Consider the following 107794-nt stretch of genomic DNA (forward strand, 5'->3'; position numbering starts at 1 on the left):
CGATCGAGTACACGTGGATGAGCGTGCCCACCCCGGAGATCAGCAGGACGAAGGTCATCGACAGCTGGTCCAGCTGGAAGGCCATGTCCGCCCGGAAGCCCTCCACCGGGATCCAGGTGAACAGGCGCTGGTGCAGGGCCCGGTCATCGGCGCCGCGTCCCAGCATGTCGGCGAAGAGCGCGACGCCGATGCCGAAGGAGACGGCCGCGAGCAGGGTGCCGATCCAGTGGCCGGCCCGGTCGAGGCGCCGGCCGCCGCACAGCAGCACCGCCGCTCCGAGCAGGGGCGCCGCCACCAGCAGCGCAATCAGATTCTCCACTGTGAACGCCCCTTACAGCTTCATCAGGCTGGCGTCGTCGACCGAGGCCGAGTGGCGGGTACGGAAGAGCGACACGATGATCGCGAGGCCCACCACGACCTCCGCGGCGGCGACGACCATCGTGAAGAACGCGATGATCTGGCCGTCGAGGTTGCCGTGCATGCGGGAGAAGGCGACGAAGGCGAGGTTGCAGGCGTTGAGCATCAGCTCGACGCACATGAACAGCACGATCGCGTTCTTGCGGATCAGCACGCCGGCCGCGCCGATGGTGAACAGCAGCGCCGCCAGATACAGGTAGTTGACCGGGTTCACTTCGAGGCCTCCTCACGGCCGAGGCGCTCCGAAGAGGCCTGCTCCAGCGCCTTGAGGTCGTCCAGCGCCTCGCTGGAGACGTCCCGGATCTGGCCGCGGGCCCGGAGCGTCCTGCTGACCGTCAGCTCGGACGGGGTGCCGTCCGGGAGCAGGCCGGCGACGTCCACCGCGTTGTGCCGGGCGTACACGCCGGGTGCGGGCAGCGGCGGGAGCTGGACTCCCTCGCGCACGCGCCGCTCGGCCAGCTCGCGCTGCGTGGCGGCACGTTCGGTGCGCTCGCGGTGGGTGAGGACCATCGCGCCGACGGCCGCGGTGATGAGGAGCGCGCCGGTGAGCTCGAAGGCGAAGACGTACTTGGTGAAGATCAGCTGGGCCAGGCCCTCGACGTGTCCGGCGGAGTTGATCCGGCCGAGCCCGTTGAAGTGGGTGAGCCGGGCCTGGCCGATGCCGGTGATCAGCAGGATGCCGAAGCCGAGCCCGCACAGGGCGGCGAGCCAGCGCTGGCCCTTGATGGTCTCCTTCAGGGAGTCGGCGGCGGTGACGCCGACGAGCATGACCACGAAGAGGAAGAGCATCATGATCGCGCCGGTGTAGACGACGACCTGGACGACGCCCAGGAAGTACGCCCCGTTGGCGAGGTAGAAGACCGCCAGGATGATCATCGTCCCGGCCAGGCTCAGTGCGCTGTGCACGGCCCTCTTCATCAGGATCGTGGCCAGCGCGCCGACGACGGCGACCGTGCCCAGGATCCAGAACTGGACCGCCTCGCCCGTCGAGGTCAGGGAGGCGGCGGCGAGCGCGCTCATGCCTGCACCCCCTCGGCGTCTTCCGCCCTCTTCCCCGCGGGCGTCTCGCCCTTGGAGACGGCCGTCTGCCGGGCCGTGCCGGGGGCCGCCCCCGTCACCAGTCCGCGGTAGTAGTCCGTGTCCTCGGTGCCGGGGTACATCGGGTGCGGAGCCTCGACCATGCCCTCGGTGAGGCCGGCGAGCAGCTGTTCCTTGGTGTAGATGAGGGATTCCCGGCTGGCATCGGCCAGTTCGAACTCGTTCGTCATGGTCAGCGCCCGCGTCGGACACGCCTCGACGCACAGCCCGCACAGGATGCAGCGGGCGTAGTTGATCTGGTAGACGGCGCCGTACCGCTCGCCCGGGGAGTAGCGCTCCTCCTCGGTGTTGTCCGCGCCCTCCACGTAGATGGCGTCGGCGGGGCAGGCCCAGGCGCACAGTTCGCACCCGATGCACTTCTCCAGACCGTCCGGGTGCCGGTTGAGCTGGTGCCGTCCGTGGAAGCGCGGGGCGGTGGTCTTCTGCTGCTCCGGGTACTGCTCGGTGAGGCGCTTCTTGAACATGGCCTTGAAGGTCACGCCGAAGCCGGCCACCGGGTTCTGCCACTTGTCGTCAGACATGTCTCAACCCTCCTCTCGGTCGCTGTCGGTGTTCGCCCCGCCGGTGACGATCAGCTCCCGCCGGCTGCGGGGCCGCCGGCGCGGTACGGGTGCCAGGCGCTGTCCGGGCTTGGGCGGTACGGGGAACCCGCCCGCCAGCGGGTCGAAGGTCCCGGTGGCCGCCGCCTTCCCGGCCTCCTCCGCCTGCGCCTTCTCCCGTTTGTCGCGGAAGAGGTCCGCGACGAAGGACAGGAGCAGGATCGCGACGACCCCGCCGCCGACGTAGAGGACGATCTCGCTGAAGTCGTACGCCTCGTTGCGCAGCGCGCGGACGGTCGCGACCAGCATCAGCCAGACCACGGAGACCGGGATCAGGACCTTCCAGCCGAGCTTCATCAGCTGGTCGTAGCGCACGCGCGGCAGCGTGCCGCGCAGCCAGATGAAGAAGAACAGCAGCAGCTGGACCTTGAGGACGAACCAGAGCATCGGCCACCAGCCGTGGTTCGCGCCCTCCCAGAACGTGCTGATCGGGTACGGGGCCCGCCAGCCGCCCAGGAAGAGGGTGACGGAGACCGCGGAGACGGTGACCATGTTGACGTACTCGGCGAGCATGAACAGCGCGAACTTGATGGACGAGTACTCGGTGTTGAAGCCGCCGACCAGGTCGCCCTCGGACTCCGGCATGTCGAAGGGGGCGCGGTTGGTCTCGCCGACCATCGTGATGACGTAGATGATGAAGGAGACGGGCAGCAGGATGATGTACCAGCGGTCCGCCTGCGCCTCCACGATCGCAGAGGTCGACATCGACCCGGAGTAGAGGAAGACCGAGGCGAAGGCCGCGCCCATGGCGATCTCGTAGGAGATCATCTGCGCGCAGGAGCGCAGACCGCCCAGGAGCGGGTACGTCGACCCGGAGGACCAGCCCGCCAGGACGATGCCGTAGATCCCGACCGAGGCCACCGCGAGGATGTACAGCATCGCGATGGGCAGGTCCGTCAGCTGCATGGTGGTGCGCTGGCCGAAGATCGAGACCTCGTTGCCGGCGGGGCCGAAGGGGATCACCGCGATGGCCATGAAGGCAGGGATCGCCGCGATGATCGGGGCCAGGACGTACACCACCTTGTCGGCCCGCTTGACGACGATGTCTTCCTTCAGCATCAGCTTGACGCCGTCGGCGAGCGACTGGAGCATGCCCCAGGGTCCGTGCCGGTTGGGGCCGATGCGCAGCTGCATCCAGGCGACGACCTTGCGCTCCCACACGATGGAGAAGAGCACCGTCACCATCAGGAAGGCGAAGCAGAACACCGCCTTGATGACGACGAGCCACCAGACGTCCCGCCCGAACAGGGACAGGTCCTCCGCGGCGAGCTGGACGAGGTCACCGGGTACCGCGTTCACGCTCCCACCTCCGCAGTGGTGTCGCCGGCGCCGGCGGGGATCGCCGGTCCGATCCGGACGAGGGTGCCCGGCCGGGCTCCGGTGTCGGCGAGGACGCCCGAGCCGGTGGAGTTCATCGGGAGCCAGACCACGCGGTCGGGCATCCCGGTGATCCGCAGCGGCAGCTCCACGGTCCCGGCCGGGCCGGTGACCACGAGGACGTCGCCGTCCTTGACGCCCGTCTCGGCGGCCGTGGCGGCCGACAGCCGGGCACTGGCCTCGTGCCGGGTGCCGGCCAGGGCCTCGTCGCCGTCCTGGAGACGGCCCTGGTCGAGGAGGAGCCGGTGGCCCGCGAGGACCGCCTCGCCCGCTCCGGGACGGGGCAGCGCCACCGGGTCGGTGGACTGCTCGGCGGCCAGCTCGCCCTCCCACGGGCCGAGCCGCTCCAGTTCCCGGCGTACGACCTGCACGTCGGGCAGGGAGATCGGCCGGTCGGCCGCGTCGGCCAGCATGTGCAGCACGCGGGAGTCCGCGGGGGCGAGGCGGCGGGTCATCTGGTCGGGCTTGAGCGCGGCCTCGAACGGCCGGACCCTGCCTTCCCAGTTGATGAAGGCGCCCGCCTTCTCGACGACCGCGGCCACCGGGAACACCACGTCCGCGTGGTCGGTGACCTCACCGGGCCGCAGTTCCAGGGAGACCACGAAGGCTTCCCGGAGGGCGTGCCGCGCCCGGGCCGGGTCCGGCAGATCGGTGACCTCCACGCCCGCGACCAGCAGCGCGGACAGCTCGCCCGAGGCCGCGGCCTCGACGATCTGGCCGGTGTCACGGCCGTAGCGGTGCGGGAGCTCGTCCAGGCCCCAGGCGGTGGCGACCTCGTCGCGGGCCCGCGGGTCGGTGGCCGGGCGGCCGCCGGGCAGCAGGGACGGCAGCGCGCCCGCCTCGATCGCGGCCCGCTCCCCGGCCCGGCGCGGGATCCACGCCAGGGCGGCGCCGGTCGCGGCCGCGGCCCGGACGGCGGCGGTCAGCGCACCGGGCACCCCGGCCAGGCGCTCCCCGACGAGGATGACCGCGCCGGGCCGGCGCAGCGCCTCGGCGGCCTCGGATCCGCCGGCCTCCAGGCCGGTCCGGGTGGCCAGCGCGTCCAGCCACTCGGGCTCGGTGCCGGGGGCGGCGGCCAGCAGGGTGCCGCCCGCCTTCTCCAGGCCCCGGGTCGCGAAGGGCGCCAGGGCGAAGGTGCGCTGCTTGTGCTTGCGGTGCGCCTTGCGCAGCCGCAGGAAGACCCCGGGGGCCTCCTCCTCGGCCTCGATGCCGGCGAGCAGCACCGCGGGCGCCGCCTCCAGCGAGGTGTAGGTCACCCCTTCGCCGTCGAGGTCCTTGCCGGTGCCGGCCACGGTGGCGGCCAGGAAGTCGGCCTCCTCCGCGCTGTGCACGCGCGCCCGGAAGTCGATGTCGTTGGTGTCGAGCACGACCCGCGCGAACTTGGCGTACGCGTAGGCGTCCTCGACGGTGAGCCGTCCGCCGGTCAGCACTCCGGCGCGGCCGCGCGCGGCGGCGAGTCCGGCGGCCGCGGCCTCCAGGGCCTCGGGCCAGCTCGCCGGCTCCAGGACCCCGGCGGCGCTGCGCACCAGCGGGGTGGTCAGCCGGTCCCGCTGCTGCGCGTAGCGGAATCCGAAGCGGCCCTTGTCGCAGACCCACTCCTCGTTGACCTCGGGGTCCTCGGCGGCCATCCGCCGCAGGACCTTGCCCCGGCGGTGGTCGGTCCGGGTCGCGCAGCCGCCCGCGCAGTGCTCGCACACGCTCGGGGAGGAGACGAGGTCGAAGGGGCGGGAGCGGAACCGGTACGCGGCCGAGGTGAGGGCGCCGACCGGGCAGATCTGGATGGTGTTGCCGGAGAAGTAGGACTCGAACGGGTCGCCCTCGCCGATGCCGACCTGCTGGAGCGCGCCGCGTTCGAGCAGTTCGATCATCGGGTCGCCGGCGATCTCGTTGGAGAAGCGGGTGCAGCGCGCGCAGAGCACGCAGCGCTCGCGGTCCAGCAGCACCTGTGGGGAGATCGGGACCGGCTTCTCGTAGGTGCGCTTCCTGCCCTCGAAGCGGGACTCGGCGTTGCCGTGCGACATCGCCTGGTTCTGCAGGGGGCACTCGCCGCCCTTGTCGCAGACGGGGCAGTCCAGCGGATGGTTGATGAGCAGCAGCTCCATCACCCCGCGCTGGGACTTGTCGGCTACCTCGGAGGTGAGCTGGGTCTTGACCACCATGCCGTCGGTGCAGGTGATGGTGCAGGAGGCCATCGGCTTGCGCTGGCCCTCCACCTCGACGATGCACTGGCGGCAGGCGCCGGCCGGGGAGAGGAGGGGGTGGTCGCAGAACCGGGGGATCTCGATGCCGAGCTGTTCGGCGGCCCGGATGACGAGCGTCCCCTTGGGCACCGACAGTTCGACGCCGTCGATGGTCAGCGAAACGGTGTCCTCGGGCGGCACCGCGGCCTCTCCGCCACCCGCAGGGGCGTTCGTGGTGACGGTCATGCGTTCACCTCCGTGTCAGCCCAGAGGGTCGACTTCTTGGGGTCGAAGGGGCAGCCCTTGCCCGTGATGTGCTGCTCGTACTCCTCGCGGAAGTACTTGAGCGAGGAGAAGATGGGGCTGGCAGCGCCGTCGCCGAGTGCGCAGAAGGACTTGCCGTTGATGTTGTCGGCGATGTCGTTCAGCTTGTCGAGGTCGGACATGACGCCCTTGCCCGACTCGATGTCGCGCAGCAACTGGACCAGCCAGTACGTGCCCTCGCGACAGGGGGTGCACTTGCCGCAGGACTCATGGGCGTAGAACTCGGTCCACCGGGTCACGGCCCGCACCACGCAGGTCGTCTCGTCGAAGCACTGGAGCGCCTTCGTGCCGAGCATCGAGCCGGCCGCCAGGACGCCTTCGTAGTCCAGCGGGACGTCGAGGTGCTCGTCCGTGAACATCGGGGTGGAGGAGCCGCCCGGGGTCCAGAACTTGAGCCGGTGCCCGGGGCGCATCCCGCCGCTCATGTCGAGGAGCTGGCGCAGGGTGATGCCGAGGGGGGCCTCGTACTGGCCGGGGCCGGCGACGTGCCCGGACAGGGAGTAGAGCGTGAAGCCGGGGGACTTCTCGGTCCCCATCGACTTGAACCAGTCCTTGCCCCGGAGCAGGATCGCGGGGACCGAGGCGATGGACTCGACGTTGTTGACGACGGTGGGACAGGCGTAGAGCCCCTCCACCGCGGGGAAGGGGGGACGCAGCCGGGGCTGGCCGCGCCGGCCTTCGAGGGAGTCGAGCAGTGCCGTCTCCTCCCCGCAGATGTACGCGCCCGCTCCGGCGTGCACCGTGATGTCGAGGTCGAGCCCGCTGCCGAGGACGTCCTTGCCGAGGTATCCGGCCTCGTACGCCTCGCGCACCGCCTCGTGCAGGCGCCGCAGCACCGGCACGGCCTCGCCGCGCAGGTAGATGAAGGCGTGCGCGGAGCGGATGGCGTAGCAGGCGATGATCATTCCCTCGATGAGGGAGTGCGGGTTGGCGAAGAGGAGGGGGATGTCCTTGCAGGTTCCCGGCTCCGACTCGTCCGCGTTCACGACGAGGTAGTGCGGCTTCCCGTCGCCCTGCGGGATGAACTGCCACTTCATCCCGGTGGGGAAGCCCGCGCCGCCGCGGCCGCGCAGACCCGAGTCCTTCACGTAGGCGATGAGGTCGTCCGGGGTCATCGCGAGGGCCTTGCGCAGGCCCTCGTACCCCTCGTGGCGCCGGTAGGTCTCCAGGGTCCACGACTGCGGTTCGTCCCAGAAGGCCGACAGCACGGGCGCGAGGAGCTTCTCGGGACTCGTGCCGCCTCCGGCCTCCGGCCGGGAGGCGCCTCCGTTGCTCAGTTCGGAAGACACGGTCATCACTCCCCTCCCTCGGTGGTGGCCTCGCCCCGCGGGTGCACGATCGAGGTGTGGGCGGACTCGCCGCGGGCGATGCGCAGGCCGATCAGGGAGGCGTGGCCGGCGCCGCCGGTGGCCTCGACCGCTCCCTCGCGCTCGTCCGGGAAGCCGGCCAGGATCCGGGCGGTCTCCTTGTACGTGCACAGCGGCGCACCCCGGGTCGGCTCCACCGGGCGGCCCGCCAGCAGGTCGTCGACCATGGCCTTGGCGGACTCGGGGGTCTGGTTGTCGAAGAACTCCCAGTTGACCATCACCACGGGGGCGAAGTCGCAGGCCGCGTTGCACTCGATGTGTTCGAGGGTGACCTTGCCGTCGGGGGTGGTCTCCTGGTTGCCGACCCCGAGGTGCTCCTTGAGTTCCTCGAAGATGGCGTCGCCGCCCATCACCGCACACAGCGTGTTGGTGCAGACGCCGACCTGGTAGTCCCCGGAGGGCTTGCGCCGGTACATCGTGTAGAAGGTCGCGACGGCTGTGACCTCGGCGGTGGTCAGGCCCAGCACCTCGGCGCAGAAGCGGACACCGGTGCGCGAGACGTAGCCCTCCTGCGCCTGGCACAGGTGCAGCAGCGGCAGCAGCGCACTGCGGCTGTCGGGGTAGCGGGCGATGACCTCGGCGGCGTCCGCGGCGAGCCGCTCGCGCACCTCCGCCGGGTAGTCGGGGGCGGGCAGCTGGGGCATGCCCAGGGAGAGGGGTGCCGGGGGGGTCCCCCCCGGAGAAGACGCAGTCGTCATCGGTCGACGCCTCCCATCACGGGGTCGATGGAGGCGACGGCGACGATGACGTCGGCGACCTGGCCGCCCTCGCACATCGCGGCCATGGCCTGCAGGTTGGTGAAGGACGGGTCGCGGAAGTGGACCCGGTAGGGGCGGGTGCCTCCGTCGGAGACGACGTGGACGCCGAGTTCGCCCTTGGGCGACTCGACGGCCGCGTAGGCCTGCCCGGCGGGGACGCGGAAACCCTCGGTCACCAGCTTGAAGTGGTGGATGAGGGCCTCCATGGAGGTGCCCATGATGTTCCTGATGTGGTCGAGCGAGTTGCCGAGCCCGTCCGGGCCCATCGCCAGCTGCGCGGGCCAGGCGATCTTCTTGTCGGCGACCATGACCGGGCCCGGCTCCAGCCGCTCCAGGCACTGCTCGACGATCCGCAGCGACTGGCGCATCTCCTCCAGGCGGATCAGGAACCGCCCGTACGAGTCGCAGGTCTCGGTGGTCGGTACGTCGAACTCGTAGTCCTCGTAGCCGCAGTACGGGTCCGACTTGCGCAGGTCGTGGGGGAGTCCGGCGGAGCGCAGGATCGGGCCGGTGGCGCCCAGCGCCATGCAGCCGGTGAGATCGAGGTAGCCGACGTCCTGCATGCGGGCCTTGAAGATGGGGTTGCCGGTGGCGAGCTTGTCGTACTCCGGCAGGTTCTTCTTCATGGTCTTCACGAACTCGCGCAGCTGGTCGACCGCGCCGGGCGGCAGGTCCTGGGCGAGGCCGCCGGGGCGGATGAACGCGTGGTTCATGCGCAGGCCGGTGATCAGCTCGAACACGTCGAGGATCAGCTCGCGGTCGCGGAAGCCGTAGATCATGATCGTGGTCGCGCCCAGCTCCATGCCGCCGGTGGCGATGCACACCAGGTGGGAGGAGAGCCGGTTGAGCTCCATCAGGAGCACGCGGATCACGGTGGCCCGGTCCGGGATCTGGTCGGTGATGCCGAGCAGCCTCTCGACGCCGAGGCAGTACGCCGTCTCGTTGAAGAACGGCGTCAGGTAGTCCATGCGCGTCACGAAGGTGGTGCCCTGCGTCCAGTTCCGGAATTCGAGGTTCTTCTCGATGCCGGTGTGCAGGTAGCCGATGCCGCAGCGGGCCTCGGTGACCGTCTCGCCGTCGATCTCCAGGATCAGGCGGAGCACGCCGTGGGTGGACGGGTGCTGGGGGCCCATGTTGACGACGATGCGCTCGTCGTCCGCCTTGGCCGCCGACTGGACGATCTCGTCCCAGTCGCCGCCGGTGACGGTGTAGACGGTGCCTTCGGTGGTCTCGCGCGCGGAGGCTCGGTTCTCTGCGTGTTCTGCGCGATTCGAGGTGGGGGACATCAGCTGTACGACCTCCGCTGGTCGGGAGCCGGGATCTGGGCGCCCTTGTACTCGACGGGGATGCCGCCGAGCGGGTAGTCCTTGCGCTGCGGGAAGCCCTGCCAGTCGTCCGGCATCATGATCCGGGTGAGAGCGGGGTGCCCGTCGAAGACGAGGCCGAAGAAGTCGTAGGCCTCGCGCTCGTGCCAGTCGTTGGTCGGATAGACCAGGACGAGCGAGGGCAGGTGCGGGTCGCTGTCCGGGACGGACACCTCCAGCCGCAGGATCCGCCCGTGGGTGAGCGAGCGCAGGTGGTAGACGGCGTGCAGCTCGCGGCCCTTGTCCCCGGGGAAGTGGACTCCGGAGACTCCGGTGCACAGTTCGAACCGCAGGGCCGGGTCGTCGCGCAGGGTCCGCGCGACCTGGACGAGGTGCTCCCGGGCGATGTGGAAGGTCAGTTCGCCCCGGTCGACCACCGTCTTCTCGATGGCGTTCTCCGGGACCAGGTCCTGCTCCTCCAGGGCGCCTTCGAGCTCGTCGGCCACCTCGTCGAACCAGGAGCCGTAGGGGCGGCTCGTCGCGCCGGGCAGGGCCACGGTGCGGACCAGGCCGCCGTAGCCGCTGGTGTCCCCGCCGGACGCGGCCCCGAACATGCCCTTGCGGACGCCGATGACCTCCGGTCCCTGGGCCCGCGGCGCAGGGACGTTGCTGCCGTTGCCGCCGTTGGTTTCGTTGCTGCCGTTCTCCGGCTCCTGGGTCTCGCTCACCGGAGCAGCCCCTTCATCTCAATGGTGGGGAGGGCCTTGAGGGCTGCCTCCTCCGCCTCGCGTGCCGCCTCTTCCCGGTTCACGCCGAGCTTTCCGCCCTGGATCTTCTGGTGGAGCTTGAGGATCGCGTCCATCAGCATCTCGGGGCGCGGCGGGCAGCCGGGCAGGTAGATGTCCACCGGGACGATGTGGTCGACGCCCTGGACGATGGCGTAGTTGTTGAACATTCCGCCCGAAGATGCACAGACCCCCATGGAGATGACCCATTTGGGAGCGGGCATCTGGTCGTACACCTGCCGCAGCACCGGCGCCATCTTCTGGCTGACCCGGCCGGCCACGATCATCAGATCGGCCTGGCGCGGCGAGCCGCGGAAGACCTCCATGCCGAAGCGGGCCAGGTCGTAGCGGCCCGCTCCGGTGGTCATCATCTCGATGGCACAGCAGGCGAGGCCGAAGGTCGCGGGGAAGACGGATGACTTGCGCACCCAGCCCGCGGCCTGTTCGACGGTGGTCAGCAGAAAGCCGCTCGGCAGCTTCTCTTCCAGTCCCATGGGAATTCAGCCCCTCAGTCCCATTCCAGGCCGCCGCGGCGCCACACGTAGGCGTAGGCGACGAAGACGGTGAGCACGAAGAGCAGCATCTCGACGAGCCCGAAGATCCCCAGGGAGTCGAAGGTGACGGCCCAGGGGTAGAGGAAGACAACCTCGATGTCGAAGACGATGAAGAGCATCGCCGTCAGGTAGTACTTGATGGGGAAGCGGCCGCCGCCGGCCGGCAGCGGAGTCGGCTCGATGCCGCACTCATACGCTTCAAGCTTCGCCCGGTTGTACCGTTTTGGACCGATCAGCGTGGCCATGACCACGGAGAAGATCGCAAACCCTGCGCCGAGGGCGCCGAGCACGAGGATGGGCGCGTACGCATTCACGCTCCTCGCTCCTTCCAGTCGTCCTTGACCGTTGGACCGCTGCGCCGGCTGGGGGTACCTCCCAGCGGGAGCTGAGGGGCGTGGCCCGCCTCCCGAAGATCACGCCGTGATCGATCGCTTGCATGTGAGGCAGTTCACAAGCCGGACTGGTGCGCATCTTATGCCCGGTCGTCTGTGATCTGCGACACGGGTAACAACAACGAGTTTGTGATCTCCACCACCTGACGAACGATCATGAAGCCCGATGAGTCGTGATCTTCATACGTGAAGCAGCCACATGATCACCAAAGGTGACATCCGCCCTCGTTACCGCAGGTAGGAGGCGTCTCGCCCTATCAAAGGATGGCTCGTGCAGGCAAATTGGAAAGAGCGTGGAGTGCGTGATAAAGGAATCCGCGTCGCCCGGTCGGGGGAGGCGGCACATACGGAGGTGGACGCGGGGCAGGGGCGGACACGGAGGCCGCCCCGCGTGTGCGTCCGTTCACGAACCCGCGCGCACCCTTTCCGCCGGCTCCCGGCCGGTTTCCCGACGACCTCTTCACAGCGGGGTCACGACCGGCCCACGGTGTCCGCACAGCGTGACGCTCCTGTGACCTGCGTCACCCGGAATCGCCGCCGCCGAAAGCGGGCTTGGCCAACTGTCCGGAGGGATGGTAGGCCCAGGATCAATTAGGACTAATTACAGAAACCCCATGATCACAGCCCTGTGAAGGCGTGTCCGATTCGCCCGTTACGGCGTCAATAAGCCGCGCGGCGCGCCCGGTTAGCACCGTTCGCGCGCAACTGTGGCGCAACCCACGTTTCTTGAAGGGAACCCGGCCCCCCTGATAGCGGTTGTACTCATGTCCCACACCGCTCACATACCCAGCCACCGGAAGCCCCGCCGAAGCGCCTCGAAGCTCGCGGTCCGCGCCGGAGTTGCCGGTGGCGTCCTCAGCACCCTGGCCATGGCCGGCACCGCGAGCGCGTCCCCGTCCGAGCCCGTGGCCGAGACGACGCTCGAAATGCCGGTCCTCGACGTGGACCTGGCCTCCGACGTCTCCTCCGCCGTCACCGTGGCCGCGGAGAACACCCGCCTGGCCGCCGTCGAGGGCGAACTGACCGCCCTTGAGGAGAGCGCCCGCACCGGGGCCGCCGCCGAGGCGAAGAAGGCCAAGGAAGACGCCCAGCAGAAGGCCGACGCCGAGAAGAAGACGAAGGACGAAGAGGCCCGCAAGGCCGAGGCCGACCGCGCCAACCGCAGCACCGCGCGCGCCTCGCTGGGCACCAAGTCCGCCGACTCCTCGGGCTCCACGGGCTCCTCCGCCTCGACGCCCGCCAAGGACAGCGGCTCCTCCGTGTCCGCACCGGCCACCGGCTCCGCCGCCGCCGTCGTGAACTTCGCCCGCGCCCAGGTCGGCAAGGCGTACGTCCGGGGCGGCACCGGCCCGACCGCGTACGACTGCTCCGGGCTCGTGCAGGCCGCCTACCGCGCCGCGGGCATCAAGCTGCCCCGCATCTCGGGCGACCAGTCCTCGATGGGCACCTCGGTCTCGCTGAACGCCCTCCAGCCGGGCGACATCCTGTACTGGGGCAGCCGCAGCGGCTCGTACCACGTCGCCATCTACTCGGGCAACGGCAAGTTCATCGGCGCGCAGAACCCCAGCACCGGCATCGTCGAGCAGAAGCTCAGCTACGACATGCCCTCGGGCGCCGTCCGCATCCTCTGAGCAGCGCTCCGGGCACGCTCGGACCACAGCACTCCAGGCCGAAGGGCCGGTACTCCCCCGCTGGGGGTGGAGTACCGGCCCTTCGGCCTGCCGTGCGCGCGCTGCCCCGGCCCCGCGAAGGACGGCCGCGGCGCGTCTTGACCGTTCGACACCCGGAGGTGGTGGTCCGTGAGCGGAAAGCCGTACGAGGACCACGGCACCGGCGACCGCACGGCCCTCCCCGCCGCCCTCGGGCTGGGCCTGCCGGCCGCGGGAGGCCGGCTGCCGGCCACCGCCCGCCCCTGGCACCGGCCGGGCCGCCCGCCCGCCTGCGCAGGCCGGCGGCGGGTCGGTGACGGCGCGGGGGGCGCCTAGGCCTTCGGGGCCACCTTCGAGAGGCCGTTGATGATGCGGTCCATCGCGTCGCCGCCCGTCGGGTCGGTCAGGTTCGCCAGCATCTTCAGCGTGAACCTCATCAGCACCGGGTGGGTCAGGCCCCGCTGCGCGGCGACCTTCATGACCTTCGGGTTCCCGATCAGCTTCACGAAGGCACGGCCCAGCGTGTAGTAGCCGCCGTACGTCTCCTTGAGCACCTTCGGGTAGGTGTGCAGGGCCAGTTCGCGCTGGGCCGGCGTGGCCCGGGCATGGGCCTGCACGATGACCTCGGCCGCGATCTGGCCCGACTCCATGGCGTACGCGATGCCCTCGCCGTTGAACGGGTTGACGAGGCCGCCCGCGTCACCGACCAGCAGCAGGCCCTTGGTGTAGTGCGGCTGCCGGTTGAAGGCCATCGGCAGGGCCGCGCCGCGGATGGGCTGCGTCATGTTCTCGGGGGTGTAGCCCCAGTCCTCCGGCATGGAAGCGCACCAGGCCTTGAGGACCTCGCGCCAGTCCAGCTCCTTGAAGGCGGAGGAGGAGTTGAGGATGCCGAGGCCGACGTTGGACGTGCCGTCGCCCATGCCGAAGATCCAGCCGTAGCCGGGCAGCAGCCGGTCCTGCGCGCCGCGCCGGTCCCACAGCTCCAGCCAGGACTCCAGGTAGTCGTCGTCGTGCCGCGGCGAGGTGAAGTACGTGCGGACCGCGACGCCCATCGGGCGGTCCTCGCGCCGGTGCAGGCCCATCGCCAGGGAGATCCGGGAGGAGTTGCCGTCGGCCGCGACGACCAGCGGGGCGCTGAAGGTGACCGGGGTCTTCTCCTCGCCCAGCTTCGCCTGGACCCCCGTGATGTGACCGGTGCGCGGGTCGCGGACGGGCTCGCCGACGTTGCAGCGCTCGTACAGCCGCGCGCCGGCCTTCTGCGCCTGCCGGGCCAGGGTCTCGTCGAAGTCGTCGCGCTTGCGGACGAGGCCGTAGTCGGGGAAGGAGGCGAGTTCCGGCCAGTCCAGCTGGAGCCGCTGGCCGCCGCCGATGATCCGCAGGCCCTTGTTCCGCAGCCAGCCGGCCTCTTCGGAGATGTCGATGCCCATCGCCACCAGCTGCTTGGTGGCGCGCGGGGTCAGTCCGTCACCGCACACCTTCTCGCGCGGGAACGCCGTCTTCTCCAGCAGCAGTACGTCGAGTCCGGCCTTGGCGAGGTAGTACGCGGTGGTCGCACCGGCGGGCCCGGCACCGACGACGATCACGTCCGCGGAGTGTTCGGAGAGGGGCTCGGTCACGGCTGGGTCTCCCGAAGGCTCGATATAGGGTGCCAGGCGGCACCGGACATGTGCAGTCTATGCAGCGAGAGAGAACGCGATCAGAAGGGTCACCCCCGTTGAGTAGCTCGCCCAGCTCGCCCCCGCCCGCGCCCGGCTCTCCGGCCCGGCCGCTCCCCGTCGTACGGCTGCGCGTGCCCACGGACGAGGACGCGCACGCCTGGCACAGCGTCTTCGCCGACCCCGACGTGATGGAGTTCCTGGGCGGTCCGGCGGAACTGTCCGTGTACGAGGAGTTCACCGCCCGCCAGCGCATGCACGACGCCCAACTCGGCTACTGCCTGTGGACCCTGCTGGACGAGGACGGCCAGGTCATCGGCTTCACCGGCGCCCAGCCCTGGCCCCGTGCGGACTGGGGGCCCGTCGGGGAGATCGAGATCGGCTGGCGGCTCGGCCGCGGGCACTGGGGCCGGGGGTACGCGTACGCCGCCGCCCTCGCCACCGTCGAGCGGGTCCGGGAGGCGGGCGTCCCGCACGTGGTCGCGATGATCCACGCCCACAACACCCGCTCGGCAGCGGTCGCGGAGCGTCTCGGGATGCACCTGGACGAGGAGTTCACCACCCCGGGCGGCAACCCGGGCCGGCGCTACCGTCTCGACCTCGCCGCGGACCTGGCCGCTCCTGTCGGGGCGGCTGTGGTCGAGGTCTAGAAGACCGAGAGGCCGGTGAGGGTCGTGAAGCGGTCCAGGGCCGCCACACCCGCGACGGAGTTCCCCTGGGCGTCCAGGCCGGGGCTCCACACCGCCAGCGCGCACAGGCCCGGCACGACCGCGACGATCCCGCCGCCCACGCCGCTCTTGCCGGGCAGCCCGACGCGGTAGGCGAACTCGCCCGCCGCATCGTACGTCCCGCAGGTGAGCATGACCGCGTTGATCTGCTTGGCCTCGCTGCGCGTCAGCAGCCGCGAGCCGTCGGCCCGCAGCCCGTGCCGGGCCAGGAAGAGCCCGGCGCGGGCCAGGTCGGCGCAGCTCATCTCGATGGAGCACTGCCAGAAGTAGTGCTCCAGCAGGGCCGGCACCGGGTTGTCGATGTTCCCGTACGAGGCCATGAAGTGCGCGACGGCCGCGTTGCGGTCGCCGTGCGCCTGCTCGGAGGCCGCGACCTCGGCGTCGAACCCTATGCCCGGGTTGCGGCTCTCCTCCCGCAGGAAGCCGAGCAGTTCGCTGCTGGCGTCGCCGGTCAGGGTCTGGAGCCGGTCGGTGACCACGAGTGCGCCCGCGTTGATGAACGGATTGCGCGGGATGCCGTTCTCGTACTCCAGCTGCACGAGCGAGTTGAAGGGGTTGCCGGAGGGCTCGCGGCCGACCCGCTCCCACAGGCTGTCCCCGCCCTCGGCCAGGGCCAGGGCGAGCGCGAAGACCTTGGTGATCGACTGGGCGGAGAAGGGGACCTGCCAGTCCCCCACCCCGAAGACCTCCCCGCCGAGTCCGGCGACGGCCATGCCGAACTGGCCGGGGTCCACGGACGCGAGCGCCGGAATGTACTCGGCGGGGGTGCCGCTGCCCACCAGCGGGGCGACATCGGCCGCGATCTGCTCCAGCAGGGCCGCGTAGTCGAGGGTGTCGGGCACGGCGGTCAGGACTTGGTGCCCCGGTGCAGCGTGACGATGCCCCCGGTGAGGTTGCGCCAGGCGACCTTGGACCAGCCGGCCTTCTGCAGCAGGGCGGCGAGCGCCGGCTGGTCGGGCCACGCGCGGATGGACTCGGCGAGGTACACGTAGGCGTCGGGGCTGGGCGACATGGCGCGGGCCACCGGCGGCAGGGCGCGCATCAGGTACTCCGTGTAGACCGTCCGGAAGGGGGCCCAGGTGGGCTGCGAGAACTCGCAGATCACGACCTGGCCGCCGGGCTTCGTCACCCGGTACAGCTCGCGCAGGGCCGTGTCGGTGTCCTGGACGTTGCGCAGGCCGAAGGAGATCGTCACGGTGTCGAAGACGTCGTCCCGGAACGGCAGCTTCGTCGCGTCCCCCGCGGTCAGCGGCAGCCAGGAGTGCTTCTTCTTGCCCTCCCGGAGCATGCCCAGCGAGAAGTCGCAGGGGACGACGTACGCGCCGGTCGCGGCGAAGGGCAGCGAGGAGGTCGCGGTCCCGGCGGCCAGGTCGAGGACCGTGTGCCCGGGGCGGGCGCCGACCGCCTTGGCGACCTCCTTGCGCCACAGGCGGGCCTGCCCGAGGGAGATCACGTCGTTGACGAGGTCGTAGTTCGCCGCCAGCCCGTCGAACATGGAGGCGACTTCGTGCGGCTGCTTGTCCAGGGAAGCGCGGGTCACTGGCGTTGGCCCCTCGGGTGCGATGCGGATCGGCTGATGCCTCCCCATCCTCTCAGGCCGGGCCCGCGGGCCCGCACCGCCCTGGAAGCAGCCCGCGCGGCGGTACGGGAAGCAGGCCGGGCACGGCGCGGGACACAGCACGAGGTCACCGCACAACTGGCCCGAAGGCCAGTTACGCGGACCGGGCCCGGCCGCGTTGACTGGCGGGCATGCGGCCCGGTGAGGGTCACCCGCCGGGTCCCGCAGGTTCGTGGTTCCGGTCAGCGGCCGCCACGAACAGAAGGCTTCACGATGCCGGCAGGCCATTCCACCGGTCGCTCCCGCCGCAGCCCGCGCGCCAGGCGCCGGGCGGAGCGGCGCAGGCGACTGCGGCGGACGCTCCTGGGTTCGGCGGCCCTGGTCGCGCTCTCGGGGACCGTCTACGCCCTGGTGCCCTCGAAGGAGACCGCCGCCGTCGCGGACGGCCGCCCGAAGGACCCGGCCCGGCCGCAGGACGGCCAGGAGGCGCCGGAGTCGGGCGCGGACGCGGCCCCGCAGGGCGGCCAGCGCTCCCCCGAGCCCACCGGCTCCTCCAGTGCCCCCTCCCCGGCCCCCTCGGCCCCGGCCGCCGCCTCCCCCTCACCCGCCGCCTCCGGCTCCTCCGCGCCCGCCGAGCCGGGCACCTTCAAGGCCTCCGCCGCCTCCGGTCAGCCGCAGGGCCAGGGACGCGCCCTGCGCTGGCGCCTGGAGACCGAGCAGGGCAGCGGGATCGACCCGGACACCGCCGCGCGGGCCGTCGAGAAGATCCTGGGAGACCCGCGCGGCTGGACCAGGGACCCGGCGTACGGGTTCCAGCTCGTCGGGGCGGGACAGCCCGTCGACTTCACCGTCAAGATCGCCACGCCCACCACCACCGACCTGCTGTGCGACGTGGTCACCCCCGAGCTCATCGGCGAGACCAACTGCCGGGCCGGACACACCGTCGTGGTGAACCTCAAGCGCTGGAAGGAAGGGTCGCCGCAGTTCAGCGGCAGCCCGGAGGAGTACCGGGCGCTGATCGTCAACCACGAGGTCGGCCACGAACTGGGCCGCGAGCACGAGAGCTGCCCGGGCCCCGGCAAGCCCGCCCCCGCGATGATGCAGCAGATCAAGGGGCTGCTCGGCTGCACGTCCAACGCCTGGCCGTACGACGCGAACGGAACCTATCTGTCCGGCCCGCGCGTCCCTTAGGCAGGGAGAGCCTGGCCGTCCGTGGCCCGGCCGGGGGCAAGGAGTGGTCTACCGTGCGCGTCGTCAGCTTCAGCGTCCCGGCATGGTTCCCTCCCGACGGGGAACCGGCCCGGCCGCAGGCCCCGCGCACGGTCCAGCTCACCGAACAGGAGTCGGCCGTGTTCCTGTGCCTGGCCACCGGCGCCTCGAACGCCGAACTCGCCTCGGAACTCCAGCTGTCCGTCAGCACGGTCAAGTTCCACGTGGTCAACATCCGGGCCAAGCTCGGCGGGATCAGCCGCCTCCAGGCCTGCCTGCTGGCGGCCCTGGCCCGGGAGTCCGCGGGCGGCGCGCCGCGCCTCAGCGACGGCGGTGCAGCAGCCGGCCCCCGATGACCGTGGCCACGCAGGTGGTCGCGCCCCGCTCCAGCAGCTCCGCCCCGTCCGCCACCGCGAACACCGCGAACCGGGCCGGGACACCGGGCTCCAGGGTGCCGTGGAAGGCCTCCGCGGCCGCGTCCCGCCCGGCGAACGGATCCAGCGAGGGCGCCCCCTCGTAAGGAGCCGGCGGCAGGACGGTGAGACCCGAGCGGACCACCGCCGTGCGCACCGCCGGGACCGTCAGGCGGCCCGTCACCGCCACCACCCCGCGGGCCAGCAGCTTCTGCGTCCCGCGCCGGGCGCTGTTGCCCCACCGGGCCTCGGTCATCTTCAGCGCGTCCAGCTCGGCCTCCCCGCTGATCGGGTCGGCGCCGAGCTCGGTGACCTCGTACGGATCGTCCGGGTAGTACGTCCGCTCCAGCAGCGCATCCGCCCCGCGCACGAGCAGGCCCGGGGTGAGGACCCCGGGCCAGCGGCGGACCCGGGCGTGCGGACAGGCCGCGCCGAGGGTTTCGTACGGGCCCACGCGGGCGATCCGGTCCCCCTCGACGAGCACCGCACCACCGGGCTGCGGTGCGGCCGCCGGGCCGGGCACGAGGAGTTCTGCGGTGTGAAGCGTCAGCACGGCCGGGTCAGTTCGTGGAGATGAGCTTCAGCTCGGGGTGTGCGGTGCCGCCCTCGATCGCGGTGGAGGAGATGTGCGAGACCACGCGGTCGTCCGCCGGGTCGTCCGCCGGGTCCTCGTGGACGAGCAGGTGCTCGTACGTCGTCGCACGCTGCGCCGGGACACGGCCCGCCTTGCGGATCAGGTCGATGATCTCCTGACGGTTGGAGCGGTGCTTGGCACCGGCGGAGGAGACCACGTTCTCCTCCAGCATGATCGAGCCCAGGTCGTCCGCACCGAAGTGCAGGGACAGCTGGCCCGCCTCCTTGCCCACCGTCAGCCAGGAGCCCTGGATGTGCGCGATGTTGTCCAGGAACAGCCGCGCCACCGCGATCATCCGCAGGTACTCGAAGATCGTCGCCTGGGTGCGGCCCTTGAGGTGGTTGTTCTCCGGCTGGTACGTGTACGGGATGAACGCGCGGAAGCCGCCCGTGCGGTCCTGCGTGTCCCGGATCATCGCGATGTGCTCGATCCGCTCCGCGTTCGTCTCGCCGGTGCCCATGAGCATGGTGGAGGTCGACTCCACCCCCAGCCCGTGGGCGATCTCCATGATCTCCAGCCAGCGCTCGCCCGACTCCTTCAGCGGGGCGATCGCCTTCCGCGGCCGCTCCGGCAGCAGCTCCGCGCCCGCGCCCGCGAACGAGTCCAGGCCCGCCGCGTGGATCCGGCGGATCGCCTCCTCCGCCGAGACGCCCGAGATCTTCGCCATGTGCTCGACCTCGGAGGCACCCAGGGAGTGGATCACCAGCTGCGGGAAGGCCTTCTTGATCGCGGAGAAGTGCTCCTCGTAGTACTCCACCCCGTACTCCGGGTGGTGCCCGCCCTGGAACATGACCTGCGTGCCGCCCAGCTCGACGGTCTCCGCGCACCGGCGCAGGATGTCGTCGAGGTCGCGGGACCAGCCCTTCTTCGTGTCCTTCGGAGCCGCGTAGAAGGCACAGAACTTGCAGGCCGTCACACACACGTTGGTGTAGTTGATGTTCCGCTCGATGATGTACGTCGCGATGTGCTCCGTACCCGCGTAGCGACGCCGGCGCACCGCGTCGGCCGCCTGGCCCAGCGCGTGCAGCGGAGCGTGCCGGTAGAGGTCGAGCGCCTCTTCCTCGGTGATCCGGCCCCCTGCGGCGGCTCGGTCGAGGACAGACTGGAGAGCGGCCTGGTCGGTCACCGGTTCGTCACCTTTCGGCGGTGTGTCAAGAGGTCCGGACCGATCCAGCCTACGCCAGGGCCCGGCGGACGGATTCAGGGGCTGCGGGTCAGATCTCCCTCGGGGTTCCCGGCCGGGCCGTCACCCGACTTGTAGTGCAGCGTCCCGTTCGCGTTGAGGGTGAAGCGCTCGTCGGCGGAGCCGCTGGAGCAGATGCCGGGGGCCGGGTTGGGACCGCCCGAGGTGTCCAGGACCAGTGAGCGGTCGGTGGCGGAGGAGAGCTTCCAGTCACCGCTGCAGTCGGTGCCGAACACCGGAAGGACCGACTTGTCCCGCGCGACGACCTCGCCGACCCTGCCGCCCTTGATGGTGATCTCGAACGCGCTCGGGACCCCCGTCCGCGCGGTGGTGACCGTGCCCTTCCAGGTGCCGACCAGCTCCCGGGGGACGTCCTGCCGGGTCCCCTTCGGAATGTCCCCGCCCGGGGTGCCGCCGGCGTCGGGGGTCGCGGACGGCGGCGTCGCGGCCGGTGCCGGAGCCGAAGTGGAGGGCCTCGCACCGCTGTCGGCCATGTCCTGTCCCCCGCCCCCCGTCCCGGGCAGCAGTCCCATCCCGTACAGCCCGCCCGAGACCATCGCCAGCACGGCGGCCGAGGCCAGGACGAGGGTGCAGCTGAAACGGCGCCCGGCGGCGGTCAGGCTCACCTGTCGTCCCTCGGGGGCGGTACGGGGCTGCGGCACCCCGCCGCCCTCCTTCGGGGCGGGAGGGCCGTACGGGCCGCCGCCGTTCGCGTACGAGGGGTCCGGCGCCCCGAACGCACCGCCGGGGGCGGGCGCGGCCTGGCCCCCGTACGAGGGGGTGGTGAAGGGGACCGGGCCCGAGGGGCTCTCCGCGGCCACCGCGTCCAGGTCGAGCAGGGCCACCGCGGCCCGGCTGGCCTCCTCCACCAGGGCCGCGGGCAGCCACCCGGGGGCGAGCAGGGCTCCGTCGAGGGACGCCGCGACCGTCTCCGGGGCCGGACGGTCCGCGGCCGTCTTGGCCAGGCAGGACCGGATCAGCTCGCGCAGCGGTCCGGCCGGGACGGCGTCGAGCTCCGGCGGCTCGTGCACCACCTTGTAGAGGAGGGTCGCCGAGTGGTCCCCGGTGAACGGCGGCCGGCCGGTCGCCGCGAAGGCGAGCACCGCGCCGAGCGAGAAGACGTCGGCCGCCCCCGTGACCCCCTTGCCGAGGATCTGCTCAGGCGCCATGTAGCCCGGCGAGCCGACCGAGACCCCGGTGGAGGTGAGCGAGGCCGTGCCCTCGGTGGCCCGGGCGATCCCGAAGTCGATCAGGCGGGGCCCGTCCAGGGCGAGCATCACGTTCGACGGCTTCACGTCCCGGTGGACGAGGCCCAGCCCGTGCACCGCCACCAGCGCCCGGGCCAGCCCGGCCCCGACCGCCCGTACGGTGACCTCCGGCAGCGGCCCGTGCCCGACCACCGCCCGGTCGAGGGAGGGGCCCGCCACGTACCCGGTGGCCACCCACGGCACCGGGGCCTCGGGGTCCGCGTCCAGCACGGGCGCCGTCCACTCCCCGCCGACCCGCCGGGCGGCCTCCACCTCGCGGCGGAAGCGGGACCGGAACTCCTGGTCGGCGGCGAAGTGCGGGTGCACGATCTTCACGGCCACGGTCCGGCCGCCGGCGCTGCGCCCCAGGTAGACCCGGCCCATGCCGCCCGCGCCGAGCCGGCCGAGCAGCCGGTACGCGCCGATGGTCCTCGGTTCGCCGGCTTCGAGCGGCTGCATGCGGTCCCCCATCCCCCGGGATGCCGGACCCCGTGCGGCCCGGCCAAGCAGCACCTTAGGGGGTGGGCCTGCCGGGCGGGCGCACGGCGGATTCCATTCCGCATTCCGCTCGGGCGAACGGAATACGAAAAGGAAGGGAATTGCCGGGAAAGGGCATATGCGCCGCAGAGGATCGTGCGGGGATCTTCCCGGCACTTCCCGGCCGGCCCCGCGGGGAGACCGGCAAAGCCGTCAGCCTTCCGGAACCGCCACCGGCAGGAGCTCGACCGCGACGTCCGTCGGGTATCCCGTGGTGGCTCCCGTACGGCGTGCGAATTCCCGTACGCCGGCCAGTTGATCGGGGCCGAAGCGGAAGTCGAGCGTCGTGAAGTACCGCTCCAGCAGCTCGGCGTCGAACGCTTCCCAGCGGGCCGCCTGTTCGGCCACCTTGGCGACCTCTTCGAGGGAGAGGTCGCGGGAGGCGAGGAAGGCCTCGTGGACCTTCTGCACGACCGCCGGCTCGCGGGCGAGGTAGTCCTTGCGGGCGGCCCAGACGGCGAAGACGAAGGGCAGCCCGGTCCACTCCTTCCACATCTGCCCGAGGTCGTGGACGGTCAGGCCGAGGCGCGGGGCGTCGTGCAGGGCGGCCCGCAGCGCGGCGTCGCCGATGAGCACGGCCGCATCGGCCTCCTGCATCATGACGCCCAGGTCAGGGGGGCAGGTGTAGTAGTCGGGCTGGACCCCGTACTGCTCGGAGAGCAGCAGCTGGGCCAGGCGCACGGAGGTCCGGGACGTGGAACCGAGGGCGACCCGGGCGCCGTCGAGGCGGTCCAGGGGCACCTGCGAGACGATCACGCAGGACATCACCGGGCCGTCGCAGCCGACCGCGAGGTCGGGGAAGGCGACGAGCTGGTCGGCGTTGCGGAGGAACTCGACGAGGGTGATGGGGGCGATGTCGAGCTCACCCTCGACCAGGCGCTCGCTGAGCTTCTCGGGGGTGTCCTTGGTCAGTTCCAGGTCCAGCAGCGTGCCGGTTCTGGCGAGCCCCCAGTAGAGGGGCAGGCAGTTCAGGAACTGGATGTGGCCGACGCGGGGCCGGCTGCGATAGACGTCCACATCGCGAGACTAGCCCTCGGAACTCCGTACGCCTTCCAGCGGGTCTCACGTCAGCCTTCCGCCGAAGCTCAAACGTCCGAGTGACGTGATCTTTCCCTCTGGTCTCGGCCGCAGGGTGCATGCTAGGCTCGTCCGCAAGTTGCAGTTTGGTTTCCCTTGCAGTACGAGGCCTGCGGAGAATGTGACCCGCGGGCTTTTGTAGTTTTCAGACTTCTTAGCAGGTTCTGGAGCAGGGCGACCCTTTGGCCCATAGGAGGGCTCATGGCTACCGGAACCGTGAAGTGGTTCAACGCTGAAAAGGGCTTCGGCTTCATCGCCCAGGACGGCGGCGGCCCGGATGTCTTCGTCCACTACTCCGCGATCAATGCCTCTGGCTTCCGCTCCCTGGAGGAGAACCAGACGGTGAACTTCGACGTCACGCAGGGCCCGAAGGGCCCCCAGGCGGAGAACGTCACCCCGGTCTAACCGCCTGGGCCAACTCTCGCGGTTGGATATGCAGTACCCAAGGAGCCCTGTCCCCTCTGCGTCAGCAGAGCGGCAGGGCTCCTGCCTTTTCCCCGTCGCGGGACTGCCCGGGCCGGCCGCATGACGGAGCCGCCCCCGGCGCCGTTGGCACGGCGCCGGGGGCGGCTCGCTCGTCCGCTCGCGGACGGCCTACTTCGAAGGGTCCTTGGCGGGATCCTTCGACGGCTCCTTCGCGGGGTCGGTCGCGGGGGCCGTCGCCGGGGCGGTGATCTTGATTTCCAGGACCAGGGTCACGCCCTGCGGGGTGGTCAGGCGCAGGAAGTACGTCCCCGGAGCCACGTCCTCGGTGAGGAGTTCCGGTACGGCGATCTTGCCGTCGGCCCCCGTCACGGGCAGCTGCAGGCTGAAGAGCTTCTTGCCGCCCTCACCCTCGAAGTACGGGCCCTTCGCGGTCGCCGGGTCCACCGGGACCCACTTCCCGGCCGCGTTCTTCTCGACCAGGCCGGCGGTGGTCTCCGTACCGGCGACGGGCTTGCCCGCGGCCGTCGCCAGGACCTCGATGCCCGTGAGGTTCTTGCCGGCGACCGTCTCCAGCGGCTTCGTACCGCCGGTGCGGGCCAGCAGGTCCGCGGAGGGCAGCGGCTTCGGGGTGACGGTGCCCGTGAACGTCACCGTCCGCACGCTCGCCTTGCCGTAGGCCGAGGCCCGCAGGGTGAACGAGCCGGCTTCCGGGCCCGCCGTCAGTCCGGCCGCGGCCGCGACGCCGTCGCTGTCCGTCTTGACCACCACCGAGTCCTTGGACCCGGCGAAGGTGGTGCCCGTGGTGTCTCCCTCGACCGCGAAGACGATCTCCTGGCCGGCGGCGGGCTTGCCGTCGCTGAGGAGCGCCCTGACCTTCGGTTCCCGCGCGAAGTCCGACCCGGCCTCCGCCGTGAGCCCCGGTGCGCCGAGCAGCTCCAGCACGGCGAGCTGCGGAGCCGGCTTCTCCGGCTCGGTCGGCGGGGTGGTCGGGGGCGTGGTGGGCGGCGTGGTCGGGGGCGTGGTGGGAGACGTCTTCGGCGGGGTGGTGGGGGGAGTGGTCGGCGGGGTGGTCGGCGCCGGGCTGACCGGCTGCCGCGGCGTGACCGGCGGCTGCGGGGTCGGCATGGTGTTCGGCGGCGGGGTCGGGTAGTTCCCGGCGGGCGGGTTCGGCACCTCGGCGGCGCCGCCCTCCTGGTACTGCCGCATGTAGCCGAGCACGGTGTTCACGTACTCGCGCGAGTTGTTGTAGCTGAGGATCGCCGCGTCCAGCTTGGCCGGGTCGCTGAGATCCTTGTCGCCGGCGCACAGGTAGAGGCCCGCTCCCAGCGTCGCGTCGTAGATGTTGTTCGCGTCGCGTTGGCCGTCCCCGTTGCCGTCGGCCTTCCAGGTGGCCCAGGTGGAGGGGATGAACTGCATCGGGCCGAACGCCCGGTCGTACTCGGTGTCCGCGTCCCACTCGCCCTTGTCCGTGTCCAGGATCTTGGCGAAGCCGTTGCCGTCGAGGCGGGGACCGCGGATCGGCCGCTCGGTGGAGCCGTCGGCCTTGAGCCCGTAGCCGGAGGCGTGCACCGACTCGACCCGGCCGATGGCCGCGAGCAGCTGCCAGGGCAGTTTGCATCCGGGGAGCGCGGCCGCCACCGACACCTCGGCGCGCTGGTAGGCGGAAAGGGCAGTCCCGGGTATCCCGGTGGCCCCTTCGGGTGCGGCCGTCCCCGCGGGCACCTGCGGGTCGGCGACCGTCTCGGGCAGATCCAGCCGGGCGTCTCCGCGGTCCGTGGCCTGCGGGCTGTCCGGGGTCGGCCCGGACTCGCCCGCGTCCGCGGTCGACGGCGTGGTCGCGACCGCGGCCGTGGTCAGGCTGGCCGCGAGCGCGGCCGTGCACAGGACCTTGCGTGAGGTACTGACGAGGTGACGGTGAAGCGGCTTCACAGTGCGGCGATCCCCCCAAGGCGGCTGTCGACGTCGACAGCCGGACGAGCCGTGAATATCCCCTGTCTATCAGGTATTCGGATACGACTCGCCGTCGCCCCGGGAGATGTGACGCACCATTCGTCTCGGCTTCACCCGACCCTCACGACCGGACGGGCTCAGAACCTCGAACCCTGCCCGGATCACCCCAAAGACCGCCGCTTTACCCCTACTTCTACTCCCCTCCCTACGCCGGAGTCCATGACGACCACCAGATGGCGCGACCAGCGCCGGGACCTGAGCGGCGAACCGGGCCGGATCGGGCGCCGGCGAAGCCACCGGACCTCGCCGACCGGACCTCGCCGACCGGGCCTCGCCGTCCGGGCCTGCGGACGGCTGCCTCCACCCGCCGGATATCACAGGACGGCGGACCGGCCGGGCGGAGAGAATGCGTCCATGCCTGATCACGACGGGGCCCCTTCCGCTCCGGACTTCCTCACCAAGCCCACCCTGAACGGCGAACTGGTCCTGCTCCGGCCGGTCACGGTCGACGACGTGCCCGCGCTCTGGCCGATGTTCCTGGACGCGGAAGCCATGCGGCTGACCGGCAGCCATGACGGCGAACCCGACGAGGCCGGCATACGGGCCTGGTACGACAGCCGCGGCGACCAGGACGACCGGCTGGACCTCGCCGTGGTCGAACGGGCGACCGGGAAGGTCGTCGGCGAGGTGGTCCTCAACGAGTGGGACAGCGGGAACGAGAGCTGCAGCTTCCGCATCTGCCTCGTACCCGGCACCTTCGGGCAGGGCCTGGGGACGGAGGCGACGAGACTGATCGTCGGCTACGGCTTCGAGCGGCTCGGCCTGCACCGCATCTCACTGGAGGTGTACGCCTTCAACCCGCGTGCCCACCGCGTCTACACGAAGGTCGGCTTCGTGCCCGAGGGCGTCCAGCGTGACGCTCTGCTGTGGGAGGGCGAGCGCGTGGACGCGGTGACGATGTCCGTCCTGGCGCCGGAGTGGTCCCGGCACCGGGGGCGCCCCTGACCGCGGCGGGGCCGGGCCGCCGGACCGGCTGCTGATTCCGCCCGCGTGAGGGTGCCGGCGTACGACACGGCGGCCCCGGCCGAGGCCGAGGCACACCGTCGTTTCACTCCGACTGCGTCTGGGCTTGGGCCTGGGCCTGGGCCTGCCCCTTGATGTGCGCGATCACCTCACCGAACTCCTTCGTCGGCGAGAAGTCCACGTACTCACAGTCCTCCAGCGCTTCGGGCACGTGGCCGGACGGCCAATAGAAGGCCTCGCCCGCCTCGTAGACCTCGTCCCCGTGCTTCGTCCGCATCTTCAGCCGGCCTTTGAAGAGGTACCCCCAGTGGGGGCACTGGCACATGTCGTCGGGCAGCCCCTTCACCGCCGGCGCCATGTCCGTGCCCTGGGGCAGCCGGACGAACGCGACGGTCATGCCACCCCCGACCTCCCGCATGCGCAGCTCCACCCCGCCGCCTTCGATCGCGACAGGAGCACCGTCGCGCGTCGTCGCCACCATGACTCCTCCGCATCCGGCCCACCGAAGACCTCGGAACCTCGGGACCCGGGGGCCTGGGGAACACCACCCCTCCAGCCTGTGCCCGAAAACGACACCCCGCGACACGGGGCTGCGGGCTGCGGGCTGCGGGCTGCGGGGGGCGATCGGCTTCGGGGGACCTGTTACCCCTTGGCGGGATCAGGGAGGGTTTGGGGGTTTCCCGCCAGTCCTATCGTCTCTCCGTGGCGGGGCGGGCCCTCAAGGGCGCTCCTTCGTCGCGTCGCTTCGCGATGGCCTTCGGCCCCCCTTGACCGCCCGCCCCGCCACGGAAAGACAGGACCGACGGGAACCCCCCAAAAAGACGCTCACCGGGGACGGGACAGAGGAGCGGGGCGGTCAGCGTTGCAGGGCCTGGCCTCCAGTGGCCCTTGCCGGAGCCAGACCTCGACCAGATCATCGGCAGGATCGGGGAGCGCATCAACATCCCGCCCTCTACTTCATTGCTTGGCGTCTGCGACCCGTCTGGGGTTGGATACAGGCCGCGATCGGTTGGGTGGGTACGGCACGTTGCTGGCGTCTGCGGTCCGTCCGGGGTTGGACGTGGGCCGCCAACGCTCCGGGGGGTGGGGCACGTCGTTCGGCGGCTGCGACCTGTCTGTGGCTGGATGACGGAGTCTGATGCCGGACGTCTTGGTCTTTCACTCCGGCAGGGCGGTATCCATCCCACACCCGCCCTCATGGCTGGACAGTCCACCCGCGCGCGCGTGAGGGGAGCGTGCGGCTGACTGCTGGCGGCCTATGTCCAGCCCCAGGCGGGTCGCAGACGCCGAGCGATGGAGTGGGGGTGGGAGTTGCTGCGCTCCCCGATCCTGCCGGTGATCTGGTCGAGGTCTGGCTTCGGCAAGGTCCCTGGAGGTCAGGCCTTGGGTCCCTGGCCGCCCCGCTCCTCCGTCCCGTCCCCGGTGAGCGTCTTTTTGGGGGGTTCCCGTCGGTCCTGTCTTTCCGTGGCGGGGCGGGCGGTCAAGGGGGGCCGAAGGCCATCGCGAAGCGACGCGAACGCAGTGAGCGCCCTTGAGGGGCCGTCCCGACGCGGAGAGACGATAGGACTGGCGGGAAACCCCCAAACCCTCCCTGATCCCGAGAAGGGGTAACAGGCCCCCGAAGCCCAACCCCCACCGCCCGCCGCACCGGTCGGTGCGGCGGGCGGGCGTAGTGGAGGGGGGTGGGGTCAGTTGCGGGTGACCAGCATCTGGGCGTCGCCGTTGGGCATGCCGGCCAGGGCGACCTTCTGGGAGCCGAAGCCGGTGTTCCACCAGCCCTGCCAGGAGCCGCTCGCGTACCGGGCGTTGTGGTAGGTGGCGCCGCCCTGGGCGGTGGCGAGGATCTGGGTGTCGCCGTTGGGCATTCCGGTGATGGCGACGCTGCTCGGGGAGGTGATGCCCTCGACGGCGCCCCAGCCCTGCCAGTGGCCGCTGGCCAGGCGGATGTTGTGGTACGCCTTGCCGTCGTTGCCGACCGCCACCAGCTGGCTGTCTCCGTTCGGCAGTCCGGCGATGGCGATGCTGCCGGCCTGGAACGTGGCGGCGGTGCCGGTGCCGGCGACGGCGTTCCAGCCCTGCCAGGTACCGGCGACGGTGCGCAGGTTGTGGTACAGGTTGCCGTCGTTGCCCACGATCAGCACCTGCATGTCACCGTTCGGCAGCGCGGCCGCGGCGATCCGCTGGGCGCTCCAGTCGCCGATCGGGGCCCAGCCCTGCCAGGAGCCGCTCATGAAGCGGGCGTTGTGGTAGATCTTGCCGTCGTTGCCGATCGCCATCAGCTGGGCGTCGCCGTTGGGCATGCCCGCGATGGCCTGGCCCTTCGCACCGAACCGCGCCGCGCCGTCGTAGCCGGGGAGCGCCTCCCAGCCCGTCCACTGGCCGTTCGTGAAGCGGGCCTGGTGGTACAGGTTGCCGTCGGTGCCGGTACCGAGCACCTGCGCCGAGCCGTCCGGCGTGGCGGTGATGGATTCCTGCGAACCGTTGAAGAAGGGCGCGCCGTCGAAACCGTCGAGCGGGTTGAAGCCCGTCCAGGTGCCGTTGGGCTGGCGTATCGAGTGGTAGAAGTCCCCGGCCTGGCTGACGGGGGTGGTGTCGGCCGGGTACGGGTCGGCGTGGTCCGCGGCCAGGTTGGCCTTGACGGCGCAGCCGCCCCAGGCTCCGGCGCCCTGTCCGGCGAGGATCTTCTCGGCGATGAGGATCTGCTGCTTCTTGGTGGCCTGGTGGGGGTAGGCCGCGTACTGCTTGCCCCCGAAGGCGTCCCAGGTGCTCTTGAGGATCTGCAGGCCGCCGAAGTAGCCGTTGCCCGTGTTGATGCTCCAGTTGCCGGTGCTCTCGCATTGGGCGACCTTGTCCCAGGTGGCGACGGAGGCGGCTTCCGCCGAGCCGACGGAGAGGGCGGAGAGGCTGAGGGTGACGGCCGCGGTGGCGATGGCGGCGGCGAGGCGCGGGCGGCGCGGGGTGCGGGACATCGGAGGTCTCTTCTCTGGATCTCTGGACACGGGAGAGGGCGGCGGCCCGGGGGGGGCCGGCCCGCCTGAGCGGCGGGCCGGCCCGGGGCGACGAGGGCTAGTTGCGGGTGGCGAGCATCTGCGCCTCGCCGTTGGTCAGACCCGCGATGGCGACCTTCTGGGCGCCCATGCCGGTGTTCCACCAGCCCTGCCACTGGCCGTTGGAGTAGCGGGCCGAGTGGTACGCCTTGCCGTCGTTGCCGACCGCCAGCATCTGGGTGTCGCCGTTCGGCATGCCGGTGATGGCGATGCTGCTGGCCGCGAAGCTCGGAGCCCCGCCGAAGCCGGCCACCTTGGCCCAGCCCTGCCAGTGGCCCGCCACGGTGCGGATGTTGTGGTGGACGGTCCCGTCGGCGGTGGTGGCCAGGAACTGGGCGTCACCGTTCGGCATCCCGGCGACGGAGATGTTGGCCGCCTGGAGGGTGGCGTCCGTGCCGACACCGGACACCGCGTTCCAGGCCTGCCATTCGCCCTGCACGGAACGGATGCTGTGGTAGACGTTGCCGTCGTTGCCGACGATGAGCACCTGCATGCTGCCGTCGGGCATCGGAGCGGCCGAGATCTTCTTGGCGGACCAGGTGCCGACCGGCGCCCAGCCCTGCCAGGAGCCGTTCTGGAAGCGGGCGTTGTGGTAGATCTTGTTGTCGTTGCCGATCGCCATCAGCTGGGCGTCGCCGTTCGGCATGCCGGCCATCGCCTGGCCCTTCGCACCGAACTGCGCCGCGCCGTCGTAGCCGGGGAGCGCCTCCCAGCCCGTCCACGTGCCGTCCGGGAAGCGGGCCGTGTGGTACAGGTTGCCGTCGTTGCCCGTGGCCAGCGTCTGGGTCGAACCGTCCGGGGTGGCGGCGATGGATTCCTGCGAGGCGTTGAAGTAGGACGCGCCGCCGAAGCCGTTCAGCGCCTGGAAGCTCTCCCAGTTGCCGTCGGGCAGGCGGGTGGCGTGGAAGATGTCGCCGGCCTTGCTGACCTGCGGCGCGGGGGTCTCGCTCAGACCGGCCGGGCCGATGAAGGCGAGGGCGCGGCCGGCGCCGACCGGGGAGGTGTGGGTGCGCCAGTTGAACCAGCCGCGGAAGCGGACGCCGCCGCTCTCGTTGCCGCCGACGGTCTGGATCTGGTCACCGGAGACGGCGACCACGATGTTGACGTGGTTGGCTTCGCCGTCGTTCAGGTTGCCGTCGTTGTCGTAGAGGACCGCGTCACCGACCTGCGGGGTGCTGTGGAGGGTGCCCTTGTTCTTGCCGTACTCGTAGAGGCTGACGGCCCGTGCGTCGATGCCGGTGACGTTCGCGCCGGCCTTGTTCCAGACCCAGCGGGTGAATTCGGCGCACCAGGCGCTGGGGTGCTTGCAGTTGTAGTCGCCGCAGGTGTTGCCGACCTCGCCTCTGGCGATGGAGGCCACGGCCTGGGACTCGGCGTTGGCCAGGCCGGCGGGCAGGACGGCCATCAGGGGTGCGGCGACGAAGGCGGCGAGGGCGATGGACAGGGTGCGGGTACGGCGTGCGGACATGATGCTCTCCAGAGGCATGGCGGCCCCGGGCATCAGGGCCGAAACGGTGTGGCGGGAAGGTGTTGCGAAGCTGGGATCCGCCCGTGGTGACGGGGGCGGGGAAAGGCGGGCGGCGCGGTGGCCGTGCCCGGCGGTGCGACGGCTCTGCGGCGGGTCACTCCGTGATGGACAGCTGCCCTGCAGGAGCAGCGGTCGGGGACGGACGGTGACCGGCGGGCGGGCCGGACGGGTGGTGCAGGTCCTACGGGTGGAGGCGTCGGGCCGTGTGTCACCGTGGCACCCCCCTCGCCGAAGGGGCGAGGCAGTAGCCGCGGGCGGTGCCCGAACTCAGTGCGGCCGAGAGCAGGCTGTGGGCCTTGGCCCTGGCGGAGGTGTGATCGAGGGCCCTGACGAAGAGGGCGACGTTCATGCCGCGTTCGACGGGGCGGATCCGGACGTGCTCCAGAGCGTGCTGCGGGCCGGCGTGGGCCCAGACCGCGTCCTCCAGGAGGGCTGCTTCGCTCTCCGTACCCGGTAAACCGTTCTCGCTGGTCAGGGGCAGGTGGACGAGGAACATCCCTGATCAGTCCCAGCCGATGCCGTTGGTCACGACCGAGCCCTTGGCGGAGACCGAGGCGGGCGCCACGTCCCAGCCGATGCCCGTGCCGGCGGCGAGGGCGCCGCCCAGGAGGGCGGAGGCGATGGCGGTGGTGATGCGGCGAGTGGTTTTCGACATGGCTGTGCCCCCGAAGTGATGACGTGGTCTTTGGATCCGGTCGGGCCGGCGGCCGGGCCGTAGGGCCTGGCCGGGGGTTTTCGTTTCCCCCGCCGTTCCGGTGTGATCACCATCTTGGTCGGCCGGGAAGGGCCCCGGAAGGGTTTCGGACCGGCACCAAGTGGCCTGGCACCTTGGTGCCACCTCGGCGCTTCTTTCGGGTCCGCGGGAGCCGCTGATTGCGACGTCTGTGCAGGTCCTGCGATGATCACGTGCAGAACGAGAGCATTCGCTTGTCAGTCGGGGGGCTGTTTCATGCTGGCAGTACTGGGTTTGGGTTCCGCATCGGAAGCCGTCTACCGCGAGATGCTCGCGGACCCGCTCGGCGGGGTCGACGACCTCCGCGAGCGGCTGGGGATGACGGAGGCGGCCGTACGGGCGGCTCTGGACGAGCTCGCCGACCTCGAACTCCTGCGCGCGTCACGGGACATACCCGGGGCGATGCGCCCGGTCAGCCCGGCGGTGGGGCTGGAGCTGATCCTGCGCCGCCAGGAGGAGGACCTGCTGCGCCGCCAGCAGGAGCTCGCCCGCAGCAAGGCCGCCGCGGCGCGCGCCGTCGCCGAGTACGCGGACCTGCGGCCGAACGACCGGACCGACACCACGGAACGCCTCGTCGGGCTCGACGCCATCCAGAGCAAGCTGGAAGTGCTCGGGAAGGAGGTCTCGCGCGAGTGCCTGGCCGTGATGCCGGGCGGCGCGCAGTCGCAGGCGAGCCTGGACGCCTCCCGCCCGCTGGACGCGGACGCGATGCACCGGGGGGTGGCGCTCCTGACCCTGTACCAGGACAGCGTGCGCAACGACCCCGCCACGCTCGCGTACGCCCGCTGGATGACGCAGGAGGGCGGGCTGGTCCGCACGCACCCGACGCTGCCGCCCCGCCTGCTCGTGTTCGACCGCGAGGTGGCCGTCGTACCCGTCGATCCGGCGAACACCCGGCTGGGTGCCCTGTGCACCCGGGAGCCGGGCATCGTGGCCTCGCTGGCGGCGCTGTTCGAGCAGACCTGGCAGACCGCGGTCCCGCTGGGCGCCGACCGGCCCCAGGAGGAGGAGACCGGTCTGGCCCCCGGTGAGAAGGAGCTGCTCAAGCTCCTCGCCTCCGGCATGACGGACGAGGGAGCGGCCAAGCGGCTCGGTATCTCCCTGCGCACCGTGCGGCGCCAGATGTCCGCGCTGATGGAGCGGCTGGACGCGTCCAGCCGCTTCGAGGCGGGCCTCAAGGCGGCCCAGCGGGGATGGCTGTAGGGGCCTGGCCGGCCGGGGTCTCGTCCCCGTACAGCTCCGCGATCTGGGCCGCGTACCGCTGCTCCACCGCGCTGCGGCGGAGTTTGAGGGTCGGGGTGAGGGTGCCCGCGTCCACGGAGAGGTCCTCCGGCAGGACGCGGAAGGCGCGGATGCGGGCGGGACGGGAGACCGTGGCGTTGGCCTCCGCCACCGCCGCCTCGATCAGGGCCCGGACGGCCGGGTGCGCGGAGGGTTCCGGCCCGGGGTCGAGGCCCTCGCGGGCCGCCCAGGCGGCGACCTCCTCGGCATCCAGGGTGATCAGGGCGACGGGGTGCGGGCGGCGGTCGCCGATGAGGACCGCGCGGGAGACGTAGCGGGAGCGCTGTACGGCGAACTCGACCTCGGTCGGGGTGAGGTTCTTCCCGGCCGAGGTGATGATCAGCTCCTTCTTGCGGCCGGTGATGCGCAGGTAGCCCTCGGCGTCCAGTTCGCCGAGGTCTCCGGTGTGCAGCCAGCCGGCCGCGTCCAGGGCCTGCGCGGTCGCCGCCCCGTTCGCGTGGTAGCCGGGGAACACCATCGGTCCGCGGGCCAGGACCTCGCCGTCCTCCGCGATCCGGACCTCGCAGCCGGCCACGGGGCGGCCGACCGTGCCGTGGCGGACCGCCCCGGGGTGGTTGAGGGAGATGACGCCGCCGGACTCCGTCATCCCGTAGCCCTCGAACACCGCGATCCCGCAGGCCCGCAGGAAGTCCAGGGTCGCGGGGGCGATCGGGGCGCCGCCGGTCAGCGCCCACTTCAGCCGCCCGCCGAAGGCTCCCCGGACCAGCGAGTAGAGCGAGGCCTCCGCGGCCGCGTACGCGGCCCGCGACTCCTGCGGCAGCCGTCCCTCGGCCGCGAGCACGCCGAGCCGGACGGCCTCCTCGAGGCGGTCGCGGCCGCCCGTCCCGGCCTCGGCGAGGGAGAGCACCACGGAGTGCAATTTCTCGAACAGCCTGGGTACGGACGGGAGATGGGTGGGACGCACCTCGGCCAGCTCCGTCAGCACGTCCTCGATCCGGCCGCCGAAGTAGCACAGCTCCCCGCCCTCCAGCAGGGTGGTGAACTGGATCAGCTGGGCCAGGAGGTGCGCGAGCGGCAGGTAGAGGTAGGTGGAGTCGCCCGGCCCGCCGCTGATCAGCGGGAGGGTCGCGTCCTGGATCGCGCCGAGGTTGCCGTGCGTGAGGCGGCAGCCCTTAGGCAGGCCCGTCGTGCCGGAGGTGTAGACGATGGACGCGTCCGCGCCGGGGGTGACGGCCGCGGCCCGGGCCAGGAGCGCGGACCCGGCGACGGCGTCCCCGGCGGGCAGCGCGGGCAGGTCGTCCATCAGGACCGTCTCCCGCAGCGCGGGCAGTTTCGCCCGCAGCGCCTCCACCCGGGCCCGCTGCCGTTCGTCGTCGCCCACCACGAGCACCGCCCCGGAGTCCGACAGGACCCAGGCGAGCTCCTCCTCCCCCGCCGTCGGGTACACCGGGACCAGGACCGCGCCGGCGGCCAGCACCCCGAAGTGGGTGCGCGTCCACTGCGGCCGCGTCTCGGCCAGTACGGCCACCCGTTCGCCCGCCGCGACCCCCAGCCCGAGCAGCGCCCGTCCGACGGCCCGGACCTCGGCGCCCAGTTCGGCGTAGGTGCGGGTCTGCCATCCGCCCTCCGGGGACCGGAACCTGAGCGCCGTCTCCGGCCCGTACCGCTCCTCGGTCCACTGGGTGAACTCCGCCAGCGTGCTCGGCCGACCGTCCATCGCATGCCCTCCCGGTCTCGGTGACCCTCGACGCTAGGCACCCGCGGCGGCCCGGCGGCATGACCGGAAGCGTCACCACCGCTGACCTCAGCGCTCATTGGGGCTACCGTCGAAGCCATGGGGACGCCGACGGTCACCGTGCACCACGTGCGCGCCGTGCTCGCGGGGGCCCGCGGCAGCGGCATCGACACCGTGCCGCTGCTCCAGCAGGCGCAGATCCCGCCGCTGCTGCTGGGCGACGACCGGGCGCGGATCACGCCCGCGCAGTTCGCCCGCCTGTTCCGGGCGCTGTACCGGACCACGCAGGACGAGTTCCTCGGCCTGAGCGCCGTCCCGAGCCGCCCCGGCACCTTCGCGATGATGTGTTACGCCGCCCTCGGCTGCCCGGACCTCGGCGCGGCCACGGAGCGGGCGGCCGCCTTCTACGGGCTGTTCCCGGGCGGGCCGGAGCTGGCCCTGGACGTGGAGGGCGGCGAGGCCCGGTTCACGGTGCGCAACGACTTCGCCCGGGACGAGGAGCGTTTCCTCACCGAGTGCGTGCTGGCCATCTGGCACCGGCTGAGCAGCTGGCTGATCGGGCGGCGCATCCCGCTCGCGCACGCCTCGTTCTGCTACCCGCCGCCCCCGCACGCGGCGGAGTACGAGGCCCTCTTCGACTGCCCGGTGCGTTTCGGCGCGGACCGCACGGGCGCCGCCTTCGACGCGCACTGGCTGACCGCACCCCTGGTGCGGGACGAGCCCGCGCTCGACGCGATGCTGCGCCGCGCCCCCTTCGACCTGCTGTCGCGGCCGCGGTACGGGACCACGGTCGCGGAGCAGGTGCGCCGGACCCTGAACCGGCAGCTGCGCCTCTCGCCGCGGCTGCCCGCGCTCGGGGAGGTGGCCGCACGGCTCGCGGTGTCCCCGGCGACGCTGCGGCGCCGGCTCCAGCAGGAGGGCACCTCCTTCCAGCAGTTGAAGGACCACATGCGGCGGGACGCGGCGATCGCGGGCCTGGCGGAGAGCAGCGAGCCGATCGCGGAACTCGCCGCCCGGCTCGGTTTCTCCGAGGACACCGCCTTCCACCGGGCGTTCCGCCGCTGGACGGGTACGACGCCGGGCGCCTACCGGGTCGCGTCGGGGGGCTGAGGCGGGCCCGGTCCGGCCTGCGGGCGGGACGGGGCGGGCCGTCACCCGGAGGGGTGGACACCGCGGCGCGCGGCGTGTGTCCGGGCCGCCGCCGTGCCGCGCGGGAGGAGGGTGTGGGATCCCGGGCCAGGAAAGGTGAGCTGCGCGGTCAGCGACCTCCCTACCGGTCGGTCACTACCTTCGCCTCACCTGACCCCGCACGGAACGACCCTTGGGAGAGCCGCCCATGCGTTTCCGCAGCCCCACGCGCACCCGCAGCACCGCCCTCGCCGCCGTGGCCGCCCTGGCCCTGTCGGCCTGGATCCCCGCCGCCGCCCGGGCGGCGGCCCAGGAGGCCGCCGCCCGCCCCGGCGACGTCGTCAGCAGCGCCCCCTCCGCCTTCCACCCGCTGCCCGGCCAGCCGACGAACACGAAGGCCTGGAAGATCCACTACCGCTCCACCACGGCGGACGGCGCCCCGAACGTCGTCTCCGGCACCGTGATCGTCCCGCAGGACGGCCGCACCGGCCCGCGCCCGCTCATCACCTACGCCGTGGGCACGGTCGGCATGGGCGACTCCTGCGCGCCGAGCAACAACATCCCGCACGGGACCGCCATGGAGGCCAACCTCATCCAGCAGTTCACCCTGCGCGGCTGGGCCGTGGTCGTCACCGACTACGAGGGGCTCGGCACCCCGGGCGTGCACACCTACACGGTGGGCCCCTCCGCGGGGCACGCCGTCCTCGACGCGGCGCGCGCCGCCCAGCGGCTCCCGGAGGCCGGGCTGCCGGCGAACGGCCCGGTCGGCATCATGGGCTACTCCCAGGGCGGCCAGGCCAGCAGTTGGGCCGCCGAGCTGCAGGGCTCGTACGCGCCGGAGCTCCAGGTCAAGGGCACGGCGACCGGCGGGGTCCCCGCCGACCTGATGAAGGTGGCCGACTTCAACAACGGCTCCTTCGGCTCCGGGCTGATCTTCATGGCCGCGGCCGGGCAGGACACCGCCTTCCCCGAGCTGGACCTGAACTCCTACCTCAACCCCGCGGGCCGGCTCCTGGTCGCCGGGATGAAGGAGAACTGCGTGGCGGTCGACGCGGTCGCCGGCGCCTTCAAGCGGATCTCCGACCTGACGACCAGGAATCCGCTCGCCCAGCCCGACTGGCAGGCGCGGCTGAACCAGAGCCGGCTCGGGCGGACCGCCCCGGCCGCGCCGGTGTACCAGTACCACGCGCTCGCCGACGAGCTGATCCCGTACGGCGTGGGCCGGCAGCTGCGCTCCGAGTGGTGTGCGAAGGGCGCCGACGTCGAGTTCGACACGATCTGGCTCGGTGAGCACGTCAGCGGGGTCATCACCCAGTCGCCGGCGGTCGGCGACTGGCTGGCGGACCGCTTCGCCGGGCGTCCCACCCGCGCCAACTGCTGACCGTCCCGGCTGCGGCGCCCCCGCCCGGGGCGCCGCGGCCGGGCAGCCGGGCAGCCGGGCAGCCGGGCAGCCGGGACACCCGGGGGGCCCGAAGCCTTCCCCCTCCGGTCATTCCCCGGCGGGGCAGGAGCGCGTCCCGGGCGGCAGCCGCCCGTCGATCAGGAAACGGTCCACGTGGCCCCGTACGCACGCCGAGGACGCGTACCCGGTGTGGCCGTCGCCCTTGTGGTCCACGACCACCGCCGAACCCAGCCGGGCGGCCGTCTCCTCGGTCCACTCGTACGGGGTCGCCGGGTCGCCCCGGGTGCCGACCAGCAGCATGCGCGGGGCGCCCGGGTGGTCGATCCTGCGGATGAAGTCGGTGCCGGCGGGGCGTCCGTAGCAGGACAGCACGGTCATCAGCTGGAGCGGCCCGAAGACCCGCGACACCTTGACGAACTCGCTCCGGCGGAAGGCCAGTTCCGCACCGATCTCCGCCGGGGAGGCGTTCTCCCTCGACCGGTCCGGGTCGTCGGCGCAGTTCACCGCGGCGAGCGCCGCCTCGCCGTTGTCGGCGGGCACGGGCGGGGAGGCCTGGACCCGGCGCTCGTCCGGCCCGTCCTCCTGCCCGCCGTCCTGCACGGCGGGCGGGTCCGCCGGGCCGCCGAGCTGAAGCAGCCCGACGGGGTCGCGGGACCGCTCGGCCATGGCCAGCGCGTCGGCGAGCGCGGGCCACGAGCGCGGGGAGTACAGGGCCGCCCCGATGGCGGCGGCCGCGTCCTGACCGGTGACGTACGAGCCGTCGTGGCCGACCAGCGGCTCGTCGTCGAGCCGTGCCACGAGGGCGTCGACCTTCTCCTTGGCGGTGCGCGTGTTGGTCCCGTAGACGCAGTCCCGCCGGTGGACGCACCAGTCCAGGAACCGGTCGAGGGCCCGCTGCTGGCCGCGCGCCGTCGCGAGGGCCTGCTCGGCCAGCGGCTCACCGAGGGTGTCGACGCCGTCGAGGACCATGCGGCCCGTCTTCCCCGGGAACTGCGCGGCGTACACGGCGCCCAGCCGGGTCCCGTAGGAGAAGCCGAGGTAGTTGAGCTTGCGGTCGCCGAGGACCTGGCGCATGACGTCCATGTCGCGGGAGACGTGGACGGTGCCGATGTACGGGAGGACCGGGCCGGAGGCCAGTTCGCAGCGCCTGACCACGGCGCGCACGGCGGCCAGCTGTTCCTCGGCGTCTGCGACCGCCGCTCCCTCCTCGGTCTGCTGGGAGCCGCCGCAGGAGACGGGCTCGCTGCGCCCGACCCCGCGGGGGTCGAAGGCGACGAGGTCGTACCGTTCGCCGAGGTCGGCCAGGAGGTCGGGATCGGCGGCGAGGCCGGCGACGCCCTGGCCGCCGGGGCCCCCGAAGTTCAGCAGGAGCGAGCCGATCCGCTTCTTGCCGTCGGTGGCGGGTATCCGGGCCAGGGCTATGGGGACCGTGCCCTTGGCGGGGGCCGCGTAGTCCAGCGGCACCTGGAGGGCCGCGCACCGCATCCCGGCGGGCACCCGCTCCTCGGGGCAGTCGCCCCAGCGCAGCCGCTGGCCGTGGAACCGCGCCAGCGGATCACCGGCAGGGGCGGCCGCCGGCCCGGCCCGGGTCGGTATGGAGCCGAGCGGGGCCAGGACGAGGACACAGGCCGCGGCGACGGCCTGCGCCCGCGACCGGACACGGAAGCGCAGACGCGACCGGGTACGGGAACAGGAGCTGGAAGCGGGACGGGAACGGGGCACTGCACCCTCCTCGGACGGCCCCCCGGACCGGTCCAGCCCACCCTAGGCGCGCTCCCGCGGCTCCGCCCGCCCAGGGCGGCGGCCGGGCTACCGGGCGCGCGGAGCCCGGTACAGCTCCTGGATGCGTGCGCCGTAGTCGCGGGCGATCACGTCCCGCTTGAGCTTCAGGGACGGGGTCAGGTGGCCGCGCGCCTCGGTGAAGTCCTCCGGCAGGACGGCGAAGGCGCGGATGGACTCCGCCCGGGAGACCAGCAGGTTCGCCTCGTCCACCGCCTTCTGGAGCTCGGCCAGCAGCTCCTCGTCCCGCACCAGCTCCCTGAGGGGCACGGAATGCTTCTTGTGCATCCGGCGCCAGTGCCGCAGCCCGTCCGGCTCCAGGGTGACGAGGGCGGTGACGTACGGCCGGTTGTCGCCGACCACCATGCACTGCGCGACCAGCGGATGGGCCCGCAGCCAGTCCTCCAGCGGCGCGGGGGCCACGTTCTTGCCGCCGGAGGTGATGATCAGGTCCTTCTTGCGGCCGGTGATGGTGAGGTATCCGTCGGGGTCGAGCTGCCCGATGTCGCCGGTCGCCAGCCAGGTCCCCGGGGGGACCGCGTGGCCCGTGTTCCAGTACCCGGCGCACACGTGCCGTCCGCCCAGCAGCACCTCGCCGTCGTCCGCGATCCGTACGGCCGTGCCGGGCAGCGGCCACCCCACGGTCCCCAGCCGGGGCCGCAGCGGCGGGGTCACGGTGCTGGCCCCGGTGGTCTCGGTGAGCCCGTACCCCTCGAAGACCTCGATGCCCGCGCCCGTGTAGAAGGCGGCGAGCCGGCGGCCCAGCGGGGAGCCGCCGCTCAGGACGTAGCGCACGCGTCCGCCGAGCGCGGCCCGGATCCGCCGGTAGACCAGCGGGTCGTACAGGGCCCGCGCCGCGCGCAGCGTCAGCCCGGGCCCCCGGCCCTCCACGGCCTCGGCGAAGCGGCGCGCGATGCGGGCGGCCCGGTCGAAGGAGGAGGCGCGGCCCATGGTTTCGGCGGTCGCCCGGGCGGTGTTGTAGACCTTCTCCAGGACGTACGGGATCGCGAGCAGGAAGGTCGGCCGGAAGCCCGCGAGGTCCGCGAGGAGGTCTTCCGTACTGATGCTGGGCGCGTGCCCGAGCTTGACGCGGGCGCGCAGGCAGCCGACGGCGACCATCCGCCCGAAGATGTGGCTGAGCGGCAGGAACAGCAGGGTGGAGGCGGGGTCCTTGCTGACGGACTTGAAGACGGGGTGCAGCAGCTCCACCGCATTGTCCACCTCGGCGAAGAAGTTGGCGTGCGTGATCACGCACCCCTTCGGCTGTCCGGTGGTGCCGGAGGTGTAGATGAGGGTGGCGACGGAGTCCGGCGTACGGGCGTTGCGCCGGGCGTGCACCAGCGCGTCGGGGATGTGCCGCCCGGATCCGACGAGGCGGGCCACCGCGCCCGTGTCGAACTCCCACAGGTGCACGAGGCCGGGCAGGGCGCCCCGCTGGGTGCTGATGATCCTCGCCTGCGCGGTGTCCTCGACGGCGCAGGCCACGGCGCCGGAGTCCTGGATGATCCAGCGCGCCTGGTGGGCGGAGGAGGTCGGGTAGATCGGTACGGTGACCAGCCCGGCGGCCCATCCGGCGAAGTCGAGGAGGGTCCACTCGTAGGTGGTCCGGGCCATGATGGCGAGCCGGTCCCCCTCGCGCAGCCCTTCGGCGATCAGCCCTTTGGCGACGGCGAGCACCTCGGCCGCGAACTCGGCGGCGGTCACGTCCCGCCAGGCCCCGTCCCGGTCCTTGCGCGCGAGGACCGCTTCGCCCGGGGCCGTACGGGCGTTGTCGAAGGGGATGTCCCCGAGGGATCCGGCGGTGGGGGGCGCCGCGAGCGGCGGCACCCACACCTCGCGCACCACCCCGTCGACGAGGGTCTTCACGGGCTCGACGGCTGCGACCGGCTCCAGCTCGGCTCCCACGGCGCACTTCCCCTCGGTTCGGCTGGCGTTACCGCCGGTAATCTACGGAGCCGTAACCCCCGCCGACCAGCCCCCGGAGGCCTTCTTCACCGACGCTCCACGCCACCGCCCCACCCCTCGGCCGCCTTCACGGGTCCGGAAGGACTCCGGAGGCCGAACGGGAGCGGCGGCACGGTCCACCCGTGAGGGCCACGGGGAGGCGAAGGGGCGGGTGGGGCGGGCTTTCCCTGCGGTGTTTTCATGGGGTGACGTCCGGACGCACCGGGTCCCGGAGTTCTGCGCCGCGGTACGGCGCGCCCTCCGGGACGTCGTCCAGCACCGCCCGCCCGGCCTCCGTACGGCTGCGCACGCACCAGGAAGCCGAAGACGTTGGGGTTGCGCCGCGAGAGCACCGATCTGCCCGAGGACCGGGGGTGCCTGCAGTGGGTGCTCGGGTTCTGGCTCGTGCTCGTGTACCTGCCCGCCGCATGGCTGTGCTGCGTCGCGCTGGTCGCCGAACCCGGTCCGCGGGACCATCCGTTCCGCGAGGACGTCCGGTTCGCGGCCGGCGCGTCGGTGGCGCTGTGCCTGCTCGGGGTGCTGATCACGGTCCTTCCGGTGTTCCGGCGGACCATGGGCCGGTGGTGGTACGCCGCGCCCTTCCTGCTGGCCTGCGTCTCCTACGTCCGGGCCCAGACCCTCTGAGGGCACGCCACAGCCCCCGCCCGGACGGACGGGGGCGGGGGCTGCGGCGAGTACGGGCGGGCGGGCCGGGAGGGTCAGGCGGGGACCGGGACCGGCTCCGCCTTGGCGGCCGGGGCGGTCTCCTCCAGCGGGGAGGCCGAGGCGGAGGCGTACGCCTCCTTGTCCAGGATCCCCTCGCGGGCCGAGACGATGACCGGGACCACGGCCTGGCCGGCCACGTTGGTGGCGGTGCGGATCATGTCCAGGATCGGGTCGATCGCCATCAGCAGGCCGACGCCCTCCAGGGGGAGGCCCAGCGTGGAGAGGGTCAGCGTCAGCATGACCGTGGCACCCGTGAGTCCGGCGGTGGCGGCGGAGCCGACGACCGAGACGAACGCGATGAGCAGGTACTCCTTGATGCCCAGCTGGACCTCGAAGATCTGCGCGATGAAGATCGCGGCGAGGGCCGGGTAGATCGCGGCGCAGCCGTCCATCTTGGTGGTGGCGCCGAAGGGGACCGCGAAGGACGCGTACTCCTTCGGGACGCCGAGGCGCTCGGTGACCTTCTGGGTGACCGGCATGGTGCCGACCGACGAGCGGGAGACGAAGGCGAGCTGGATCGCCGGCCAGGCACCCTTGAAGAACTGGATCGGGTTGACCTTGGCGACGGTGGCGAGGAGCAGCGGGTAGACGCCGAACATCACGAGCGCCGAGCCGATGTAGACGTCGGCGGTGAAGGTCGCGTACTTGCCGATCAGCTCCCAGCCGTACGTGGCGATGGCGGTGCCGATGAGGCCGACGGTGCCGATCGGGGCGAGGCGGATGACCCACCACAGGGCCTTCTGGAGCAGTTCGAGGACCGACTCGGCCACGTTCAGCACCGGCTGGGCCTTGCTGCCCAGCTGGAGGGCGGCGATGCCGGCGACGGCGGCCAGGAAGACGATCTGGAGGACGTTCAGCTCGGTGAAGGGCGTGACGATGTCCTTCGGCACGATGCCGGTCAGGAAGTCGATCCAGGAGCCCTCGCGCTTGGGCAGCTTGCCGTCCTGCGGGGTGAGGCCGGTGCCCGAGCCCGGGTTGGTCAGCAGGCCGATCGCGAGGCCGATGCCCACCGCGACCAGCGAGGTGATCATGAACCAGAGGAGCGTGCGGGTGGCGAGCCGTGCGGCGTTGTTCACCTTCCGCAGGTTGGTGATGGACACCAGGATCGCGAAGAAGACGAGCGGCGCCACGGCCAGCTTCAGGAGCTGGACGAAGATGTCACCGACCTGCTCCAGGGTGGTCTTCAGCCAGCTGACGTCCTGGCTGCGGGCTATCCACCCGAAGAGGACGCCGAGCACGAGACCGGCGATGATCTGGGCCCAGAAGGGGAAGCGGAAGGTGGCCTTTGCGGGGGCCTGGGGGGACGCGGACACGGGGGCACTCTCCGGGGACGACGCACGGGGAACTGACGGGACTTCTGCGTGGGTGATGCGGTGCGGCAGCCAGGAAGGGGCCGGCCGGGACCGCTGCTGAATCGATTCCGCTCGCTAGCGGGCGGCGGTCAGCGACAACAGCAACAGGCCGCGGACACGCGGCGGCAGAGGTCGACGTGCAGGCGCGCCACGAGCGGGACGCTCGGGGTCATCGGGTGCGCGGCTGGGGTCGACATGATGGACACGCTAACACTCATGCTTTGAGAAACTCAAAGTCATTCTTTGAGTAGGTGGGGTGCGGGTCCCCGGGCTCGGCCCGGGAGACGCCGAAGCCCCGGCGTTGCGGGCGGTGTTCCCGGCGCCGGGGCGGTTCGGTGTGTGAGGAAGACGACGGGCCGTTACGGGCTCACGCGTGCGGCGTCGTCGGCCGCGTCCTCCTGGTTGCGGTTCGCGGCGAGCTTCTGCCGGGCCCCCACGACACGTCCGGAGATCTGCTGGGACATCTCGTCGCGCTGCTTGCGCAGCAGGACGAACGACAGCGGCGCGGAGATCACCAGGGCGAGCAGCACGACCCACGCGACGTTGGCGTCCCCGATCCCGGCGGGCACCCAGCCGAGACGGACCAGGCCCGCGACGGCGACGAGGCACCCGACGAAGATGCCCAGCCGCATGGCGGTGTAGCGGATCGTTGCGCTCGGCTTGAGGGACACGGTGACCCCTTCTCTCTCGTCGTGGTCGTCGGCGGCACGTATCCGTGCCCGTCCAGTGAAGCACGCCGGACCCCTGCTCCCGCCCGGGGGGCCGCGGGGCCGCGGGGCGGCGCCCCGTCGCCGCGGCCGGTCCACGGCGAGCCGTTCACCGGCTCAGTGCAGCGGCAGCAGCATCGTGACGTCGTCGCGGTCGTCGCCCGGGGCCACGCGGATGGCGCCGGGGACGCGGCCGACCTCCTTGTAGCCGCAGGCCGCGTAGAAGTGCTCCAGGCCGAGACCGCCGCGGCAGCCGAGGCGGATCGCCTCGATGCCCTCGACGGAGCGGGCCGCGTCGGCCGTCGCGGCCATCAGGTCGCGGCCGTAGCCCTTGCCCTGGTGGCGGGGGTGGACCATCACCGTGTACGCCCACAGCCAGTGCAGTTGGAGGCGGTGCGTGTTGTGGGTGAGGAAGGCGGTGGCGGCGACCGCCCCGTCCGCATCGTGCCCGACGAGCAGCCGGCTCCCCCCGTCGGCGACGGCGGCGAGCTGCTTGACCAGGGCCGGGCGGATGTCGTCGGCGGTGACCGGCGGCACGAAGCCCACGGCGCCGCCCGCGTTGCTGACGTCGGCCCACAGCTCCAGGAGTCCGTCACGGAGGGCGGGGTCGACGACGGGATCCAGGGTGAACGTAAGGGTCATGTGGCCAGGCTAGCCATTACCAGCACCTGTGGGCAACGCGCTTTCACCCCCCGGACGGACGCCGCACCGGGCACGCCGGAGCCCCGGTCCGCCAAGGGCGGGCCGGGGCTCCGAAAACGTCTGCGACGGGGTGTCAGACGCGCATGGCCTGCGGGGTCTCGCGCAGCCCGGCGTCGGGACCCGGGTACTCGCGGATGATCTCGTACCGCGTGTTGCGCTCCACCGGGCGGAAGCCCGCGTCGCGGATCAGCTCCAGCAGGTCGTCACGGCCCAGCTTGTCCGGCGTGCCGTAGTTGTCCGCGTCGTGCGTGATCTTGTACTCGACGACCGAGCCGTCCATGTCGTCCGCGCCGTACTGCAGCGCCAGCTGGGCGGTCTGCACGCCGTGCATCACCCAGAACACCTTCACGTGCGGCACGTTGTCGAACAGCAGTCGCGACACGGCGAAGGTCTTGAGCGCTTCCGCGCCCGTCGCCATCGACGTCCGCGCCTGGAGCTTGTTGCGGACCTTCCCGTCCTTCATGTCCACGAAGTCGTGCTGGTACCGCAGCGGGATGAACACCTGGAACCCGCCGGTCTCGTCCTGCAGCTCACGCAGGCGCAGGACGTGGTCCACCCGGTGACGCGGCTCCTCGATGTGCCCGTAGAGCATGGTCGAGGGGGTCTTGATGCCCTTCGCGTGCGCCAGGCGGTGGATCCGCGACCAGTCCTCCCAGTGCGTGCGGTGGTCCACGATGTGCTGGCGCACCTCCCAGTCGAAGATCTCCGCACCGCCGCCCGTCAGCGATTCCAGCCCCGCCTCGATCAGCTCGTCCAGGATGTCCGAGGCGGACATCCCCGAGATCGTCTCGAAGTGGTGGATCTCCGTCGCGGTGAACGCCTTCAGCGAGACGTCCGGCAGCGCCTTCTTCAGCTCCGACAGCGAACGCGGGTAGTACCGCCACGGCAGGTTCGGGTGCAGGCCGTTGACGATGTGCAGCTCGGTGAGGTTCTCGTTCTCCATGGCCTTCGCCAGGCGGACGGCCTCCTCGATCCGCATCGTGTAGGCGTCCTTCTCCCCCGGCTTGCGCTGGAAGGAGCAGTACGCGCACGAAGCGGTGCACACGTTCGTCATGTTCAGGTGACGGTTCACGTTGAAGTGGACGACGTCACCGTTCATGCGCGTCCGCACCTCGTGGGCAAGGCCACCGAGCCACGCCAGGTCGTCCGACTCGTAGAGGGCGATACCGTCCTCGCGCGTCAGCCGCTCACCGGAACGGACCTTCTCCTCCAGCTCGCGCTTCAGCCCAGCGTCCATACCGGTGGCCAGCCTTCCTCTGTGTCTTCGTGTCCCGCAGTACGGTCCTGCTGCCTGCGACCCGACCAACCGTACTCTCAGCCCTCCTCGGGCAGTTCCCCGACCCGGTTCTCCCACTTCGTGGAGAGCACGATCGTGGTGCGGGTGCGCGAGACGCCCTTGGTGCCCGAGAGCTTGCGGATGATCTTCTCCAGCCCGTCCACGTCGCTCGCGCGGACCTTGAGCATGAAGGAGTCGTCCCCGGCGATGAACCAGCAGTCCTCGATCTCCGCGAGGTCGCGCAGCCGCCGCGCCACGTCCTCGTGGTCCGCCGCGTCGGAGAGGGAGATGCCGATCAGCGCCGTGACGCCGAGACCGAGCGAGGCCGCGTCGACGGTCGCCCGGTAACCGGTGATGACGCCGGCCGTCTCGAGACGGTTGATCCGGTCGGTGACGCTGGGGCCGGAGAGGCCCACGAGACGGCCCAGTTCCGCGTACGAGGCACGGCCGTTCTCCCGGAGTGCCTGGATGAGCTGCCTGTCCACCGTGTCCATTTACGTGGAGCCTTCCATTATTCGGCGATCCTGCAAGTCTAGGTATAGAATCTAAGGCACGCAGGGTCAACACCCTGTGAATCTTTCAACAGATCAATGACGATCTTCAGGAGTGGTTCACCGTGTACACGATCGAGATGGCCTACGCACACATGCGACAGCTCCAGGAGCTGGCCAACCGATCCCGTGCCCACCAGCCCGCCGCCGCGCAGCGCGTGGACCGGGCCCGCAAGCGGCTGACCGGCAAGAAGGCCTAGTCACCACTGCGTTCCCCCTCGCGGGGACGCGGGCCCTCGGGCCCGCCGTCCCGCCTCGCCGCACCGAGCTCCCCGTCCCAGCGGCGGTACAGCCGGTGCGACACCCCGGCCGCGTCCAGCACGCGGCCCGCGACGAAATCCACCAGATCCTGGATGTGCGTCGCCCCCGCGTAGAACGCCGGAGAGGCGGGCAGCACGACCGCGCCCGCCTCGTCCAGCGCCACCAGGTGCTTCAGCGTCTGCCCGTTCAGCGGGGTCTCCCGCACGGCGACCACCAGCGGGCGCCGCTCCTTGAGCGTCACGCTCGCCACGCGCTGGAGCAGGTCCTTCGACAGTCCCAGCGCCACCCCCGCCACGCAGGCCGTGGACGCGGGCACGACGAGCATCCCCTTGGCGGGGTACGAGCCCGAACTCGGGCCTGCCCCCAGGTCCCCGGCCCCCCAGTACCGCACGTCACCCGTGGGCGTCGCGAAGGTCCCCGGCTTGCCGTCGGCGCCACGGGCCAGCCACTCCGCCAGGTCGTCGCGCCAGTGCGCGTCGCGGAAGGCGATCCCGGTCTCGTCCAGCAGGGTGAGCCGCGAGGCCCGGCTGACCACCAGGTCCACACTTTCCCCCGCGGCCAGCAGTCCGCGGAGCACCGCCGCCGCGTACGCCGTCCCGGACGCCCCGGAAACCCCGACCACCCACGGGGTGCGCTTGCGCTCAGTCATACCTCCGAGACTATCCGGCCACCCCGGGCGGGCACTCGGTAAGGTCCCAGGACGTTCCCACGACGGGACGGCACGAGGGGGAGAAGATGAGCACGACGACGGACGAGGGCTGGACCCGGACGGACCGGGCCAAGGCCGCAGCGCAACTGATGGTGGGCTGGATCGCCCTGCTCTGGCTGATCGAGGCGGTCGACCTCGCCACCGGCCACGCCCTGGACCCGTACGGGATCAGCCCGCGCGACCCCGACCGGCTGGCCGGCATCGTCGCCCACCCGTTCCTGCACTTCGGCTTCGGCCACGTGGCCTCCAACAGCTTCCCGCTGTTCGTCCTCGGGTTCGTCACCGCCCTCAGCGGCATCCGGCGCTTCCTCACGGTGAGCGGGCTGATCTGCCTCGCGGTCGGCGTGGGCTCCTGGCTGGTCGCCCCGCCCCACACCCTCGGAGCCGGCGCCTCGGGCCTGGTCTTCGGCCTCTTCGGGTACGTGGTGGTCCGCGGCTTCGTCGAGCGCAGCGTCCTGGGCATCGCGGTGGGCCTGACGGCCGCCGCCTACTGGGGCGGCTCGTTCCTCCTCGGCGTGGTGCCGACAGACTCCGGGGTGGGCTGGTACGCCCACCTCATCGGCCTCGTCGCGGGCGTGCTGACCGCCCTGTTCTTCCGCCGCCCGGTCCGCCGGCCGCTCCGCCGCGTCGGCGCCTAGAAGGTCAGGCCCCGAAGCGCCAGGTCCAGCAGGGCGCACACGAAGAGGGCGATGCCGATGAAGCCGTTGACCGTGAAGAAGGCCCGGTTCAGCCGGGACAGGTCGTGCGGCTTCACGATGGTGTGCTCGTAGCAGAAGGCCGCGGCGACGATCACCAGGCCCGTCCAGAACAGCGCACCCGCGTCCGTGGCGAGGGCGTACCAGACCAGCAGGGCCGTGGTCACGGCGTGCGCGCCGCGGGCGCCCCACAGGGCGGCCGGGACGCCGAAGCGGGCCGGGACGGACTTCACGCCCTCCGCCCGGTCCGCGGCGACGTCCTGCGAGCCGAAGATCAGGTCGAAGCCGCCGATCCACACGCCCACCGCGAGGCCGAGGACGACCGCGTCCCAGGACCACTCACCGGTGACCGCCAGCCAGGCCCCGACCGGGCCGATCGCCTGGGCCAGGCCCAGGATGGCGTGCGGGAAGTTCGTGAACCGCTTGCCGTACGGGTACACCACCATCGGGACGACCGCGAGGGGCGCCAGCATCAGGCAGAGCGGATTGAGCAGCGCCGCCGAGCCGAGGAAGAAGAGGAGCGCGATCCCGGCCCCGGTCCAGGCGGAGCGCACCGACACCGCCCCGGTGACCAGTTCGCGGCCGGCCGTGCGCGGGTTGCGGGAGTCGATCTCGCGGTCGATGATCCGGTTCGCGGCCATCGCGAAGGTCCGCAGCCCGACCATGCAGACGGTGACGAGGGCCAGCTTGCCCCAGTGGACGTTCCGGTCGAGCTGGAACATCGCGGTGAGCGCGGCGATGTAGGCGAAGGGCAGCGCGAAGACCGAGTGCTCGATCATCACGAGCCGCAGGAAGGCCTTGATCTTCCCACTGGCCTGCGGCGCGGGCCCGGGCCCGACCACTTCGTCGGCGGTGGTCATCATGCGAGGTCCCTCCGGGGGGCTTCGATGCGGGTCGGGCGGTCGTCCGGGGCGACGGCGCCGCTCATGCCAGGCTCCCGCGGAAGGCTTCGAGGTCGGCCAGCAGGGTGGCGGTGGGGATCGTGCCCGTCTGCAGGGAGACCGTGGGCGCCCCCTCGGGCTCGGGCGGGGTGGCGTGTGCCGTGAACACGTAGCCCTCGCCCTCCGGGCGGCCGTCGAGGCGGAGCACGGCGCCGGCCTCGACGGTGAACGGGCCGCCGACGCCCAGGGCGGCCTGCAGCCGCTCCGCGAAGTCGTCGACCTCGGCGTCGCGCAGACCGGGCAGCTCGAAGCCGCCGTCGCACTCGAAGTCGTCGTCCAGCACCAGGGCCCACACGTTGCCCGGGCCCGCGAACTCCTCGGCCGTGACTCCCGCCCGTTCGGCTGCCGCCCGCACGCCCGCGTCCGCCGGGTCGAGTTCCGGGCGGACGAGGAGCACGAACGTCGTGTCGCCGCCGATGAACAGCGCCGGGCCACCCATCACGTCACTCACAGGCCGTACTCCTTCCAGCGGCGGTCCACGAGGGCCGCGGTCGCCGGGTCGGACTCGACCATGTCGGGCCAGCCGCCGTCGCGGGTGTAGCCCTCCTCGGGGAGCTTCTTCGTGGCGTCGATGCCCGCCTTGCCGCCCCAGAACTGCTGGTACGAGGCGTGGTCCAGGTGGTCGACCGGGCCCTCGACGACCGTGAGGTCGCGGGAGTAGTCCGTGTTCCCCAGCGCCCGCCAGGAGACCTCGTGCAGGTCGTGGACGTCGCAGTCGGAGTCCACCACGATGATCAGCTTGGTCAGCGACATCATGTGCGCGCCCCAGATGGCGTGCATGACCTTCTGTGCGTGCTTGGGGTACTTCTTGTCGATCGACACGATCGCGCAGTTGTGGAAGCCGCCCGACTCCGGCAGGTGGTAGTCCACGATGTCCGGGACGATGATCTTCAGCAGGGGCAGGAAGAAGCGTTCCGTCGCGCGGCCCAGCGGGCCGTCCTCCGTCGGCGGCCGGCCGACGACGATCGACTGGAGCAGCGGGCGCTTGCGCATGGTCACGCAGTCGATCTTCAGCGCGGGGAACGGCTCCTGCGGGGTGTAGAAGCCCGTGTGGTCGCCGAAGGGGCCCTCCGGGAGCGTCTCGCCGGGCTCCAGCCAGCCCTCGATCACGACCTCCGCGTGGGCCGGGACCTGGAGCGGGACGGTCTTGCAGTCGACCATCTCGATCCGCTTGCCCGCGACGAAGCCGGCGAAGAGGTACTCGTCGATGTCGCCGGGCAGCGGCGCGGTGGACGCGTACGTCACTGCGGGCGGGCAGCCGAAGGCGATGGCGACCGGCAGCCGTTCGCCGCGCTTGGCGGCGACCGCGTAGTGGTTGCGGCTGTCCTTGTGGATCTGCCAGTGCATGCCGATGGTGCGCTTGTCGTGCCGCTGGAGCCGGTAGAGCCCGAGGTTGCGCACGCCCGTCTCGGGGTGCTTGGTGTGGGTCAGGCCCAGGTTGAAGAAGGAGCCGCCGTCCTTGGGCCAGGTGAAGAGGGCCGGCAGCCGGTCGAGGTCCACGTCGTCGCCGGTGAGGACGACCTCCTGGACCGGCGCCTCGCCCTTGATCTTCTTCGGCGGCACGTGGACCATCGAGCCGAGCTTGCCGAAGGCCTCGCGGACGCCGATGAACCCCTGCGGCAGCTCCGGCTTCAGCAGGCCGCCGATCTTCTCGCTGATCTCGGCGTACGACGTGAGGCCCAGGGCCTTCAGGAGTCGGCGGTCGGTCCCGAAGACGTTCATGGCCAGCGGCATCGCCGAGCCCTTGACGTTCTCGAAGAGGAGGGCCGGGCCGCCCGCCTTGTTCACCCGGTCCACGATCTCGCCGATCTCGAGGTGCGGATCGACTTCGGCCTTGATGCGCTTGAGGTCGCCCTCCCGCTCCAGGGCCCGGAGCAGCGAGCGGAGATCGTCGTAAGCCATAGGGGTCAGTATCCGTCACCAACTACGCTGGAAGCGTCACCGGGCCCCTTGCGGGCCGCCGCCACTGCCTGGGAGTCGGTCCCGCACCGTGCTGCGCTATCTGCCGTTCCTGCTGATCATCGGGCTGACCATCTACGCCTTCATCGACTGCCTGAACACCCCCGAGGAAGAGGTGAAGCACCTTCCCAAAGTGGTCTGGGTGATCATCATCCTGCTCTTCTCCATCGTCGGGCCGGTCGTCTGGCTGTTCGCCGGCAAGCAGCGCACCCTCGCGGCGGGACGCGGGGGCGGTGGCGGCCGGGCGCGCCGCACGCAGTGGGTGGCGCCCGACGACAACCCGGACTTCCTGAAGTCCCTCAAGGACGAGCAGGACGGCAAGGACAAGGACAAGGGCGACCAGCCCTAGGGATGTCCTGCCCCGGTGAGCCGGCCGGCGGGGTCACTGCGCCCAGGGCAGGACGCGGGTGCCTTCGGTCCCGGGGACCGCGGCCACCCCGTCCGCACGCATCGCGACGTACGCCTCGGCGGCCTCGGGTGCGTGCACCCGGCGGACCCCGTCGGGGGGCAGGAGCAGGGTCTGGCCGGCGGTGACCTTCTCGGTGCGGCCGCCGTCCCAGGTGATCTCCAGGGAGCCGGCCGTGAGCATCCAGACCTGCTCGCGGCTGACGCTGTGGTCGGGGCCGGTGGCTCCGGCGGCCATGGAGACGTGCCAGGTGCTCAGCTCGGAGCTGCCCCGGCTGGGGGCGGCGAGTCCGGTCATGGTGGCGGCCGGGGAGACGGTGACGTGCTCGGGGGCGGTGGTGATGACGTGCAAGGGGGTCCTCGTTCCTGGTGCGGGGATGCGGGCGCGGGGATGCGGCGGCACGGCACGCCACGGCGCGACCGAGAAAGGCAAGCTGCTTTACTCGCGGATTGAGTAAAGCAGCTTGCCTTGCCCGTGTCACCATGTTTCCGTGACCCGCTACGAAGAGGACCGCATCGAGCTGGCCTTCCTGCTCGGCCAGGGCTTCCAGCTGCTGCTGGCCGAGTTCACCCGCCGGCTGGCCGAGGCCGGCCACGAGGGCCTGCGCCCCCTGCACGGCATGACCTTCCAGGTGCTCAAGGGCCCCGGCGCCACCGCCGTGGAGCTCGCCGAACGGCTGGGGGTCACCAAGCAGGCCGCGGGGCAGATCGTCGACGACCTGGAGAAGCGCGGCTACGTCCGGCGCACGCCGCATCCCGAGGGCGGCCGGCGCAAGCTGGTGGTGCTGACCGCCGCGGCCGAGGACCACCTCGTCGCGGCGGGCCGGATCCTGCACGAGCTGGAGGCCGAACTCGGCCGCTCCGCGGACCTCGGCGTCCTGCGCGCGGAGCTCGGCCGCGTCGTACGGGCCCTGCACGGAGAGGGCCCGCTGCCCCCGCTGCGCCCGGTCTGGTGATCCCGCCGCGTGCCGTGGCCGGTCAGGCCGCGTAGGCGGACCGGAGCTCCGCCCAGCGGGTGTCCGTCCAGGCGGCCCAGTCCGCCGGGTGCCCGGCCAGCGCCGACTCCAGGAGTTCGAAGTGGGCGTGCCAGCCCGCCAGGCAGTCGAGGCGCTCGGCATCGGAGCCGCCGCGTTCGTTGAGGAAGCGGATCACCGTCGAGTCCGTCCCCACGCGCTCCAGGTGGAAGCGGATCCGCTCGTGCTCGGCGACCGTGTACTCCACGACCCGCTCGACGTCCCAGGCGGTGACGTGCCCCCGGTACGTCGAGCCGTTGTTGAGACAGCGCAGGGTGACCGCCCCGCCGAGCCTGCGTTCCAGGACGTCGGCGGCGGCCAGCCAGCCGCGCAGCCCGTCCGGCGTGGTCAGCGCGGTCCACAGCACGTCGTCGGGGTGGGGCAGGTGCACTTCGAAGCGGAGCGACCAGCGGTCCTCGCCGTGGTGCTCACTGGTGGCATGGCTCACAGGAGACATGCCACCAGCGTCCCACTCCCGCGGGTCAGACGCCCGAGTAGGAGTGCAGGCCGTTGAGGACCATGTTCACGCCGTAGTAGTTCCAGATCCAGCAGGCGAAGGCGAAGAGCGCGAGGTAGGCGGCCTTGCGGCCCTTCCACCCGGCGGTGGCGCGGGCGTGCAGGTAGCAGGCGTATGCCACCCAGGTCACGAAGGACCAGACCTCCTTGGGGTCCCAGCCCCAGTAGCGGCCCCAGGCGTCTCCCGCCCAGATCGCGCCCGCGATGATCGTGAACGTCCACAGCGGGAAGACCGCCGCGTTGATCCGGTACGCGAACTTGTCCAGCGAGGCCGCCGAGGGCAGCCGTTCCATCACCGAGGTGCGGAACCGGCCCGGCGTGCGGCCCTGCTCCAGGTGGCGCTCGTAGCTGTCCCGGAACAGGTACAGGGCCGTGCCGGCCGCGCCGATGTAGAAGACCGCGCCGCAGAAGATCGCGGTGGAGACGTGGATGTACAGCCAGTACGAGTCCAGGGCCGGGACGAGCTGGTCACTGTCGGTGTACAGCACCTTGACGGCGATGCCCAGGTCCAGCAGGACGCTGGTGACGAGGATCAGGCCGAGCCAGCGGACGTTCTTCTTCAGGGCCAGCAGGGCCAGGTACGCGCCGACGGCCACCGTGGAGAAGGTGATCGAGAACTCGTACATGTTGCCCCAGGGGGCCCGCTGCACCGACATCGCGCGGGCGACGACGCCGCCCGCCTCGATGAGGAAGCCGAGCGCGGTCAGCGAGATCGCGATCCGCCCGTACAGGTCGCCCTGGACGGTGCCGCCGGCGGCACCGGGGCCGTCCGGGACGTCGCGGGTGCCGGCGGCGGAGCGGGTGACGACCTTCGGCTTGTCGAGGACGGCGGTGCCCCCGCCCTTCGTCCGCACCTGCACGGCGGGGGCGCCGGCGGCGGCGGTCGCCGTCAGGGCGGCGGCCGTACGGCCCACCTTGCTGCGGCTGCCGAAGACCCACTCGGCGATGTGGGCGAGGAAGGCGAGCGTGTAGACCGCCATCGACGAATAGATCAGGTAGTTGCTGATCTCAGCCAGGTTCTCGTTGGCTGCGGCTGCGAGCGGCGTCATCCGCGCTCTCCTTCTTCAGCTTCGACAGGTTGGGGCGCCGAGGGCGCCCGCTCGTGCAGGGCGGCGGCGAGCACCGCCAGCTCCTCCGGGAGCCTGGCGGACTCGCTGCGGCCGAGGCCCGCCATCTCGACGACGGTCACGCCGTCCTTGCCCGTCACCGCGCGGACCCAGATCCGGCGGCGCCGGATGAACAGGGACGCGGACAGACCGGCGATGGCGGCGACCGCCCCCACGAGCGCGAGGGTGTTGCCGGGCTGCTGGGACACCTGGAAGGTGGCCCACCGCTCGACGCCCTCGAACTTCACCGTGCCCGCACCGTCCGGCAGCGTCATCGTCTCGCCGGGCAGCAGCTTCTGCTTGAAGAGCTGGCCGTCGGCGTCCTTGAACTCCTTCATCTTGGCGGTGGTGAGCTGGTAGACGTTCTGCGGCAGCCCCGAGTCCACGCCCAGGCTGCCGTGGTAGGCGCTCAGGGCGAGGACGGGGAAGTCCAGGGCGGGGAACTGGGAGAGCATCGTGCCCTTGCCCTCGCCCGCGAAGGTCGGCACGAACATGGCGTTGAAGCCGAGCTGTTCCTTCTCCCCGCTCGCGTTGCGGTAGCCGTCCGTCACCTTGACGGCGCCCGAGGAGCTGAGGTTGTTGTCGAAGGGCAGCATCGGCACGGAGTCCCGGTACACGACCTTGCCGGTGGGGTCGGTCACCGAGACGACCGGGGCGTAGCCGTGGCCGAGCAGGTAGACCTTGGCGCCGTCCACCTGGAGGGGCCGGTTGACCTCGATCTCCGCCTTCTTGGGCGTGCCGTGCGCGCCTTCGCTGTAGGTGACGTACGCCTTGAACTCGCGGGCGGTGCCCTTCTGCGGGCCCGTCTTCTCGTACTCCGCGTCGAACCGGTCGAGCGTGAAGGAGAAGGGCGGCAGTTCGTCGGGGTCGAAGAGGCTGCCGGACTTGAAGTCGTCGTACTGGGTGAGCGTGTTCGCGAAGCCCTTGCCGCGCAGGACGAGCTTGCCGCCCTCGGACTTGAACAGCTGCCCGGTGGCGAAGGCGACGAGGAGCACGATCAGGGCGATGTGGAAGGCCAGGTTCCCGGCCTCGCGCAGATAGCCCTTCTCGGCGGCGACGGCGTTCCCGCCGGGCTCGGTGCGGAAGCGGCGGCCGCGCAGGAGCTGCCCCGCGGACGCGAGCACGTCCTCGGGGGCCTTCTCCGTACGCCACGTCGTGTACGCGGGCAGCCGGTCGAGGCGCCTGGGGGCGGCGGGCGGGCGGCCGCTGAGCTGGCCGACGAACTGCCAGGTCCGCGGCACGATGCAGCCGATCAGCGACACGAACAGCAGGATGTAGATCGCGGAGAACCACACCGAGCTGTAGACGTCGAAGAGCTGGAGCTTCTCGGCGACCGGCACCCAGAACGCGTGCTTGTCCTTCCACTCCGCCACCTTCATCGCGTCGACCTGGGTCTGCGGGATGAGGGAGCCGGGGATGGAGCCCAGCGAGAGGAGGAAGAGCAGGATCAGCGCCACCCGCATGGAGGTGAGCTGCCGCCAGAACCAGCGGGCCCAGCCGATCACGCCGATGCCGACGGGCGCGGTCGGGCTGTCCTCCAGCGGGGCGGTCGACAGCTGGGCGCCGGCCTCGCCGAGCGCGGGCTCCGGCTCGCGCCCCTGCCCGGCCTCGTGCGCCTGCTCCGGCTCGCGTCCGCCCTCGGGTCCGCGTTCGCCCTCGGGTCCGCGCTCGGCGGGGACCCCGGATCGCTGCGACGCCTCGGTGGACGCCTTGCCTGTCGTACTCATGTCCGTCAAGTCCTCAGATCCCCACCGTGAAGCCTTGGGTCCAGCCCTGCATGTCGCTGACGATGCTGTCCCACATTCCTGTGACGAGCAGGAGACCGGTGAGGACCAGCATGCCGCCGCCGATGCGCATCACCCATGCATAGTGCTTCTTCACCCAGCCGAATGCGCCGAGCGCCTTGCGGAAGGCGATCGCGGCGAGGATGAAGGGCAGCCCCAGACCGAGGCAGTAGGCCACGGTCAGCAGGGCGCCCCGGCCCGCGCTGGCCTGGTCGATCGAGAGGGTGCTGACGGCGGCGAGGGTCGGTCCCATGCAGGGGGTCCAGCCGACGCCGAAGAGCACTCCCAGCACGGGCGCGCCGAGCAGTCCGGCCGCAGGCTTGCGGTGGAAACGGAACTCCCGCATCGTCAGACCCGGGATCGCTCCCATGAAGAAGAGGCCGAGAAGGATCACCAGGCCGCCGAGGACCCGGGATATGACCGCCTTGTTGTCCTGGAGGGCCTCGCCGAAGTAGCCGAAGAGCGCTCCGGTGGAGACGAACACGGCGGTGAACCCGGCGATGAACAGGCTCGCGCCCGCCAGCATCCGGCCGCGCCGCGCCTCGGCGAGGTCGGCTCCGCTGATGCCGGTCACGTACGAGAGGTAGCCGGGCACCAGGGGGAGCACGCAGGGCGAGAAGAAGGAGACGAGCCCGGCCAGCACGGAGATGGGCAGGGCCAGCAGGAGGGCGCCGCTGAGGACGGTCGTGTTCACGCCGGCCGGTTCGGCGGCGAGGAGGAGCCCGGGGACCACGGTGACCACGGGGTCACTTCTCCGCGAGGAGGGGGTCGATCATCGAGCGCAGCTGCTCGTCGTTGACCGGGGCCAGGATGCGCGCGGCGATCCTGCCCTCCTTGTCGAGGACGATCGTGGAGGGGATGGCCTGCGGGTTGAGCGCGCCCTTGGGGAAGCGGAGCATCAGCTTGCCGTCGGGGTCGTAGAGGCTCGGGTAGGTGATCCCGTAGTTCTCTTCGAAGGCCAGCGCGTTCTGCTTGCTGTTGTCGCGGGTGTTGATCCCGACGAAGGAGACGTCCTGGCCGGCGTCGGCGAGTTCCTTGGAGACCTGCGCGAAGTACTTCGCCTCGGCGCGGCACGGCGGGCACCAGGAGCCCCACACGTTGAGGACGACGACCTTGCCCTTGAGGGCGGTGGTGTCGAGGGTCTTGCCGTCGACGGTCTCGCCGTCGAGCTTCGGGGCCTCGGTGCGCTCGCCGCGGGCGACGGTCGAGATGCCGCCCGGACCCGTCACGTAGTTGCCGCCCGCACTGCCGGAGGGCTTCTCGCCGTCCGAGCCGATGCAGGAGGTCAGGGTCAGGGCGCCCGCGACGGTCACTGCGGCCAGCAGGGTGGCGCGGCCACTGGTCGAGCGGCGGCGGGGGGCGCGGCTAAGGCTCATGTGAAAAGTTTCGCATGAGCGGTCCGTGGAATTGCCGCGCCCCCCGGAGGGGTGCGAAGCCCCTGGTCAGGGCCGGGCCGGTGCCGGATCAGGAGGCGGCGAGGTAGGTGGACCAGCCGCCGGCCGGCGGCCGGCCGGGCCCGAGGGCGCGGAGCCTGCCGAGCACGGCCGGGTCCTGGACGTCCAGCCAGTCCGTGAACTGCCGGAAGGATACGAGCCGTACGTCCCTTTTGTCCGCCATGCCCTTGAGGGCTTCCTCGACGGCGTCCATGTAGATGCCGCCGTTCCATTCCTCGAAGTGGTTGCCGATGAAGAGCGGGGCGCGGTTGGTCTCGTAGGCCCTGCGGAAGCCGCCGAGGTAGGTGGCGGTCGCCTGGGCGCGCCAGGCCGGATAGTGGGCGGGCACCCCCTTCGTGGTGTTCTTCGACTGGTTGGCGAGGATGTTGTAGTCCATGCTCAGCACCTCGAAGGAGTGCCCGGGGAAGGGCAGGGACTGCAGGGGCAGGTCCCAGACCCCCGAGATGCGCACCGGCCAGACCTGGAGGCCGCCGGGCGAGCTGGAGTCGTAGCGCCAGCCCAGGTTCTGCGCCGTCGGCAGCAGGGCGTCCCGGCCCAGGAGGCAGGGGGTGCGGGCGCCGGTCAGCTCCTTGCGGTAGTCGAAGGGCAGCGGGTCGAGGTCGGTGAAGCCGGTGTGGGTGCGCCAGTTGGTGACGAACGACACGGCCTGCTCGATCTCGTCCTCCCACTCCTCCGGCGTCCACCTGCCGACGGAACCGGCGCCGCCGCAGAAGTGCCCGTTGAAGTGGGTGCCTATCTCGTGGCCGTCGAGCCATGCCTGACGGACGTACGTCAGGGTCGAGCGGATGTTCTCGTCCTTGAGGTAGCCGATGTCCGAGGCCCCGACGGGGTTGTTCGGCGGCCGGTAGAGGCTCCGCTTCGACTCGGGCAGGAGGTAGATGCCGGAGAGGAAGAAGGTCATGGCCGCGCCGTGGTCCCTGGCCAGCTTCAGGAAGCGCGGGAAGAGGCCGTTGCCGACCTCTCCCGCGCCGTCCCAGCTGAAGACGACGAACTGCGGCGGCGTCTCACCCGGCTGGAGGGGCACGGGCTCGTCCGGCTGGTTGGGCTGCGGCCCCGTGTCGGCGGTGGAGCCGTCCCCGATGAGCCGGACGGGGGCCGCTCCGGGCTTCGTTCCGTTCACCGGCCCGGGCTCACCCGGGCCGGCGCCCCCGGGCCCGGCGCCGCAGCCCGCGATCCCCGCCGCGGCGGCAGCGGCGCCGAGTCCGAGCCCGAGCAGTCCTCTTCGACTGAAGTCGCGCATGTCACCGTCCCCGTCGTTCACTCGCGAAGCTCATGCCAAAGTCCATATAAACGGACAATCCGACATGACTTGCGGTACTAGAACGGTGATTCCCGTGCGACTTGTCTTTATTTAGGTAGAACCGTAACGATGCGTAACAGAGCGTGGATCACACCGGCGGAACGGACGGAACCCGATCAGGCGCCGAACGCCTTCGACTTGCCCTTCACCGGCTTCGCCCCGGCCAGCAGGTGCGCCGGAACCAGGTCCCGCGCCGGCTCGCTGTAGCCCACCGACACCAGCTTGTCCCCCTGGTAGGTGAAGGACGTCAGCGAGGCGAGCGTGCACTGACGCCGCCGCGGGTCGTGCCACAGCCGGCGCTTCTCCGCGAAGCTGCGCACGATCCAGATCGGCAGCTGGTGACTGACCGCCACCGCCTCGTGCCCGCGGGCCGCGTCGCGTGCCGCCTCCAGCGCGCCCATCATCCGGACGACCTGCTCGACGTACGGCTCGCCCCAGGACGGCTTGAACGGATTCGTCAGGTGCTTCCAGTTGCCCGGCTTGCGCAGCGCGCCGTCGCCCACGCCGAAGGTCTTGCCCTCGAAGACGTTCTCCGCCTCCAGCAGCCGCCGGTCCGTGGCCAGGTCCAGCCCGTGGGTCTTGGCGATCGGCGCGGCCGTCTCCTGCGCCCGCTCCAGCGGCGAGGCCACCACGTAGGTGACGTCCCGGCCCTCGAGGTGCTCGGCGACCCGGTCGGCCATCTGCCGGCCCAGCTCGGACAGGTGATAGCCCTCGCGGCGCCCGTAGAGGATCCCGTCCGGATTGTGCACCTCGCCGTGACGCACCAGGTGGACGACGGTGATCTCGGGCACCGGCGGGGAACCCGCGTCGGCGGGCACGCCGGGCAGGGCCGGGATGCCGGGGGTGTCGCTGCTGCTCATGCGGTGGCCTCCGCGGCCGCTCGGGCGGCGGCCGGAAGTGCCGCCGCGATCCGCTCGATCGCCCGCTCGTCGTGGGCGGTGGACACGAACCAGGACTCGAACGCGGACGGCGGCAGGTAGACGCCCTGCGCCAGCATCGAGTGGAAGAAGCCGTTGAAGCGGAAGCTCTCCTGCTTCTTGGCGTCGTCGTAGTTCTTGACCTCGTCCTCGGTGAAGAAGACGGAGAACATGTTGGACGCGGTCTGCAGCCGGTGCGCCACGCCTTCCTTGCGCAGCGCCTCGGTGACCAGCCCCTGGATCTCGGCCGACACCGCGTCGACCTTCTCGTACGCCGCGTCGTCCAGCAGACGCAGCTGCGCGAGACCGGCCGCGGTGGCGATCGGGTTCCCGGAGAGCGTGCCGGCCTGGTAGACCGGGCCGGCGGGCGCGAGGTGGCCCATGACGTCGGCACGCCCGCCGAACGCCGCGGCGGGGAAGCCGCCGCCCATGACCTTGCCGAAGGTCATCAGGTCGGGCTTGACCCCGTCGACGCCGTACCAGCCGGCCCGGGAGGTACGGAAACCGGTCATGACCTCGTCGGAGATGTACAGCGCGCCGTTCTCCCGGCACACGTCCGCGAGGCCCTGGTTGAACCCGGGCGCCGGGGTCACGACGCCCATGTTGCCGGGCGCGGCCTCCGTGATCACACAGGCGATCTCGCCGGGGTGCGCGGCGAAGGCGGCCCGTACCGCTTCGAGGTCGTTGTAGGGGAGCACGATCGTGTCCCCGGCCTGCGCGCCGGTCACCCCGGGGGTGTCGGGCAGGGCGAAGGTCGCCAGCCCGGAACCGGCGGCGGCCAGCAGCGCGTCCACGTGGCCGTGGTAGCAACCCGCGAACTTCACCACCTTGGCGCGGCCCGTGAAGCCGCGTGCCAGCCGGATCGCCGACATGGTGGCCTCCGTCCCGGACGAGACGAGCCTCACCTGCTCGACGGGCTCGACGCGCGCCACGATCTCCTCGGCGAGCGCGACCTCGCCCTCGCCCGGCGTGCCGAAGGACGTGCCGCGGGCGACGGCCGCCTGCACGGCCCCGATCACGACGGGGTGGGAATGGCCGAGGATCATCGGTCCCCACGAACACACGAGGTCGACGTACTCACGGCCGTCGGCATCGGTGAGGTACGGACCGGTGCCGGACACCATGAACCGGGGCGTACCGCCCACGGCACGGAAGGCACGCACCGGAGAGTTCACGCCGCCGGGGGTCACGAGGGAAGCGCGCTCGAAGAGCGTCTGCGAAACTGGGGCTTCATACGGGTACGGGTAGCTCACACCAGCCATGGTCTCAGAGGCCGCGACAGACTTGCGGACGGGCGTTTCACCGCGCCACCGCGGGGGAGGTCACTGCCATGATGATCAGGCTGCGTGGCGGGGGTCGCGGGGCCGGGGCAGGCAAGACCAGTCGGGTGGAGATATGCAACGCGGTGGTGGACCGGGCGAGGGTACCGACGGCCTGGACCCGCAGCGCGCCCGCGAGTCCCGCCGCCGGGGCAAGCACCGACGCGCCTCCGCCGAGGCGGCCGACGCGGTCCCGGGGCCCGCGCAGCCGCTGGACGGACTTCCCAGGGGTCGCGGCATGGGAGTGACGTACAAGTACTTCGGCGCCCCCGACGGCGCGACGGCGGCCCGGGTCCCGGTCACGATGCGGCCGGAGGAACTCGGCGGCGACGAGCTGGGCATGGGCGGCCTCTTCACCAAGATCAAGCCGGAGACGGTGGCCGCGATGGTCCTGACCGGCATCGAGGGCATACCCCTCCACAAGGTGCCCCCGCTGGAACTGGTCGTCCTCCACCCCGACTACGCCGTGGTCAAACTCCCGATGACGGTCGTCGACCCGCTCCGCGGGATCGGCGAGGAATCGGTGGGCGCTGCCGCCTTCATCTGGTCCACGGTCCCGGACCGCGGCGGCCCGCGCGACGCGTTCAACGTCTACCAGCTGCTCCACGAATGGCAGGACTTCTCCAACCGCCTCCACGAAGCGGGTCACCAGCCGTACTGCCTCGTCTGGCCCTGACGGGCACCGCCCCGACCCCGCCGGACAGCCCCGCCGGACAGCCCCGCCCCAGGGCTTCCCCTGGTCCCTCCCGGGCCCGCCCCAGCGCCCTTCCGCATCCGAACAGGTACGCGAGCGGGAATGCGGTGGAGCGGGCCGGTCACATCCGTCGTGCCCCGGACGTCAGGGAGGCAGCACGGCACGACGGACCACAGGACCGGGCCACCCCGGTCCTCCACCGGGGAGAAGAAGTCATGACCGCACCCATCGTGGTCACCGGCGGCACCGGCACGCTCGGCACCCACGTCGTCCCCCTCCTGCGGCCGGCCGGCCATGACGTTCGCGTCCTGTGCCGGACCCCGCGCGAGAACGCCACCGGCATCGAGTACGCCGCCGTCGACCTCCTCGACGGCGAAGGCATCGACCCCGCCCTCGAAGGCGCCGGACCGTCCTCCACCTCGCCGGCGGCACCAAGGGCGACGACGGGCCACCCGGAACCTCGTCGAGGCGGCCCGCCGCGCGGGCCTCGGGCACCTCGTCCACATCTCGGCCATCGGCGCCGACACCATGCCCGTCGGGTGGTTCAGGACGCAGCTCGACGCCGAGAACGCCGTCACCGGCCCGGGCATCCCCTGGACGCTGCTCCGCGCCGCCCAGTTCCACGACACCGTCCTCACCAGGGGCGAGAAGCTGGCGAAGATGCCCGTCCTCCCCGCCCCCGGCGGCCTCCGGTTCCAGCCCGTCGACGCGCGCGAAGTCGCCGCCCGCCTCGTCGAACTCACCCTCGGCCGCCCCGCCGGCCGCGTCGCCGACATCGCCGGCCCCGAGGTCCACCCTGTCGGCGACCTCCTGCGCGGCTACCTCCGGGCCACCGGCAGGTGCCGCCCCCTCCTCCCGGTCCACGTCCCCGGCAAGGCCGGCAAGGCCTACCGCGCCGGTGACAACCTCGCCCTCACCGGCACCCTCACCGGCCGGCGCACCTGGGAGGACTTCCTCGCCGAGCGCGTCGGCCGGTGAGCCGTACCCGCGCAGGCGCGGGAGCCGCAAGCGCAGGCGCGGGAGCCGCACGCGCGCAGGCGCGGGGGCCCAGGCTCACGCGGGCACGGAGGCCCGGGGCTCACGCAGACACGGACGCCCGGCCTCCCGCAGGCGCGGGCGCGGACTTCCGCAGGCACGGACGTCCGGGCACCCGCAAGCGCAGGCACGCGCTCCGAAGGCGCGGGCCCGGTTCGACAGGCGCGGGCGCGGGCTCCCGCAGGGCAGAGGCTCCCGGGCCTGCTGCTGCGGCGGTGGCGACGCGGCCGGGGTCGACGAGGCCGCGCCCGGCCGGGCGCCGGGTCGCCGCGGCCCCGTAAATCAGCCGCGGCGGCCCTCACCCGGTGGCATGCTGACAGGGTGACCGGATCCGCCATTCAGCTCACCCTCGCCCCCGAACTGCGCCTGTTCGCCCCGCCCAGCCGCCGCGCCGACCGCGTCCCGACGGCCACCGACGGCGCCTCCAGCCTCGGCCACGTCGTCGAATCGGCCGGCGTACCGCTCACCGAGGTCGGCCGCCTCCTCGTCGACGGCCGCGAGGTCCCCGTCTCCTACGTGCCCCAGGACGGCCAGTCCGTCGAGGTGTTCGGGGTCGACCGGCCCCAGCACGTCCCCGGGGCGCCGCTGCGCTTCCTCCTCGACGTGCACCTCGGCACCCTCGCCCGCCGCCTGCGCCTGCTCGGCGTCGACGCCGCCTACGAGAACGAGGACATCGGCGACCCGGCCCTCGCCACCCGCTCCGCCGCCGAACAGCGCGTCCTGCTCTCCCGCGACCGCGGCCTCCTGCGCCGCCGGGAGATCTTCGCCGGGGCCTACGTCTACAGCGACAACCCCGACGACCAACTCCGCGACGTCCTCGGCCGCTTCGCGCCCGTGCTCACCCCCTGGACCCGCTGCACCGCCTGCAACGGCCCGCTCCGCGAGGCCGACAAGGACAGCGTCGGCGACCGTCTCGAACACGGCACGCACCGCTCCTACGACGTCTTCGCCCAGTGCACCGCCTGCGAGCGCGTCTACTGGCGCGGCGCCCACCACGCCCGCCTGGAACGGATCGTCGACGACGCCCTCGCCGAATTCGGTGCGGCCCGGAGCTAGGACGCGAGCCCGGGGAGCGCAGAGGTCCGCGGCCGGAGCCCCGGGGACGCGCCCGGCGTCCCCGGGGCAGCCGTACGTCCGGCGCCCTGTTCCGGGCGGACCCGCAGCCCGCTCCCCGGGCGGCGCTCAGAAGGCGTAGGCGTCGCCCGTGTCCAGGGCCAGCACCACGTGGTCGTTGTTCGTGTGGTTGCGGTCCGTCGCGCCGCCGTTCCACCAGGTGTCCACCCGGACCACCACCTCCGCCGCCGGCTCCCGCAGCTCCAGCGCCAGCCCGATGTGCCGGCCCCGCCCATGCAGCGGGAGCGGCCCCGTCTCGCACACCACCTCGCGCAGCCCCGCCCGCGCGCAGCCCCCCGCCAGCTGCTGGCGGTCCGCGAGGTCGGCCGACAGCCGGACCCGGACCGTCGCGTTCGGCAGCGCCGACGGCCCCTCGTTCTCCGGGACCAGCCAGATCCGCAACTGCCCCTGGGACAGCGCCACCCGGCCGTGATAGGCCACGTCCGCCTCCGGTCCGGCCCACGCCGCCCTCGCCTGGCCGCTCGCACCCAGGACCAGGACCCCGGCCACCACCACACTTCGTACGGCACCACGGCGCACCGACACCACCTCCTCGCGCGAACGCTAGGCAGCACCGGCAGCATCCGGTCAGACCATCACACGAATGAGGGCGCGCCTGCCCCCATCTGCCCGGTCCGCCCTGCGTACCCTTCGCTCCATGCTCATCGCCCGCTCCGCCGCCCTCTTCTCCCTGGCCGCCCTCCTGGAGATCGGCGGCGCCTGGCTCGTCTGGCAGGGCGTCCGGGAGCACAGGGGCTGGGCCTGGATCGGCGCCGGGGTCCTCGCCCTCGGCCTCTACGGGTTCGTCGCCACGCTCCAGCCCGAGGGCGACTTCGCGCGCGTCCTCGCCGCCTACGGCGGAGTCTTCGTCGCCGGATCCCTCGTCTGGGGCGCGGTCGCCGACGACTACCGCCCCGACCGCTGGGACGTCGTCGGCGCGCTGGTCTGCCTCGCCGGAATGGCCGTGATCATGTACGCGCCGCGCAGCCGGTGAGGGCCGCCGGACCCGCCTATGCTGGCGAGGAATCGCCCGTACGAACGAACGAGGAGCCCCGTCCATGAGCACGGCCACCCGGACCGCCGTCATCACCGGAGCGAGCAGCGGCATCGGCGCGGCCACCGCCCGTCAGCTCGCCGCCGCCGGCTACCACGTCGTCCTCACCGCCCGCCGCAAGGACCGCATCGAGGCCCTCGCCGCCGAGATCACCGCTGCCGGCCACTCCGCGGCGGCCCACGCCCTCGACGTCACCGACCGCGCGGCCGTCGACGCCTTCGCGGGCTCCCTCGACCGGTACCCGTCCGTCGACGTACTCGTCAACAACGCGGGCGGCGCCATCGGCGCCGAGCCCGTCGCCACCGGCGACCCCGCCGACTGGCGCACCATGTACGAGGTCAACGTCATCGGCACCCTCAACGTCACCCAGGCCCTGCTCCCGGCGCTCACCGCCTCCGGCGACGGCACGGTGGTCGTCCTGTCCTCCACCGCGGGCCACTCCACCTACGAGGGCGGCGCCGGCTACGTCGCAGCCAAGAACGGCGCCCGCGTCCTCGCCGAGACCCTCCGCCTGGAGATCGTCGGCCAGCCGGTCCGCGTCATCGAGATCGCCCCCGGCATGGTCAAGACCGAGGAGTTCGCCACCACCCGCTTCCGCGGCGACGCCGAGAAGGCCGCCAAGGTCTACGCGGGCGTCCCGGACCCCCTGTCCGCCGACGACGTGGCCGACACCATCACCTGGGCGGTGACCCGTCCCAGCCACGTCAACATCGACCTCCTGGTGGTCCGCCCCCGCGCCCAGGCCTCGAACACGAAGGTCCACCGCGAGCTGTAACCGCTCAGGCCGGCCCGGCCGCCCAGAGGTGCGGCATCAGGGCCGCCGGCTTCAGCCCGGCGGCCTTCCCGGCGTCCAGGGCCCGCCGGAGGTCGGCGTCGGCGTCACGTGCAACAGCACGATGTCCCCGCTCCTGAGCTGCGGCGTCGGCGGCGTCTCGGCCCCAGCTGGTGAAGTCGTGCGTCCAGGTGGCCGGCGCCTTGACCCCGCACGCCTCGGCGTCCTTCCCGGCGGCGTCGAGGGTGGTCAGGTCCGCTGCTGGCGCCGGCTCAGTCGACGCCGCGCACGTAGACCCGGCTGGTGCGGTCGTCGATCTGCGCCACCGCGACCTTCAGCCAGTTGAGGTCCCCCTCGCACGGCGCGCACACCTGCCCCTCGCGCACCTTCCCCAACAGATCGGGCTCCGGCACCCCCAGGTGCGAGAAGGGCGCCGTCGGGTCCATGTTGCGCGCGAACGGCTGCTCCCTCAGACGGAGCGGCTCCTCCGGCTCCAGCTGCGCCACGAACGCGTCCACCTCGCCGGAGGGAAGGACGAACGCCAGGATCAGACTGTCGTCCTGCAGCCCCTCCCAATGCGCCGCCTTCACCTCGGTAGCCGCCCCGGGCACCCCCACCCGCAACGTCCCGGCCACCGACTCCACGGTGGCCCCCTCCACCCAGTGCGACAACTGCCTGGGCGACCGGTCCCCCGCCGGCTCCCCGCCCCCCGTCGCCGCCGAGCACCCGGCCACCAGCCCCGCCAGTACGGCCACCCCGCCCACCAGCACCGGATTCCACCTGCCCCGTGGCTCTACGCTCACCGGGCGTCCCCGTTCCGGCCGATGTCAGTACGGGTCCCATCCCGTCCCGGTTCCTTCGGATCGAGATCGTCCTGGTTCACGACAAGGTCGGCCTGTGCATCGCCCCCCGGCCCGCCCGGCAATTGGTTGAGTCGCATCGAGACGTTCCGTTGGGCGGCCACGTCCGCCTTGGCGCTGTCCCATTCATCCCATACCATCACCTCATTGGATCACAGCCTGCTGACAGCCGATCGACCGGCGGAGCAAGGCAGTTGGGGCGAGTTCCGGGTCGCCCTGCGAACGGACCCGCCACCCCCGCCTCGCGACCACCGGCCCCGGAGCCGCTCATCGCAGACGCCCTCCGCATGACTTCGCCCCGCCGGGCAAGCGCTCGGCGGGGCGGGATGAACCGTGGACCGGGTCGGCAGGATCCGGGCGGGGCCGGTCCGGCCCCTGCGGTCCCCCGACGATCGCGTGCGGAGGTCAGCCCTTCACGCAGATGACCTGCTTGAGCTTCGCCACGACCTGCACCAGGTCGGTCTGCTGGTCGATGACCTGCTCGATCGACTTGTACGCCCCCGGGATCTCGTCCACGACGCCCGAGTCCTTTCGGCACTCCACGCCCTTGGTCTGCTCCGCCAGGTCGCGCGCCGAGAACTTCTTCTTCGCCGCCGTGCGGCTCATCTTCCGGCCCGCGCCGTGCGAGGCCGAGTTGAAGGACTTCTCGTTGCCGAGGCCCTTCACGATGTACGAGCCCGTACCCATGGAGCCCGGGATGATCCCGTAGTCACCGCTGCCGGCACGGATCGCACCCTTGCGCGTGACCAGCAGGTCCATGCCGTCGTACCGCTCCTCCGCCACGTAGTTGTGGTGGCAGCTGATCTCGTGGTCGAAGGAGACCTTCGCCTTGCGGAACTCCTTGCGGACGACCTCCTTGAAGAGGCTCATCATCGCCGCGCGGTTGTACTTCGCGTACTCCTGCGCCCAGAAGAGATCGTTTCGGTACGCCTCCATCTCGGGCGTGGCCGCGAGGAACACCGCCAGGTCGCGGTCGACCAGGTTCTGGTTGTGGGACAGGCCCCGAGCCACGTCGATGTGGTGCGCGGCAAGCTCGTTGCCGATGTTCCGGGACCCGGAGTGCAGCATCAGCCAGACCGAACCCGACTCATCGAGACAGAATTCGATGAAGTGGTTTCCGGATCCGAGCGTTCCGATTTGCTTCGCGGCACGCTCCCGCCGGAACTTGACCGCGTCCGTGAGGTAGTCGAAGCGCTTCCAGAGGTCGCCGTAGCCCTCGGCCGAGAAGCCGTACAGGAGGGCCGGGTCCACGGCCTCCTTGTGGAGGCCCGTGCCCACCGGGATCGCCTGCTCGATCTTCGACCGCAGCTTCGACAGGTCCCCCGGCAGGTCGTTCGCCGTCAGGGAGGTCTTCACCGCCGACATGCCGCAGCCGATGTCCACGCCCACCGCCGCCGGGCAGACCGCGTCCTTCATGGCGATCACCGAGCCGACCGTGGCGCCCTTGCCGTAGTGGACGTCGGGCATGACGGCCAGTCCCTTGATCCACGGGAGGGTGGCGACGTTGTGCAGCTGCTGCATCGCGCCGGCCTCGACCGACGCCGGATCGGTCCACATCCGGATGGGGACCTTCGCCCCCGGCACCTCTACATACGACATGCGCCCTCAATCCCCCGAAAACCAAAGAACATTCTCAATACGCAAAAAGCCTCGCTCTTGGTCCCAAATACGACAGAGGACCGGCGCCAGCACCAGCGTGTGCGATAGACATTGTGTCCAGCCGTGCCCGAGTCGCGGCAACGCATTTTCCTGACCGGCGGGCAGCCGGCCGGTCGAAGGGAGCCATGGGACGTGCAGCGCAAGGCGGTACGGGGAGTCCTGCCAGGCATCGCGATGCTCACCGCGCTCCTGGCCGGTGCGGCCGGTCTGGCCGCGTGCACCGGCGGGAGCGGCACCGGGAGCACCGGCGACTCGAAGGCCGGCGGCAGCACCGCCGTGCCTCCGGCCCCGCCCGGGAAGTACCGCAGCCTGCCCCAGCCCTGCAAGGCCGCCGACGCCAGGCGGGTCAGGGCGATGCTCCCGGCCGACGACTCGCTCACCGCGGACCAGCTGGAGCAGCTGTACGCGGGCACCGCCGACGCCTCGTTCGACGGCGACCGGCGCGTGGGCTGCCGCTGGACCGCGCAGACGCCCGAAGGGGCCCGGCTGCTGTCGGTCGGCTTCGAGCGCGTGGTCTCGTACGACCGGGCCGTCGCCAGCGACGACGACAAGGCGCGGCAGGTGTACGTCCGCCAGCTCACGCAGGCGAACCTGCCGTTCCCCGGGCCCGTGACGACCCCGACCCCCACACCGAGCGCGGGAGGGACCGGTACGCCTCCCCCCGCATCGGCTCCCCCCGCGCCGGCTACCCCCGCTACGGGGGCCCCGGCGCCCGGCGGCAGCCCGTCCGGCACTCCGGCCGCGAGTCCGAGCGGCAGCCCGTCCGCCCCGCCCGAGCTGGGCTCGCGGGTTCTGGAGGGGCTGGGGAACGACGCCTTCCTCGACGACAAGCTGAGCCCCGCCGGGGCCACCGCGGCCCAGTCGCGGACCGTGCGGATTGTGTTCCGCACCTCGAATGTCATCGTCACCATCGAGTACAGCGTGCAGCCCGCACTGCCCGGAACGGTGCCGCCGAGCACCGAAACCCAGGAAAGCGCACAGGAGTTGGCGCGCGCGCTCGTCCAGCGTTTCAACGAATGAACCGGCCGCGCCGCGGCCGGGCGTGACGGCGCGCACAGCAGTCCGTCACCCGGTCGGGCTACCGTTGCACGGGTTCGCGCCCGAAGAAGACCACTGAGCTACTGAAGGAAACATGCACCGATCAGCCTCGCGCCGCCTCACTCGCGTTCTCGCCTGCGCAGCCGTCCCGGTGATCCTCACCGTCGCCGGGTGCTCCTCCGATTCGGGCAAGGCCTCGGGCTCGGACGGCGGCAAGAAGTCCGATTCCGCCGCGTCGTCGTCGGCCAAGCCGAGCGCGAAGCCGTCGGCCGAGCTGGAGAAGGCGGCGTTCGCCACGCTGCCCGACCCGTGCAAGGCGGTGGCGACGAAGACGATCGAGTCGCTGGTCCCGGAGGCCAAGGACAAGAACGGTACCGCCACCAAGTCGAACGACCTGGCCAGCCGGGCCAGCTGCTCCTGGAACGGTCTGGACGAGGACGGCCTGAAGGGCTCGCAGTACCGCTGGCTCTCGCTCTCCCTCTTCCGTTACGACTCGCACGCCTCGCTGGGCGCCGCGAGCAAGCGCGCCGAGGAGCAGTACAACAAGCAGGTCGAGGTCGCGAAGGCGTCCGAGGGTGCGCAGAACGTCAAGGCCGAGCCGGCCGGCGGCATCGGCGAGCAGGGCACCTCGGTCACGTACAGCGTGAAGAAGGACGTCGACTTCCTCAACACGACGGTCGTGGCGCGCAACCAGAACGTGGTGGTGACGCTCGACTACAACGGCGCCGCGTACGAGGGTGCCGGTGCCCCGGACCAGGCGAAGCTGCTCCAGGACGCGATCGCCGCGGCGAAGGAGGCCGTCGCCTCGGTCGACACGGCCAACCAGGCGCAGGCCTCTCAGCAGCCTTCGCAGGAGGCCTCGCCGCAGCAGTCGGCGCAGCCCCAGCAGTAGGACGGCCGGCGGGTCCCGGCGGGACCCGGGGGCCTACCGGAGCGCTGACATCCAGTCACCCGTACGCTGTGCCTGCCGCAGCTCGGTAAAGGCTCGGTAAGGACCCGACAAGGGGAGGGGATCGCGCGTGGCCGCGATGGAGCTGACTCGTACGCACCGGATACTCATCGGCGTCGTGGTCGCGGGAGCCGTGGTCATCGCCGGTATCGGCTTCGCGGGCTCGTACTCCGCGGTGCGCGCCCTCGCCCTGCAGAAAGGGTTCGGCAGCTTCTCGCTGGTGTTCCCGATCGGCATCGACGCGGGCATCTGCGTCCTGCTGGCGCTGGACCTGCTGCTGACGTGGATCCGGATCCCCTTCCCGCTGCTGCGCCAGACGGCGTGGCTGCTGACGGCCGCGACGATCGCGTTCAACGGTGCGGCGGCGTGGCCGGACCCGCTGGGCGTCGGCATGCACGCCGTCATCCCGATCCTGTTCGTGGTGACGGTGGAAGCGGCCCGGCACGCGGTCGGCCGGATCGCGGACATCACCGCCGACCGGCACATGGAGGGCGTGCGCATCACGCGCTGGCTGCTCTCCCCGGTGCCCACGTTCAAGCTGTGGCGCCGGATGAAGCTGTGGGAGCTGCGCTCCTACGAGCAGGCGGTCGTCATGGAGCAGGACCGGCTGATCTACCAGGCGCGGCTGCAGGCCCGGTACGGGCGGTCCTGGCGGCGCAAGGCTCCCGTGGAGGCGCTGATGCCGCTGCGACTGGCCCGGATCGGCGTGCCGCTGTCCCAGACGGCCCCGGAGGGGCTGGCGGCGGCGGGCATCGACCCGGCGCTGCTGCCCCCGGCGGCCGCTTCCCCGGCTCCGGCCCTGGAGGCGGCGGCCGCGCAGAGCGGCCCGCAGGGCGGCGGCCAGGGCGGCGGCCAGAGCGGCCCGGAGGCCGGTCTCCGGTCCGCGCAGCCCGGCCATCCCGTGCAGCAGCAGGCCGGCCATGCCCCGGGGGACGGGCCCGGCGTGCCGGACGCCGCCGCCGCTCAGGCGGGCGTCCCGGCCGTCACCCATGCGCCGCCACCCTTCGCGGTGGAGCCCACGGCTATGCCCGCGGCGCACAACAGCGCCTGGTTCGCCGCGCCGCTGGCTCCGCAGGCGGCGTACGAGGGCGGCTACAACCCCCAGTACGTCGAGGGTCTGGAGCCGATCCCGGTGATGCCCCCGGCGGGCCCGGAGGAGCAGCAGGGCCGCCTGCCCGACCTGCCGATACCGGCTTCCCGCCAGGACGCGGCCCCGGCGGAGTCCGAGCCGGCGGACGGCCCGGACGAGGCCGAGTTCGCGGAGGTCGCGTACAAGGTGTTCCGTGCGCTGGTCGACGAGCAGAACGACTTCCCGACGGCCGAGGCCCTGGACATACACCTCTCGGACGGCTGGGGCGTGACGCATCCGCGCAGCGGTTCGCTGCTGCGCCGGATGATCCCGGCGTTCAAGCAGCGGTACCAGAAGGACCTGGAGAACGAGCACATCGCCTGAGCCGGACCGGCCGGCCGTCCGGCCGACCCGGATCGGGCCGGACGGGGCGGGCGAGGCGGAAGGCAAGCACGAGGCAGGCGGAAGGGCCCGCACCCCGAGGGGTGCGGGCCCTTCCGTTCGCTGCGCGGCCCGTAGGGCCGGATCAGACGGCCAGCAGCTTGCGCACGCGGTCCGCGCCCACCGCCAGCAGCAGCGTGGGCAGCCGGGGGCCGGTCTCCCGGGTCACGAGGAGCCGGTAGAGGAGCGCGAAGAAGGTCCGCTGGGCGACCTTGAGCTCCGGGGTGGGCTTGGCGTCGGGCTCCAGCCCGGCCATCACCTTCGGCACGCCGTAGACCAGGGTGGTCAGCCCGTCGAGGGACCAGTGCGAGTCCAGGCCCTCCAGCAGCAGCCGCAGGGACGCGCGGCCCTCGTCGTCCAGGGACGACAGCAGTTCCGCGTCGGGCTCCTCGCGCACGAGGGTCCGCTGGTCGGCCGGGACCTGGGTGGTGATCCAGTTCTCGGCGCGGTCCAGGCGCGGCCGTACCGCGTCGAGCGAGGTGAGCGGCTGCTCCGGGTCCAGGTCGCTCAGGATGCGCAGGGTCTGCTCGTCGTGGCCGGCGGTGATGTCGGCGACGGACGCGAGCGTCCGGTACGGCATCGGCCGCGGAGTGCGCGGCAGCTCGGCGGCGGCGGTGCGCACGGCGCGGGTGTGCGCGGCGGCGTCGGCGGGCAGGACGGAGCCGTCGGCGACCTTGGCCTCCAGCTTGTCCCACTCGTCGTAGAGCCGCTGGATCTCCTGGTCGAAGGCGATCTTGAAGGACTGGTTCGGGCGGCGGCGCGCGTACAGCCAGCGCAGCAGCTGCGGCTCCATGATCTTCAGCGCGTCGGCCGGGGTGGGGACGCCGCCCTTGCTGGAGGACATCTTGGCCATGCCGCTGATGCCGACGAACGCGTACATCGGTCCGATCGGCTGCTCGCCGCCGAAGATGTGCACGATCTGGCCGCCGACCTGGAAGGAGGAGCCGGGCGAGGAGTGGTCGACGCCGGAAGGCTCGAAGACCACGCCCTCGAAGGCCCAGCGCATCGGCCAGTCGACCTTCCAGACCAGCTTGCCGCGGTTGAACTCGCTGAGCTTGACCGTCTCGGTGAACTCGTCCTCGGTGCAGACGTAGGTCATCTCGGTCGTCTCGTCGTCGTACGAGGTGACCTTGGTGAAGTCCTTGCCGCACTGGCCGCAGTACGGCTTGTACGGGAAGTAGCCGCCCTCGGCGCTGCTGCCGTCGTCCTCGGCGGCGGCGCCGGAGCCCTCCGCGGCCTCCAGCTCGGCCTCATCGACCTGCTTCTGCTGGGGCTTCTTGCCGCCCGGCTTCTGCTTGGTGCGGTACTGGTCGAGGACGGCGTCGATGTCGCCGCGGTGCTTCATCGCGTGGAGGACCTGCTCGCGGTACACGCCGGAGGTGTACTGCTCGGTCTGGCTGATGGGGTCGTACTCGACGCCCAGTTCGGCCAGCGCCTCCACCATGGCGGCCTTGAAGTGCTCGGCCCAGTTCGGGTACGAGGAGCCCTCGGGGGCGGGCACGGCGGTCAGCGGGCGGCCGATGTGCTGGGCGTGGGACGCCTCGGTGACCCCGGCGATGCCCGCGGGCACCTTGCGGTAGCGGTCGTAGTCGTCCCACGAGATCAGGTGGCGGACCTCGATGCCGCGGCGGCGGATCTCGTCGGCGACCAGGTGCGGGGTCATGACCTCGCGGAGATTGCCGAGGTGGATCGGGCCGGAGGGCGAGAGTCCGGACGCGACGACGACCGGTTTGCCGGGTGCTCGGCGCTCCGCCTCGGCGATGACCTCGTCCGCGAAACGGGAGACCCAGTCGGTCTCGGTGCTGCTCTGAGCCACGACACGTCCTTCTATCTCGAATGCTGGCTTCAGCCATTCTCCCAGACGGAAGAAGGCGCTCCGGGGTTGCCCGGCGCCGCGTTCATCCCGGGGAGCGGACGGTCCCCGCGTGGGATACTCGGCACTTGTCGGAACACCCAAGTGCACCCATCGGCACAACCTCACAGGAACGGCAGCTCATGGCCTCGGTCCCTTCCCTCGCTTCTTCCGTCGATCAGCGCGTCGCGGACGCCCTCGCCTCCGCCCTGCCGGAGGCCGGTGCCGCCGACCCGCTGCTGCGACGAAGCGACCGGGCCGACTTCCAGGCCAACGGGATCCTGGCCCTGGCGAAGAAGGCGAAGGCCAACCCGCGGGAGCTCGCGACGACCGTGGTCGGGTCCATCCCCACGGGCGGCGACACCGACGTGATCAAGGAGATCGAGGTATCGGGCCCCGGCTTCCTCAACATCACCGTCGCCGACCGGGCGATCATCGAGACGCTGGCCGCGCGGGCCGGCGACGACCGTCTCGGCGTGCCGCTCGCGGCGAACCCGGGCACCACGGTGATCGACTACGCGCAGCCGAACGTGGCCAAGGAGATGCACGTCGGCCACCTGCGGTCCGCCGTGATCGGCGCCGCGATGGTCGAGATCCTCGAATTCACGGGCGAGAAGGTGATCCGCCGCCATCACATCGGCGACTGGGGCACCCAGTTCGGCATGCTCATCCAGTACCTGCTGGAGCACCCGCACGAGCTGGACCACAAGGCGGACGGTGAGGTCTCCGGCGAGGAGGCCATGTCCAACCTGAACCGCCTGTACAAGGCGTCGCGGGCGCTCTTCGACTCCGACGAGGAGTTCAAGACGCGCGCCCGGGCCCGGGTGGTGGACCTCCAGGCCGGTGAGCCCGAGACCCTCGCCCTGTGGCAGCGGTTCGTGGACGAGTCGAAGATCTACTTCTACTCCGTCTTCAACAAGCTGGACATGGACATCCAGGACCCGGACGTGGTCGGCGAGTCCGGCTACAACGACATGCTCGTCGAGACCTGCGAGCTGCTGGAGAAGTCGGGCGTCGCCGTCCGCTCCAACGGCGCGCTGTGCGTGTTCTTCGACGACGTCAAGGGCCAGGACGGCAACCCGACCCCGCTGATCGTGCAGAAGTCGGACGGTGGCTTCGGCTACGCCGCGACCGACCTGTCGGCGATCCGCAACCGGGTGGGCGAGCTGGGCGCGACCGAGCTGATCTACGTGGTCGACGCGCGGCAGTCCCTGCACTTCAGGATGGTCTTCGAGACGGCGCGCCGGGCGGGCTGGCTGAACGACGAGGTCAAGGCCGTGCAGCTGGCCTTCGGCACCGTCCTCGGCAAGGACGGCAAGCCGTTCAAGACCCGTGAGGGCGAGACGGTGCGGCTGGTGGACCTGCTGGACGAGGCCGTGGAGCGGGCGACGGCCGTCGTGCGCGAGAAGGCCGGGAAGGTGGGCCTGACCGAGGCGGAGATCGTCGAGAACGGCCGGCACGTGGGCATCGGCGCGGTGAAGTACGCCGACCTGTCGACGTCGGCCGCCCGCGACTACAAGTTCGACCTGGACCAGATGGTCTCGCTGAACGGCGACACCTCGGTGTACCTCCAGTACGCGTACGCCCGGATCCGGTCCATCCTGCGCAAGGCGGGCGACCGCAAGCCGGCCGCCCATCCGGAGCTGGAGCTGGCTCCGGCCGAGCGCGCGCTCGGCCTGCACCTGGACCACTTCGGTGAGCTCATCGCCGAGGCGGCTGCGGAGCACGCCCCGCACAAGCTGGCCGCGTACCTCTACCAGCTGTCCTCGCTGTTCACGACGTTCTACGACCAGTGCCCGGTCATCAAGCCGGAGCCGGAGCGGGTCGTGGGCGAGAACCGGCTGTTCCTGTGCGAGCTGACGGCCCGCACCCTCAGCAAGGGCATGTCCCTCCTCGGGATCCGGACGCCCGAGAAGCTCTGACCCGCACGACCCGACGGCCCCCGGCGCTCCCGCCCCGGGGGCCGTCGCGCTGTCCGGGCCCGGCGGGATGGCCGGTTCCGTCCCTTCTGCGCCGGGGATTCCGCTGCAAGGCTTCCGCTGCCATCACCGCACCGGCCCAAGGAGCACCCATGCGTACCCCTCACCTGCGATTAGCGGCCCTCGCCGCCTCCGCCTTCCTCGCCCTCGGCTCCACCGCGCTCGGCGCGGGTACCGCCCAGGCCGCCGCACCCGCCGCATCCGCCGCGGCCCGGCCCGGCGTCACCGTCTCGGCGGACAGCACGGAGACGATCATCCACGGCACCACGGGGCTGAACCGCGGCGAGGCCTGGTACTCGCCCGACGGGCAGACCATGCTCGTGCAGCAGACCGACGGGCACGTGGTGCTCTACCACCAGGGCCGGGCCATCTGGACGGCGGTCGGCAGCTACGGCTACGGGAACACCTTCTACATGCAGGCCGACGGCAACCTCGTCTCGTACGACGCCGCCATGCGTCCGCTGTGGAACAGCGCCACCGACCGCCGCTGGGGTGCGCACCTGGCGATCCAGAACGGCGGCAACATGGCCGTCTACTACGGCGGCAACCCGATCTGGTGGTCCAACTACCGGCCGGGCGGCCCGATCGACCCGGATCCCGGCGAGTGCAACCCCCGTCCGGGCCAGCTCTGCCCGTAACCCTCGCGTCCTCCCGGGGGCGGCCCCCGCAGCTGCTGTCGGGTCCGTACGGATGTCGTAATCCCGTAGCCCTCTGCAAGCACCTCCCGTCTCACTAACCTTGGCGCCTCCCAAGGGGTTTGGGGTGGATCCGGGCGGCTGTCCGGATCCGGGGGAGGTAAAGAGCATGCAGTTCAAGCGCATGGCCGTCGTGGCAGCAGCAGCGGTGGCCGGCCAGACGCTCCTGATGGCCGCACCGGCGGTGGCCGAGGACCAGCCGGCGGTGACCGTGCCGGACGCGGTGCCCGCGGACGCCGCGTCCGGCGCCGGATCGCCGGACCGGACGGAGACACCGCGGACGCCGCCGGCGAAGGCACCCGCGGCAGGGAAGACCAAGGCGGAGGGGAAGGCGGCTCCGGATCCGGCCCCGGGGCCGGAGGACGCGGGCCGCCCGGAGGACGCGGGCCACCGGGAGGCCGCCGTCCGGGCCGTGGCTGCACCGGCCGTACCCGCCGTGCCCGGGGCGAAGGCCCCGGCCCAGGCACCGGCACGGGCCGGGGCGGCGCAGACTGCGCCCGGGGCCGGACCCGTCGCGGCCGCGGAGGGCTCGGAGGCAGCCGGGGACGGGCAGGACACCGGGTCCGGCCGGCTCCTGATGGGGCCCGAGGTCACGGTCCAGGGCATTCCCGCGGACGGCTTCGAGGCCGACGGCAGCTGGACGCCGCTCACCGTGACGGTGGACAACTCGGGCCACGTGGCCGTTCCGGGGTACACCCCGGTGCTCGGCGTCTCGCAGGCGGCCGGACGGTTCGAGGCCGCGCACATCGAGGTCGAGTACCGCACGGCGGGCGGCCCGTGGACGGCCGCCGCCCTGGTGCAGGGCGAGGAGACTCCCGCGCTGGGCTACGCCCTCGGCGCCGCCGCCGCGGTCCCCTCCGGCCGGGTCCGGACGATCGACGTCCGGATCAGCTTCGCCGCGCACACCCCCGTCGTGCCGTTCGACCTGACGGCGGACGGCACGAGCCGTGTCGGCAACTCCACCGGCACCTCGCCCACGTCCTCGTACGCGACCAGGATCGCCGGGGCGCCCGGCGGCGACGAGGACCCGGTCTTCACCGAGGGTCCCGCGCTGGCGGTGAGCGGGGTTCCGGAATCGGTCAGGGCGGGCGGCGACTGGACGGACCTCACGGTCCGGTTGGACAACTCCGGGAAGGGGGACCTGGCCGCCTTCGACCTGGGACTGGTCCTGGCCCGGCCCGACTTCGTCTCCATGCGTGCCTCGCAGATCACGGTCGAGGTCCTGCGGCCGGGCGCGGACGGCCGGCCCGCGGCCTGGCAGTCCGTCGAGATCACCTCGGACGAGGACGGCCACTTCTTCGCGGGCGGCCTCGCGGGCGGCCCGGTCGCCGCCGGTGAAGCCTTCGACGTCCCGGTCCGCGTCCGCTTCTCCGCCGACGCCCCCACCGGCGCGGTCTCCTTCTTCGCCTGGGGCACCTCCCAGGTCGACGCGGAAACCCCCCCGCCCTGGGCCGGCTCCCGCTCACCCCGCCACCTGACCACCCTCCTGGAACCGGCCCCTGCCCCGGGCGGCGGGACCCCGGGCGGAGGCACCCCCGGCGGAGGCATCCCCGGCGGAGGCATCCCCGGCGGAGGCATCCCCGGCGGAGGCACCCCGGGCGGGGGGACTCCCGGCGGAGGCACCCCCGGCGGGGGGACTCCCGGGAGCGAAACCCCAGGCGGGGAAACTCCCGGCGGAGGCACCCCCGGCGGAGAGACCCCCGGGGCGGGGATCCCCGGCGTGGGGATCCCCGGCGGCAGTACGCCCGGCGCGGCCGGGGGTGACGGACCGAAGCCGAACGGTGGCACCGGCACCCCGGCCCCCGGCACGGGAACCGGCGGTGAGCTGGCCGCCACCGGCGCCGACCCCGCGACCAGCTGGGCCCTCGGCGGCGCCGGTACGGCCCTGGTCCTGGGCGCCGCGCTGGTCGCCGGTACCGGGCGCCACCGCCGCCGCAGCAGCACGGGCTGACCCCGCCCGCCGGCGGGGGTCGTCGTCCTCCGGTTCACCCGGACGGCCCGGTTCGGGCCGTCCGGGCCGGGTAGGGGACGGCCCGTCCCACCCCCATCCCTGCCCCGGAGGCCTCCGTGCCCGACATGAACGGCCCGTACAAGCCCGGCACCCCGTGCTGGATCGACCTCATGGTCCCCGACCAGCAGGCGGCCCTCGACTTCTACTGCGACCTCTTCGGCTGGCAGGGCGAGATCGGCCCGGCGGAGCAGGGCGGCTACTCCGTCTGCACCCTCAAGGGGAAGCCCGTCGCCGGGATCATGAAGGCGATGAACCCGGACGGCACCGTCCCCGACCCGATGCCGCCGACCGTGTGGACGACGTACCTGGCCACCGACGCCATCGACGCCACCCTCAAGTCCGTCTCCGACGCCCGCGGCCAGGTCCTCATGGGCCCCATGGACGTCATGGACCTCGGCCGGATGGCCGTCGTCGCCGACCCGACCGGCGCCGTCTTCGGCCTGTGGGAAGCGGGCACCTTCGACGGTGCGGGCATCGTCAACGAGCACGGCGCGCTGATCTGGAGCGAGCTGAGCACCGGCGACACGGACGCCGCCTCCGCCTTCTACTCCGCCGTGCTGCCCGTCACCACCGCCCCCACCGAGATGGAGGGCGCCGAGGGGTACATCGAGTTCAAGGTCGGCGGCCGCGCGGTCGGCGGGATGATGAGCCTGGACCAGCTGCCGCCCGGCACGCCCCCGAACTGGCTGGCGTACTTCCACGTGGACGACGTCGACAGCGTCCAGGCCGCCGCCACCCGCGCCGGAGGCTCCGTCCTCGCCCCCGCCTTCGACATGCCGGCGGGCCGCATGGCCGTCCTCGCCGACCCGCAGGGCGCCCCCTTCGCCGTCATCACGGCCTCCGCGCCGGAACAGCCCGCCTGAGGCGACACCTCCGGCCAGCGGGCCCGCCCGTACGCGGGGCCGCGCACCCGGGAACGGATCCGGCCGGGCGCGGCGCCCCGCCGGATCCGGGGCCTCACCCGCGCAGCCGGGCGGCTTCCTCACGGCAGCGGGCCGCCTTCGGGGTGTTGCCCGCCGAGGCGTACAGCGCCGCCGCCCGCTCCCAGGACGCTGCGGCGTCGGCGGGTCGGCGCAGACGCTCCAGCAGGGTCCCCAACCCCACTGCGGTGACGGCCTCGTAGCCCGGGTTCGCCGTCCCCGCGAGGAGCTGGCAGGCCCGTTCCTGATCCGCCAGGGCCTCGTCCAGCCGCCCCGCCTCCAGGTGGACCTGCGCCAGGTTGTGCCGTGTCCCGCCCTCTCCCTCGCGGTCACCGTCCGCCAGGAACAGGGCGAGGGCCGCTTCGTAGTGGGCCTGCGCCTCCTGCGGCCGGCCGTCGTCCCGCAGGAGATGCCCGAGTCCGTTGAGGGACCAGCCCTCCCTCTTGCGGTTTCCCAGCTCCCGGACCCCCGCCAGGGCCTGCTTGCGTACGGCGAGCGCCTCCTCGCGGTGCCCGGCCTTCCAGAGCGCGTCCCCGAGGGACTCCCTCACGGACGACTCCCGGTGGCGGTCGTTGACCTGCCCCATGGCCGCGACGGCTTCCCGGTAGACGGCGACGGCCTCCTCCGTCCGGCCCAGCTTCTCCAGGACTTCGCCGAGTCCGGCCAGCGTCGTGCCCTCCGCGTGCCGGATCTTGAGCTCGCGGAAGATCTCCAGTGCGTCGTTGTACGCCTCGCCCGCCTCCTCGAACCGGCGTCGTTGCTCGAACAAGCCGGCCAGCAGGCTCAACGCCTTGCCCTCGCCCATCCGCAGGGACTCCTCGCGGAACACGGCGAGGGCCTGCGTCACCCTCTCGGTCGCCTCTTCCAGCTCATGCGCGTCGACGAGGGCCAGTGCCAGGTTGTACAGCCCCGCGCCGAAGTCCTCACGGGTGCCCGTCTCCCGGGCCAGGTGCAGCAGCCGGCGCGCGAGCGTCAGGGACTCGTCCAGGTGGCCGTAGAGCTGGAGGTAGGGCATCAGCAGCCGCCCCAGGGACTTGGCGACCTCCGGACGTCCTGCGGAGCCGGCGAGGTCCACGGAGGCGACCAGCAGCGGTCGCTCCGCATCGAGCCAGTGCAGCGCCTCCGTCACCGAGGGCAGGTCGGGACCCTCGGCCGGCCGGCTGCCGACCCCCAGGACGTGCTGCGCCGTGGCGGTGTCGCGGACGAGGCTCGCCAGGAGGGCGTCGACCGCCGCCTCCCGGCCGTCCTCCTGCGCGCGCTCCTCGCCCCGTTCCTGCGCGTACAGCCGGACCAGGTCGTGCATCCGCCAGCGCCCCGAACCCACGGGCTGCTCGGTGAGGAGGCTGGCCCGTACGAGGGCGGCCAGCTGGGAGCGCAGGCCCTCGGCCTCGCCGGTGAGCAGGTGCGCGTAGGGGGTGGAGCAGTCCGGGCCGGGGTTCACCGTGAGCAGCCGGAAGATCCTGGCCTGGCCGGCGGGGAGCCGCTCGTACGAGAGCCCGAAGGCGGCCCGGACCCCGATCGGGACCCCGCCGTCGCCGCCGTCGAAGGTGAGCGCCTTCAGCCGGGTGCGGGCGTCGGCCAGCCGGCGCGCCAACTCCCCCGCGGGCAGTCCCGGATCGCCCGCCAGCAGCGCCCCGGCCACCGTGAGGGCGAGCGGCAGCCGGCCGCAGCCCTCGGCGACGGCCTCCAGCGCTGCGGGCTCCTGCGCGGGCCTCGGGTCGTCGGGCCAGGTGCGGAGCAGGGCGCCCGTGAGGAGGCGGACCGCGGGCTCCGCCTCCAGCTCGTCCAGGGCGACGACGCGGGCCGCGAATCCGGGCGCGACGAGCCGGTGCCGGGAGGTGACCAGCAGCCGGTGGGTGGCCGCGGCCGGCACGAGATCCCGTACCTGGGCGACGGAACCGGCGTCGTCCGCGACGATCAGCACCCGCTGCCCGGCCCGGGCGAAGGCGGCCAGCCGCGCCCGGTAGAGGGCCACTTGGCCGTGCGGGGAGGCCGGGAGGTCGGTGTCCCGGACGCCCAGGTGTCCCAGCAGTTCCTGCACCGCCTGCGGCCCGCTCATCCTGCCGTCGAGGGCGTAGCCGTGCAGGGAGAGGAAGAAGACCCGGTCCCCGAACCAGCCCAGCTCCACGGCCCGGTGTGCCGTCGCCACGGCCAGGGCGCTCTTGCCGACCCCCGCGAGCCCGGACACGACGGCCACGGGGGCTCCGCCGTCCGCGAGCAGCGCCACCAGTTCCCGGGCGGGGCCTTCGCGGCCGACCAGCTCGGCGGGGGCGTCGGGCAGGCCGAGGAGCGCCTCCGGTCCCGGGCCGGCGCCGGCCTCGTACACGTACTGGTCCCCGGCGATCTGTGTGATCTGCGACTGACCGCCGGCCTTGGCCCGCTGCTCGACACCCACACGCCCGAAGCTAGCGGCTCAACGGAACTCGCACCACACGACTTTGCCCGGTGTGCGGGGCAGGACGCCCCAGGCGTCGGCGAGCGCGGCGACGAGGTCGAGCCCTCTCCCGCCCTCGCCGGATTCCCGGGCCGCGATCCTGGACAGCCCGGGCCCGCTGTCGTGCACTTCGATGCGGACGGTGGCGTCCTCGAAGCCGAAGAGGCGCAGCAGGTAGCCGCGGCCGGGCGGAGTGCCGTGGCGCAGGGCGTTGGTCGCCAGCTCGCTCACGCAGAGCAACATGTCGTCCCGGCGCGCGTCCACGCCCCAGGCGTGCAAGGTGTCACGTGTGAACTGCCGCGCAGCTGCGACGGTTCGGGGCGAGCGCAGGTAGAGGCGGTCGCGCATGAGCGCCGCCTGAGTATTCACATTCACAGGGCGATCGTCGCGTTGCGTGACTAGCGTGTGGCTGAGCGCCGACCCGTACTCATGGAGGAGTACGGGTCGGTACGGGGTAGCCCACGTGCACAGGCGGGGAGTTCGCTGTCATGCCACCGAGGAAGCGCACACGGCCGAACGCGACGACCATGAAGATGGTCGGCGCGCAGGTGGCCGCCGGCCGAGTCGCCAAGAACCTGACCCAAAAACAGCTCGGCGAGCTGGTCCGCCTGGACGCGGAGAGCATCGCCTCGATCGAACAGGGCCGCCGCGCCCTGATGCCGAACGTCGCCGAGCTGATGGACCGGTGCCTGGGGCTGCCGGGGCTGCTCTCCGTGGCTGCCCACGAGATGCCCGCCATGGACGCGACCCCGCCGTGGGCTGAGGAGTACATGAACCTGGAGTACACCGCGATCGCCCTCTCATGGTTCGACAACCAGGTCGTGCCGGTTCTGCTCCAGACGGAGAGGTACGCCCGGGCCGTCTTCGTCTCCCGCGTCCCGGCCCACCCCGAGTCGGAGATCGAGGCGTTGACCGCCTCACGCATGGCCCGCCAGGAGATCCTGCGCCGACCCACCCCGCCGACCCTGAGCTTCGTCGTCTCGGAGGCCGTCCTGCGGGACAAGCTCGGCGGTGACGAGGTGCACGCGGAGCAGTTGAGGCACTTGCGCGTCTGCGCAGAACTGCCTGACGTGAGCATCCAGGTGATGCCCCTGGGCCGCACCTCACACGCCGCTCTCGACGGCCCGTTCATCCTCCTGGAAACCCCGGATCACCAGCACCTTGGGTACACAGAATCCCAGCGTGGCAGCCAGCTCATCTCGGACGCAGGCGAGGTCAGCATCCTCGCGCGCAAGTATGCAATGCTGCGAACTCAGGCCCTCAACTCCGAGCAGACGCAGGGCCTGTTGGGCCACCTGCTAGGAGAGACATGAGCGCCACGACCGCACCGAAGTGGTTCAAGTCCAGCTACAGCGGTAGCGAAGGCGGCGCCTGCGTCGAGGTCGCCAAGGGCCCGACCCAGATCCACGTCCGTGACTCCAAGGTCACAGGCGGCCCGGTCCTGACACTGAACGCTTCCACCTGGGCGGGACTCACCACCTGGCTCAGCGCGAGCTGATCAGGTCGGCCAGGCCGTCCAGGATGCGGGTCAGGCCGAAGCTGAACTGGAAGTCCGGCTCCTCCGAGCCGGTGAACGCGTCGGACTCCAGCAGCCGCGTCACCGCCGGGTGCGTGTCCGGGCGGGTCATCAGGCGCAGCGTGCGTACGTACTGGCCCATCACCTGGTCCGGTGAGACGCCGGACTTGATGATGGCGTCCGTCATGTCGGCGGCCATGGTGGCCTCGTTCCGCACCAGCCCGCCGACCAGGATGATCGCCGAGATCTTCTCACCCTCGTCCAGGCCCGTTCCGGCGAGCGCGGCGAGACCGCGTTCCATCCAGGCGAGCTGGTTCGGGCTGACCGGCGCCGCGGTGATCGGGATGCGCAGGATCCAGGTGTTGGCCATCAGGACGGCCCGCTGTCCGTACGCCCAGTGCGCGAACAGCTCCCGCCAGTCCCATTCCTGCGCCTCGGGCGGCAGCGGCGGCGGGGCGCCGACCCCCGCGTCCGACATCAGGATGTAGAGCTCTTCCTTCGCCGTGACGTACCGGTAGAGGGACATCGTGGAGACGCCCAGCTCCTTGGCCACCCGGCCCATGGAGACGGCCTCCATGCCCTCGGCGGCGGCGAGCGCCACGGCCGCGTCCACGATCCGGGGGAGCGTCAGCGAGGGGCGCGGGCCCTTGCCGGGGCGTTCGCGCAGGCCCCAGGCCATTTCCAGGCTCGCCGGAAGTCCGGTGTCGCCCGGCGGTTCCTTCCCCATCGTCGCCCCCTCCCTCCTGCAATCGTCGTTGACCCACATCCTAGTTCTGTGTATTACTTACACAGAAGCGCGTACGACATACGCAGAAGGGAGTCGGGTCCCCATGACCACGGACCACCTCGGAATCCACGCCACCGGCCTGACCAAGTCCTACGGCGACCACCGCGTCCTGCACGGCATCGACCTCGCCGTCCCGCGCGGCGCCGTCCTGGCGCTGCTCGGCCCCAACGGCGCGGGCAAGACCACCGCCGTGCGGATCCTGGCCACCCTCACCGCCGCCGACTCCGGCACCGCCCGGGTCGCCGGCCACGACGTGAGCGCCGAACGCTCCCGGGTCCGTGCACGGATCAGCCTCACCGGGCAGTTCGCCGCCGTCGACGACCTCCAGACCGGCGCCGAGATGCTCCGCATGACCGGCCGCCTCACCGGGCTCTCCCCCCGCGCCGCCCGCACCCGCGCCGCCGAACTCCTCGACCGCTTCGGGCTCGCCGACGCCGCCGACCGCACCGCGAAGACGTACTCGGGCGGCATGCGCCGCCGCCTCGACCTCGCCGCGAGCCTCGTCTCCCGGCCCGAGGTGATCTTCCTGGACGAGCCGACCACCGGCCTCGACCCGCGCAGCCGCCAGAACCTGTGGGACCTCGTACGGGAGCTGCGCGCCGACGGCACGACCGTGCTGCTCACCACCCAGTACCTGGAGGAGGCGGACCAGCTCGCCGACCGCGTCGCCGTCCTCGCCGGGGGGCGGATCGCCGCCGAGGGCACCCCCGCCGCGCTCAAGTCCCGCGTCGCCGGACACCGCCTCGACCTGACCCTCGCCACCCGGGACGCCTACGAGGCCCTCGCCCCGCGCGCCGTGCACCTCGCCCCGGACGAACTCACCCTCGGCCTGCCCACCGACGGCACGGCCGTCCACGTCCGGGCCCTGCTCGACGAACTCGACCCCCACCGCACCGACGTGGACCGCTTCGCCATCCGCACCGCCACCCTCGACGACGTGTTCCTCAGCCTGACGGGAGCCACCGCATGAACACCGCCGCCCTCGCCCTCGCCGGACGCAGCCTGCGCATCAGCCGCCGCCAGCCGGACGCGCTGATCACCGCCCTGATGCTGCCGGTCATGCTGATGCTGATCTTCGTCTACTTCTTCGGCGGGGCCATCGACACGGGCACGGCGTACGTGACCTACGTGGTCCCGGGGGCGATGCTGCTGTGCGCGGGCTTCGGCGCGGCGAGCACCGCCGTCAGCGTCGCCGACGACATGCGCAACGGGGTGATCGACCGCCTCCGCTCCCTGGACGTCGGCGGGGTCCCCATCCTGGCCGGGCACGTGACCGCCTCGGTCCTGCGCAACCTGGTGTCCACCACCCTGGTCCTGGCCGTCGCCCTCGCCATCGGCTTCCGCCCGCAGGCCTCCGGCGCCGGCTACCTCGCCGCCGCGGTGCTCCTCGTCGCGTACATCACGGCGATCTCCTGGCTGGCCGCCGCGCTCGGGCTGCTCGCCAAGACCCCCGAGGCCGCGGGCGGGTTCACCTTCCTGATGATGTTCCTGCCCTACCCCTCCAGCGCCTTCGTCCCCATCGACACCATGCCCGGCTGGCTGCACGGCTTCGCCGAGCACCAGCCGCTGACCCCGGTGATCGAGTCCCTGCGCGCCCTGCTCCTGGCACAGCCCGCCGGGAACGCGCCCTGGGTCGCGCTCGGCTGGTCCGCAGCCGTCACCGTCCTGGCGGTGGCTCTGGCGGGGGTGCTGTTCCGCCGCCGGACCTCCTGAAGGGGGCGGCGAGGGCCCGCACCAGCCGCCGCCAGGCCCGGGACGGGGGTCCGGGTCGGGCGGCGGCGAGCGCCAGGGTCTCTTCGAGTTCCTCGGTGACCATCTCCGCCCGGTAGTCGTCACCCGCCTCCAGGAGGAGCCCTGCTGCCTCCCGGTACGCGGCGGCGGCCTCCTCGTAGCTTCTCTGCTCCCGCAGGACGAGAGCCAGAGCCGACACGGCCAGCCCCTCGCTGTGCCGGTGATCCAGTGCGCGCCACATGCCCACACTCCGCTCCACGGCCTCTCGCGCCGCATCCAGCCGCCCCATGGCGCGGAGGCAGAGGCCGAGATTGCGGTACGCATTGGCCTCGCCCTCGACGTCGCCGATCTCCCGGGACAGCGCGGCTGCCTGCCCGTGTGCCCGGATGGCCTCGTCGAAGCGGCCGAGAGTGGTCAGCGCGAGGCCGAGGTTGACCCGGGCGCTCACTTCGGAGGCCCCACGCCCCTTCAAGCGTTCGAGGGCCCGCTCCATCGTCGTGACCGCCTCCTCCCAGCGGTCCTGCGCCGCGAGCGTGGAACCGAGCGTGCGGAGTGCCAGGCCCTCCCCGCCGGTGTCCCCGCACTCCCGGAAGCCGGCAACCGCCTCTTCGAGGCGTACGACGCTCCGCTCGTGCTGACGGAACTCGTAGTGGAGACTGCCCAGTTCGAGGAGCAGGACGCTCGCGGACACCTGATCACCGAGGAGGCGGGCAGCAGCCAGGGCCCGCTCGCTGACGGCGAACGCCTCCTCGAAGTGCCACCAGTCGTGCAGATAGGGCAGGAGGGCTGTCGAGAGGGAGAGCACCTGCTCCGGCCTGCCCTTGGCTTCGGCCAGGGCGATCGAGGCCACGAGAACGGGGCGTTCCCGGTCCAGCCAGGCCAGCGCCTCCGCCTTCCCACCCCGCTGACCGAGCCGCGAGACCGCCTCGTCGGAGGCTCCGCAGTAGTACCCCAGCAACCGGTCCCAGGCCTCCGACCTCCCGTCGGCCCTCCGCTCCCCCTCCCCCTGCTCCGCCGCGTACAGCCGGACCAGGTCGTGCATCCGCCAGCGCCCCGAGCCCACGGGCTGCTCGGTGACCAGGCTGGCGGTGGCCAGGGCGGCCAGCAGCTCCCGTACGCCCTTGATCCGTCTGCCGCCCAGCCCGGCCACCAGCACGCGCGTGTCCCACTCCGGCTCGCGGTCCAGGACGGTGGCGGCCTCGGTGGAGCAGTCGGGTCCCGGGTTCACCGTCAGCAGCCGCAGCAGCCGGGCCTCGTCCGGGCCCAGGCACCGGTACGACAGGTCGAACGCGGCCCGCACCCCCACCGGCAGCCCGCCCCGGGGGCCCTCGAAGTGCAGGGCCGCCAGCCGCGTACGGGTGTCCGCGAGCTGCTCGGCCAGGGTGGTCGGGGACAGCCCCGGATCGCCCGCCAGCCGGGCGGCGACGACGGTCAGAGCCAGCGGGAGCCGCCCGCAGTAGGTCGCCGCCTCCGCGAGCGCGGCCCGGTCGCGCTCCGGCCGCGGGTCCGCGGGGCGGGTCCGCAGCAGGGTGCCGGTGATCAGCTCGGTGGCCGCCTCGTCGGACAGCTCGTCCAGGTCCACCAGCCGGGCCGGGAAGTCCGGGGCGACCAGACCGTGCCGGGAGGTCACCAGCAGCCGGTGCCCACCCGCGCCCGGCGGGATCAGCGGCCGGACCTGCGCCACGTCGCCCGCGTCGTCCGCGACGATCAGCACCGGCAGCCCGGCGGCGGCCCGGGTCGTCAGCTCGGAACGGAAGAGGGCCAGCTGCTCCTCGTACGTGGGGGGCAGGTCGGCGTCCCGGATGCCGAGGGCGCGCAGCAGCACGGCCACCGCCTGACCGGGGCTCACCTGCCCTGACGGGGCGTAGCCGTTGAGCGGGACGAACAGCACCCCGCCCGGGAACCAGCCCCGCTGCATGGCCTGCTGGGCCACCGTCAGGGCGAGGGCGCTCTTGCCTACGCCGGGCAGCCCGGCCACGACGGCGACGGGCGCGGCGGCGGGCGCGGCGGCGGCCGGGTCCAGGGTGCGCAGGAGGAGCCCGACCTGCTCGGTCCGGCCGACCAGGGCGACGGGCGCGTCCGGCAGCCCGTACAGGGCCGTGGGGGCGGGTCCGGTGCCGGGCCCGTAGACGTGGAGGTCCCGGCCGATCTGCTGGCCGATCTGGGTGATGCGGCCGCCGCGGTCGGCGCGGGCCCGCTGGTCCAGCCGGTCGAGGCGCTTCGGTGACGGCTCGGCGCCCACTAGGGGGTGGGCCCCGTCCCGCCCGGGGCGCCCGTTCCGGGTCCCGGGACCGGGGGGTCCCCCACCTGTTGTTCGACGGTCGCGTTCCGGCTCGCCCGGGCGTCCTGCACGTTGTTCCCGGGGGCGGCGCCCGTCAGGGTCTGCCGGATCTCCCCCTCCCGGCTCGCCCGCGCGTTCTGCTCGCTGTCTCCGGGGGCGGCGCCGGGGCCGGGGACCCCGGCGATCTGCGTGACCTTCCCCTTCCGCGTGGCCTTCGCCTTCTGCTTCGCGGACCGTGCGCCAGGGGCGGGAGGGGCGGCGGGCGGGGTCGCCATCGCCCATGCGGCGCCCGCCGCCAGTGCGACGGCCGTCATGGCCCCGGCGAACGCACCGGCTATCTCCGCACCGTCCTCGGCGGGCACCCACTCGAAGGGATCCCACCGGCCCGACCAGTAACTCACCCCGAAGACCACGACCGCACCCACTACGACGACGATCCAACGCACCGTTCGCAACATGCCCGCCACCTTCCCACCGGGAGGCCTCGCCGAAACGGCCGGAAGCAGCCCGGTGGGGCGGCGGTCGGGGGATCAGCGGTTGAGCGGGTAGGAGTGCCGGCCCGTCGCCTCGTCGATCTCCGCGTGGGCCTTCTGCAACATCTGGGAAGCGAGATCCATGAGCGCGCGAGCGCCCGCGATCTCTTCGCCGACCCTCAGCTGCTCCGGGTCGGAGGGGTGGCGCAGGGCATAGCCGTGCGCCCTGATCTCGGAGCCGTCCCCGAGCCTGACCAGGGCCGCCGCACTGGTGCGGTGGCCTTCCTCGGTGAACTCAAGATCCACGTGCCATCCGACGAGCGTGGACATGGTGCATCACCTCCAGGGGGGTCACCTCCCTCCAGGGTGCGCCCCCGGCCGAAGCTGCGCGAGCGGACCCCCGGCACGGGCGCGCGGCCGTCTCCGGACGCCGATCCCCGCAGGGGCCCGGCGCGACCCGGCATCTGGCCACGCGTGTTGCTGCGCCCGGCCGTTGGCGGCTCGGCCGGGCTGCGGCGGGCCGCGGCGGGCGTCAGTTGCGGGTTGCCCTGATGCCGTCCAGGAACGGTTCGAGGACCGCGCGCCAGGCGGCCGGCTGGTCGTAGTGGAGGTAGTGGCCGGCGTCGGGGATCTCCGCGTACCGCCCGGCCGGGAGGACCCGGACCATCTCCTGGGCCTCGGCCCGGCCCAGCTCCCCGTCCAGCCCGCGGACCACCAGGGCGGGGCAGCGGACCTGGGCCAGCTCCTCCCAGTGCGCGTCGTGGACCCAGGTCTCCCGGGCCGTCAGCATCTGGCGGCGGGAGAACAGCGGGCGCCAGCCGTCCGCGGCCTCGTGCATGACCTCGGCGAAGAAGGCACCGCGGCCGGGGTCGGGCCGCTCCACCCGGGGGTCGTCCTCGCCGAACCAGCGGCGGGCCGCGTCCTGGGTGGGGAAGGGCAGGGGCCAGCGGTGGAACCATTCCTCCCACTCCTGCTGGGAGGCGGCGCCCAGCGCGGAGGCCCGCATGTCGCAGATCACGAGGGCTTCGACCAGGTCCGGGCGGCGGGCGGCGAGCTGCCAGGCGGTGAGGGCGCCCATGGAGTGGCCGATCAGGGTCACGGGGGCGAGGCCGAGCTGCTCGACGGCGGCTTCGGCATCGGCCACGAAGGCTTCGCGGGTGTAGGGGCCGGTGGAGGGGCAGTCGCTCTGGCCGTGCCCGCGCTGGTCCAGGGCCACGACCCGGCGGTGCTCGGAGAGCCAGCGGGCCGTCCCGGCCCAGTGGAAGGCACGGCCCATCAGGCCGTGGAGTAACAGGACCGCGGGCCGCTGCGGATCCACGGCCCGCGCGGACTCCGCCGGCTGCGCCGCCCGCGAGGACCGGTCCGGTCCCCCGGACTGCGCGGATCCTGCGGACCGGGCGGGTCCACCGGGCCGTGCGGGCTCCGCGGTAGCCTCGCGGAACTCCCAGGCGGCCAGGCGCACGCCGTCGGCCGCCGTCACATCGATGCGCTGTACCACCGCAGATGCACCCCCTTCGCTCCCGACCAGACTATCGAACCCGCATTCGAAAACGGGCGTCTCGCCGACAACACCGCTCTTTCGAGTGACCTTGCTCAAGGATTGGCCGCCGCTGCCGATGGAGATCCTTTCAACAGGGAGGCGGGCCGCTCGGGGAAGACGGTCCGAAGGGGATGACCTTGAGAGCTCGGGGCTCCAGGTCATGAGGGGAGGACCGGTCCCGGCGCCGTGAGGCGCCGGGACCGTCCACACCAGATTGCTACCAGGCCCGCAGGCTCCGACTGGCCCGTTCGGGCCAATCAGCGGCAGCGTTCGGCCATACCGCGGACCGTACGGTCAGCGCTTCGCGACGAACACGTGCGAAGCGACCTCCTCGTCCAGCTCGGCGGCCTCCCCGCCACTGCCGACCAGCACACCGCCCGCGGACTCGGTCACGCTCACCACCGAACCGGGCTGGACGCCCGCCCGGCGCAGCGTGTACATCAGCTGGGCGTCGGTCTGGATCGGCTCGCCGATGCGGCGCACGACCACGGTCTTGCCCTCGGTGCCCGGGTCCAGCTCGGCCAGGCTGATCATGCCGTCCGCCAGGAACGGGTCGGCCTCGGCCTTCTCCCCCAGCTCCTCCAGCCCCGGGATCGGATTCCCGTACGGCGACTCGGTCGGGTGGCGCAGCAGTTCCAGTACCCGCCGCTCCACCGCCTCGCTCATCACGTGCTCCCAGCGGCAGGCCTCGGCATGCACCTGCTCCCACTCCAGGCCGATGACGTCGACGAGCAGACACTCCGCGAGCCGGTGCTTGCGCATCACGCGCGTCGCCAGCCGCCGCCCCTCCTCCGTCAGCTCCAGGTGCCGGTCGCTGGCGACGGCCACCAGGCCGTCCCGCTCCATCCGCGCCACCGTCTGGCTCACCGTCGGGCCGCTCTGGTCGAGCCGCTCGGCGATGCGGGCGCGCATGGGGACCACGCCTTCCTCTTCCAGCTCGAGGATGGTGCGGAGATACATCTCCGTGGTATCGATCAGTCCGGACATTCGTGCCCCTCGGATTGCGTGCGCTGGCCCTGCCCCCAATTCTGACGCATCGGGCGGAGAACCGTCCCGTGCGGCGGGCAAGCCCTTGTACGGACCTGCCCCGCGTACGCCCCATGCGGACATCTGCCCCCACATCGCTCAGGGCTTTCGGCCCCGGGCCGACGGCCGTATTGACACGCCCTTGGTCCAGACCGCACGGTGAGCGGCGGACACGGAAGCCCCCCACCCCGGAAGGCCATCGGCGTATGAGCGAGAGCAAGCTGGCCGGTCAGTTCTTCGACGCGGCCATCGGCCTGCTGGAGCGGGTCCGGGACGAGGAGGCCGCCCCCATCGCCGAGGCGGGCTCCCTGGTCGCCGACGCGGTGACGTCCGGCAACCGCCTGTTCGCCTTCGGCGCCGGGCATTCCTCGCTGCCCGCCCAGGACGTGGTCTACCGCGCCGGCGGGCTCGCCCTGATGAACTTCCTCGCCGTTCCGGGCACCGCGGGCATCGACGTCATGCCCGCGACGCTGGGCAGCGCCCTGGAGCGGGTCGACGGCCTCGCCGGGGCCGTCCTGGACAGCAGCCCCGCCTCCGCCGGCGACGTCCTCGTGATCATCTCCCTCTCCGGGCGCAACGCCCTGCCCGTCGAGATGGCCATGAACGCCCGGGCCATCGGCCTCAAGGTCATCGGCGTGACCTCGGTGGCGTACGCGACCGGGACCAAGTCGCGGCACGTCTCCGGCACCTTCCTCAAGGACCACTGCGACGTCGTCCTCGACAGCAAGATCGCCGTCGGTGACGCCGAGCTCACCCTCGACGGCATCGACGCGCCCTTCGCCCCCGCCTCCACCGTCGTGACCAGCGCGATCATGCAGGCGGTCATGGCCGCGGCCGCCGGCGAACTGGCCGCCCGCGGGGTGGAGCCCCCGCTGCTGCGCTCCGGCAACGTCGACGGCGGCCACGAGTGGAACGGCCGGGTGATGCAGGAGTACGGCGACCGGATCTTCTTCCGGCACTGACCGCCCCCGGATCGACCCGCCCGCCGGCCGGTCGCCGGGCGGGCGGGCGTTTCCTACGATGGGGGGACGGAACTCGGGGTCCCGCACACCGGAGGTGACCGGGCATGTCCTCCGCCCCCGCCCCGACCCCGGCCCCCCGCCGCCCGCACCCCTCGCGCGGGCCCTTCCGGACGGGCACGGCGGCGCTCCTGCTGCTCCTGACCGGCGTGGCCGCGGCCCCCGCCGCCCCGGCCGCCCCGCTCCCCGCCGCGGTCGCCGCCGCCCCCGCTCCGGCCGCGCAGGACCCCGTACGGCAGGACCCCGTACGCCAGGAGCTGGTGCGGCAGGACCTCGACCCGGCCACCGTCGCGAGGCTCGACGCGGCGATCACCGCCGCCATGAAGAAGGACGCCATCCCGGGCGTGACCGTCGGCCTGTGGATGGCCGGCCGCGGCGACTACGTGAAGACCTTCGGCGTCGCCGACAAACAGTCCGGCACCCCCATGAAGACGGACCTCTACACGCGCATCGGCAGCGTGACGAAGACCTTCACCGTCACCGCCGTCCTCCAGCTGGTCGACGCGGGCCGCATCGAACTCGACGACCCGATCTCGATGTACGTGGACGACGTGCCGGGCGGCGCCGGGATCACCGTGCGGCAGCTCGCCGCCATGCGCAGCGGCCTCTACAACTACACCGAGGACGAGAAGTTCCTGGACGCCATGCGCACCGACCCGCAGCGCGAGTTCACCCCGCGCCAGCTGCTCGACTACGCCTTCGCGCACCCGGCGAACTTCGAGCCGGGCACCAAGTGGGAGTACAGCAACACCAATACGATCCTCCTCGGGCTCCTGCTGGAGGAGGTGAGCGGGCAGCCCCTGGGCGGCCACCTGCGCGAACACGTCTTCGACCCGCTGAAGCTGGACGACACCTCCCTGCCGGCCGGCGCCGCGTTCCCCGAGCCGCACGCCCAGGGCTACACGACCTTCACCCCGAACGGCTCCCTCACGGAGGCCACCGGCTGGAACCCCTCCTGGGCCTGGGCCGCCGGATCCGCGATCTCCACCCTGGAGGACCTGCACGCCTGGGTCCCGGCCCTGGTCGACGGCCGGCTGCTGACCCCCGCCACGCAGGCGCAGCGGATGCGCACGCAGTCCGTCGGCGTACCGGGCGTCTCCTACGGCCTCGGCATCGCCGAGGTCCACGGCTGGCTCGGGCACAACGGCGAGCTGCCGGGCTACGAGACCATCGCCGCGCACCTGCCGCAGCAGCGGGCCACGCTCGTCGTCCTGGTCAACTCCGATGCCGACCGCGGCGGTTCGTACAGCACCACCGTCGGCAAGGCCGTCACCGCAATCGTCACCCCGGACCACGTGTGGGACCTGCCCTCCCCGGCCCAGGTGGGCAACAACCACTGAGTGCCCTCAGGCGCTGCCCGCCGCCAGGTCCAGGTCCGCGGCGATCCGGGCCGCGACCTCTTCCGCGTACTCCGCGTCCGCCCGCTCGAAGGCGGCCCGCGAGGCGCCCCGCACGAACGTCAGCGCGCCCACCGTCCGGCCCCGGCTCCGCAGCACCGTGCACAGCACGTGCACGGCGTCCTCGGGCCACTGCCGGGCCCGCGCCCACGGCCCGTCCGGCTCCCCGCGCGGGGCGGAGGTCCGCACCGAGCCGATCCGCTCCAGCGCCTGGAACACCGGGTGCCCGGCCTCGTACCGCACGGGGATCGACCCGGGCCCCGGCAGCACCGGAGGCGAGGCGGCCGACCGGACGAGCCTGCGCCGCTCCGGGCCGGCCGACGGGTCCAGCACGTCCAGCAGCGCGTGCTCGGCGAAGCCCGCGAGGGCGAAGTCCAGGCGGACGGCCGCCGCCTCGGCCGGGTCCTCGCACTCGGCGGCGACCCGGCCCGCGCGGTGCAGCTGCTGGGCGCGGAAGCGCAGCTGCGCCGTGTCCAGCTGGACCTGGCGGGCCTCGGTGACGTCCTGGAAGAGCCAGCCCACCCCGAGCGGGACGGGCTCCTCCGCCAGCGGTGAGGCCAGGCGCAGGAACCCGCACCGCCAGCACCGCCGCCGCACGCCCTCCGCCGTGCGCACCGACACCCACAGCTCCACCGGCAGCGGCGGCGCCCCTTCGGCCAGCACGTGCTGGAGGGCACCCTCCAGCTCCTCCACGCCCTGCGTCAGCAGCTCCCCCAGCGGGCGGCCGAGCAGCGCGGTGCGGCCGGTGCCGAAGGCGCGCGCGGCGTGCGCGTTGACCACGGCGGGCCGCAGGTCCACGTCGACGAGGACCACGCCCCACGAGGCGTCCTCCATCAGTGCCTCGCTCAGCGCGATGGACCGCTCGAGATCGATCTGGGCGTGCACCTCGCTGAAGGCGCAGTACACCCCGGCGGGCTTGCCGTCCGCGCCCGGCACCCCGGCGGACTGGGTCCGTACGAGGACCCGTCCGCCGTCCTTGGTCACCAGCGCGAACTCGTGCACCTGCCGCCCCGGCACGTCCTGGGCGGCCATCAGCCGCTCCTCGACGTCCTGCGCGTCGGCGGCCCGCACCGCCCATCCGGCGAACCCCTTGCGCCCGACCGCCTCGGCGGCGGACCAGCCGAGGATCCGCTCGGCCTCCCGGTTCCAGTGCGTGATCACGCCGTCGGAGTCGAACGCGCACAGGGCTGCGTCCATCCCGTCCAGCAGCGCTGCGAGCAGATCGTCGGTGGTCTCACCACGTCCGAAGGCACTCACCTGGCACCCCCTGCAGGTGTTCGCGTGTGCGGCACGTCAGATCATTGAACTGGAACGTGACGCAGCACACACCTGGTTCCCCGAATCCTCCCGGAATGTCCTACCCGGACCCTCGCATAAAAGGGTTGAGACCCCTCCGGAGGAGGCCTAGGCTCTGCCGTACACGAGAAGGGAGGTGGTTCCCGAAATGTACGGAAACCGGACGCGTGAGGTGGCTGCGGGCTAAGGGCCCGTCGTCGCACGCACCCAGTGCGATGCCCGGCGGGTACGCCGAGCGCCAATCCCAAGCAGTCACCCGACCCGCGGGCTCGCCGGTACGTCCGGCCGGCTCCTCTCACTGCAGGAGAGGAACCCGAGCCCGCGGGTCGTCTGCGTTCACCGCCCCCGTCCGCGGGCGCCCGGGCTACGGGCAGAGCCGTTCGACGCGCCACTTGCCGGGGCGGGCCGCCTCCAGCACGTAGCGCAGCCGGTCGTGCAGGCGGTTCTCGTGGCCCTGCCAGAACTCCATCGAGTCGGGGGCGACCCGCAGCCCGCCCCACTGCGGCGGTACGGGGACCTGCTCGCCCTCCGGATAGCGGGCGGCGAGTTCCGCGTACCGCCGGTCCAGCTCCTCGCGGGAGCCGACCACGCTGGACTGCTCGCTCGCCCAGGCGCCCAGCTGGGAGCCGTGCGGACGGGACCGGAAGTACGCGGCCGTCTCGTCGCGGCCGATCCGGGCCGCGGTGCCGGTGACGACGACCTGGCGGGCGATGGGGTGCCAGGGGAAGAGCAGCGCGACGTGCGGGTTCTCCTCGATCTCACGGCCCTTGCGCGAGTCGTAGTTGGTGAAGAAGACGAAGCCCCGCTGGTCGAACTGCTTCAGCAGCACGGTGCGGGAGCTGGGCCGGCCGTCCGCGGTCGCCGTCGAGACGACCATGGCGTTCGGTTCGAAGAGGTTCGCGTCGGCGGCCTGCTGGAACCACCGGGCGAACTGCCGCATCGGGTCCTCGGCGAGGCTGTCCTCGGCGACGATCTCCGAGCGGTACTGCTTGCGCATGACGGCGGGGTCAAGGTCATGGTCGGTCACGCGTGCCATCCTGCCGCAGTACGACATCCTGAGGTGTGCCGGACGTCACGCTTCCGCACGCCATCGGGAACGGACAAAATCTTGGGGCCGGTCCGGGCGTCCCCACGCGGGTGACCTCCGGCCGTGCCGGGCATCAACGGGGATGACCGCGCCGGACCGCGAATCACGCCGGGAGCCGCGCGTGTTCGCACTATCTGAGGAGCCGCCTGATGTCCGACTTCGTACCGGGACTCGAAGGTGTCGTCGCGTTCGAAACGGAGATCGCCGAGCCCGACAAGGAAGGCGGATCCCTCCGCTACCGGGGCGTAGACATCGAAGACCTCGTCGGCCACGTCTCCTTCGGGAACGTCTGGGGCCTGCTCGTCGACGGTGCCTTCAACCCCGGCCTGCCGGCCGCCGAGCCCTTCCCCATCCCCGTCCACTCCGGGGACATCCGGGTCGACGTGCAGTCCGCCCTCGCCATGCTGGCCCCCGTGTGGGGCCTGAAACCGCTCCTGGACATCGACGAGCGGACGGCCCGCGACGACCTGGCACGGGCCGCCGTCATGGCCCTGTCGTACGTCGCCCAGTCCGCCCGCGGCCAGGGTCGCCCGATGGTGCCGCAGCAGGAGATCGACAAGGCCGAGTCCGTGGTCGAGCGGTTCATGATCCGCTGGCGGGGCGAGCCGGACCCGCGGCACGTCAAGGCCGTCGACGCCTACTGGACCTCGGCCGCCGAGCACGGCATGAACGCCTCCACCTTCACCGCCCGCGTCATCGCCTCCACCGGCGCGGACGTGGCGGCGGCACTGTCCGGAGCCGTGGGCGCCATGTCCGGCCCCCTGCACGGCGGGGCGCCGTCGCGCGTCCTCGGCATGATCGAGGAGATCGAGCGCACCGGCGACGCCGTGGCGTACGTGAAGAAGGCCCTGGACAAGGGCGAGCGCCTGATGGGCTTCGGGCACCGCGTCTACCGGGCCGAGGACCCGCGCGCCCGTGTGCTGCGGCGCACCGCCAAGGAACTGGACGCCCCGCGCTACGAGGTGGCCGCCGCCCTGGAGAAGGCCGCGCTGGAGGAGCTGCACGCGCGCCGGCCCGACCGGGTGCTGGCCACCAACGTGGAGTTCTGGGCCGCGATCATGCTGGACTTCGCGGAGGTCCCGGCGCACATGTTCACCTCCATGTTCACCTGCGCCCGCACGGCCGGCTGGTCGGCGCACATCCTGGAGCAGAAGCGCACGGGACGCCTGGTCCGTCCCTCGGCCCGCTACACCGGTCCGGGCCAGCGCGACCCGCGCGAGATCGAGGGGTACGAGGGCATCGCGACCCGGTGACGACCCCGCCGGGGCGGGGGTCGACGGACCTCGCCGCCCCGGCACGGCCGGACCCGTCCTCCACAGGCTGTGGAGGGCGGGTCCGTTCCGATCGGCGGGACGCCCCTGTGACGACAGCCCTAGCGGGCTGCGCCCAGGGTCGCCTCCAGGATCCGGGACCACTGGGCCACCACGCCGGCGCGGCGTGCCGTGTCGTCGGTGAGGACGTTGGCCAGGCCGAGGCCGCGGGCCAGGTCGAGCAGGCCCTGCACGGTCTCCCGTACGCCGGGGACGGACTCGTCCGCCCCGAGCAGCTCCACGGCGATGCGGTGGGTCTCGCGGCCCACCCGGGCCTCCAGTTCGGTGACGCGGGGGCGCAGCTGCTCCTCGTTGGACGCGGCGACCCACAGCTGGAGCGCGGCCCGGAAGAGGGTGCCCGTATACAGGTCGACCAGTGCCTCCACCACGGTGGGGCGGGCCGCGGGGGCGGAGTGGAAGAGTTCCCGCATGGCGGTGGACCGCTCCTCCGCGACGTACTCGACGGCCGCCGTGAAGAGGTCCTCGCGGGTCGGGAAGTGGTGCTGGGCCGCGCCCCGGGAGACCCCGGCGCGTTCGGCGACGACGGCGACGGTGGAGCCCGTCCAGCCGTGTTCGGCCAGGCAGGAGACGGCCGCCTCCAGGAGGTGGCGACGGGTGACGCGGCTGCGCGCCTGCTTGGGGCCGGTGGCGCCGGGCGCGCCCGGCGTGCTGGTCACAGGACCCATGACGGGTCCCGGCGCTCGAAGCGGGCGGTGATGCCCTCGCGGGCCTCGGCGGAGGCGAACAGTCCCGCGGACAGCTCGGTGAGGCGGGCTCCGTCGCGTTCCAGGGCTTCGCGCACGGCGGAGGCGGTGAGCGCCTTGGTGGCGGCCAGGCCCTGCGGGGAGGCCTTGCGCAGCCCGGCGAGGACGGGTTCCAGCGCCTGGTCGACGGCGTCGGCGCCCTCAGCGCCCTCGGGGTCGTCCGCGGCGGCCAGGGTGATCAGGCCGATCCGGGCGGCTTCCGTGGCGTCGAAGGGCTCGGCGGTCAGGAAGTAGCGGGCGGCGGCCCGGGGGTCCAGGCGCGGCAGCAGCGGCATCGAGATCACCGCGGGGGCGAGGCCGAGGTGGGTCTCCGTGAAGGCGTACGTGGACCGGGGCCCGGCGGCGGCGATGTCGCAGGCCCCGAGCAGGCCGAGGCCGCCGGCCCGGACGTGCCCGGTGACGCGTGCGACGACGGGCTTGGGCAGTCCGGCGATCTCGCGGAGCAGGCCCAGGAAGTCGGCGGGGTCGCAGGGGGACTTGAGGTCGGCTCCGGCACAGAAGGTGCTGCCGCTGTGGGTGAGCACGACGGCCCGTACGGCCGGGTCGGCCCCGGCGGCGGCGAGCGCGGCACGCAGCTCGGCCACGAGGGCGGCGGAGAGTGCGTTGCGGTTGGCCGGGGAGTCCAGGGTGAGGGTGGTGACGCCGGTCGCCTGGGCGGCGTGCACGAGTGGGGCCATGTCTCCTCCGGAGGGGTTGCTGGTGTGCGGGCCGGGCGGGCCGGAACCCTCCCGGGGAGGGTATGCGGGGCCCCCGCGCCCCGCCCCCCTGGGGCTCCGCCCGGGGACCCCGCCCCAGGCCCCGCCGTGGGATCCCCCGGGCGGGGCCTGGGGTCGGGGGCTGTCCGGGCAGGGCCTAGTAGGACTTCGGCAGGCCGAGGGTCTGGTGGGAGATGAAGTTGAGGATCATCTCGCGGCTGACCGGGGCGATGCGGGCCACCCGGGAGGCGGTGATGAGCGAGGCCAGGCCGTACTCGCGGGTGAGGCCGTTGCCGCCGAGGGTGTGGACCGACTGGTCCACCGCCCGCACGCAGGCTTCGCCGGCCGCGTACTTGGCCATGTTCGCCGCCTCGCCCGCCCCCATGTCGTCGCCCGCGTCGTACAGGGCGGCGGCCTTCTGCATCATCAGGCGGGCCAGTTCCAGCTCGATGTGGGCCTGGGCGAGGGGGTGGGCGACGGCCTGGTGGGCACCGATGGGCTCCTTCCAGACCTGCCGGGTCCGGGCGTAGTCGACGGCCGTGGCAAGGGCGTGGCGGCCCATGCCGATCGCGAAGGCGGCGGTCATGATGCGCTCGGGGTTGAGTCCGGCGAAGAGCTGGAGGAGGCCCGCGTCCTCGTCGCCGACGAGGGCGTCGGCGGGCAGCCGGACCTCGTCCAGGACCAGCTCGAACTGCTTCTCCGCCGCACGGAGTTCCATGTCGATGACCGTGCGCGAGAAGCCCGGGGCCTCGCGGGGGACCAGGAACAGGCAGGGCTTGAGGCGGCCGGAGCGGGCGTCCTCGGTGCGGCCGACGATCAGGGTGGCGTCGGCGATGTCGACGCCGGAGATGAAGACCTTGCGGCCGGAGAGGATCCAGTCGTCGCCGTCGCGGCGGGCCGTGGTCGTGATGCGGTGGGAGTTGGATCCCGCGTCGGGTTCGGTGATGCCGAAGGCCATGGTGCGGCTGCCGTCGGCGAGGCCCGGAAGCCAGGCCCGCTTCTGGGCGTCGGTGCCGAAGCGGGCGATGACCGTGCCGCAGATGGCCGGGGAGACGACCATCATCAGGAGGGGGCAGCCCGCGGCCCCGAGTTCCTCCAGGACGATGGAGAGTTCGGCGATGCCTCCGCCTCCGCCTCCGTACTCCTGCGGCAGGTTGACCCCGAGGTAGCCGAGCCGGGCGGCGTCCGCCCACAGCTCGTCCGGGTGGCCGCCCTCGTCGGCGACGCGGGCCAGGTACGCGCGGCCGTACTTCTGCCCGAGCGCGGCGACGGCTTTGCGCAGGTCCTGGTGTTCCTGGGTTTCTGAGACGGCGGTGCCGGTGGCGGAGCTCATGTCTGCGGTTCCTCCTGGACTACGGCGAGCAGGGCGCCGAACTCGACCTGCCGGCCGGTGGCGGCGTGGAGCGCGGTGAGCGTGCCGGAGGCGGGAGCGAGGATGCGGTGCTCCATCTTCATGGCCTCCAGCCACAGCAGGGGCTGCCCGGCGGTGACGGCGCTGCCGGGGGCGAGTCCCTCGGCGACGCGGACGACGGTGCCGGGCATGGGGGCGAGCAGGGAGCCCGGTTCGGTGCGGCTCTCGGGCTCCGCGAACCGGGGGACGGGGACGAGGGTGTGGGCGCCGAGCGCGGAGTCGACGTAGACCTCCGAGCTGTTCGAATTTCGTTTCACGTGGAACACGCGCCTGATGCCGTCGACTTCGAGGGTGACGAGGGCCGGTTCGGCGGCCAGGACCCGGACGCCCGGGTGGTCCAGCGGGTGGTAGCGGACCGTGTACTCGGCTCCCCCGGCACCCCGCGCGGCGTAGCGGCGGGTCTGCGGCTGGGAGCGGAGGTTGCGCCAGCCGCCGAGGCGGGCGGCGAGCGGGGCGTCCGGCGCCGGGGCCGCGTCGGCGAGGGCGGCGGCGAGAGCGGCCAGGGTGGCGTCGGGCGCGCCCTCGGTGAGCGCGGCGAGGTGGCGTCCGTAGAAGCCGGTGTCGAGCTGCCCGGCGGTGAACTCCGGGTGGCGCAGGGTGCGTACGAGGAGCTCGCGATTGGTGACCAGTCCGTGGATCCGGGCTCCGGCGAGGGCGTGGGCGAGGATCCGTACGGCCTCGGGGCGGGTCGGGGCGTGGGCGACGACCTTGGCGAGCATCGGGTCGTAGTGGATGCCCACGCCGTCCCCGCCGGCGTAGCCGCTGTCGACGCGGACCGTACCGGGGATGTCGAGGGTGTGCAGGACGCCGGCCTGCGGGCGCCAGTCCTGGGCGGGGTCCTCGGCGTAGAGGCGGGCCTCGACGGCGTGACCGCCGGGCTCGGGCGGCGACAGGGGAAGCGCCGCGCCCTCGGCGACGCGCAGCTGGAGGGCGACGAGGTCGAGGCCGAAGACGGCTTCGGTGACGGGGTGCTCGACCTGGAGGCGGGTGTTCATCTCCAGGAAGCAGGGGCGCCCGTCGGCGGTGACGAGGAACTCGACGGTGCCCGCCCCCCGGTAGGAGACGGCCCGGGCCGCGGCGACGGCGGCCTCGTGGAGGGTCGTGCGCAGGCTCTCCGGCAAGCCGGGCGCGGGGGCCTCCTCGATGACCTTCTGGTGGCGCCGCTGGAGGGAGCAGTCGCGGGTGCCGAGCGCCCACACGGTTCCGTGGGCGTCGGCCAGGATCTGCACCTCGACGTGGCGGCCGCGCTCCACGTAGGGCTCGGCGAAGACCTCGCCGTCGCCGAAGGCGGAGCGGGCTTCGGCGACGGCGCCTTCCAGGGCCTCCTTGAGGCCGTCGAGGTCGCGGACGACGCGCATGCCGCGCCCGCCGCCGCCCGCGGCGGCCTTCAGGAGCAGCGGCAGGTCGGCGGCGGTGGCGGCGGCCGGGTCCACGGGCTCCAGGAGGGGGACTCCGGCGGCGCGCATCAGCTCCTTGGCGCGGGTCTTGGAGGCCATGGCTTCGATGGCCTCGGGGGGCGGGCCGATCCAGGTCAGGCCGGCGGCCTGGACCTGGCGGGCGAAGCCGGCGTTCTCGGAGAGGAAGCCGTAGCCGGGGTGGACGGCGTCGGCCCCGGCGGCGAGGGCCGCCCCGATGATCAGGTCGCCGCGCAGGTAGGTGTCGGCGGGGGCCGCGCCGGGGAGGCGGACGGCCGCGTCGGCGCTGCGGACGTGGAGGGCGTCGGCGTCGGGGTCGGAGTGGACGGCGACGGTGTCCAGGCCCAGGGCGCGGGCCGTGCGGAAGATCCGTACGGCGATCTCACCACGGTTGGCGACGAGCAGGGAGGTGATCGACTGGGTCATGGGCGGGCTCACATCCGGAAGACGCCGAAGCCGCCACGGGCGCCCTCGACGGGGGCGTTGTGGACGGCCGACAGACACAGGCCGAGGACGGTGCGGGTGTCGCGCGGGTCGATGACCCCGTCGTCGTACAGCCGCCCGGACAGGAACATCGGCAGGGACTCGGACTCGATCTGGGCCTCGACGAAGGCCCGCATCCCGGCGTCCTGTTCCTCGTCGTACGGGAGCCCCTTCGCGGCGGCGGACTGCCGGGACACGATGGAGAGGACCCCCGCGAGCTGCTGCGGGCCCATGACGGCGGATTTGGCGCTGGGCCAGGCGAAGAGGAAGCGGGGCTCGTAGGCGCGGCCGCACATGCCGTAGTGGCCGGCCCCGTAGGAGGCGCCGATGAGCACCGACAGGTGGGGGACGCGGGAGTTCGAGACCGCATTGATCATCATCGAGCCGTGCTTGATGATGCCGCCCTGCTCGTACTCCTTGCCGACCATGTAACCGGTGGTGTTGTGGAGGAAGAGGAGCGGGATGTCGCGCTGGTTGGCGAGCTGGATGAACTGGGCCGCCTTCTGCGACTCGGCGCTGAAGAGCACGCCCTGGGCGTTGGCGAGGATCCCGACCGGATAGCCGTGGAGTGTGGCCCATCCGGTGACCAGGCTGGTGCCGTACAGGGGCTTGAACTCGTCGAAGTCGGAGGCGTCGACGATCCGGGCGATGACCTCGCGGGGGTCGAAGGGCGTCTTCAGGTCGGGCGGGACGATCCCCAGCAGCTCCTCGGGGTCGTACAGGGGCTCCGCGGCCCGCGGCGGGTCCGCGTGCGCCTTGCGGTGGCCCAGGCGGGCGACGACGCGGCGGGCCCGGCGGATCGCGTCGTGCTCGTCGAGGGCGTAGTAGTCGGCGAGGCCGGAGGTACGGGCGTGCATGTCGGCCCCGCCGAGGGACTCGTCGTCGCTCTCCTCGCCGGTGGCCATCTTGACCAGGGGCGGACCCCCCAGGAACACCTTGGAACGGTCCTTGATCATGATGGTGTGGTCGGACATGCCGGGGACGTACGCGCCTCCGGCGGTGGAGTTACCGAAGACGACGGCGACCGTCGGGATGCCGTCGGCCGACAGCCGCGTCAGGTCGCGGAAGATCGCCCCGCCCGGAATGAAGATCTCCTTCTGGGAGGGGAGGTCGGCGCCGCCGGACTCGACGAGGCTGATGCAGGGCAGCCGGTTCTGCCGGGCGATCTCGTTGGCCCGCAGGGCCTTCCTCAGGGTCCAGGGGTTGCTGGCCCCGCCGCGCACGGTCGGGTCGTTGGCCGTGACCAGGCACTCGACGCCCTCCACGGTGCCGATGCCGGTGACCATGGACGCCCCGACGGGGTAGTCGCTGCCCCAGGCCGCGAGCGGGGACAGCTCCAGGAACGGCGTGTCCGGGTCGAGGAGCAGCTCGATGCGTTCGCGGGCCAGGAGCTTGCCGCGTTCGCGGTGCCGGGCGGTGTACTTCTCGCCGCCGCCCTCCAGGGCCTTGGCGTGTTCGGCGTCGAGCGCGGCCAGCCGCTCCAGGGCCGCGGTACGGGCCTTCGCGTGCTCGGGACTGCGGGGGTCGACGGTGGTACCGAGGCGGGTCATGGGCCGCTCACTTCCGGTGCGGGCAGCAGGTGGGCCGGGATGTCGAGGTGACGGGCGCGCAGCCATTCGCCGAGGGCCTTGGCCTGGGGGTCGAAGCGGTGGCCGGAGGCGACGCCGTCGCCGAGGATCCCGGTGACGGTGAAGTTCAGGGCGCGCAGGTGGGGCAGTGCGTGGCGGGTGACGGGGAGACCGGACGTCTCGGGGAGCAGGGACCGGAAGGCGTTCACCGTGAGGGTGCGGTGCAGCCAGTCCCAGGCGGCGGCGGACTCCACCCACACGCCGACGTTGGCGTCCCCGCCCTTGTCGCCGCTCCGGGCCCCGGCCACTGCGCCGAGCGGCGCCCGCCGGGCCGGCCCCGCGGCTCCGCCCCGGTCCCCTTCGGCTGCTCCGCCCCCGGACCCCCTCGTCCCGGTCTCCCCCGGACTCCGTCCCGAGGGACCCCCGGGCGGGTCCGGGTCGGGGCCCGGCTGCGCCGGCAGGGTGGCCGGCCGGGGTGGGTGGGGTGGGTGGGGGATCGGGAGGCGGGTGCCGTCGGGGAGGACCGCCGTGTGGGGGACGGTCTCCGGCGGGACCAGGGCCGAGGTGAAGACTCCGTACGGCTGGGCCGGTCCCGGCGGGGCCGTCACGTGGAAGCCCGGGTAGCTGCCCAGCGCGAGCTCCACGGCCGCCGAGGTCAGGGCGCGCCCGACACGGTCCGGGGACGGGTCGCGGACCACCAGGCGCAGCAGGGCGCTGGCCGTCTCCTCCGTCGGGGCGTCCGCGTGGTCCGTGCGGGCCAGGGTCCACACGGCGTCGGCGACGCCGTCCAGCGCCTCGGCCAGCTGCGCGCGGACCAGCGCGGCCTTCGCCTCGACGTCCAGGCCGGTCAGGACGAAGACCACCTCGTTGCGCCAGCCCCCGATGCGGGTGACACCCGCCTTCAACGCCGCGGGCGGCGGTTCGCCGAGGACCCCCGAGACGCGGACCCGGTCGGGCCCCTCCACGGACAGCCGGACGGTGTCCAGGCGGGCGGTCACGTCCGGGCCCAGGTAGCGGGCCCCCTGCGTCTCGTACAGGAGCTGAGCGGTGACCGTCCCCGTGGTGACGGCTCCACCGGTGCCCGGATGCTTGGTGATCACCGAGGAGCCGTCCTCGGCAACCTCCGCGAGCGGGAAGCCCGGACGGCGGACGTCGTGCGCGGTGAAGAAGGAGTAGTTGCCGCCGGTGGCCTGGGTGCCGCATTCCAGGACGTGCCCGGCGACCACCGCCCCCGCCAGCCGGTCGTAGTCCTGCGGCGCCCAGTCGAACCACCAGGCCGCCGGACCGCTCACCAGCGCCGCGTCGGTGACGCGGCCGGTCACGACCACGTCCGCGCCCGCCCGCAGGCAGGCCGTGATCCCCGCACCGCCCAGGTAGGCGTTGGCCGTCAGGGCGTCCTCGTGCGGCATCAGGTCGTCGCCCTCCACGTGGGCGACGGTGACCGGTACCCCCACCTCGGCCGCCAGGGCGCGGACGGCGTCGGCGAGTCCGGCCGGGTTGAGCCCGCCCGCGTTCGCGACGATCCGCACGCCCCGTTCGTGCGCCAGCCCGAGCCCCTCCTCCAGTTGGCGCAGGAACGTCTTGGCGTAGCCGAGGTGCGGGCTCTTCAGCCGGTCGCGGCCGAGGATCAGCATCGTCAGCTCGGCCAGGTAGTCGCCCGTCAGCACGTCCAGCGGGCCGCCGGTCAGCATCTCGCGCACGGCGTCGAAGCGGTCCCCGTAGAAACCCGACGCATTGCCGATGCGCAGCGGGCGCCGCGTCACCGGGCGGCCCGCGGTGCCCGCCCGGGACCCGCCGGACCCGCGAAGGCCTGGGCGATGTCCAGCCAGCGGTCCGCGTCGGCGCCGGTGGCGGTCAGCGCCAGATCGGCCCGGTGGGCCCGCTGGGTCACCAGGAGGCAGAAGTCGACCGCCGGGCCGGTCACCCGCTGCGGGGCGTCCGGCGGACCGTACGCCCACACCCCGGCCCCGTCCGGAGCCGCCAGCTCCACCCGGAACTCCCCGGCGGGCGCCGGCAGTCCGCGTACGGCGTAGGCGTAGTCGCGGGCCCGCACCCCGATCCGGGCCACGTGGCGCAGCCGGGCGGTCGGGGCGCGGCGCACGCCGAGCGCGTCGGCGACGTCCTGGCCGTGCGCCCAGGTCTCCATCAGCCGGGCGCCGGCCATCGAGGCGGCCTTCATCGGGGGCCCGTACCAGGGGAACCGGGTGGCCGGCGAGGCCTCGGCCAGCGCCTCGCCGAGGGCGGCGCGCCCGGTCCGCCAGCGGGCCAGCAGCGCGGCGGGCGGCAGCGCCGCTCCCTCCTCGGCGCCCTCGTCGACGAAGGAGTCGGGGGCCTTCAGGGCCTCCTCGACCATGACTCCGAAACCGGCGGCATCGGTCAGGGAGAGCAGCGCCGCCCGGTCGGTCCAGTGCAGGTGGGCGATCTGGTGGGCGATGCTCCAGCCCGCCGCGGGAGTGGCCCGGGCCCAGTCCTCCTCGGGCAGCCGGCCCACCAGGAGGTCGAGTCCGTCCCCCTCCTCACGCAGGTCGGCGAAGACGGCGGCGGCGGCGGCGGCGGCGGCGGCGGAAGCAACGGCAACTGCATCGGCATCGGCATCGGCATCGGCATCGGCGATGGACGGATCGGGCACGGGTGCGCTCCCCTCTCGGCGTGAGGGGAAGAGTGGCAGCCGGCATGAAAACAATCAAGCATGCTTGCATGATCTGGCCGCGATCCGGCGCGTTCCCGCCACCGGCGCCAACCCCCTTGCCGTTGCAGCGACTTGCGCGGACCGCCGAGGGCCGCAGGCCCGCACCCCGGCCACCGCCCGGCACGGAGGGGCGTTTCCGGCCGTAACCCGGAAACTCGCGATTCGTCACCGGATGTCCCGTCGATACTGGACGTTCCGCTCCGGGCCCGGGCGAGCACACCACGTTCATGTCACTCGACACAGAGGATGAACCGACGTGACCGCAGCCGGACGAACCCCCTTCTCCCTCTATCCCGAACTCGACTCGACCGCCCTCGGCGCCTTCGTCACCGCCCTGGAGAGCGGCGACGTCACCGGCCTCTCCCCCGCCCGCGCCGCCGAGGTCGCCGAGGCGCGCTCCGTCGCCGTCTTCACCCGCACCGAGGTGACCGGCTCCGACGGCGACCTCCTCGACGCCGCGATGTGGCGGCACACCGGGGTCCAGCCGCGGCCGGTGATCGTCATGCCCTCGCCCTGGACCGACCTGGGCTGGCTCGCGTACGCCGTCCAGGCCACCCTCTTCACGACCCGCGGCTACAACGTCCTCGCCTACTCCGCTCGCGGCTTCGCCGCCTCCGAAGGCCAGGTCGACGTGGCGGGCCCGCTCGACATCGCCGACGGCAGCAGGGCCCTGGACCACCTCGTCGAGCGCAGCACCGGGCCGGTGACGAAGGTCGGCTTCCTCGGGGACTCGTACGGCTCCGGCATCAGCCAGCTGGTCGCCGCGCACGACACCCGCGTCGACGCCGTGGTCGCACTGAGCACCTGGGGCGATCTCGGGGAGGCCTTCTACGAGAACTCCACCCGCCACGTCGCAGCCGTACGGGCCCTGCTCGACGCCGCCGCGAAGGCCCGGCTGAGCCCGCAGACGCGGAGCGTCTTCGACAACGTCCTGGCCGGCCGCAACATCCGGGGCACCCTGCGCTGGGCGGAGCCGCGCTCGCCCTTCACCCACATCAAGGAGCTCAACCGCCGCCAGGTCCCCGTCTTCTACTCGCACGCCTGGCACGAGACGCTCTTCCCGTCCAACCAGACCCTGAAGACGTTCAACGAACTGACCGGCCCCAAGCGCCTCGCCTTCTCCATCGGCGACCACTCCGGGCCCGAGTCCTCGGGCATGTTCGGGCTGCCGAACCGGATCTGGACGGACGCGCACCGCTGGTTCGACCGCCACCTCAAGGGCATCGACAACGGCATCGACGCCGAGGGGCAGGTCCTCAACGAGGTGATGTGGAGCAAAACCCTCGAACCCCGCCCCACCTGGCACTCCGTCACCGAGGAGGTGCACCGGCTGCACCTGGCGGGCGGCGGTGAGCTGACCGAGGAGCCGGAGGCCGGCTGGACGGCGGGCGTCCTGTGCGGGGTCGACACCCCGGCCACCGTCGCCGACTCGGTCGTCCTGTCCGGCTACCCGGAGATGGCGGGCCGCCCGAAGGTCTACCCGACGGGTGACATCGACCGCTCCGTCGCCGCGATATGGGCCTCGGCGCCGGCCCGCGAGACCACCCGGCTGCGCGGCACACCGCGGCTGCGCGTCACCTACCGGGCGGCGAACCCCGGCTCGACCTTCGTCGCGTACCTCCTGGACGAGGCGCCCGACGGCACCGCCCACATCGTCACCCACGCCCCGTACACCGACCTCGGCTCCCCGCCGGACAGCCTGATCAGCGCGGACATCGACCTCCAGGCAACCGCGTACGACGTCCCGCGCGGCCACCGCCTGCTCCTGGTGATCGACGCCCGCGACCCCTTCTACGGCGACGCCAACCTCCCCCGCGCCACCCTGTCCTTCACCTCCCCCGAAGCCACCCCGTCCTACGTGGACCTCCCCTTGGGCTGACGGCCCGGCCCCCTCCGCCGCACCTGGCGGCTTCTGCTGGGGGGTGGGGGGGTTGGGCTTCGGGGGGCCTGTTACCCCTTGGCGGGATCAGGGAGGGTTTGGGGGTTTCCCGCCAGTCCTATCGTCTCTCCGTGGCGGGACGGCCCCTCAAGGGCGCTCCTTCGTCGCGTCGCTTCG

The 107794-nt window shown here is 72.4% G+C and carries 102 protein-coding genes and 1 pseudogene (1 of these 103 cut by a window edge); 36 read left to right on the forward strand and 67 right to left on the reverse strand.

All coding sequences use genetic code 11. From position 1 onward, the window contains the following. The 12 genes in view from nuoL to ACFWUZ_RS23155 are tightly spaced (at most 14 nt apart) and all read right to left on the reverse strand, a layout consistent with a single transcriptional unit that may run on beyond the window. Positions 1-319, reverse strand: partial view of an NADH-quinone oxidoreductase subunit L gene (gene nuoL, locus ACFWUZ_RS23100; protein WP_384375900.1) — the beginning only. 1577 nt of this gene lie to the left of the window's left edge; 319 of the gene's 1896 nt are visible here — the first part of the coding sequence; the start codon lies at positions 317-319; its stop codon lies beyond the left edge, outside the window. 12 nt (positions 320-331) lie between these two features. Continuing rightward, positions 332-631, reverse strand: coding sequence for an NADH-quinone oxidoreductase subunit NuoK (gene nuoK / locus ACFWUZ_RS23105; RefSeq protein WP_030864698.1), 300 nt, complete (start codon positions 629-631; stop codon positions 332-334). Beyond that, entirely contained in the window at positions 628-1437 is an 810-nt protein-coding gene (locus tag ACFWUZ_RS23110) for an NADH-quinone oxidoreductase subunit J (protein WP_384375903.1), read from the reverse strand. Before ACFWUZ_RS23110 ends, nuoK begins: the two co-directional genes overlap by 4 nt. Beyond that, entirely contained in the window at positions 1434-2036 is a 603-nt protein-coding gene (gene nuoI / locus ACFWUZ_RS23115; RefSeq protein ID WP_384375906.1) for an NADH-quinone oxidoreductase subunit NuoI, read from the reverse strand. The genes ACFWUZ_RS23110 and nuoI overlap by 4 nt, the downstream gene beginning before the upstream one ends. Before the next feature lie 3 nt (positions 2037-2039). After that, on the reverse strand, positions 2040-3413 hold the full coding sequence (gene nuoH / locus ACFWUZ_RS23120; RefSeq protein ID WP_384375909.1) for an NADH-quinone oxidoreductase subunit NuoH: 1374 nt from the start codon (positions 3411-3413) through the stop codon (positions 2040-2042). Further along, positions 3410-5917 (reverse strand): NADH-quinone oxidoreductase subunit G, encoded by a 2508-nt coding sequence (locus ACFWUZ_RS23125; protein ID WP_384375912.1) that lies wholly within the window; start codon positions 5915-5917, stop codon positions 3410-3412. Before ACFWUZ_RS23125 ends, nuoH begins: the two co-directional genes overlap by 4 nt. After that, positions 5914-7290 carry an NADH-quinone oxidoreductase subunit NuoF gene (gene nuoF / locus ACFWUZ_RS23130; RefSeq protein WP_384375915.1) on the reverse strand — a complete coding sequence of 459 codons (1377 nt, stop codon included), beginning with the start codon at positions 7288-7290 and terminating at the stop codon, positions 5914-5916. The genes ACFWUZ_RS23125 and nuoF overlap by 4 nt, the downstream gene beginning before the upstream one ends. After that, complete coding sequence (gene nuoE / locus ACFWUZ_RS23135; RefSeq protein WP_384375918.1) at positions 7290-8060, reverse strand: NADH-quinone oxidoreductase subunit NuoE; 771 nt, start codon at positions 8058-8060, stop codon at positions 7290-7292. The genes nuoF and nuoE overlap by 1 nt, the downstream gene beginning before the upstream one ends. After that, positions 8057-9406 (reverse strand): NADH-quinone oxidoreductase subunit D, encoded by a 1350-nt coding sequence (locus ACFWUZ_RS23140; protein ID WP_384375921.1) that lies wholly within the window; start codon positions 9404-9406, stop codon positions 8057-8059. The genes nuoE and ACFWUZ_RS23140 overlap by 4 nt, the downstream gene beginning before the upstream one ends. Next, the gene (locus ACFWUZ_RS23145; RefSeq protein WP_384375924.1) at positions 9406-10152 is read right to left on the reverse strand and encodes an NADH-quinone oxidoreductase subunit C; all 747 of its coding nucleotides are present in this window, start codon (positions 10150-10152) and stop codon (positions 9406-9408) included. The genes ACFWUZ_RS23140 and ACFWUZ_RS23145 overlap by 1 nt, the downstream gene beginning before the upstream one ends. Next, the gene (locus ACFWUZ_RS23150) at positions 10149-10703 is read right to left on the reverse strand and encodes an NADH-quinone oxidoreductase subunit B family protein (RefSeq protein WP_030162005.1); all 555 of its coding nucleotides are present in this window, start codon (positions 10701-10703) and stop codon (positions 10149-10151) included. The genes ACFWUZ_RS23145 and ACFWUZ_RS23150 overlap by 4 nt, the downstream gene beginning before the upstream one ends. 14 nt (positions 10704-10717) lie before the next feature. Further along, positions 10718-11077, reverse strand: coding sequence for an NADH-quinone oxidoreductase subunit A (locus ACFWUZ_RS23155; RefSeq protein WP_384375927.1), 360 nt, complete (start codon positions 11075-11077; stop codon positions 10718-10720). An 842-nt stretch (positions 11078-11919) separates the two neighbouring features. Between ACFWUZ_RS23155 and ACFWUZ_RS23160 the strand changes: the two genes are divergently transcribed. Both ACFWUZ_RS23160 and ACFWUZ_RS23165 read left to right on the forward strand, forming a co-directional pair. Then, the gene (locus tag ACFWUZ_RS23160) at positions 11920-12786 is read left to right on the forward strand and encodes a C40 family peptidase (RefSeq protein WP_384375930.1); all 867 of its coding nucleotides are present in this window, start codon (positions 11920-11922) and stop codon (positions 12784-12786) included. A 168-nt stretch (positions 12787-12954) separates the two neighbouring features. Further along, positions 12955-13140: a hypothetical protein gene (locus tag ACFWUZ_RS23165; protein ID WP_384375933.1), complete on the forward strand. Its 186-nt coding sequence runs from the start codon at positions 12955-12957 to the stop codon at positions 13138-13140. Here ACFWUZ_RS23165 and ACFWUZ_RS23170 read toward each other — a convergent pair. After that, positions 13137-14420 carry a geranylgeranyl reductase family protein gene (locus ACFWUZ_RS23170; protein WP_384375935.1) on the reverse strand — a complete coding sequence of 428 codons (1284 nt, stop codon included), beginning with the start codon at positions 14418-14420 and terminating at the stop codon, positions 13137-13139. The genes ACFWUZ_RS23165 and ACFWUZ_RS23170 overlap by 4 nt on opposite strands. 59 nt (positions 14421-14479) lie before the next feature. On the opposite strand from ACFWUZ_RS23170, the gene ACFWUZ_RS23175 reads away from it, so the two are divergent. After that, positions 14480-15109 (forward strand): GNAT family N-acetyltransferase, encoded by a 630-nt coding sequence (locus ACFWUZ_RS23175; protein ID WP_384375938.1) that lies wholly within the window; start codon positions 14480-14482, stop codon positions 15107-15109. Here ACFWUZ_RS23175 and ACFWUZ_RS23180 read toward each other — a convergent pair. Together ACFWUZ_RS23180 and ACFWUZ_RS23185 are read right to left on the reverse strand one after the other, a co-directional pair. Further along, positions 15106-16029, reverse strand: coding sequence for a glutaminase (locus ACFWUZ_RS23180; RefSeq protein WP_384375941.1), 924 nt, complete (start codon positions 16027-16029; stop codon positions 15106-15108). The genes ACFWUZ_RS23175 and ACFWUZ_RS23180 overlap by 4 nt on opposite strands. 5 nt (positions 16030-16034) lie before the next feature. Further along, positions 16035-16727, reverse strand: a complete 693-nt coding sequence (locus ACFWUZ_RS23185) for a demethylmenaquinone methyltransferase (RefSeq protein WP_384375944.1) — start codon at positions 16725-16727, stop codon at positions 16035-16037. A 291-nt stretch (positions 16728-17018) separates the two neighbouring features. On the opposite strand from ACFWUZ_RS23185, the gene ACFWUZ_RS23190 reads away from it, so the two are divergent. Together ACFWUZ_RS23190 and ACFWUZ_RS23195 are read left to right on the forward strand one after the other, a co-directional pair. After that, positions 17019-17936, forward strand: coding sequence for a DUF3152 domain-containing protein (locus ACFWUZ_RS23190; RefSeq protein WP_384375947.1), 918 nt, complete (start codon positions 17019-17021; stop codon positions 17934-17936). 53 nt (positions 17937-17989) lie between these two features. Next, positions 17990-18310: a response regulator transcription factor gene (locus tag ACFWUZ_RS23195; protein ID WP_384375950.1), complete on the forward strand. Its 321-nt coding sequence runs from the start codon at positions 17990-17992 to the stop codon at positions 18308-18310. Here ACFWUZ_RS23195 and ACFWUZ_RS23200 read toward each other — a convergent pair. The 4 genes from ACFWUZ_RS23200 to ACFWUZ_RS23215 form a co-directional block, all read right to left on the reverse strand. After that, positions 18276-18920, reverse strand: a complete 645-nt coding sequence (locus tag ACFWUZ_RS23200) for a hypothetical protein (protein WP_384375953.1) — start codon at positions 18918-18920, stop codon at positions 18276-18278. The genes ACFWUZ_RS23195 and ACFWUZ_RS23200 overlap by 35 nt on opposite strands. Before the next feature lie 7 nt (positions 18921-18927). Then, the gene (mqnC, locus tag ACFWUZ_RS23205) at positions 18928-20127 is read right to left on the reverse strand and encodes a cyclic dehypoxanthinyl futalosine synthase (protein ID WP_384375956.1); all 1200 of its coding nucleotides are present in this window, start codon (positions 20125-20127) and stop codon (positions 18928-18930) included. Between the two features lie 74 nt (positions 20128-20201). Beyond that, entirely contained in the window at positions 20202-21890 is a 1689-nt protein-coding gene (locus tag ACFWUZ_RS23210; RefSeq protein ID WP_384375959.1) for a serine/threonine-protein kinase, read from the reverse strand. A 231-nt stretch (positions 21891-22121) separates the two neighbouring features. Next, positions 22122-22985, reverse strand: coding sequence for a menaquinone biosynthetic enzyme MqnA/MqnD family protein (locus tag ACFWUZ_RS23215; RefSeq protein WP_384375962.1), 864 nt, complete (start codon positions 22983-22985; stop codon positions 22122-22124). A gap of 261 nt (positions 22986-23246) precedes the next feature. On the opposite strand from ACFWUZ_RS23215, the gene ACFWUZ_RS23220 reads away from it, so the two are divergent. Next, on the forward strand, positions 23247-23450 hold the full coding sequence (locus ACFWUZ_RS23220) for a cold-shock protein (protein WP_019707740.1): 204 nt from the start codon (positions 23247-23249) through the stop codon (positions 23448-23450). A gap of 189 nt (positions 23451-23639) precedes the next feature. On the opposite strand, the gene ACFWUZ_RS23225 is transcribed toward ACFWUZ_RS23220, so the two are convergent. Continuing rightward, on the reverse strand, positions 23640-25400 hold the full coding sequence (locus ACFWUZ_RS23225) for a hypothetical protein (RefSeq protein ID WP_384375967.1): 1761 nt from the start codon (positions 25398-25400) through the stop codon (positions 23640-23642). Between the two features lie 435 nt (positions 25401-25835). Here ACFWUZ_RS23225 and ACFWUZ_RS23230 point away from each other — a divergent pair, with 435 nt between their 5' ends. Continuing rightward, entirely contained in the window at positions 25836-26426 is a 591-nt protein-coding gene (locus ACFWUZ_RS23230) for a GNAT family N-acetyltransferase (RefSeq protein ID WP_384375970.1), read from the forward strand. A gap of 103 nt (positions 26427-26529) precedes the next feature. Here ACFWUZ_RS23230 and ACFWUZ_RS23235 read toward each other — a convergent pair whose 3' ends face one another. The 5 genes from ACFWUZ_RS23235 to ACFWUZ_RS23255 all read right to left on the reverse strand — a co-directional run bounded on the left by ACFWUZ_RS23235 (position 26530) and on the right by ACFWUZ_RS23255 (position 31674). Further along, positions 26530-26925: a hypothetical protein gene (locus ACFWUZ_RS23235; RefSeq protein WP_384375973.1), complete on the reverse strand. Its 396-nt coding sequence runs from the start codon at positions 26923-26925 to the stop codon at positions 26530-26532. Between the two features lie 1207 nt (positions 26926-28132). Further along, positions 28133-29413 (reverse strand): transglycosylase family protein, encoded by a 1281-nt coding sequence (locus ACFWUZ_RS23240; protein WP_384375976.1) that lies wholly within the window; start codon positions 29411-29413, stop codon positions 28133-28135. Between the two features lie 97 nt (positions 29414-29510). Then, positions 29511-30959 carry a CHAP domain-containing protein gene (locus ACFWUZ_RS23245; RefSeq protein WP_384375979.1) on the reverse strand — a complete coding sequence of 483 codons (1449 nt, stop codon included), beginning with the start codon at positions 30957-30959 and terminating at the stop codon, positions 29511-29513. Between the two features lie 268 nt (positions 30960-31227). Further along, positions 31228-31515 carry a hypothetical protein gene (locus ACFWUZ_RS23250; RefSeq protein ID WP_384375983.1) on the reverse strand — a complete coding sequence of 96 codons (288 nt, stop codon included), beginning with the start codon at positions 31513-31515 and terminating at the stop codon, positions 31228-31230. Positions 31516-31521: 6 nt separating this feature from the next. Next, on the reverse strand, positions 31522-31674 hold the full coding sequence (locus ACFWUZ_RS23255; RefSeq protein WP_384375986.1) for a hypothetical protein: 153 nt from the start codon (positions 31672-31674) through the stop codon (positions 31522-31524). A 294-nt stretch (positions 31675-31968) separates the two neighbouring features. On the opposite strand from ACFWUZ_RS23255, the gene ACFWUZ_RS23260 reads away from it, so the two are divergent. Continuing rightward, the gene (locus tag ACFWUZ_RS23260; RefSeq protein ID WP_384375989.1) at positions 31969-32955 is read left to right on the forward strand and encodes a LuxR C-terminal-related transcriptional regulator; all 987 of its coding nucleotides are present in this window, start codon (positions 31969-31971) and stop codon (positions 32953-32955) included. Here the strand turns inward: ACFWUZ_RS23260 and ACFWUZ_RS23265 are convergent. Continuing rightward, on the reverse strand, positions 32927-34711 hold the full coding sequence (locus ACFWUZ_RS23265) for an AMP-dependent synthetase/ligase (protein ID WP_384375992.1): 1785 nt from the start codon (positions 34709-34711) through the stop codon (positions 32927-32929). The genes ACFWUZ_RS23260 and ACFWUZ_RS23265 overlap by 29 nt on opposite strands. A gap of 117 nt (positions 34712-34828) precedes the next feature. Here ACFWUZ_RS23265 and ACFWUZ_RS23270 point away from each other — a divergent pair, with 117 nt between their 5' ends. Next, a complete protein-coding gene (locus ACFWUZ_RS23270; protein WP_384375995.1) occupies positions 34829-35839 on the forward strand; it encodes an AraC family transcriptional regulator in 1011 nt (336 codons plus the stop codon). 226 nt (positions 35840-36065) lie between these two features. After that, a complete protein-coding gene (locus ACFWUZ_RS23275; RefSeq protein WP_384375998.1) occupies positions 36066-37238 on the forward strand; it encodes a lipase family protein in 1173 nt (390 codons plus the stop codon). Positions 37239-37346: 108 nt separating this feature from the next. On the opposite strand, the gene ACFWUZ_RS23280 is transcribed toward ACFWUZ_RS23275, so the two are convergent. Together ACFWUZ_RS23280 and ACFWUZ_RS23285 are read right to left on the reverse strand one after the other, a co-directional pair. Beyond that, on the reverse strand, positions 37347-38981 hold the full coding sequence (locus ACFWUZ_RS23280) for an alpha/beta hydrolase (protein ID WP_384376001.1): 1635 nt from the start codon (positions 38979-38981) through the stop codon (positions 37347-37349). An 87-nt stretch (positions 38982-39068) separates the two neighbouring features. Beyond that, complete coding sequence (locus ACFWUZ_RS23285; RefSeq protein ID WP_384376004.1) at positions 39069-40943, reverse strand: AMP-dependent synthetase/ligase; 1875 nt, start codon at positions 40941-40943, stop codon at positions 39069-39071. A 369-nt stretch (positions 40944-41312) separates the two neighbouring features. Between ACFWUZ_RS23285 and ACFWUZ_RS23290 the strand changes: the two genes are divergently transcribed. Next, on the forward strand, positions 41313-41627 hold the full coding sequence (locus ACFWUZ_RS23290) for a hypothetical protein (RefSeq protein ID WP_384376007.1): 315 nt from the start codon (positions 41313-41315) through the stop codon (positions 41625-41627). A gap of 74 nt (positions 41628-41701) precedes the next feature. Here ACFWUZ_RS23290 and ACFWUZ_RS23295 read toward each other — a convergent pair whose 3' ends face one another. From ACFWUZ_RS23295 to ACFWUZ_RS23315, 5 genes are all read right to left on the reverse strand, one after another. Continuing rightward, positions 41702-43021: a dicarboxylate/amino acid:cation symporter gene (locus ACFWUZ_RS23295; RefSeq protein ID WP_384376010.1), complete on the reverse strand. Its 1320-nt coding sequence runs from the start codon at positions 43019-43021 to the stop codon at positions 41702-41704. A 398-nt stretch (positions 43022-43419) separates the two neighbouring features. Further along, complete coding sequence (locus tag ACFWUZ_RS23300; protein WP_384376195.1) at positions 43420-43692, reverse strand: DUF4229 domain-containing protein; 273 nt, start codon at positions 43690-43692, stop codon at positions 43420-43422. Between the two features lie 192 nt (positions 43693-43884). Further along, a complete protein-coding gene (locus ACFWUZ_RS23305) occupies positions 43885-44409 on the reverse strand; it encodes a GNAT family N-acetyltransferase (RefSeq protein WP_384376013.1) in 525 nt (174 codons plus the stop codon). A gap of 133 nt (positions 44410-44542) precedes the next feature. Further along, entirely contained in the window at positions 44543-45706 is a 1164-nt protein-coding gene (gene mqnE / locus ACFWUZ_RS23310; RefSeq protein WP_384376016.1) for an aminofutalosine synthase MqnE, read from the reverse strand. A gap of 77 nt (positions 45707-45783) precedes the next feature. Beyond that, positions 45784-46239, reverse strand: a complete 456-nt coding sequence (locus ACFWUZ_RS23315) for an Lrp/AsnC family transcriptional regulator (RefSeq protein ID WP_136216558.1) — start codon at positions 46237-46239, stop codon at positions 45784-45786. Positions 46240-46361: 122 nt separating this feature from the next. Between ACFWUZ_RS23315 and ACFWUZ_RS23320 the strand changes: the two genes are divergently transcribed. Further along, a complete protein-coding gene (locus tag ACFWUZ_RS23320; protein WP_384376210.1) occupies positions 46362-46496 on the forward strand; it encodes a hypothetical protein in 135 nt (44 codons plus the stop codon). Here ACFWUZ_RS23320 and ACFWUZ_RS23325 read toward each other — a convergent pair. After that, positions 46493-47206, reverse strand: coding sequence for a UbiX family flavin prenyltransferase (locus ACFWUZ_RS23325; protein ID WP_384376019.1), 714 nt, complete (start codon positions 47204-47206; stop codon positions 46493-46495). The genes ACFWUZ_RS23320 and ACFWUZ_RS23325 overlap by 4 nt on opposite strands. 86 nt (positions 47207-47292) lie before the next feature. Between ACFWUZ_RS23325 and ACFWUZ_RS23330 the strand changes: the two genes are divergently transcribed. Beyond that, positions 47293-47904 carry a rhomboid family intramembrane serine protease gene (locus ACFWUZ_RS23330; RefSeq protein ID WP_384376022.1) on the forward strand — a complete coding sequence of 204 codons (612 nt, stop codon included), beginning with the start codon at positions 47293-47295 and terminating at the stop codon, positions 47902-47904. Here ACFWUZ_RS23330 and mqnP read toward each other — a convergent pair. From mqnP to ACFWUZ_RS23345, 3 genes are all read right to left on the reverse strand, one after another. Then, positions 47901-48821 carry a menaquinone biosynthesis prenyltransferase MqnP gene (gene mqnP / locus ACFWUZ_RS23335; protein ID WP_384376198.1) on the reverse strand — a complete coding sequence of 307 codons (921 nt, stop codon included), beginning with the start codon at positions 48819-48821 and terminating at the stop codon, positions 47901-47903. The genes ACFWUZ_RS23330 and mqnP overlap by 4 nt on opposite strands. A gap of 64 nt (positions 48822-48885) precedes the next feature. Beyond that, positions 48886-49353, reverse strand: a complete 468-nt coding sequence (locus ACFWUZ_RS23340; protein WP_384376026.1) for a hypothetical protein — start codon at positions 49351-49353, stop codon at positions 48886-48888. Beyond that, positions 49350-50804: a menaquinone biosynthesis decarboxylase gene (locus ACFWUZ_RS23345; RefSeq protein ID WP_384376029.1), complete on the reverse strand. Its 1455-nt coding sequence runs from the start codon at positions 50802-50804 to the stop codon at positions 49350-49352. The genes ACFWUZ_RS23340 and ACFWUZ_RS23345 overlap by 4 nt, the downstream gene beginning before the upstream one ends. 88 nt (positions 50805-50892) lie before the next feature. On the opposite strand from ACFWUZ_RS23345, the gene ACFWUZ_RS23350 reads away from it, so the two are divergent. Continuing rightward, the gene (locus tag ACFWUZ_RS23350) at positions 50893-51210 is read left to right on the forward strand and encodes a PLD nuclease N-terminal domain-containing protein (protein ID WP_384376032.1); all 318 of its coding nucleotides are present in this window, start codon (positions 50893-50895) and stop codon (positions 51208-51210) included. 33 nt (positions 51211-51243) lie between these two features. On the opposite strand, the gene ACFWUZ_RS23355 is transcribed toward ACFWUZ_RS23350, so the two are convergent. Next, entirely contained in the window at positions 51244-51618 is a 375-nt protein-coding gene (locus ACFWUZ_RS23355; protein ID WP_384376035.1) for a cupin domain-containing protein, read from the reverse strand. Positions 51619-51757: 139 nt separating this feature from the next. Between ACFWUZ_RS23355 and ACFWUZ_RS23360 the strand changes: the two genes are divergently transcribed. Continuing rightward, entirely contained in the window at positions 51758-52222 is a 465-nt protein-coding gene (locus ACFWUZ_RS23360; protein WP_384376038.1) for a MarR family winged helix-turn-helix transcriptional regulator, read from the forward strand. Between the two features lie 22 nt (positions 52223-52244). On the opposite strand, the gene ACFWUZ_RS23365 is transcribed toward ACFWUZ_RS23360, so the two are convergent. The 8 genes from ACFWUZ_RS23365 to hemL form a co-directional block, all read right to left on the reverse strand. Further along, on the reverse strand, positions 52245-52736 hold the full coding sequence (locus ACFWUZ_RS23365; RefSeq protein ID WP_384376042.1) for an SRPBCC domain-containing protein: 492 nt from the start codon (positions 52734-52736) through the stop codon (positions 52245-52247). Positions 52737-52761: 25 nt separating this feature from the next. Continuing rightward, positions 52762-53844 (reverse strand): c-type cytochrome biogenesis protein CcsB, encoded by a 1083-nt coding sequence (gene ccsB, locus ACFWUZ_RS23370; RefSeq protein ID WP_384376045.1) that lies wholly within the window; start codon positions 53842-53844, stop codon positions 52762-52764. Further along, a complete protein-coding gene (locus ACFWUZ_RS23375) occupies positions 53841-55628 on the reverse strand; it encodes a cytochrome c biogenesis protein ResB (RefSeq protein ID WP_384376048.1) in 1788 nt (595 codons plus the stop codon). The genes ccsB and ACFWUZ_RS23375 overlap by 4 nt, the downstream gene beginning before the upstream one ends. Before the next feature lie 13 nt (positions 55629-55641). Beyond that, positions 55642-56427: a cytochrome c biogenesis CcdA family protein gene (locus tag ACFWUZ_RS23380; RefSeq protein ID WP_384376051.1), complete on the reverse strand. Its 786-nt coding sequence runs from the start codon at positions 56425-56427 to the stop codon at positions 55642-55644. Between the two features lie 4 nt (positions 56428-56431). Beyond that, entirely contained in the window at positions 56432-57061 is a 630-nt protein-coding gene (locus tag ACFWUZ_RS23385; RefSeq protein ID WP_384376055.1) for a TlpA family protein disulfide reductase, read from the reverse strand. Between the two features lie 88 nt (positions 57062-57149). Further along, the gene (locus tag ACFWUZ_RS23390) at positions 57150-58379 is read right to left on the reverse strand and encodes a hypothetical protein (RefSeq protein ID WP_384376058.1); all 1230 of its coding nucleotides are present in this window, start codon (positions 58377-58379) and stop codon (positions 57150-57152) included. Positions 58380-58555: 176 nt separating this feature from the next. Further along, entirely contained in the window at positions 58556-59299 is a 744-nt protein-coding gene (locus tag ACFWUZ_RS23395) for a histidine phosphatase family protein (protein ID WP_384376061.1), read from the reverse strand. Continuing rightward, on the reverse strand, positions 59296-60618 hold the full coding sequence (gene hemL / locus ACFWUZ_RS23400) for a glutamate-1-semialdehyde 2,1-aminomutase (protein WP_384376064.1): 1323 nt from the start codon (positions 60616-60618) through the stop codon (positions 59296-59298). The genes ACFWUZ_RS23395 and hemL overlap by 4 nt, the downstream gene beginning before the upstream one ends. A gap of 295 nt (positions 60619-60913) precedes the next feature. On the opposite strand from hemL, the gene ACFWUZ_RS23405 reads away from it, so the two are divergent. The 4 genes and pseudogenes from ACFWUZ_RS23405 to ACFWUZ_RS23420 all read left to right on the forward strand — a co-directional run bounded on the left by ACFWUZ_RS23405 (position 60914) and on the right by ACFWUZ_RS23420 (position 63460). Then, entirely contained in the window at positions 60914-61351 is a 438-nt protein-coding gene (locus tag ACFWUZ_RS23405; RefSeq protein ID WP_031145102.1) for a hypothetical protein, read from the forward strand. Positions 61352-61584: 233 nt separating this feature from the next. Further along, a pseudogene (locus ACFWUZ_RS23410) lies at positions 61585-61719 on the forward strand (NmrA family NAD(P)-binding protein); the annotation flags it as partial. A 178-nt stretch (positions 61720-61897) separates the two neighbouring features. Further along, positions 61898-62347 (forward strand): SDR family oxidoreductase, encoded by a 450-nt coding sequence (locus ACFWUZ_RS23415; RefSeq protein ID WP_384376067.1) that lies wholly within the window; start codon positions 61898-61900, stop codon positions 62345-62347. A 378-nt stretch (positions 62348-62725) separates the two neighbouring features. Next, positions 62726-63460, forward strand: a complete 735-nt coding sequence (locus ACFWUZ_RS23420) for a Mut7-C RNAse domain-containing protein (RefSeq protein ID WP_384376070.1) — start codon at positions 62726-62728, stop codon at positions 63458-63460. Between the two features lie 126 nt (positions 63461-63586). Here ACFWUZ_RS23420 and ACFWUZ_RS23425 read toward each other — a convergent pair whose 3' ends face one another. Then, positions 63587-64057: a hypothetical protein gene (locus ACFWUZ_RS23425; RefSeq protein WP_384376074.1), complete on the reverse strand. Its 471-nt coding sequence runs from the start codon at positions 64055-64057 to the stop codon at positions 63587-63589. 118 nt (positions 64058-64175) lie between these two features. On the opposite strand from ACFWUZ_RS23425, the gene ACFWUZ_RS23430 reads away from it, so the two are divergent. Continuing rightward, positions 64176-64511, forward strand: a complete 336-nt coding sequence (locus ACFWUZ_RS23430; RefSeq protein WP_384376077.1) for a YnfA family protein — start codon at positions 64176-64178, stop codon at positions 64509-64511. 64 nt (positions 64512-64575) lie between these two features. Continuing rightward, positions 64576-65346 (forward strand): SDR family NAD(P)-dependent oxidoreductase, encoded by a 771-nt coding sequence (locus ACFWUZ_RS23435; RefSeq protein WP_384376080.1) that lies wholly within the window; start codon positions 64576-64578, stop codon positions 65344-65346. Between the two features lie 269 nt (positions 65347-65615). On the opposite strand, the gene ACFWUZ_RS23440 is transcribed toward ACFWUZ_RS23435, so the two are convergent. After that, positions 65616-66146, reverse strand: a complete 531-nt coding sequence (locus ACFWUZ_RS23440; RefSeq protein ID WP_384376083.1) for a hypothetical protein — start codon at positions 66144-66146, stop codon at positions 65616-65618. Positions 66147-66608: 462 nt separating this feature from the next. Then, positions 66609-67802: an RtcB family protein gene (locus ACFWUZ_RS23445; protein ID WP_384376086.1), complete on the reverse strand. Its 1194-nt coding sequence runs from the start codon at positions 67800-67802 to the stop codon at positions 66609-66611. A 192-nt stretch (positions 67803-67994) separates the two neighbouring features. On the opposite strand from ACFWUZ_RS23445, the gene ACFWUZ_RS23450 reads away from it, so the two are divergent. From ACFWUZ_RS23450 to ACFWUZ_RS23460, 3 genes are all read left to right on the forward strand, one after another. Then, positions 67995-68882, forward strand: coding sequence for a hypothetical protein (locus tag ACFWUZ_RS23450; RefSeq protein WP_384376089.1), 888 nt, complete (start codon positions 67995-67997; stop codon positions 68880-68882). 112 nt (positions 68883-68994) lie between these two features. Then, complete coding sequence (locus ACFWUZ_RS23455; RefSeq protein ID WP_384376092.1) at positions 68995-69792, forward strand: DUF3558 family protein; 798 nt, start codon at positions 68995-68997, stop codon at positions 69790-69792. Between the two features lie 127 nt (positions 69793-69919). Beyond that, on the forward strand, positions 69920-71302 hold the full coding sequence (locus tag ACFWUZ_RS23460; RefSeq protein ID WP_384376095.1) for a DUF2637 domain-containing protein: 1383 nt from the start codon (positions 69920-69922) through the stop codon (positions 71300-71302). A gap of 142 nt (positions 71303-71444) precedes the next feature. Here ACFWUZ_RS23460 and lysS read toward each other — a convergent pair whose 3' ends face one another. After that, the gene (gene lysS / locus ACFWUZ_RS23465) at positions 71445-73175 is read right to left on the reverse strand and encodes a lysine--tRNA ligase (RefSeq protein WP_384376098.1); all 1731 of its coding nucleotides are present in this window, start codon (positions 73173-73175) and stop codon (positions 71445-71447) included. A gap of 179 nt (positions 73176-73354) precedes the next feature. On the opposite strand from lysS, the gene argS reads away from it, so the two are divergent. The 4 genes from argS to ACFWUZ_RS23485 all read left to right on the forward strand — a co-directional run bounded on the left by argS (position 73355) and on the right by ACFWUZ_RS23485 (position 78759). Then, the gene (gene argS / locus ACFWUZ_RS23470) at positions 73355-75133 is read left to right on the forward strand and encodes an arginine--tRNA ligase (RefSeq protein WP_384376101.1); all 1779 of its coding nucleotides are present in this window, start codon (positions 73355-73357) and stop codon (positions 75131-75133) included. Positions 75134-75282: 149 nt separating this feature from the next. Further along, on the forward strand, positions 75283-75828 hold the full coding sequence (locus ACFWUZ_RS23475; protein ID WP_384376104.1) for a hypothetical protein: 546 nt from the start codon (positions 75283-75285) through the stop codon (positions 75826-75828). A gap of 166 nt (positions 75829-75994) precedes the next feature. Beyond that, positions 75995-77836, forward strand: a complete 1842-nt coding sequence (locus ACFWUZ_RS23480) for a hypothetical protein (RefSeq protein WP_384376107.1) — start codon at positions 75995-75997, stop codon at positions 77834-77836. A gap of 125 nt (positions 77837-77961) precedes the next feature. Beyond that, positions 77962-78759 carry a VOC family protein gene (locus ACFWUZ_RS23485; protein ID WP_384376201.1) on the forward strand — a complete coding sequence of 266 codons (798 nt, stop codon included), beginning with the start codon at positions 77962-77964 and terminating at the stop codon, positions 78757-78759. 94 nt (positions 78760-78853) lie between these two features. Here ACFWUZ_RS23485 and ACFWUZ_RS23490 read toward each other — a convergent pair whose 3' ends face one another. After that, positions 78854-81211, reverse strand: coding sequence for a tetratricopeptide repeat protein (locus tag ACFWUZ_RS23490; protein ID WP_384376110.1), 2358 nt, complete (start codon positions 81209-81211; stop codon positions 78854-78856). An 18-nt stretch (positions 81212-81229) separates the two neighbouring features. Next, the gene (locus ACFWUZ_RS23495; protein WP_384376114.1) at positions 81230-81625 is read right to left on the reverse strand and encodes an ATP-binding protein; all 396 of its coding nucleotides are present in this window, start codon (positions 81623-81625) and stop codon (positions 81230-81232) included. A 113-nt stretch (positions 81626-81738) separates the two neighbouring features. Between ACFWUZ_RS23495 and ACFWUZ_RS23500 the strand changes: the two genes are divergently transcribed. Further along, positions 81739-82563: a helix-turn-helix transcriptional regulator gene (locus ACFWUZ_RS23500; protein WP_384376117.1), complete on the forward strand. Its 825-nt coding sequence runs from the start codon at positions 81739-81741 to the stop codon at positions 82561-82563. Continuing rightward, positions 82560-82748 carry a DUF397 domain-containing protein gene (locus ACFWUZ_RS23505; RefSeq protein WP_384376120.1) on the forward strand — a complete coding sequence of 63 codons (189 nt, stop codon included), beginning with the start codon at positions 82560-82562 and terminating at the stop codon, positions 82746-82748. The genes ACFWUZ_RS23500 and ACFWUZ_RS23505 overlap by 4 nt, the downstream gene beginning before the upstream one ends. Here ACFWUZ_RS23505 and ACFWUZ_RS23510 read toward each other — a convergent pair. Next, entirely contained in the window at positions 82735-83493 is a 759-nt protein-coding gene (locus ACFWUZ_RS23510; RefSeq protein ID WP_384376123.1) for a TetR/AcrR family transcriptional regulator, read from the reverse strand. The genes ACFWUZ_RS23505 and ACFWUZ_RS23510 overlap by 14 nt on opposite strands. 103 nt (positions 83494-83596) lie before the next feature. On the opposite strand from ACFWUZ_RS23510, the gene ACFWUZ_RS23515 reads away from it, so the two are divergent. Continuing rightward, complete coding sequence (locus ACFWUZ_RS23515; RefSeq protein WP_384376126.1) at positions 83597-84523, forward strand: ATP-binding cassette domain-containing protein; 927 nt, start codon at positions 83597-83599, stop codon at positions 84521-84523. After that, complete coding sequence (locus tag ACFWUZ_RS23520) at positions 84520-85266, forward strand: ABC transporter permease (protein WP_384376129.1); 747 nt, start codon at positions 84520-84522, stop codon at positions 85264-85266. The genes ACFWUZ_RS23515 and ACFWUZ_RS23520 overlap by 4 nt, the downstream gene beginning before the upstream one ends. On the opposite strand, the gene ACFWUZ_RS23525 is transcribed toward ACFWUZ_RS23520, so the two are convergent. From ACFWUZ_RS23525 to ACFWUZ_RS23545, 5 genes are all read right to left on the reverse strand, one after another. Next, positions 85211-87526 (reverse strand): tetratricopeptide repeat protein, encoded by a 2316-nt coding sequence (locus tag ACFWUZ_RS23525; protein ID WP_384376132.1) that lies wholly within the window; start codon positions 87524-87526, stop codon positions 85211-85213. The genes ACFWUZ_RS23520 and ACFWUZ_RS23525 overlap by 56 nt on opposite strands. Further along, positions 87526-88023 (reverse strand): hypothetical protein, encoded by a 498-nt coding sequence (locus ACFWUZ_RS23530; RefSeq protein WP_384376134.1) that lies wholly within the window; start codon positions 88021-88023, stop codon positions 87526-87528. Before ACFWUZ_RS23530 ends, ACFWUZ_RS23525 begins: the two co-directional genes overlap by 1 nt. Before the next feature lie 72 nt (positions 88024-88095). After that, on the reverse strand, positions 88096-88368 hold the full coding sequence (locus ACFWUZ_RS23535) for a DUF1876 domain-containing protein (protein ID WP_384376137.1): 273 nt from the start codon (positions 88366-88368) through the stop codon (positions 88096-88098). Positions 88369-88570: 202 nt separating this feature from the next. Continuing rightward, positions 88571-89536: an alpha/beta fold hydrolase gene (locus tag ACFWUZ_RS23540; RefSeq protein WP_384376141.1), complete on the reverse strand. Its 966-nt coding sequence runs from the start codon at positions 89534-89536 to the stop codon at positions 88571-88573. A 336-nt stretch (positions 89537-89872) separates the two neighbouring features. After that, positions 89873-90565 carry a metal-dependent transcriptional regulator gene (locus tag ACFWUZ_RS23545; protein ID WP_266935068.1) on the reverse strand — a complete coding sequence of 231 codons (693 nt, stop codon included), beginning with the start codon at positions 90563-90565 and terminating at the stop codon, positions 89873-89875. 245 nt (positions 90566-90810) lie between these two features. Here ACFWUZ_RS23545 and ACFWUZ_RS23550 point away from each other — a divergent pair, with 245 nt between their 5' ends. Both ACFWUZ_RS23550 and ACFWUZ_RS23555 read left to right on the forward strand, forming a co-directional pair. After that, on the forward strand, positions 90811-91566 hold the full coding sequence (locus tag ACFWUZ_RS23550; protein ID WP_384376144.1) for an SIS domain-containing protein: 756 nt from the start codon (positions 90811-90813) through the stop codon (positions 91564-91566). A gap of 104 nt (positions 91567-91670) precedes the next feature. Then, the gene (locus ACFWUZ_RS23555) at positions 91671-92963 is read left to right on the forward strand and encodes a serine hydrolase domain-containing protein (protein WP_384376147.1); all 1293 of its coding nucleotides are present in this window, start codon (positions 91671-91673) and stop codon (positions 92961-92963) included. Positions 92964-92969: 6 nt separating this feature from the next. Here the strand turns inward: ACFWUZ_RS23555 and ACFWUZ_RS23560 are convergent, their stop codons facing one another. Both ACFWUZ_RS23560 and pdxH read right to left on the reverse strand, forming a co-directional pair. Then, positions 92970-94277, reverse strand: a complete 1308-nt coding sequence (locus tag ACFWUZ_RS23560) for a PAS domain-containing protein (protein ID WP_384376150.1) — start codon at positions 94275-94277, stop codon at positions 92970-92972. A gap of 403 nt (positions 94278-94680) precedes the next feature. Further along, complete coding sequence (pdxH, locus tag ACFWUZ_RS23565) at positions 94681-95352, reverse strand: pyridoxamine 5'-phosphate oxidase (protein ID WP_384376153.1); 672 nt, start codon at positions 95350-95352, stop codon at positions 94681-94683. A gap of 200 nt (positions 95353-95552) precedes the next feature. Here pdxH and ACFWUZ_RS23570 point away from each other — a divergent pair, with 200 nt between their 5' ends. Next, a complete protein-coding gene (locus tag ACFWUZ_RS23570) occupies positions 95553-96656 on the forward strand; it encodes a citrate synthase 2 (protein WP_384376156.1) in 1104 nt (367 codons plus the stop codon). Between the two features lie 119 nt (positions 96657-96775). Here ACFWUZ_RS23570 and ACFWUZ_RS23575 read toward each other — a convergent pair whose 3' ends face one another. The 7 genes from ACFWUZ_RS23575 to ACFWUZ_RS23605 all read right to left on the reverse strand — a co-directional run bounded on the left by ACFWUZ_RS23575 (position 96776) and on the right by ACFWUZ_RS23605 (position 105573). Then, entirely contained in the window at positions 96776-97399 is a 624-nt protein-coding gene (locus ACFWUZ_RS23575; protein ID WP_384376159.1) for a TetR/AcrR family transcriptional regulator, read from the reverse strand. Further along, complete coding sequence (locus tag ACFWUZ_RS23580; RefSeq protein WP_384376162.1) at positions 97387-98154, reverse strand: enoyl-CoA hydratase family protein; 768 nt, start codon at positions 98152-98154, stop codon at positions 97387-97389. The genes ACFWUZ_RS23575 and ACFWUZ_RS23580 overlap by 13 nt, the downstream gene beginning before the upstream one ends. Positions 98155-98329: 175 nt before the next feature. Beyond that, entirely contained in the window at positions 98330-99505 is a 1176-nt protein-coding gene (locus ACFWUZ_RS23585) for an acyl-CoA dehydrogenase family protein (RefSeq protein ID WP_384376165.1), read from the reverse strand. Further along, entirely contained in the window at positions 99502-101424 is a 1923-nt protein-coding gene (locus ACFWUZ_RS23590) for an acetyl/propionyl/methylcrotonyl-CoA carboxylase subunit alpha (RefSeq protein WP_384376168.1), read from the reverse strand. The genes ACFWUZ_RS23585 and ACFWUZ_RS23590 overlap by 4 nt, the downstream gene beginning before the upstream one ends. A gap of 8 nt (positions 101425-101432) precedes the next feature. Then, positions 101433-103031 (reverse strand): acyl-CoA carboxylase subunit beta, encoded by a 1599-nt coding sequence (locus ACFWUZ_RS23595; RefSeq protein ID WP_384376171.1) that lies wholly within the window; start codon positions 103029-103031, stop codon positions 101433-101435. After that, positions 103028-104740 carry an acyclic terpene utilization AtuA family protein gene (locus tag ACFWUZ_RS23600; protein ID WP_384376204.1) on the reverse strand — a complete coding sequence of 571 codons (1713 nt, stop codon included), beginning with the start codon at positions 104738-104740 and terminating at the stop codon, positions 103028-103030. Before ACFWUZ_RS23600 ends, ACFWUZ_RS23595 begins: the two co-directional genes overlap by 4 nt. 68 nt (positions 104741-104808) lie before the next feature. Then, positions 104809-105573: a TIGR03084 family metal-binding protein gene (locus ACFWUZ_RS23605; RefSeq protein ID WP_384376207.1), complete on the reverse strand. Its 765-nt coding sequence runs from the start codon at positions 105571-105573 to the stop codon at positions 104809-104811. A gap of 421 nt (positions 105574-105994) precedes the next feature. Here ACFWUZ_RS23605 and ACFWUZ_RS23610 point away from each other — a divergent pair, with 421 nt between their 5' ends. Further along, a complete protein-coding gene (locus tag ACFWUZ_RS23610) occupies positions 105995-107617 on the forward strand; it encodes a CocE/NonD family hydrolase (RefSeq protein WP_384376174.1) in 1623 nt (540 codons plus the stop codon). Positions 107618-107794: the final 177 nt, after the last annotated feature.

The organism is Streptomyces sp. NPDC058646 (assembly GCF_042716875.1).
Classification (GTDB): Bacteria; Actinomycetota; Actinomycetes; order Streptomycetales; family Streptomycetaceae; genus Streptomyces.

What these genes read in the sequence shown, in the direction of transcription:
- ACFWUZ_RS23220 (WP_019707740.1), top strand. Translation starts at nt 23,247, where the DNA reads ATGGCTACCGGAACCGTGAAGTGGTTCAACGCTGAAAAGGGCTTCGGC.
- ACFWUZ_RS23375 (WP_384376048.1), bottom strand. Translation starts at nt 55,628, where the DNA reads ATGAGTACGACAGGCAAGGCGTCCACCGAGGCGTCGCAGCGATCCGGG.
- mqnE (WP_384376016.1), bottom strand. Translation starts at nt 45,706, where the DNA reads ATGGACGCTGGGCTGAAGCGCGAGCTGGAGGAGAAGGTCCGTTCCGGT.
- ACFWUZ_RS23600 (WP_384376204.1), bottom strand. Translation starts at nt 104,740, where the DNA reads ATGCTGACCGGCGGCCCGCTGGACGTGCTGACGGGCGACTACCTGGCC.
- ACFWUZ_RS23300 (WP_384376195.1), bottom strand. Translation starts at nt 43,692, where the DNA reads ATGCGGCTGGGCATCTTCGTCGGGTGCCTCGTCGCCGTCGCGGGCCTG.
- ACFWUZ_RS23330 (WP_384376022.1), top strand. Translation starts at nt 47,293, where the DNA reads ATGAGCACGACGACGGACGAGGGCTGGACCCGGACGGACCGGGCCAAG.
- nuoF (WP_384375915.1), bottom strand. Translation starts at nt 7,290, where the DNA reads ATGACCGTGTCTTCCGAACTGAGCAACGGAGGCGCCTCCCGGCCGGAG.
- ACFWUZ_RS23325 (WP_384376019.1), bottom strand. Translation starts at nt 47,206, where the DNA reads ATGACTGAGCGCAAGCGCACCCCGTGGGTGGTCGGGGTTTCCGGGGCG.
- ACFWUZ_RS23555 (WP_384376147.1), top strand. Translation starts at nt 91,671, where the DNA reads ATGTCCTCCGCCCCCGCCCCGACCCCGGCCCCCCGCCGCCCGCACCCC.
- ACFWUZ_RS23160 (WP_384375930.1), top strand. Translation starts at nt 11,920, where the DNA reads ATGTCCCACACCGCTCACATACCCAGCCACCGGAAGCCCCGCCGAAGC.
- ACFWUZ_RS23265 (WP_384375992.1), bottom strand. Translation starts at nt 34,711, where the DNA reads ATGGACGGTCGGCCGAGCACGCTGGCGGAGTTCACCCAGTGGACCGAG.
- ACFWUZ_RS23590 (WP_384376168.1), bottom strand. Translation starts at nt 101,424, where the DNA reads ATGACCCAGTCGATCACCTCCCTGCTCGTCGCCAACCGTGGTGAGATC.
- ACFWUZ_RS23110 (WP_384375903.1), bottom strand. Translation starts at nt 1,437, where the DNA reads ATGAGCGCGCTCGCCGCCGCCTCCCTGACCTCGACGGGCGAGGCGGTC.
- ACFWUZ_RS23270 (WP_384375995.1), top strand. Translation starts at nt 34,829, where the DNA reads ATGGGGACGCCGACGGTCACCGTGCACCACGTGCGCGCCGTGCTCGCG.
- ACFWUZ_RS23595 (WP_384376171.1), bottom strand. Translation starts at nt 103,031, where the DNA reads ATGACCCGCCTCGGTACCACCGTCGACCCCCGCAGTCCCGAGCACGCG.
- ACFWUZ_RS23520 (WP_384376129.1), top strand. Translation starts at nt 84,520, where the DNA reads ATGAACACCGCCGCCCTCGCCCTCGCCGGACGCAGCCTGCGCATCAGC.
- ACFWUZ_RS23395 (WP_384376061.1), bottom strand. Translation starts at nt 59,299, where the DNA reads ATGAGCAGCAGCGACACCCCCGGCATCCCGGCCCTGCCCGGCGTGCCC.
- ACFWUZ_RS23230 (WP_384375970.1), top strand. Translation starts at nt 25,836, where the DNA reads ATGCCTGATCACGACGGGGCCCCTTCCGCTCCGGACTTCCTCACCAAG.
- ACFWUZ_RS23125 (WP_384375912.1), bottom strand. Translation starts at nt 5,917, where the DNA reads ATGACCGTCACCACGAACGCCCCTGCGGGTGGCGGAGAGGCCGCGGTG.
- ACFWUZ_RS23190 (WP_384375947.1), top strand. Translation starts at nt 17,019, where the DNA reads ATGCCGGCAGGCCATTCCACCGGTCGCTCCCGCCGCAGCCCGCGCGCC.
- ACFWUZ_RS23140 (WP_384375921.1), bottom strand. Translation starts at nt 9,406, where the DNA reads ATGTCCCCCACCTCGAATCGCGCAGAACACGCAGAGAACCGAGCCTCC.
- mqnP (WP_384376198.1), bottom strand. Translation starts at nt 48,821, where the DNA reads ATGACCACCGCCGACGAAGTGGTCGGGCCCGGGCCCGCGCCGCAGGCC.
- ACFWUZ_RS23505 (WP_384376120.1), top strand. Translation starts at nt 82,560, where the DNA reads ATGAGCGCCACGACCGCACCGAAGTGGTTCAAGTCCAGCTACAGCGGT.
- ACFWUZ_RS23260 (WP_384375989.1), top strand. Translation starts at nt 31,969, where the DNA reads ATGCTGGCAGTACTGGGTTTGGGTTCCGCATCGGAAGCCGTCTACCGC.
- ACFWUZ_RS23570 (WP_384376156.1), top strand. Translation starts at nt 95,553, where the DNA reads ATGTCCGACTTCGTACCGGGACTCGAAGGTGTCGTCGCGTTCGAAACG.
- ACFWUZ_RS23245 (WP_384375979.1), bottom strand. Translation starts at nt 30,959, where the DNA reads ATGTCCGCACGCCGTACCCGCACCCTGTCCATCGCCCTCGCCGCCTTC.
- ACFWUZ_RS23345 (WP_384376029.1), bottom strand. Translation starts at nt 50,804, where the DNA reads ATGGCTTACGACGATCTCCGCTCGCTGCTCCGGGCCCTGGAGCGGGAG.
- ACFWUZ_RS23275 (WP_384375998.1), top strand. Translation starts at nt 36,066, where the DNA reads ATGCGTTTCCGCAGCCCCACGCGCACCCGCAGCACCGCCCTCGCCGCC.
- nuoI (WP_384375906.1), bottom strand. Translation starts at nt 2,036, where the DNA reads ATGTCTGACGACAAGTGGCAGAACCCGGTGGCCGGCTTCGGCGTGACC.
- ACFWUZ_RS23390 (WP_384376058.1), bottom strand. Translation starts at nt 58,379, where the DNA reads ATGCGCGACTTCAGTCGAAGAGGACTGCTCGGGCTCGGACTCGGCGCC.
- ACFWUZ_RS23530 (WP_384376134.1), bottom strand. Translation starts at nt 88,023, where the DNA reads ATGTTGCGAACGGTGCGTTGGATCGTCGTCGTAGTGGGTGCGGTCGTG.
- ACFWUZ_RS23385 (WP_384376055.1), bottom strand. Translation starts at nt 57,061, where the DNA reads ATGAGCCTTAGCCGCGCCCCCCGCCGCCGCTCGACCAGTGGCCGCGCC.
- argS (WP_384376101.1), top strand. Translation starts at nt 73,355, where the DNA reads ATGGCCTCGGTCCCTTCCCTCGCTTCTTCCGTCGATCAGCGCGTCGCG.
- ACFWUZ_RS23445 (WP_384376086.1), bottom strand. Translation starts at nt 67,802, where the DNA reads ATGTCGTATGTAGAGGTGCCGGGGGCGAAGGTCCCCATCCGGATGTGG.
- ACFWUZ_RS23150 (WP_030162005.1), bottom strand. Translation starts at nt 10,703, where the DNA reads ATGGGACTGGAAGAGAAGCTGCCGAGCGGCTTTCTGCTGACCACCGTC.
- ACFWUZ_RS23510 (WP_384376123.1), bottom strand. Translation starts at nt 83,493, where the DNA reads ATGGGGAAGGAACCGCCGGGCGACACCGGACTTCCGGCGAGCCTGGAA.
- ACFWUZ_RS23210 (WP_384375959.1), bottom strand. Translation starts at nt 21,890, where the DNA reads ATGCAGCCGCTCGAAGCCGGCGAACCGAGGACCATCGGCGCGTACCGG.
- ACFWUZ_RS23545 (WP_266935068.1), bottom strand. Translation starts at nt 90,565, where the DNA reads ATGTCCGGACTGATCGATACCACGGAGATGTATCTCCGCACCATCCTC.
- nuoE (WP_384375918.1), bottom strand. Translation starts at nt 8,060, where the DNA reads ATGACGACTGCGTCTTCTCCGGGGGGGACCCCCCCGGCACCCCTCTCC.
- ACFWUZ_RS23430 (WP_384376077.1), top strand. Translation starts at nt 64,176, where the DNA reads ATGCTCATCGCCCGCTCCGCCGCCCTCTTCTCCCTGGCCGCCCTCCTG.
- ACFWUZ_RS23535 (WP_384376137.1), bottom strand. Translation starts at nt 88,368, where the DNA reads ATGTCCACGCTCGTCGGATGGCACGTGGATCTTGAGTTCACCGAGGAA.
- ACFWUZ_RS23475 (WP_384376104.1), top strand. Translation starts at nt 75,283, where the DNA reads ATGCGTACCCCTCACCTGCGATTAGCGGCCCTCGCCGCCTCCGCCTTC.
- ACFWUZ_RS23405 (WP_031145102.1), top strand. Translation starts at nt 60,914, where the DNA reads ATGGGAGTGACGTACAAGTACTTCGGCGCCCCCGACGGCGCGACGGCG.
- ACFWUZ_RS23575 (WP_384376159.1), bottom strand. Translation starts at nt 97,399, where the DNA reads ATGGGTCCTGTGACCAGCACGCCGGGCGCGCCCGGCGCCACCGGCCCC.
- hemL (WP_384376064.1), bottom strand. Translation starts at nt 60,618, where the DNA reads ATGGCTGGTGTGAGCTACCCGTACCCGTATGAAGCCCCAGTTTCGCAG.
- ACFWUZ_RS23455 (WP_384376092.1), top strand. Translation starts at nt 68,995, where the DNA reads ATGCACCGATCAGCCTCGCGCCGCCTCACTCGCGTTCTCGCCTGCGCA.
- ACFWUZ_RS23585 (WP_384376165.1), bottom strand. Translation starts at nt 99,505, where the DNA reads ATGAGCTCCGCCACCGGCACCGCCGTCTCAGAAACCCAGGAACACCAG.
- ACFWUZ_RS23305 (WP_384376013.1), bottom strand. Translation starts at nt 44,409, where the DNA reads ATGACCCTTACGTTCACCCTGGATCCCGTCGTCGACCCCGCCCTCCGT.
- ACFWUZ_RS23580 (WP_384376162.1), bottom strand. Translation starts at nt 98,154, where the DNA reads ATGGCCCCACTCGTGCACGCCGCCCAGGCGACCGGCGTCACCACCCTC.
- ACFWUZ_RS23315 (WP_136216558.1), bottom strand. Translation starts at nt 46,239, where the DNA reads ATGGACACGGTGGACAGGCAGCTCATCCAGGCACTCCGGGAGAACGGC.
- ACFWUZ_RS23480 (WP_384376107.1), top strand. Translation starts at nt 75,995, where the DNA reads ATGCAGTTCAAGCGCATGGCCGTCGTGGCAGCAGCAGCGGTGGCCGGC.
- ACFWUZ_RS23435 (WP_384376080.1), top strand. Translation starts at nt 64,576, where the DNA reads ATGAGCACGGCCACCCGGACCGCCGTCATCACCGGAGCGAGCAGCGGC.
- ccsB (WP_384376045.1), bottom strand. Translation starts at nt 53,844, where the DNA reads ATGACGCCGCTCGCAGCCGCAGCCAACGAGAACCTGGCTGAGATCAGC.
- ACFWUZ_RS23250 (WP_384375983.1), bottom strand. Translation starts at nt 31,515, where the DNA reads ATGTTCCTCGTCCACCTGCCCCTGACCAGCGAGAACGGTTTACCGGGT.
- pdxH (WP_384376153.1), bottom strand. Translation starts at nt 95,352, where the DNA reads ATGGCACGCGTGACCGACCATGACCTTGACCCCGCCGTCATGCGCAAG.
- ACFWUZ_RS23415 (WP_384376067.1), top strand. Translation starts at nt 61,898, where the DNA reads ATGCCCGTCGGGTGGTTCAGGACGCAGCTCGACGCCGAGAACGCCGTC.
- ACFWUZ_RS23235 (WP_384375973.1), bottom strand. Translation starts at nt 26,925, where the DNA reads ATGGTGGCGACGACGCGCGACGGTGCTCCTGTCGCGATCGAAGGCGGC.
- ACFWUZ_RS23515 (WP_384376126.1), top strand. Translation starts at nt 83,597, where the DNA reads ATGACCACGGACCACCTCGGAATCCACGCCACCGGCCTGACCAAGTCC.
- ACFWUZ_RS23240 (WP_384375976.1), bottom strand. Translation starts at nt 29,413, where the DNA reads ATGTCCCGCACCCCGCGCCGCCCGCGCCTCGCCGCCGCCATCGCCACC.
- ACFWUZ_RS23500 (WP_384376117.1), top strand. Translation starts at nt 81,739, where the DNA reads ATGCCACCGAGGAAGCGCACACGGCCGAACGCGACGACCATGAAGATG.
- ACFWUZ_RS23485 (WP_384376201.1), top strand. Translation starts at nt 77,962, where the DNA reads ATGAACGGCCCGTACAAGCCCGGCACCCCGTGCTGGATCGACCTCATG.
- ACFWUZ_RS23365 (WP_384376042.1), bottom strand. Translation starts at nt 52,736, where the DNA reads ATGTCTCCTGTGAGCCATGCCACCAGTGAGCACCACGGCGAGGACCGC.
- ACFWUZ_RS23550 (WP_384376144.1), top strand. Translation starts at nt 90,811, where the DNA reads ATGAGCGAGAGCAAGCTGGCCGGTCAGTTCTTCGACGCGGCCATCGGC.
- ACFWUZ_RS23255 (WP_384375986.1), bottom strand. Translation starts at nt 31,674, where the DNA reads ATGTCGAAAACCACTCGCCGCATCACCACCGCCATCGCCTCCGCCCTC.
- ACFWUZ_RS23175 (WP_384375938.1), top strand. Translation starts at nt 14,480, where the DNA reads ATGCAGCGAGAGAGAACGCGATCAGAAGGGTCACCCCCGTTGAGTAGC.